The sequence below is a fragment of the Pseudomonas sp. P4795 genome, from assembly GCF_048822895.1.
GTDB lineage: Bacteria > Pseudomonadota > Gammaproteobacteria > Pseudomonadales > Pseudomonadaceae > Aquipseudomonas.
In genome coordinates this window covers 390226-502670 of record NZ_JBMFBT010000002.1, presented here as the reverse complement: position 1 = coordinate 502670, position 112445 = coordinate 390226, and the positions used below count along the sequence as shown (strand labels likewise).

At 59.0% G+C, this 112445-nt stretch carries 105 protein-coding genes, 5 tRNA genes, 1 pseudogene and 1 riboswitch (2 of these 112 only partly in view); of the genes and pseudogenes, 66 read left to right on the top strand and 45 right to left on the bottom strand.

Going from position 1 to position 112445, the window contains the following annotated elements; genetic code table 11:
• Nucleotides 1-422 carry the 3' portion of a GntP family permease gene (locus ACOI8A_RS06840; RefSeq protein ID WP_420646368.1) on the top strand. 931 nt of this gene lie to the left of the window's left edge, so only the last 422 of its 1353 coding nucleotides appear in the window; its start codon lies off the left edge, out of view; its stop codon occupies nt 420-422.
• Nucleotides 423-641: 219 nt separating this feature from the next.
• On the top strand, nt 642-944 hold the full coding sequence (locus ACOI8A_RS06835; RefSeq protein ID WP_420646369.1) for a hypothetical protein: 303 nt from the start codon (nt 642-644) through the stop codon (nt 942-944).
• 71 nt (nt 945-1015) lie between these two features.
• Here ACOI8A_RS06835 and alaC read toward each other — a convergent pair whose 3' ends face one another.
• Complete coding sequence (alaC, locus tag ACOI8A_RS06830; RefSeq protein WP_420646370.1) at nt 1016-2248, bottom strand: alanine transaminase; 1233 nt, start codon at nt 2246-2248, stop codon at nt 1016-1018.
• A gap of 139 nt (nt 2249-2387) precedes the next feature.
• Here alaC and ACOI8A_RS06825 point away from each other — a divergent pair, with 139 nt between their 5' ends.
• From ACOI8A_RS06825 to ACOI8A_RS06815, 3 genes are all read left to right on the top strand, one after another.
• Nucleotides 2388-3050: a LysE family translocator gene (locus ACOI8A_RS06825; RefSeq protein ID WP_420646371.1), complete on the top strand. Its 663-nt coding sequence runs from the start codon at nt 2388-2390 to the stop codon at nt 3048-3050.
• A 67-nt stretch (nt 3051-3117) separates the two neighbouring features.
• A complete protein-coding gene (locus tag ACOI8A_RS06820) occupies nt 3118-3612 on the top strand; it encodes a GyrI-like domain-containing protein (RefSeq protein WP_420646372.1) in 495 nt (164 codons plus the stop codon).
• A 315-nt stretch (nt 3613-3927) separates the two neighbouring features.
• Entirely contained in the window at nt 3928-4416 is a 489-nt protein-coding gene (locus ACOI8A_RS06815) for a GNAT family N-acetyltransferase (RefSeq protein WP_420646373.1), read from the top strand.
• Between the two features lie 111 nt (nt 4417-4527).
• Here the strand turns inward: ACOI8A_RS06815 and ACOI8A_RS06810 are convergent, their stop codons facing one another.
• Both ACOI8A_RS06810 and ACOI8A_RS06805 read right to left on the bottom strand, forming a co-directional pair.
• A complete protein-coding gene (locus tag ACOI8A_RS06810; protein WP_420651199.1) occupies nt 4528-5133 on the bottom strand; it encodes a pyridoxamine 5'-phosphate oxidase family protein in 606 nt (201 codons plus the stop codon).
• Between the two features lie 17 nt (nt 5134-5150).
• Nucleotides 5151-5636 (bottom strand): GNAT family N-acetyltransferase, encoded by a 486-nt coding sequence (locus tag ACOI8A_RS06805; protein ID WP_420646375.1) that lies wholly within the window; start codon nt 5634-5636, stop codon nt 5151-5153.
• Nucleotides 5637-5778: 142 nt separating this feature from the next.
• On the opposite strand from ACOI8A_RS06805, the gene ACOI8A_RS06800 reads away from it, so the two are divergent.
• The 3 genes from ACOI8A_RS06800 to ACOI8A_RS06790 all read left to right on the top strand — a co-directional run bounded on the left by ACOI8A_RS06800 (nt 5779) and on the right by ACOI8A_RS06790 (nt 7855).
• Entirely contained in the window at nt 5779-6204 is a 426-nt protein-coding gene (locus ACOI8A_RS06800) for a YybH family protein (RefSeq protein WP_420646376.1), read from the top strand.
• Between the two features lie 67 nt (nt 6205-6271).
• On the top strand, nt 6272-6616 hold the full coding sequence (locus ACOI8A_RS06795) for a YciI family protein (protein WP_420646377.1): 345 nt from the start codon (nt 6272-6274) through the stop codon (nt 6614-6616).
• A gap of 3 nt (nt 6617-6619) precedes the next feature.
• Nucleotides 6620-7855, top strand: a complete 1236-nt coding sequence (locus ACOI8A_RS06790) for an RNA polymerase sigma factor (RefSeq protein WP_420646378.1) — start codon at nt 6620-6622, stop codon at nt 7853-7855.
• A gap of 141 nt (nt 7856-7996) precedes the next feature.
• Here ACOI8A_RS06790 and ACOI8A_RS06785 read toward each other — a convergent pair whose 3' ends face one another.
• Nucleotides 7997-8851 (bottom strand): LysR family transcriptional regulator, encoded by an 855-nt coding sequence (locus ACOI8A_RS06785; protein ID WP_420646379.1) that lies wholly within the window; start codon nt 8849-8851, stop codon nt 7997-7999.
• 89 nt (nt 8852-8940) lie between these two features.
• Between ACOI8A_RS06785 and ACOI8A_RS06780 the strand changes: the two genes are divergently transcribed.
• Nucleotides 8941-9372: a multidrug/biocide efflux PACE transporter gene (locus ACOI8A_RS06780; protein WP_420646380.1), complete on the top strand. Its 432-nt coding sequence runs from the start codon at nt 8941-8943 to the stop codon at nt 9370-9372.
• 69 nt (nt 9373-9441) lie between these two features.
• Here ACOI8A_RS06780 and ACOI8A_RS06775 read toward each other — a convergent pair whose 3' ends face one another.
• Complete coding sequence (locus ACOI8A_RS06775) at nt 9442-10197, bottom strand: SDR family NAD(P)-dependent oxidoreductase (protein ID WP_420646381.1); 756 nt, start codon at nt 10195-10197, stop codon at nt 9442-9444.
• 120 nt (nt 10198-10317) lie between these two features.
• Here ACOI8A_RS06775 and ACOI8A_RS06770 point away from each other — a divergent pair, with 120 nt between their 5' ends.
• The gene (locus tag ACOI8A_RS06770; protein ID WP_420646382.1) at nt 10318-11214 is read left to right on the top strand and encodes a LysR family transcriptional regulator; all 897 of its coding nucleotides are present in this window, start codon (nt 10318-10320) and stop codon (nt 11212-11214) included.
• On the opposite strand, the gene ACOI8A_RS06765 is transcribed toward ACOI8A_RS06770, so the two are convergent.
• Together ACOI8A_RS06765 and ACOI8A_RS06760 are read right to left on the bottom strand one after the other, a co-directional pair.
• Nucleotides 11198-12811: an inorganic phosphate transporter gene (locus tag ACOI8A_RS06765; RefSeq protein ID WP_420651198.1), complete on the bottom strand. Its 1614-nt coding sequence runs from the start codon at nt 12809-12811 to the stop codon at nt 11198-11200. The two genes, ACOI8A_RS06770 and ACOI8A_RS06765, sit on opposite strands and share 17 nt — an antisense overlap.
• Nucleotides 12812-13077: 266 nt before the next feature.
• Nucleotides 13078-14100 (bottom strand): transporter, encoded by a 1023-nt coding sequence (locus tag ACOI8A_RS06760; protein ID WP_420646383.1) that lies wholly within the window; start codon nt 14098-14100, stop codon nt 13078-13080.
• A 275-nt stretch (nt 14101-14375) separates the two neighbouring features.
• On the opposite strand from ACOI8A_RS06760, the pseudogene ACOI8A_RS06755 reads away from it, so the two are divergent.
• Nucleotides 14376-15068, top strand: a pseudogene (locus ACOI8A_RS06755) (methyl-accepting chemotaxis protein); the annotation flags it as partial.
• A 165-nt stretch (nt 15069-15233) separates the two neighbouring features.
• A complete protein-coding gene (locus tag ACOI8A_RS06750; protein WP_420651220.1) occupies nt 15234-16001 on the top strand; it encodes a methyl-accepting chemotaxis protein in 768 nt (255 codons plus the stop codon).
• Between the two features lie 152 nt (nt 16002-16153).
• On the opposite strand, the gene ACOI8A_RS06745 is transcribed toward ACOI8A_RS06750, so the two are convergent.
• Complete coding sequence (locus tag ACOI8A_RS06745) at nt 16154-16459, bottom strand: PepSY domain-containing protein (RefSeq protein ID WP_420646384.1); 306 nt, start codon at nt 16457-16459, stop codon at nt 16154-16156.
• 186 nt (nt 16460-16645) lie between these two features.
• Here ACOI8A_RS06745 and ACOI8A_RS06740 point away from each other — a divergent pair, with 186 nt between their 5' ends.
• On the top strand, nt 16646-17488 hold the full coding sequence (locus ACOI8A_RS06740; protein ID WP_420646385.1) for a hypothetical protein: 843 nt from the start codon (nt 16646-16648) through the stop codon (nt 17486-17488).
• Between the two features lie 45 nt (nt 17489-17533).
• Here ACOI8A_RS06740 and ACOI8A_RS06735 read toward each other — a convergent pair whose 3' ends face one another.
• Nucleotides 17534-18661 (bottom strand): glycerophosphodiester phosphodiesterase, encoded by a 1128-nt coding sequence (locus ACOI8A_RS06735; RefSeq protein WP_420646386.1) that lies wholly within the window; start codon nt 18659-18661, stop codon nt 17534-17536.
• 218 nt (nt 18662-18879) lie between these two features.
• Between ACOI8A_RS06735 and ACOI8A_RS06730 the strand changes: the two genes are divergently transcribed.
• Nucleotides 18880-19206, top strand: coding sequence for a DUF2025 family protein (locus ACOI8A_RS06730; RefSeq protein ID WP_420646387.1), 327 nt, complete (start codon nt 18880-18882; stop codon nt 19204-19206).
• A 184-nt stretch (nt 19207-19390) separates the two neighbouring features.
• Here the strand turns inward: ACOI8A_RS06730 and ACOI8A_RS06725 are convergent, their stop codons facing one another.
• On the bottom strand, nt 19391-20710 hold the full coding sequence (locus ACOI8A_RS06725; RefSeq protein WP_420646388.1) for a methyl-accepting chemotaxis protein: 1320 nt from the start codon (nt 20708-20710) through the stop codon (nt 19391-19393).
• Nucleotides 20711-20926: 216 nt separating this feature from the next.
• On the bottom strand, nt 20927-21535 hold the full coding sequence (locus tag ACOI8A_RS06720; RefSeq protein WP_420646389.1) for a TetR/AcrR family transcriptional regulator: 609 nt from the start codon (nt 21533-21535) through the stop codon (nt 20927-20929).
• Between the two features lie 216 nt (nt 21536-21751).
• Here ACOI8A_RS06720 and ACOI8A_RS06715 point away from each other — a divergent pair, with 216 nt between their 5' ends.
• On the top strand, nt 21752-22804 hold the full coding sequence (locus tag ACOI8A_RS06715; RefSeq protein WP_420646390.1) for an MBL fold metallo-hydrolase: 1053 nt from the start codon (nt 21752-21754) through the stop codon (nt 22802-22804).
• Nucleotides 22805-22844: 40 nt separating this feature from the next.
• Here ACOI8A_RS06715 and ACOI8A_RS06710 read toward each other — a convergent pair whose 3' ends face one another.
• From ACOI8A_RS06710 to ACOI8A_RS06700, 3 genes are all read right to left on the bottom strand, one after another.
• Nucleotides 22845-23105: an XRE family transcriptional regulator gene (locus tag ACOI8A_RS06710; RefSeq protein ID WP_420646391.1), complete on the bottom strand. Its 261-nt coding sequence runs from the start codon at nt 23103-23105 to the stop codon at nt 22845-22847.
• 11 nt (nt 23106-23116) lie between these two features.
• Nucleotides 23117-23434 carry a helix-turn-helix domain-containing protein gene (locus tag ACOI8A_RS06705; RefSeq protein WP_420646392.1) on the bottom strand — a complete coding sequence of 106 codons (318 nt, stop codon included), beginning with the start codon at nt 23432-23434 and terminating at the stop codon, nt 23117-23119.
• 94 nt (nt 23435-23528) lie between these two features.
• Nucleotides 23529-24296, bottom strand: coding sequence for an AraC family transcriptional regulator (locus ACOI8A_RS06700; RefSeq protein WP_420646393.1), 768 nt, complete (start codon nt 24294-24296; stop codon nt 23529-23531).
• A gap of 112 nt (nt 24297-24408) precedes the next feature.
• Between ACOI8A_RS06700 and ACOI8A_RS06695 the strand changes: the two genes are divergently transcribed.
• The 3 genes from ACOI8A_RS06695 to ACOI8A_RS06685 all read left to right on the top strand — a co-directional run bounded on the left by ACOI8A_RS06695 (nt 24409) and on the right by ACOI8A_RS06685 (nt 27768).
• Nucleotides 24409-25224 (top strand): sulfite exporter TauE/SafE family protein, encoded by an 816-nt coding sequence (locus ACOI8A_RS06695; RefSeq protein ID WP_420646394.1) that lies wholly within the window; start codon nt 24409-24411, stop codon nt 25222-25224.
• 79 nt (nt 25225-25303) lie between these two features.
• On the top strand, nt 25304-26452 hold the full coding sequence (locus tag ACOI8A_RS06690) for a hypothetical protein (protein ID WP_420646395.1): 1149 nt from the start codon (nt 25304-25306) through the stop codon (nt 26450-26452).
• A 119-nt stretch (nt 26453-26571) separates the two neighbouring features.
• Nucleotides 26572-27768, top strand: coding sequence for a hypothetical protein (locus tag ACOI8A_RS06685; RefSeq protein WP_420646396.1), 1197 nt, complete (start codon nt 26572-26574; stop codon nt 27766-27768).
• Between the two features lie 4 nt (nt 27769-27772).
• Here the strand turns inward: ACOI8A_RS06685 and ACOI8A_RS06680 are convergent, their stop codons facing one another.
• The 6 genes from ACOI8A_RS06680 to ACOI8A_RS06655 all read right to left on the bottom strand — a co-directional run bounded on the left by ACOI8A_RS06680 (nt 27773) and on the right by ACOI8A_RS06655 (nt 33123).
• Nucleotides 27773-28762 (bottom strand): hypothetical protein, encoded by a 990-nt coding sequence (locus ACOI8A_RS06680; protein WP_420646397.1) that lies wholly within the window; start codon nt 28760-28762, stop codon nt 27773-27775.
• A gap of 57 nt (nt 28763-28819) precedes the next feature.
• The gene (locus ACOI8A_RS06675) at nt 28820-29158 is read right to left on the bottom strand and encodes a hypothetical protein (RefSeq protein WP_420646398.1); all 339 of its coding nucleotides are present in this window, start codon (nt 29156-29158) and stop codon (nt 28820-28822) included.
• Between the two features lie 124 nt (nt 29159-29282).
• On the bottom strand, nt 29283-29996 hold the full coding sequence (locus ACOI8A_RS06670; protein WP_420646399.1) for an HNH endonuclease: 714 nt from the start codon (nt 29994-29996) through the stop codon (nt 29283-29285).
• Between the two features lie 117 nt (nt 29997-30113).
• Nucleotides 30114-30647: a Bro-N domain-containing protein gene (locus tag ACOI8A_RS06665; protein WP_420646400.1), complete on the bottom strand. Its 534-nt coding sequence runs from the start codon at nt 30645-30647 to the stop codon at nt 30114-30116.
• A gap of 412 nt (nt 30648-31059) precedes the next feature.
• Entirely contained in the window at nt 31060-32310 is a 1251-nt protein-coding gene (locus ACOI8A_RS06660) for a ribonucleotide-diphosphate reductase subunit beta (protein ID WP_420646401.1), read from the bottom strand.
• A 549-nt stretch (nt 32311-32859) separates the two neighbouring features.
• Nucleotides 32860-33123 carry a DUF2790 domain-containing protein gene (locus tag ACOI8A_RS06655; RefSeq protein ID WP_420646402.1) on the bottom strand — a complete coding sequence of 88 codons (264 nt, stop codon included), beginning with the start codon at nt 33121-33123 and terminating at the stop codon, nt 32860-32862.
• Between the two features lie 416 nt (nt 33124-33539).
• Here ACOI8A_RS06655 and acs point away from each other — a divergent pair, with 416 nt between their 5' ends.
• The 7 genes from acs (at nt 33540) to argR (ending at nt 41510) form a co-directional block, all read left to right on the top strand.
• Nucleotides 33540-35495, top strand: coding sequence for an acetate--CoA ligase (gene acs, locus ACOI8A_RS06650; RefSeq protein WP_420646403.1), 1956 nt, complete (start codon nt 33540-33542; stop codon nt 35493-35495).
• A gap of 769 nt (nt 35496-36264) precedes the next feature.
• A complete protein-coding gene (locus ACOI8A_RS06645; protein WP_420646404.1) occupies nt 36265-37038 on the top strand; it encodes an ABC transporter substrate-binding protein in 774 nt (257 codons plus the stop codon).
• A 92-nt stretch (nt 37039-37130) separates the two neighbouring features.
• Complete coding sequence (locus ACOI8A_RS06640; protein ID WP_045057456.1) at nt 37131-37820, top strand: ABC transporter permease; 690 nt, start codon at nt 37131-37133, stop codon at nt 37818-37820.
• Nucleotides 37817-38515 (top strand): ABC transporter permease, encoded by a 699-nt coding sequence (locus ACOI8A_RS06635; RefSeq protein WP_420646405.1) that lies wholly within the window; start codon nt 37817-37819, stop codon nt 38513-38515. Before ACOI8A_RS06640 ends, ACOI8A_RS06635 begins: the two co-directional genes overlap by 4 nt.
• Before the next feature lies 1 nt (nt 38516).
• Nucleotides 38517-39629 carry a succinylglutamate desuccinylase/aspartoacylase family protein gene (locus ACOI8A_RS06630; protein ID WP_420646406.1) on the top strand — a complete coding sequence of 371 codons (1113 nt, stop codon included), beginning with the start codon at nt 38517-38519 and terminating at the stop codon, nt 39627-39629.
• A gap of 23 nt (nt 39630-39652) precedes the next feature.
• Entirely contained in the window at nt 39653-40417 is a 765-nt protein-coding gene (locus ACOI8A_RS06625; RefSeq protein WP_420646407.1) for an ABC transporter ATP-binding protein, read from the top strand.
• Between the two features lie 112 nt (nt 40418-40529).
• Nucleotides 40530-41510, top strand: a complete 981-nt coding sequence (gene argR / locus ACOI8A_RS06620) for a transcriptional regulator ArgR (RefSeq protein ID WP_420646408.1) — start codon at nt 40530-40532, stop codon at nt 41508-41510.
• Here the strand turns inward: argR and ACOI8A_RS06615 are convergent, their stop codons facing one another.
• Complete coding sequence (locus tag ACOI8A_RS06615) at nt 41511-49256, bottom strand: dermonecrotic toxin domain-containing protein (RefSeq protein WP_420657739.1); 7746 nt, start codon at nt 49254-49256, stop codon at nt 41511-41513. It lies immediately after the preceding gene.
• Nucleotides 49257-49562: 306 nt separating this feature from the next.
• Between ACOI8A_RS06615 and ACOI8A_RS06610 the strand changes: the two genes are divergently transcribed.
• The 7 genes from ACOI8A_RS06610 (at nt 49563) to astE (ending at nt 57398) form a co-directional block, all read left to right on the top strand.
• Nucleotides 49563-50783 carry an aspartate aminotransferase family protein gene (locus ACOI8A_RS06610; protein ID WP_420646410.1) on the top strand — a complete coding sequence of 407 codons (1221 nt, stop codon included), beginning with the start codon at nt 49563-49565 and terminating at the stop codon, nt 50781-50783.
• A gap of 166 nt (nt 50784-50949) precedes the next feature.
• On the top strand, nt 50950-51969 hold the full coding sequence (aruF, locus tag ACOI8A_RS06605; protein ID WP_420646411.1) for an arginine/ornithine succinyltransferase subunit alpha: 1020 nt from the start codon (nt 50950-50952) through the stop codon (nt 51967-51969).
• Nucleotides 51970-52021: 52 nt separating this feature from the next.
• Nucleotides 52022-53047: an arginine N-succinyltransferase gene (gene astA / locus ACOI8A_RS06600; RefSeq protein ID WP_420646412.1), complete on the top strand. Its 1026-nt coding sequence runs from the start codon at nt 52022-52024 to the stop codon at nt 53045-53047.
• Nucleotides 53044-54513, top strand: coding sequence for a succinylglutamate-semialdehyde dehydrogenase (gene astD / locus ACOI8A_RS06595; RefSeq protein ID WP_420646681.1), 1470 nt, complete (start codon nt 53044-53046; stop codon nt 54511-54513). Before astA ends, astD begins: the two co-directional genes overlap by 4 nt.
• A gap of 164 nt (nt 54514-54677) precedes the next feature.
• Nucleotides 54678-56024, top strand: coding sequence for an N-succinylarginine dihydrolase (gene astB, locus ACOI8A_RS06590; RefSeq protein ID WP_420646413.1), 1347 nt, complete (start codon nt 54678-54680; stop codon nt 56022-56024).
• 60 nt (nt 56025-56084) lie between these two features.
• Nucleotides 56085-56375, top strand: a complete 291-nt coding sequence (locus ACOI8A_RS06585; RefSeq protein WP_420646414.1) for a topoisomerase II — start codon at nt 56085-56087, stop codon at nt 56373-56375.
• Between the two features lie 12 nt (nt 56376-56387).
• Nucleotides 56388-57398: a succinylglutamate desuccinylase gene (astE, locus tag ACOI8A_RS06580; protein WP_420646415.1), complete on the top strand. Its 1011-nt coding sequence runs from the start codon at nt 56388-56390 to the stop codon at nt 57396-57398.
• 135 nt (nt 57399-57533) lie between these two features.
• On the opposite strand, the gene ACOI8A_RS06575 is transcribed toward astE, so the two are convergent.
• Nucleotides 57534-58043, bottom strand: a complete 510-nt coding sequence (locus ACOI8A_RS06575) for a 6,7-dimethyl-8-ribityllumazine synthase (protein WP_420646416.1) — start codon at nt 58041-58043, stop codon at nt 57534-57536.
• A 103-nt stretch (nt 58044-58146) separates the two neighbouring features.
• A riboswitch (FMN riboswitch) is annotated at nt 58147-58318 on the bottom strand.
• A gap of 198 nt (nt 58319-58516) precedes the next feature.
• On the opposite strand from ACOI8A_RS06575, the gene ltaE reads away from it, so the two are divergent.
• The 8 genes from ltaE to ACOI8A_RS06535 all read left to right on the top strand — a co-directional run bounded on the left by ltaE (nt 58517) and on the right by ACOI8A_RS06535 (nt 64626).
• On the top strand, nt 58517-59521 hold the full coding sequence (gene ltaE, locus ACOI8A_RS06570) for a low-specificity L-threonine aldolase (protein WP_420646417.1): 1005 nt from the start codon (nt 58517-58519) through the stop codon (nt 59519-59521).
• Nucleotides 59522-59667: 146 nt separating this feature from the next.
• A complete protein-coding gene (gene alaS / locus ACOI8A_RS06565) occupies nt 59668-62286 on the top strand; it encodes an alanine--tRNA ligase (RefSeq protein WP_420646418.1) in 2619 nt (872 codons plus the stop codon).
• A 90-nt stretch (nt 62287-62376) separates the two neighbouring features.
• The gene (locus tag ACOI8A_RS06560; protein ID WP_420646419.1) at nt 62377-63618 is read left to right on the top strand and encodes an aspartate kinase; all 1242 of its coding nucleotides are present in this window, start codon (nt 62377-62379) and stop codon (nt 63616-63618) included.
• Between the two features lie 185 nt (nt 63619-63803).
• Nucleotides 63804-63992: a carbon storage regulator CsrA gene (gene csrA / locus ACOI8A_RS06555; protein ID WP_002554426.1), complete on the top strand. Its 189-nt coding sequence runs from the start codon at nt 63804-63806 to the stop codon at nt 63990-63992.
• A 62-nt stretch (nt 63993-64054) separates the two neighbouring features.
• Nucleotides 64055-64145: transfer RNA gene (locus ACOI8A_RS06550), tRNA-Ser, on the top strand.
• Nucleotides 64146-64252: 107 nt separating this feature from the next.
• Nucleotides 64253-64329 (top strand) — tRNA-Arg (locus ACOI8A_RS06545).
• A 72-nt stretch (nt 64330-64401) separates the two neighbouring features.
• A tRNA-Arg gene (locus ACOI8A_RS06540) sits at nt 64402-64478 on the top strand.
• Between the two features lie 71 nt (nt 64479-64549).
• Nucleotides 64550-64626: transfer RNA gene (locus ACOI8A_RS06535), tRNA-Arg, on the top strand.
• A 19-nt stretch (nt 64627-64645) separates the two neighbouring features.
• Here the strand turns inward: ACOI8A_RS06535 and ACOI8A_RS06530 are convergent.
• A complete protein-coding gene (locus ACOI8A_RS06530) occupies nt 64646-65164 on the bottom strand; it encodes a cell envelope protein SmpA (RefSeq protein ID WP_420646421.1) in 519 nt (172 codons plus the stop codon).
• Nucleotides 65165-65485: 321 nt separating this feature from the next.
• Here ACOI8A_RS06530 and mgtE point away from each other — a divergent pair, with 321 nt between their 5' ends.
• On the top strand, nt 65486-66928 hold the full coding sequence (gene mgtE / locus ACOI8A_RS06525; protein ID WP_420646422.1) for a magnesium transporter: 1443 nt from the start codon (nt 65486-65488) through the stop codon (nt 66926-66928).
• Nucleotides 66929-67052: 124 nt separating this feature from the next.
• Here the strand turns inward: mgtE and ACOI8A_RS06520 are convergent, their stop codons facing one another.
• Nucleotides 67053-67379: an Arc family DNA-binding protein gene (locus tag ACOI8A_RS06520; RefSeq protein WP_003178899.1), complete on the bottom strand. Its 327-nt coding sequence runs from the start codon at nt 67377-67379 to the stop codon at nt 67053-67055.
• A 12-nt stretch (nt 67380-67391) separates the two neighbouring features.
• On the bottom strand, nt 67392-67685 hold the full coding sequence (locus ACOI8A_RS06515) for a hypothetical protein (protein ID WP_420646423.1): 294 nt from the start codon (nt 67683-67685) through the stop codon (nt 67392-67394).
• Between the two features lie 82 nt (nt 67686-67767).
• Here ACOI8A_RS06515 and phnN point away from each other — a divergent pair, with 82 nt between their 5' ends.
• Nucleotides 67768-68340 carry a phosphonate metabolism protein/1,5-bisphosphokinase (PRPP-forming) PhnN gene (gene phnN / locus ACOI8A_RS06510; protein WP_420646424.1) on the top strand — a complete coding sequence of 191 codons (573 nt, stop codon included), beginning with the start codon at nt 67768-67770 and terminating at the stop codon, nt 68338-68340.
• On the opposite strand, the gene ACOI8A_RS06505 is transcribed toward phnN, so the two are convergent.
• Both ACOI8A_RS06505 and ACOI8A_RS06500 read right to left on the bottom strand, forming a co-directional pair.
• A complete protein-coding gene (locus tag ACOI8A_RS06505) occupies nt 68315-68494 on the bottom strand; it encodes a PA3371 family protein (protein ID WP_420646425.1) in 180 nt (59 codons plus the stop codon). The two genes, phnN and ACOI8A_RS06505, sit on opposite strands and share 26 nt — an antisense overlap.
• A gap of 21 nt (nt 68495-68515) precedes the next feature.
• A complete protein-coding gene (locus ACOI8A_RS06500; protein WP_420646426.1) occupies nt 68516-68746 on the bottom strand; it encodes a hypothetical protein in 231 nt (76 codons plus the stop codon).
• 283 nt (nt 68747-69029) lie between these two features.
• Between ACOI8A_RS06500 and ACOI8A_RS06495 the strand changes: the two genes are divergently transcribed.
• Nucleotides 69030-69106, top strand: a tRNA-Arg gene (locus tag ACOI8A_RS06495).
• A gap of 72 nt (nt 69107-69178) precedes the next feature.
• Here the strand turns inward: ACOI8A_RS06495 and ACOI8A_RS06490 are convergent.
• A complete protein-coding gene (locus ACOI8A_RS06490; protein WP_420646427.1) occupies nt 69179-70612 on the bottom strand; it encodes a lysozyme inhibitor LprI family protein in 1434 nt (477 codons plus the stop codon).
• A gap of 164 nt (nt 70613-70776) precedes the next feature.
• Here ACOI8A_RS06490 and ACOI8A_RS06485 point away from each other — a divergent pair, with 164 nt between their 5' ends.
• The 4 genes from ACOI8A_RS06485 to ACOI8A_RS06470 all read left to right on the top strand — a co-directional run bounded on the left by ACOI8A_RS06485 (nt 70777) and on the right by ACOI8A_RS06470 (nt 75953).
• Nucleotides 70777-72381 carry a response regulator gene (locus ACOI8A_RS06485; protein WP_420646428.1) on the top strand — a complete coding sequence of 535 codons (1605 nt, stop codon included), beginning with the start codon at nt 70777-70779 and terminating at the stop codon, nt 72379-72381.
• Nucleotides 72378-73070, top strand: a complete 693-nt coding sequence (locus ACOI8A_RS06480) for a sensor histidine kinase (protein WP_420646429.1) — start codon at nt 72378-72380, stop codon at nt 73068-73070. The genes ACOI8A_RS06485 and ACOI8A_RS06480 overlap by 4 nt, the downstream gene beginning before the upstream one ends.
• Before the next feature lie 202 nt (nt 73071-73272).
• On the top strand, nt 73273-74514 hold the full coding sequence (locus tag ACOI8A_RS06475) for a glutamine synthetase family protein (protein ID WP_420646682.1): 1242 nt from the start codon (nt 73273-73275) through the stop codon (nt 74512-74514).
• Nucleotides 74515-74585: 71 nt separating this feature from the next.
• Nucleotides 74586-75953, top strand: a complete 1368-nt coding sequence (locus tag ACOI8A_RS06470) for an MFS transporter (protein ID WP_420646430.1) — start codon at nt 74586-74588, stop codon at nt 75951-75953.
• Between the two features lie 64 nt (nt 75954-76017).
• On the opposite strand, the gene ACOI8A_RS06465 is transcribed toward ACOI8A_RS06470, so the two are convergent.
• From ACOI8A_RS06465 to flgA, 4 genes are all read right to left on the bottom strand, one after another.
• Nucleotides 76018-76752 carry a flagellar brake protein gene (locus ACOI8A_RS06465; protein ID WP_420646431.1) on the bottom strand — a complete coding sequence of 245 codons (735 nt, stop codon included), beginning with the start codon at nt 76750-76752 and terminating at the stop codon, nt 76018-76020.
• 92 nt (nt 76753-76844) lie between these two features.
• Entirely contained in the window at nt 76845-77312 is a 468-nt protein-coding gene (locus tag ACOI8A_RS06460) for a flagella synthesis protein FlgN (RefSeq protein WP_420646432.1), read from the bottom strand.
• Nucleotides 77313-77360: 48 nt separating this feature from the next.
• Nucleotides 77361-77687, bottom strand: coding sequence for a flagellar biosynthesis anti-sigma factor FlgM (gene flgM, locus ACOI8A_RS06455; RefSeq protein ID WP_420646433.1), 327 nt, complete (start codon nt 77685-77687; stop codon nt 77361-77363).
• A 147-nt stretch (nt 77688-77834) separates the two neighbouring features.
• Nucleotides 77835-78596, bottom strand: coding sequence for a flagellar basal body P-ring formation chaperone FlgA (gene flgA, locus ACOI8A_RS06450; RefSeq protein WP_420646434.1), 762 nt, complete (start codon nt 78594-78596; stop codon nt 77835-77837).
• A gap of 82 nt (nt 78597-78678) precedes the next feature.
• On the opposite strand from flgA, the gene ACOI8A_RS06445 reads away from it, so the two are divergent.
• From ACOI8A_RS06445 to flgE, 6 genes are all read left to right on the top strand, one after another.
• Entirely contained in the window at nt 78679-79611 is a 933-nt protein-coding gene (locus ACOI8A_RS06445) for a chemotaxis protein CheV (RefSeq protein ID WP_420646435.1), read from the top strand.
• 46 nt (nt 79612-79657) lie between these two features.
• Nucleotides 79658-80485, top strand: a complete 828-nt coding sequence (cheR, locus tag ACOI8A_RS06440; RefSeq protein ID WP_420646436.1) for a protein-glutamate O-methyltransferase CheR — start codon at nt 79658-79660, stop codon at nt 80483-80485.
• 236 nt (nt 80486-80721) lie between these two features.
• A complete protein-coding gene (gene flgB, locus ACOI8A_RS06435) occupies nt 80722-81129 on the top strand; it encodes a flagellar basal body rod protein FlgB (protein ID WP_420646437.1) in 408 nt (135 codons plus the stop codon).
• A gap of 3 nt (nt 81130-81132) precedes the next feature.
• On the top strand, nt 81133-81576 hold the full coding sequence (gene flgC / locus ACOI8A_RS06430; protein WP_420646438.1) for a flagellar basal body rod protein FlgC: 444 nt from the start codon (nt 81133-81135) through the stop codon (nt 81574-81576).
• Between the two features lie 15 nt (nt 81577-81591).
• Nucleotides 81592-82320: a flagellar hook assembly protein FlgD gene (flgD, locus tag ACOI8A_RS06425; protein ID WP_420646439.1), complete on the top strand. Its 729-nt coding sequence runs from the start codon at nt 81592-81594 to the stop codon at nt 82318-82320.
• 30 nt (nt 82321-82350) lie between these two features.
• On the top strand, nt 82351-83694 hold the full coding sequence (gene flgE / locus ACOI8A_RS06420) for a flagellar hook protein FlgE (protein WP_420646440.1): 1344 nt from the start codon (nt 82351-82353) through the stop codon (nt 83692-83694).
• 640 nt (nt 83695-84334) lie between these two features.
• On the opposite strand, the gene ACOI8A_RS06415 is transcribed toward flgE, so the two are convergent.
• The gene (locus ACOI8A_RS06415; protein ID WP_420646441.1) at nt 84335-87229 is read right to left on the bottom strand and encodes a ribonucleoside-diphosphate reductase subunit alpha; all 2895 of its coding nucleotides are present in this window, start codon (nt 87227-87229) and stop codon (nt 84335-84337) included.
• A gap of 731 nt (nt 87230-87960) precedes the next feature.
• Between ACOI8A_RS06415 and ACOI8A_RS06410 the strand changes: the two genes are divergently transcribed.
• Nucleotides 87961-88683, top strand: a complete 723-nt coding sequence (locus ACOI8A_RS06410) for a response regulator (protein WP_420646442.1) — start codon at nt 87961-87963, stop codon at nt 88681-88683.
• A complete protein-coding gene (locus tag ACOI8A_RS06405) occupies nt 88680-90290 on the top strand; it encodes an ATP-binding protein (protein WP_420646443.1) in 1611 nt (536 codons plus the stop codon). The genes ACOI8A_RS06410 and ACOI8A_RS06405 overlap by 4 nt, the downstream gene beginning before the upstream one ends.
• 140 nt (nt 90291-90430) lie before the next feature.
• Here ACOI8A_RS06405 and ACOI8A_RS06400 read toward each other — a convergent pair whose 3' ends face one another.
• Together ACOI8A_RS06400 and ACOI8A_RS06395 are read right to left on the bottom strand one after the other, a co-directional pair.
• A complete protein-coding gene (locus ACOI8A_RS06400; protein WP_420646444.1) occupies nt 90431-91156 on the bottom strand; it encodes a 4'-phosphopantetheinyl transferase family protein in 726 nt (241 codons plus the stop codon).
• Between the two features lie 151 nt (nt 91157-91307).
• Nucleotides 91308-92099, bottom strand: a complete 792-nt coding sequence (locus tag ACOI8A_RS06395; RefSeq protein WP_420646445.1) for a dienelactone hydrolase family protein — start codon at nt 92097-92099, stop codon at nt 91308-91310.
• Nucleotides 92100-92239: 140 nt separating this feature from the next.
• On the opposite strand from ACOI8A_RS06395, the gene ACOI8A_RS06390 reads away from it, so the two are divergent.
• From ACOI8A_RS06390 to ACOI8A_RS06380, 3 genes are all read left to right on the top strand, one after another.
• Nucleotides 92240-92842 (top strand): hypothetical protein, encoded by a 603-nt coding sequence (locus ACOI8A_RS06390; protein ID WP_420651195.1) that lies wholly within the window; start codon nt 92240-92242, stop codon nt 92840-92842.
• Between the two features lie 151 nt (nt 92843-92993).
• Nucleotides 92994-93671 carry a response regulator gene (locus ACOI8A_RS06385; RefSeq protein ID WP_420646447.1) on the top strand — a complete coding sequence of 226 codons (678 nt, stop codon included), beginning with the start codon at nt 92994-92996 and terminating at the stop codon, nt 93669-93671.
• Nucleotides 93668-95014: an ATP-binding protein gene (locus ACOI8A_RS06380; RefSeq protein WP_420646448.1), complete on the top strand. Its 1347-nt coding sequence runs from the start codon at nt 93668-93670 to the stop codon at nt 95012-95014. Before ACOI8A_RS06385 ends, ACOI8A_RS06380 begins: the two co-directional genes overlap by 4 nt.
• A 224-nt stretch (nt 95015-95238) precedes the next feature.
• On the opposite strand, the gene ACOI8A_RS06375 is transcribed toward ACOI8A_RS06380, so the two are convergent.
• Entirely contained in the window at nt 95239-96237 is a 999-nt protein-coding gene (locus ACOI8A_RS06375; RefSeq protein ID WP_420646449.1) for an AraC family transcriptional regulator, read from the bottom strand.
• 355 nt (nt 96238-96592) lie between these two features.
• On the opposite strand from ACOI8A_RS06375, the gene ACOI8A_RS06370 reads away from it, so the two are divergent.
• Nucleotides 96593-97927 carry a dicarboxylate/amino acid:cation symporter gene (locus ACOI8A_RS06370; protein ID WP_420646450.1) on the top strand — a complete coding sequence of 445 codons (1335 nt, stop codon included), beginning with the start codon at nt 96593-96595 and terminating at the stop codon, nt 97925-97927.
• 144 nt (nt 97928-98071) lie between these two features.
• On the top strand, nt 98072-99253 hold the full coding sequence (locus ACOI8A_RS06365; protein WP_420646451.1) for a CaiB/BaiF CoA transferase family protein: 1182 nt from the start codon (nt 98072-98074) through the stop codon (nt 99251-99253).
• 150 nt (nt 99254-99403) lie between these two features.
• Here ACOI8A_RS06365 and ACOI8A_RS06360 read toward each other — a convergent pair whose 3' ends face one another.
• On the bottom strand, nt 99404-99898 hold the full coding sequence (locus tag ACOI8A_RS06360; protein ID WP_420646452.1) for a SprT family zinc-dependent metalloprotease: 495 nt from the start codon (nt 99896-99898) through the stop codon (nt 99404-99406).
• A gap of 150 nt (nt 99899-100048) precedes the next feature.
• Nucleotides 100049-100651 (bottom strand): Yip1 family protein, encoded by a 603-nt coding sequence (locus ACOI8A_RS06355; protein WP_420646453.1) that lies wholly within the window; start codon nt 100649-100651, stop codon nt 100049-100051.
• A 278-nt stretch (nt 100652-100929) separates the two neighbouring features.
• On the opposite strand from ACOI8A_RS06355, the gene ttcA reads away from it, so the two are divergent.
• Both ttcA and ACOI8A_RS06345 read left to right on the top strand, forming a co-directional pair.
• Nucleotides 100930-101754 (top strand): tRNA 2-thiocytidine(32) synthetase TtcA, encoded by an 825-nt coding sequence (gene ttcA / locus ACOI8A_RS06350; protein WP_420646454.1) that lies wholly within the window; start codon nt 100930-100932, stop codon nt 101752-101754.
• Between the two features lie 68 nt (nt 101755-101822).
• Nucleotides 101823-102497 carry a DNA-3-methyladenine glycosylase I gene (locus tag ACOI8A_RS06345; RefSeq protein ID WP_420646455.1) on the top strand — a complete coding sequence of 225 codons (675 nt, stop codon included), beginning with the start codon at nt 101823-101825 and terminating at the stop codon, nt 102495-102497.
• A gap of 114 nt (nt 102498-102611) precedes the next feature.
• Here the strand turns inward: ACOI8A_RS06345 and ACOI8A_RS06340 are convergent, their stop codons facing one another.
• The 3 genes from ACOI8A_RS06340 to arsC are packed head-to-tail and all read right to left on the bottom strand — an operon-like array spanning nt 102612 to nt 103985.
• The gene (locus tag ACOI8A_RS06340; protein ID WP_420646456.1) at nt 102612-103037 is read right to left on the bottom strand and encodes a DUF2069 domain-containing protein; all 426 of its coding nucleotides are present in this window, start codon (nt 103035-103037) and stop codon (nt 102612-102614) included.
• Nucleotide 103038: 1 nt separating this feature from the next.
• Nucleotides 103039-103635 (bottom strand): NAD(P)H:quinone oxidoreductase, encoded by a 597-nt coding sequence (gene wrbA / locus ACOI8A_RS06335; RefSeq protein WP_420646457.1) that lies wholly within the window; start codon nt 103633-103635, stop codon nt 103039-103041.
• On the bottom strand, nt 103632-103985 hold the full coding sequence (arsC, locus tag ACOI8A_RS06330; RefSeq protein ID WP_420646458.1) for an arsenate reductase (glutaredoxin): 354 nt from the start codon (nt 103983-103985) through the stop codon (nt 103632-103634). The genes wrbA and arsC overlap by 4 nt, the downstream gene beginning before the upstream one ends.
• Before the next feature lie 114 nt (nt 103986-104099).
• Between arsC and ACOI8A_RS06325 the strand changes: the two genes are divergently transcribed.
• Nucleotides 104100-104567, top strand: a complete 468-nt coding sequence (locus tag ACOI8A_RS06325) for a TlpA disulfide reductase family protein (RefSeq protein ID WP_420646459.1) — start codon at nt 104100-104102, stop codon at nt 104565-104567.
• A 174-nt stretch (nt 104568-104741) separates the two neighbouring features.
• Here the strand turns inward: ACOI8A_RS06325 and ACOI8A_RS06320 are convergent, their stop codons facing one another.
• The 4 genes from ACOI8A_RS06320 to ACOI8A_RS06305 form a co-directional block, all read right to left on the bottom strand.
• The gene (locus ACOI8A_RS06320; protein WP_420646460.1) at nt 104742-105146 is read right to left on the bottom strand and encodes an META domain-containing protein; all 405 of its coding nucleotides are present in this window, start codon (nt 105144-105146) and stop codon (nt 104742-104744) included.
• A complete protein-coding gene (locus ACOI8A_RS06315) occupies nt 105146-105580 on the bottom strand; it encodes a hypothetical protein (protein WP_420646461.1) in 435 nt (144 codons plus the stop codon). The genes ACOI8A_RS06320 and ACOI8A_RS06315 overlap by 1 nt, the downstream gene beginning before the upstream one ends.
• 94 nt (nt 105581-105674) lie before the next feature.
• Entirely contained in the window at nt 105675-106664 is a 990-nt protein-coding gene (locus ACOI8A_RS06310) for a 2-hydroxyacid dehydrogenase (protein ID WP_420646462.1), read from the bottom strand.
• Nucleotides 106665-106746: 82 nt separating this feature from the next.
• On the bottom strand, nt 106747-109500 hold the full coding sequence (locus ACOI8A_RS06305; RefSeq protein WP_420646463.1) for a response regulator: 2754 nt from the start codon (nt 109498-109500) through the stop codon (nt 106747-106749).
• Between the two features lie 217 nt (nt 109501-109717).
• Between ACOI8A_RS06305 and ACOI8A_RS06300 the strand changes: the two genes are divergently transcribed.
• The 3 genes from ACOI8A_RS06300 to cysM form a co-directional block, all read left to right on the top strand.
• Nucleotides 109718-110440 (top strand): response regulator transcription factor, encoded by a 723-nt coding sequence (locus tag ACOI8A_RS06300; RefSeq protein WP_420646464.1) that lies wholly within the window; start codon nt 109718-109720, stop codon nt 110438-110440.
• On the top strand, nt 110427-111839 hold the full coding sequence (locus ACOI8A_RS06295; protein ID WP_420646465.1) for a histidine kinase sensor domain-containing protein: 1413 nt from the start codon (nt 110427-110429) through the stop codon (nt 111837-111839). The genes ACOI8A_RS06300 and ACOI8A_RS06295 overlap by 14 nt, the downstream gene beginning before the upstream one ends.
• A gap of 255 nt (nt 111840-112094) precedes the next feature.
• On the top strand, nt 112095-112445 hold the start of the coding sequence (gene cysM, locus ACOI8A_RS06290) for a cysteine synthase CysM (protein ID WP_026000780.1). 552 nt of this gene lie beyond the right edge of the window; only the first 351 of its 903 coding nucleotides appear in the window; it begins with the start codon at nt 112095-112097; the stop codon falls past the right edge of the window.

Here is a 112445-nt window from a genome sequence, read left to right as displayed (position 1 = left end):
CAGCGATCATTCTTATCATCGGTGCCGGCGGCGGCTTCAAGCAGATGCTGGTGACCAGCGGCGTCGGTGACGTGATCGGCCACATGGCGGTCAGCGCACAGATCTCGCCGATCCTGCTGGCGTGGCTGGTGGCGGCGGTAATTCGTATTGCCACCGGTTCGGCGACTGTTGCGACCATTACTGGCGCGGGCATTGTGGTGCCGGTGGTGGGCATGATTCCGGGGGTCAACCGCGAGTTGCTGGTGCTGGCAACCGGTGCAGGTTCGTTGATCCTGTCCCACGTCAACGACGCCGGTTTCTGGCTGGTGAAGCAGTACTTCAACATGACCGTGGCCGAAACCTTCAAGACCTGGACCGCGATGGAAACCATCCTGTCGGTGGTGGCGCTGGGCTTCATCTTGCTGCTGTCGATGTTCGTTTAAGCAAGCGATCCACAAACACAAAAAAACCGCAGCGATGCGGTTTTTTTGTGCCTATCTATTTTTAGCGTTGCAACCACTTTTTGCAGAACCAACTTATTGCAGCTTACCATTCGTCGCGACTGTCATTTCTGACAGGTTACTTTTGAGATTGCCTGAATTATAAATTTCTCGGAAGAAATTACTCTTTCGTTTTTTAAAAATAATATAAAGGTGGATGTAATGAACAGTGCGCGAACCTACAAGCTTGATGGCAATACAATTTCGGCCGGTCATCAAATTCTGATGAAACGTTCGAGTAAGGATGAGCCGAATATTCGGATTCTTGAAGTCGCTAGCGTTGAGGGTAAAGCGGATGCAAGAGTTGTCGGCAGGGATCTAACTGCGACAGAGGCATCATCGCCCGTCCCAGGAGTAGCAATTTTCGAGTTGCAAGCAGCGCCTGATTTTAGCAATTCAGTGAGCTTGCGGATTAACGACGGCAGTGGGCAAGAGGACCGGTTTACAGCCGCGTTGGATATGTAGCGTACAACTCTTAAAGTCCGAGTTCAAAATAGCTTAGCTATTTGAACTCGGCCGATTACTACCTTGGATAGCTAATCAGTTCGTTTCCCGGAATCCAAATGTTTGACTAGTCCATCCGCCCGGAACATTCCGCGAATCCCGCGTACGGCCTGACGGATGCGGTCCTGGTTTTCGATCAGCGCAAAGCGCACATGGTCGTCGCCATATTCACCAAAGCCCACACCCGGCGAGACGCAGACCTTGGCCTCGGCCAGCAGTTTCTTGGCGAATTCCAGCGAACCCAGATGCGCATAAGCCTCGGGAATCTTCGCCCAGACGTACATCGAGGCTTTCGGGTTCTCGACCATCCAGCCCAGCTCATGCAGGCCTTTGACCAGCACATTCCGGCGTTGGCGATACTGCTCGGCGATGTCGAGCACGCATTGCTGATCGCCTTCCAGCGCAGCAATCGCCGCGACTTGTAGCGGGGTGAAGGTGCCGTAGTCGTGGTAGCTCTTGATCCGTGCCAGGGCGTTGACCAGTTCCGGGTTGCCGACCATGAAACCGATGCGCCAGCCGGCCATGTTGTAGCTCTTGGACAAGGTGAAAAACTCCACCGCAATGTCCTTGGCCCCCGGCACCTGCATGATCGACGGGGCTTTCCAGCCGTCGTAGACGATGTCGGCGTAGGCCAGATCGTGCACCACCAAAACGTCGTACTGCTTGGCGAGGGCGATCACCCTTTCGAAGAAATCCAGCTCTACGCACTGCGCGGTCGGGTTCGACGGGAAGCCGAGAATCATCATCTTCGGTTTCGGAATCGAGCCACGAATCGCTCGTTCCAGTTCAGCGAAGAAATCCACACCCGGCACCAGCGGCACCGAACGCACCTGCGCCCCAGCAATCACCGCGCCGTAGATGTGAATCGGATAGCTCGGGTTCGGCACCAATACCGTGTCGCCCTGATCCAGCGTGGCCAGCATCAAATGCGCCAGGCCTTCCTTGGAACCGATGGTCACGATGGCTTCGCTTTCCGGATCGATATCGACCTCGTAGCGCTTTTTGTACCAGTTGGAAATCGCCCGGCGCAGGCGCGGAATGCCTCTGGACGTGGAGTAACCGTGGGTGTCGTCGCGCTGAGCGACTTGCACCAGTTTTTCGACGATGTGCGGCGGCGTGGCCCCGTCGGGGTTGCCCATGCTCAAGTCGATGATGTCTTCGCCACGACGTCGCGCGGCCATCTTCAGCTCGGCGGTAATGTTGAAAACGTAAGGGGGGAGTCGATCTATGCGCGCAAAGCGGCGCGGCGAACCTTGTTCAGCCATGGGTGCCTCGGATAACGTAAGCGCCCGGAACCGTCCGAGCGACGCTGGTCACTGCGGTGACCTGTTGCGCAAGATAAGGGCAGTGATGGCCGACTGTCCAGCCCGTGCCCACACAAATTTGTCCCAAGGAAAACGTTAGATGGAATTCACCAGTGGCTTCTTGTTGAGCCTGTCGCTGTGCCTGGATATCGGTGTGGCGAACATCGCGATGATCACCCTGGCGATGCAGCGTGGTTACTTTCAGGGCTTCGCGTTGGGCCTGGGTACCTGCGTCGGTGACTTGATCTACGCGGTACTGGCGTTGGCGGGCATGACGGTTTTGCTGCAATACGAAACCGTGCGCTGGGTGCTGTGGATCGGTGGTTCCGCGTTGTTGATCTACTTCGCGGCGAAGATGATCTACTCGGCGATTCACCACGAAGCCATGCTGGCCGCGACCGCCAAAGTGGGGCAGAACTCGCATCGCAAGGAATTCTTGCGTGGGATATTTCTCGCCATGTCGTCGCCTAGCGCGATTCTCTGGTTCGCAGCGGTCGGTGGCACCTTGATCGCGCGTTCCGGTGGCGGCGGGCCATTGAGTTCGGCGTTGTTCCTCGGCGGGTTCCTGTGTGCCGGACTGCTGTGGTCGGCCGGGCTGTGCTTCGCCGCGAGCCATGGCGGCAAGCTTTTGGGTGACAAGTTGCTGCGCTACTCGTACATGGCATCTGCAGCGATCTTCTGTTATTTCGCGGTATACGTGATCGTATCTGGCTACAACGAGTTCATTGGAGCGGCTGCCGTCGAGCAGTTGCACGCGCTCTGACCGTGCGAAGTGGCTTCGGCTTTCTATACTCCCAGCCGAACCCCTCTTTTGTTCCAGGAGTCGAGTCATGGATGAGCAAAAACGCGTCGAAGTGGCTGAACCTCGCTTCGAACATGGACACTTCCTGCTGATTGCAGGCTTGGGTGATCGATTTACTCAGGAAACCGCGCACAAAATTCCGGCACTGTGGGAGAAATTCCTGCCGCATCTGGGCAAAATTCCCGGCCAGAAAGGCGAAGTGACCTACGGTGTCTGCTGCAATTTCGACGGCAAGGGCGGCTTCGATTACATCGCCGGGGTGGAAATCACCAAGCTCGATGAGTTGCCGCAGGACGTGTATCGCTGGATCGAAGTGCTGCCGCGCCAGTACGCGGTGTTTGAGCACCAAGGCTCGCTCGAACACCTGCCGCAGACCCTGCAGTACATCTACAAAACCTGGCTACCGAAGTCGCACTACGTTGAACTCAACGCCCCGGAACTGGAGCGTTACAGCGCGGATTTCAATCCGACGCTCAAGACCGGCAAGCTGGAAATCTGTGTGCCGGTTGAAACCAGAGGCTGAACATCAGCCGGCAGCGTGAGTTACCCCCTCGCTGCCGGTTTATCAGTGCTTGTCTCTGACACGACGCGCCCGCAACAGGTCGACGCCCAAAGTGATGAAGCCAAAGACGCTGATACCAGCCACCATCAACAGACCAATCTCAAAGCTGCTCATACGCTGTTTCCCCACGGGTGATCAGAGACAAGCGTCAGCAATAACCTGCCGCGAATCCGAAGAAAAGCGCTTATACACAAGCTTTACGCCGCCAGGGCGGATCGATATGAGCGGCTTATTCCTTTATCCTTTGCCGCTTGTTTTCATTGATTTCGAGCCGCCATGAACACCATCATCCGCAACGTCAGCGCCACTGACCTCGATCGCTGCTACGCCATCGAAACCCTCGCCTACGAAGGCGATGAAGCGGCGACCCGCGAAAAAATCGCCACGCGCATCGCCACCTGGCCGGACGGCTTCATCGTTGCCGAGGTGGACGGGGAGGTCGCCGGTTTTATCAACTCCGGCGCGGCGTTCGACGTGCAGATGTCTGACGAAGCTTTCAAGGAACTGATCGGCCACGACCCGGCCGGGCCCAACGTAGTGATCATGTCGGTGGTGGTGCATCCGGATTATCAGAGGCAGGGCCTGGCCAAGCGTCTGCTGGCTGAATTCATCGAGCGCATGCGCGGCTTGGGCAAGGCGACGATCCATCTGATGTGCAAAGAACAACACATCGCGCTGTATGCCGGATTCGGCTTTGCCTACATCAAACCGTCGGCATCCGACCACGGCGGAATGGCATGGCACGAGATGATCCTGACCCTGTAAACACGGTCCCTGTAGGAGCTGCCGCAGGCTGCGATCTTTTGATCTTGATCTTTAAAAAGCAGGATCAAAAGATCGCAGCCTGCGGCAGCTCCTACAGTGGATAGTGGTGTGTCAGTAGAGGCTGTTTTGTACTCGCGCCGGCGCTTCGCGGTCGTAAGTTTCGGCGTCGAATTGGCCGTCGTTCAGACGTTTATGAAACGCCCCGGCTGTCGGCAATGCCGAACGCGGCAGATGCGTCTCAGGGTTCCACGCATCCGAGCGCACAAACGCTTTCGAACAATGGAAAAACGCCGCGTCCACCGTCACCAGTAACACCGTGCGCGCCGGTTTGCCGTTGACTGCAAAGCTCTCCAGCAACGCCGGATCCGCACTGATGGTCGCGGTGCCGTTGACGCGCAGCGTCTCGCCAATCCCCGGAATGATGAACAGCAGCGACACACGTGGATCGTGCAGCACATTGCGCAGGGTATCGATGCGGTTGTTGCCCGGTCGATCCGGCAGCGCCAGCGTGCGCGAATCGATGATCCGCACAAACCCGGCCGTATCGCCACGGGGCGAACTGTCGAGACCATCGGCGCCCACCGAACTGACGATCACCAGCGGCGAGACGCGGACCATCGCCTGATAGTCCTCGTTGAGAAAACCAATCTGCTTGCGCACCGCCCGCTCGTGGGGAAGTCCGTAAATCGCTTCCAGCGCTTCGATTGAATCGATCATCGTGCATCCCTCGATGATTAGAAAAACAGGCCCATGCGCCGCTCGTAACCGATCCGGCCTTTGTACGCTTCGCCGCTGTCGACGTAGCCGTGCTTGGCGTACAGCGCGATGGCGGCGTCATTGTCAGCGTCCACCGAGAGTTCCAGCCCGAGGATTTCCGGCCAGGCCTGACGCGCGACTTCTGGCAACGCCTGCAAGCAGGCCTTGCCATAACCCTTGCCTTGCTGCCGACGATCGACCTGCAACGCGTGCAGTGTGGCGCTGTGTTCACCGGCCCACGCCGGCAGCACCGGCGGACGTTTGAGCAGCAGAAACGCGACTGGAATCTCATCGGCGAGCAGGGCAAAACCCTTCACGCCGGGCGCAGGTTTAGACAGCAAGGTGTGCAACGCACCGTGGATGTCGCCGGAGAATTTGATCTGCTCGGCGTGGATTTCAATCGCCTCGACCTGCTGTCGCTGGATGGCATTCAGGCTGTCGTAAGGCACGAGTCGGGCTGACACGGGAATTTCCTTTTTCCTACAAAGAAGAGCCTCGGATTCTAGCGACTTTGCCCGCCTGAGAAATTTTTTGTTGCAGCTGTCGATCCATCGATTCGCCAGACGACTAAGGGTGTCTTCACAACAAAAACCAAGGAGAACCCCCATGAGCGCACAAGCACAGATCCAGACCCTGATCGATACCTACCGCCAGGCCGTGATGGCCAAGGATGTGGAAAAAGTCATGGCCCTGTACGCCGACGACATCGTCTCGTTCGACGCTATCAAGGCCCTGCAATTCAAAGGCAAACCGGCCTACCGCGCGCACTGGCTGGCCTGCATGGAAATGTGCCCCGGCCCGCACATTTTCGAATTTCAGGAAATCGCCATCGAGACAGCGGACAACATCGCGTTTGCGCACTGGGTGGCTAATTGTGGTGGCACCAATGAAAAGGGCGAAACCCAGAGTTGCTGGATGCGCGTCACCGCGTGTTACCGGCAGGAGGGTGCGACGTGGAAGATTGTTCACGAGCACTGGTCGGCCCCATTCGATCCGATGAGCGGCGCGACCTTGTTCGACGTCACCCCGTAAACCGGGCCCGGTTCGCCAAAGTGTCGATCTGCGGCCATAGTTGATCCGTTCCAGCCTGGAGAAAGCCATGAAATATCTATGTCTGGTGTACAGCGACGAGCACCTGCTGCATTCGCAGCCCGACAGCCCGGAGGATGCGGAATGCTGGGCCTACGCCGAGTCGATTCAGGACAGCGGGCGGATGATTGCCGCTGAAGCTTTGGAGTCGGTGCAGACCGCGACCACGGTGCGAATGCGCAATGGCAAGTTGTCGATCACCGACGGGCCGTTTGCCGAAACCAAGGAGCAACTGGCCGGGTTTTATCTGATCGATGCGCGGGATCTCAACGAGGCGATTCAGGTCGCGGGGAATATCCCGGCAGCGCGGGTCGGCAGCGTCGAAGTGCGTCCCGTGCGCCAGTTGAACGTCTGACCGATGACCGACGCGGCGATCAAGGCGCGGGTCGAGCAAGTCTATCGTCAGGACTCGCGGCGGATTCTTGCGACCTTGATTCGCTTGCTCGGTGATTTTGATCTGGCTGAAGAGGCCTTGCACGAGGCGTTTTTTATCGCGGTCGAGCGTTGGCAACGCGACGGTGTGCCGGACAATCCGCGCACCTGGCTGGTGTCCACCGGGCGTTTCAAAGCCATCGATGTGTTGCGCCGTCGCGCGCGGTTCAAGGCTTCGCAACCGCTGTTGCTCGCGCAACTTGAGGAACTGGAGCTGACCGACTGGAGCAATGAAGATGTGGAAGACGATCGCCTGCGGCTGATTTTCACCTGCTGCCACCCGGCGCTGGCGGCGGACGCGCAAGTGCCGCTGACCCTGCGTGAAGTCTGCGATCTCACCACCGAGGAAATCGCCCGCGCGTTTCTCTCGGCACCGGCGGCGATAGCCCAGCGCATCGTGCGCGCCAAAGCGAAAATCCGTGACGCAAAAATCCCCTATCAAGTGCCGAGCCTGAGCGAATTGCCCGAGCGGCTCGACAGTGTGTTGCGGGTGATTTATCTGGTGTTCAACGAAGGCTATTCGGCATCGGTCGGAGCGCAGGTGACCCGTGAAGACCTGACGCGTGAGGCGATTCGGCTGGGCCGCTTGTTGATGGAGCTGCTGCCGGAACCGGAGGTGATGGGGCTGCTGGCGTTGATGCTGTTGCACGAGTCGCGGCGACCGGCGCGGTCTTCGGCTGCGGGTGAGTTGGTGTTGCTGGATGATCAGGATCGCGGGTTGTGGGATGCGCAGTTGATCGCCGAAGGTTGCGCGCTGGTAGAGCGAGCGCTGAGCACCCGGCGGTTTGGCCCGTATTGCCTGCAAGCGGCGATTGCCGCAGTGCATGCCGAAGCGGCGACGGCGGGCGAGACGGATTGGGAGCAGATTGTCGGGCTGTATGACGTGTTGTTGCGGGCGGTGCCTTCGCCGGTGATTGAGTTGAATCGCGCGGTGGCGGTGGCCAAGCGTGATGGGCCGTTGGCCGGATTGCTATTGATTGAGGGGATTCTTGAGCTTGGAGAATTGCAGGGTTACCACTTGGCGCATTCAGCGCGGGCCGAGTTTTGCCGGCAGTTGGGGCGGGTGGAAGAGGCGCGGGCGGCGTATCTGCGGGCGTTGGAGTTGACGCGGCAAGAGCCGGAGCGGCGGTTCATCGAGGCGCGGCTGCAAGCGTTGAGCTGATCTGAATGGTGCGCTGACAATACTGGCCTCTTCGCGGGCAAGCCCGCTCCCACAGTATCCGCGTCGTACAGAATATTTTTGAACACTGCAAAACCTGTGGGAGCGGGCTTGCCCGCGAAGGGGCCCGAAAGACCGGTATATTTATTCCAGCATCTTGCTGAGCAACCAACTCCCCGCCGGCCCCGGCGGATACAGCCGCGACCACAGCGCATCGACAAACACCGGTTTCGGCCAGCCGCGCACTTTCAATTCCACCAGCAAGCCATTGCCGAAACGCCCCACCAGCCAGCGGGGCAACGGTGCCCAGCCGAAACCTTTTTCGGCCATTTCCAGCAGCATCAGATAACTCGGCGCCGACCACACCCGGCCTTTGCCGCGACTGTCATACGGATTGACGATAGTCGCCAGACGCAACTCGCGATGCTGCGCCAGCTCAGCCTGATCGATGTGTTCGAGCTTAGCCAACGGATGGTCAAGGCCGACGAATAAGCCGATTTCAGTGTTCTCGGCGACGGTCGAGGTCTCCAGATCCGGCGGGTAGCTGTCGCGCATCTCGGCAAATCCCATGTGCGCGCGGCCACGCTGCACCAGTTCGATCATGTCATCACACTCGGCGATCAGGCATTCCAGCTCCAGATCCGGGTAACGCTGCTCGAAGCCGACCAAGGCTGCTTCGAATCGATCCGACTGATAAGTGTCGGAAATCACCACCGTCAGCTTCGGCTCGACGCCCTGTGCCAATTGCCGCGCAGTCATTTCCAGGCGATTGGTCGCTGCCAGAATCGCCTCGGCGCGTTGCAGCATGACGTGCCCCTCAGGCGTGAGCGTCGGCTTACGGCTGCTGCGATCAAAGAGGATCAGATCCAGATCAATCTCCAGACTTGCCACCGCCGCACTGATGGTCGACTGACTGCGCCCCAATTTTCGCGCCGCCGCCGAAAACGAGCCTTGCGTGGCCGCTTGCACGAACGCCAGCAACACTTCCTGAGATGCCATGAACTATCGCCTTGATCGATGGTTATTGGTTATGAAGTATCGGGACAAGGCTGGATCATGGCAACCATCTTCACTCAAGGAGTCAGGCCATGACTGCCAACAAATCCCTCACTGAACGTATTTTCCAGGCCATCGGTTTCGAACTGCTGGCGATCCTGATCTGTACGCCGTTGCTGGCATGGATCATGGACAAACCGCTGCTCGACATGGGCTTGGTCACGTTGCTGATCGCCGCATTGGCGTTGGCCTGGAACGTGGTGTTTAACGGCTTTTTCGACCGCGCGTTGAAACGCATGAACGTCGAACACAACGCCTGGGTGCGGGTGGTGCATGCGCTGCTGTTCGAAGGCGGGTTGATCGTGATGGGCGTGCCGCTGATTGCCTGGTGGTTGTCGGTGAGTCTGTGGCAGGCGTTCTTGCTGGATATCGGCGTGCTGCTGTTTTTCCTGCCGTACACCTATGTTTACCACTGGGGCTATGACGTGGTGCGTGAGCGGTGGGTGACTGCTCGCACTGCCTGATTGTTAAACACCAATTTGTGGCGAGGGAGCAAGCTCCCTCGCCACAATGATTGTGCATCTGTCTTGCAATCAGAGAAACATCCCGCCCGACGCTTCGACTCGTTGCCCGTTGATCCACTGCGCTCCCGGTGACAGCAACAGCGCCAGCGCTCCGCCAATGTCATCCGGCTGACCGGCACGGCCCAGCGCGGTGTTTTCCGCGACCATCGCATTCACCGCTGCGTTGTCGCGCACGGCGCCGCCACCGAAGTCAGTCTCGATTGCGCCGGGTGCCAAGGTATTCACAGTGATCTGACGTGCACCCAACTCCTTGGCCTGATAGCGGGTCAGCACTTCAATCGCGCCTTTCATTGCTGCATAGGCACTGGCGCCTGGGATGCTGAAACGCGCAAGGCCGCTGGACACGTTGATGATCCGTCCGCCGTCGTTAATCAGCGGCAGCAGTTGCTGAGTCAGGAAGAACGGACCTTTGAAATGCACGTTCATCAACATGTCGAATTGCTCGATGGTGGTCTCGGCAAAACTCACATGCAGACCGACCCCGGCGTTGTTGATCAAGAAATCGAAACGTTCACGATCAAATTGTTGCAGCGCGTGCTCGACCTGCGTGGCGAACTCTGCAAAACCTTCACTTCGGCTCACGTCCAGTTGCAGCATCACGGCTTTGCCGCCGAGTTTTTCCACTTCTGCCACCAGCGCCTGAGCTTCATCAGCGCGGCTGTTGTAAGTGCCGATGATGTCCACGCCTTGGGCGGCGAGGTGCAGTGCTGCGTTCTTGCCCAAGCCACGGCTGGCGCCAGTGATCAATGCGATTTTGCGGTTCATGTGTCGGCCTCGATTGCGGTGAGTGATGATGTGGCCCAGTTTATTTATCCGCTGTGGGGTGATAAACAGACTGAAAACGGAATCACTGGTCGGATTGGCCGAACAATCAACGAGCGCAAAATGAACAAACTGGAACTGCTGCGCACCTTCGCGCGGGTCAGCGAATTGTCGAGTTTCACCCTTGCCGGAGAGAGCCTAGGACTGCCGCGCTCGACTGTCTCCGAGCATGTGCAGGCGCTGGAAACCCTGCTCGGCACGCGCCTGCTGCAACGCACTACGCGCAAAGTGCAGGCAACTCAGGACGGCCTGGTGTTGTACGAGCGCAGCAAGGATCTGCTGTCGCACATGGACGAGATCGAAGGCCTGTTCCGTCAGGATGCCGCTTCGTTGAGCGGACGTATCCGCATCGACATGCCGAACATCCTCGCCCGCCGCGTGGTGATGCCGCAGTTGCCGCAGTTCATGGATCGCCATCCGCAACTGGAACTGGAAATCAGCAGCACCGACCGCCGGGTGGATTTGCTCAGTGAGGGCTTCGATTGCGTGGTGCGGGTCGGCGCGCAACCGGATCAGTCGGTGGTCGCGCGGCATCTGTGCGACTTCAGCATGATCAACTGCGCCAGCCCGGCGTATCTGGCGCGCTATGGCGTGCCGCAGACGCTGGAAGACCTGGCACAGCATCGGCTGGTGCATTACGTCGGCGTGCTCGGTTCGCGCTCGGAAGGTTTTGTCTATGAAGAGCACGGCCAGATTCGCCGCGTGCCGATGGCCGGCAGTGTGACGGTCAACAGCACCGACGCCTACGAGTCGGCAGCGTTGGGTGGTTTTGGTCTGGTGCAGATTCCGCACACCGGAATGAATGGCTATCTGCAGAGCGGTGAGTTGGTAGCCGTGCTACCGCAGTTCAACGCCCCGGCGATGGGCGTTTCACTGCTATATGCACGGCAACGGCATTTGCCGTTGCGCGTGCGGGTGTTCATGGATTGGCTGGGGGAGGTGGTCAGAAGATTTGGGTGAACAACCAGTACAGGCTGCCGGATAGCAGGATCGCCGCAGGCAAGGTCAGCACCCACGCCATCAGCAGATTACGGATGGTCCTCATCTGCAACCCGCCGCCATTGGCGACCATCGTGCCCGCCACACCGGATGACAAAACATGCGTCGTGGATACCGGCAAACCAAACATGTCGGCAGCGCCAATCGTCAGCATCGCCACGGTTTCCGCCGATGCACCTTGCGCGTAAGTCAGATGCGTCTTGCCGATCTTTTCACCGACCGTCACCACAATGCGTTTCCAGCCAACCATGGTGCCCAGTCCCAGCGCGATGGCCACGGCGATCTTCACCCACAGCGGAATGAAGCGTGTGGCGTTGTCGATCTGTTGCTTGAACAGTTGCAGCTTGCCGCTGGTGTCGGCGTCGAAGTTGCCGACCTTGTTCTTGTCCATCAGGCGAATGGTTTCACTGGCCAGGTACATATCGTTGCGCACGTTACCCATGGCTTCGGCCGGGACTTTCGCCAGCGAACCGTAGCCTTTGACTTCTTCGCCGATGTGCCCGGTGAGGGCGGCGAGGGCCGGGATCAATTGCGCGGTGGCTTCCTTGGTGCGCATGTAATCCGAAAGCACCGGGCGCGGATCGGCCGGGGCCGGCAGCGAGGTGTTTTTCACCAGCGCTTGCTGAGTGACTTGCGCCACCGCCGCAAATTGCAGCGATTGTTCTTCGGGCATGGTGCGGTTCAAGGCGTAGGCCATCGGCAGGGTGCCGACCAGAATCAGCATGATCAGGCCCATGCCTTTCTGCCCGTCGTTGGAACCGTGGGCGAAGGACACGCCGGTGCAGGTCAAAATCAACAGACCACGAATCCACCACGGCGGCGGCGTGTTGCCTTCAGGCGCCTTGTACAGCGCACGATTCTTCACGAACGCGCGCAGCGCCAGCAGCAACAGCGCGGCAAAACCGAAACCCACCAGCGGCGACAGCAGCAACGCGTAACCGATCTTGGTCGCCTGTGCCCAGTCGACGCCGCTGGTGCCGTCCCGCCCGTGCATCAAGGCATTCGCCACGCCGACGCCGATGATCGAACCAATCAGCGTGTGCGACGACGAGGCCGGCAGGCCCAGCCACCAGGTGCCGAGGTTCCACAGAATCGCGGCGATCAGTAGTGCGAAAATCATCGCGAAACCGGCCGACGAGCCGACTTGCAGAATCAGCTCCACTGGCAGCAACGCGATGATGCCGAACGCCACCGCGCCGCTCGACAGCAGCACCCCGAGGAAATTGAAGAACCCCGACCAGACCACTGCAACATTCGGTGGCAGCGAGTGGGTGTAGATCACCGTGGCCACAGCGTTGGCGGTGTCGTGGAAACCGTTGACGAACTCAAAACCCAGCGCAATCAACAGCGCCACGCCGAGCAGCAGGAAAGGCGTCCAGGTGGTGACCTGCGTGCCCAGTTCATGCATGTCGTGCATCAGGCTGTAGGCGGTGAACAGCATCCCCATGGCCAGCACTGCGAAAAAAATCACGTAGGTGAACGGGCTGGTTTTCTTGTCGAGCGCTGGCCGGCTGCTGGGGGCGGACGCTTGGCTGGCGGAAAGCGATGGAGTAGCCATGGGCGGACAATCCTGAGCGAAGAAAGGAATGTCGCCCATGATCGTTGCAGAATGTTACAGAGAGGCTGCCGTGGATCAGTGTTAGGTGGATTAGCCCCGTCACTGATCTGGCGGCGCGAAGATCCCCTGTGGCGAGGGGATTTATCCCCGTTCGGCTGCGCAGCAGTCGCAAATCCGGTACGTACGTTCTATCTGATACACCGCGGTGAATGGCTTTGGGGCTGCTGCGCAACCCATCGGGGATAAATCCCCTCGCCACAGGGATCTTAATAATCCCGGCGTTTACGAAAGGCCCAGCGCCCGGCAATCACGGTGAACGTCGCCACCAGCGCAACCAGAATCCAGAACCCATGCTCATCCTGCGATAACGGCACGCCTCCCACGTTCATCCCGAAAAAACCGGCAATGATGTTGATCGGCAGCGCCAGCACCGTGACCACGGTCAGGGTGAACAGCGTGCGGTTGCTCTGTTCGTTGAGGTTGGCGGCGATCTCTTCCTGCAACAGTTTGATCCGCTCGCCGAGCGCGGTCAGGTCGTTGATGATCAGCGCAAATTCCTCGGTGGATTTGCGCAACTCTTTGACGTCTTCTTTCTGCAGCCATGGCGGCGGGCGATTGAGCAGGCGCAGCAACGAGCCGGGTTCCAGCGCCAGCAAGCGTTGCAAACGCACCAGCACCCGCCGGTTGGCACCTAGTTCGGCGCGGTTGGTCGACAGGCGCGAGGACAGCAGTTCGTCTTCGATCTGATCGACGCTGAGGCTGGTCTTGCGCACGATCTGCGTCAGTACTTCGCCCTGATCGCGCAGCAGATGCACCAGCAATTCCAGCGGTGAACGAAAGCATTCGCCGGCCTTGACCGACGAGCGCAACTTGTCCACCGAGTGCAGCGGTTGCAAACGCGCGCTGACGATCAGCTTGCTGCGCACACAGACCCACAGCGTCGATACGTCCGAAGAAACCATGCTGCTCAGGTTGAATACCACATCGTTGACCACCGCCAGCAGAGCCGAATCGACATGCTCGATGCGCGTCGAACGCGAGCCTTCGTGCAGCGCTTCGAAAAACTCCTCAGGCAATTGCAGATGACTTTTCATCCAGCGTTCGCACGCGGCGTGCGCCAGATTCAGATGCAGCCAGAGGAATTCATCGCCATCGGTGTCGTCTTGCAGGCAACGCAGGGCGGTCGCGGAATCCACCTCGCGGCCGCGTTCACCGGGGCGAAATTGAAAGCCGTAAAGCAGGCCGAACAGGTCTGGATCGCGGTGACTCAGGTCGAGGCTGTGGTTCATGAAGGCTCGCTGCGAGGAGGGCGTCTGTCGCGGGATTTGCAGATTCACCTGAGCCGCATCATCGCGCTCGTTGATGACGGTTTGGTGACAGTCAAATGACGCCAAATCAATGGCTTGCCAGTCGTCGGAAATTTTTCAAGAAGCGCTCTGGTGCGCCGATTACAGCTGAGTTAGCTTGCGCGCCTTTGGCCATGAGCCACGGTTCGCCGACATGGATGTCCGGCCACAATTCACGTCTTGTCGGACGTGCCTCATCCCTGTCATGAGTAGCTGCGATGTCGGTACAAAAATCCCTGAAGGGGCAAATTCTTGCCCTGTTGAGCGGCAGCCTGTTGGCGATCCTGTTGATCGCGCTGGCCTGTTTCCACTTCCTGTCCAACGGCGTGCAGAGTTACGGCCAGTTGATCGAAGGGCCCTTGCGCACCTCGCAACTGATCGACGAAGCCAACCTGCAATTCAAGGTGCAGGTGCAGGAATGGAAAAACGTTTTGCTGCGCGGCAAGCAACCGGCGGATCTGGCGAAATACTGGAGCCAGTTCGAAGACCGCCAACGTGATGTGCAAGGGATTCTCGGTGAGCTGGCCAACCAGAAGGGCATCGAGCCTGCGCTGAAAACCCGCATCGAACGACTGCGCGAAGAACACCGTCAACTGGGCACGGCGTATCAGAAGGGCCGCGATGCCTACGTGGCTGCCGGTGCCGATCCGACTGCCGGCGACGTTGCCGTCAAAGGTGTCGACCGCGCCACCAGCGATCAGATGAGCGCACTGGTTTCCGAGCTGCGTAAAGAGGGCGTCGAGCAATCGGCGCAGATCAGCGCCAGCGCCGACCGCACAGTCTGGCTGGGCTTGCTGGTAATGCTCGCGTCCGGCGTTGTGATCGGTGTGTTCAGCCTGTGGCTGGTCAACCGCAACCTGGTCGAGCCGATCCGCAAACTGATCGACTACGTCAGCCAGTTGAGCCAGGGGCGTTTTGGCGAACGTGTGGTCAGCACCCGTCAGGACGAGCTGGGTAATCTGGCCGCTGCGGCCAATACCCTGCGTGATTTCCTCGCTGAAACTTTCAGCCACTTGCAACGCAGCGCTCAGGATCTGGACAGCGCCAGCGGCGAGCTGAACTCCATTGCCACGCTGATGGCTGGCGGCACCAACGAGCAGTTCAACCGCACCGATCAAGTGGCCACGGCGATGAACGAAATGTCCGCCACTGCGCAGGAAGTCGCGCGTCACGCCGCTGATGCAGCACGGGCGGCCGACGATGCCGACCAGTCCGCCCAGCAGGGTGAAAAAGTCATGCAGGGCACCATCCACACCATCACCCAGATGCGCGGCGAAATCGCTAACACCGCCTCGGTGATCCGTCGTCTCGAAGCCGACAGCGGCCGCATTGGCAAGGTCTTGGAAGTGATTCGCGGCATCGCCGAGCAGACCAATCTGCTGGCGCTCAACGCGGCGATTGAAGCAGCGCGTGCTGGCGAGGCCGGACGTGGATTTGCGGTGGTTGCCGATGAAGTACGCAGCCTGGCGCAACGTACGGCGGCGTCGATCATCGAGATCAACCAGATTATCCAGAGCGTGCAGACCGGCGCGGTGGATGCTGCACAAGCCATCGAAAGCGGCCAGTCGAAGAGCGATGAAAGTGTCGAGCAAGTGACGCAGGCCGGCGCGATGCTCGAGCGCATCACTCAAGCGGTAGAAGCGATTCGCGACATGAACCGCCAGATCGCCACCGCCGCCGAAGAGCAGACCTCGGTCGCCGAAGACATCTCGCGCAACCTGACCGAGATCACCTCGATCGCCAGCACCAACCTCGACAACGTGCAACGCACCGAAAGCGCGAGCCAGAACCTGCATGGTCTGTCCGGGCGTTTGAACGAAGTCACCGCGCGCCTGAGTGCCTGACATTCGGCGCGATCAGTCAGTGACATGTGCACTGACTGACACACCGCCATCGCGGGCAAGCCAGCTCCCACAGGTACCGGGGTCGGCCGACAAACGCCAGACACAAAAAAGCCGCACGATTTTGCAATCGTGCGGCTCGATGACCCGGTTTATCAGGTGTCTTGTTTGTCGCTCAGGACTTTGCCGGTGGTCGCATCAAAGTCAACGTCGAACTCTTTGCCATCAGCGGTCTTCAGCTCAACTTCGTACTCGTAACCGTTGAAGTGGTTGTCCAGATCGGTGTCGGTGATAGTTGCACCTGGATGCAGTTTCAAAGCTTCTGCGTTCATCGACTCCAGCGATTTGATCTTGCCTTCCTTGACCAGTTGCGGGATCTGATCGACGCGAACGTCAGCCTGAGCCAGGCCAGCGGTAAGGGTCAGGGCAGCAGCGGTAAACAGGGCAGTCAAAGTTTTCATCGGTTATTCCTTTGGTTGATTCGTTTAAGTGGCCTCAGTGTATCGAGATCGCCTTAATTCAGGCTTAATTGGATCCGCCGGATTCAAACGGCTAATGGATAAAAATTTCTCGCCCTCTGCATTTTTGGCTGAATGAGTTAGTACAGCCATTGTGCTAAGTGGGCTGGCGGAACAGGAAGCAAGGCGATGGCAGGAATGGATAATCTTTGGGGTGATCAGCTCTTTCAGGAACGCGCACGATCTGCGTTTCCACTCTTGGTGCGACAGGCGCTAGCGACTACGCCTGTGACTTATGAGGATTTGGCCCAAGAGTTAGATATGCCTAATCCGCGAAATCTCAATTATGTATTGGGTTGCGTGGGTAGAAGTTTGCAAATTCTGGAGCAGCAGTGGGGCGAGAAGATTCCGCCCTTGCAAAGCCTGGTGATCAACAAGAGCACTCGAATCCCAGGGGAGGGAATCGATTGGTTCATAGATGACCTGAGAAATTACCGTAATCAATCCCGTCAGCAGCGTGAGCAGATAATCAACGGCAAACTTCAGGCTGTATATGCGTACCCGCGCTGGAACGAGGTTTTGAGTGCGCTTGATCTACAACCTATACCGCCGACCAATTCCACCGTGTTGGCTGAGGCGTCCCGCCGCGGTGGAGTGGAGGGTGAAGAACACAAAAGACTCAAAGCGTTCGTGGCTCGGCATCCTGAGTTGCTGAATCTGCGAGGCGTGATCAGTGTCACGGAGATAGAACACCGATTGCCATCCGGCGATTCGGTCGATGTGTTCTTTGCCAAAGGCAAGGAAGTCATTGGCGTTGAAGTCAAACCGTCGACGGCTGACGAGGCGGATATCGTAAGAGGGTTTTATCAGTGCATAAAGTACAAAGCGGTGTTGCAGGCTCGGCAATGCGCCCAACTCAAACCGCAAAACGCTAGAACCTTCCTAGTGTTGGGCGGCGTGCTACCGCAAGCGTTGATTGCGCTGAAAAACACTCTGGGCATATCCGTCGTGGAAAACGTGCAGATCGATTGATATTCGGGTACGCCCCCATCGCTTGGGTCAGGGGGCGCTACACGATCAGAAACCGTTGTTCTTCAACACCTGATCAACACTGGCGGCCGCCGGGCGTTTATAGAACTTCAACAGCTCGCTGGCGCGGTTGGTGAAGATGCCGTCAACGCCTGCGTCCATGACCTTCTGGAAATCCACCGGCTCATCGGCCGTATAAACGTGCACCAGCAAGCCCTGATCGTGGGTGTACTGATTCATCCACGGTTGCACCAGATCCGAATAACTCTGATCGCCGCCATTGGTCAGTTTCGCCGAGGGGCCGGTGCCGATTGCGCCTTGAGCCTTGGCGTAGTCGACCCATTGCTGGAATTCAGCTTTGGATTTCGGTTCCTGCTTGCCGTAGAAGGCGTTCTTGTCCTGCTCGCCGGAGGCCGCGAACGTTACGTTGGATTTCGGTTCGATGCTGCCTTCGCCAACCCACAGCAACAGGATTTTCGGAACTTGCGGCATTTCCTTCTGCAGCATTTCCAGGCTGCTCTTCTCGAAGGTTTGCAGGATCACTTTGCCTTTGCCCTGGCCGACGCCGATGGCGCTCTTGGCCAGTTTCGAACCGGCCGGGCTCAGCCAGCCGCGATCCTGCAGTTTTTCTTTAAGGTCGCGCTCTATCCCGGGAAACTGCTTCGGCTCCTTGGTTTCGATGTACAGGCCGGGCTTGTGCAGCGGATTGGCCTGGGCGATGTCGATGATTTCGTCGAGGGTCAGAATCTTCAGGCCAGCGTAGGCCGGACGCGCGCGATCCGGGTATTTGGCGTTATACCAACTACCGGCATCGAGGGTTTTCAACTCGGCCATGGTGAAGGCATTGGCCGGGCTGTCCTTGCGTTCCGGGAACTTGGTCGCGACGTCAGTGGTGCGTTGCAGGTTGTCGTCGTGCAGGGCGAACAGCACGCCGTCCTTGCTGCGTTGCAAATCCATTTCCAGGTAATCGGCGCCGAGATCGCGAGCGAGTTTGTAGGATGCGGCGGTGGATTCCGGTGCATCGAACGATGCGCCACGGTGCGCGATCACTGCCGGATGCGGAATGCCTTGGGCGGCAGCCAGTGCAACCGGGCTCAGTTGACTGGCAGCGTGCGCCTGACCGAGGCCGAGCAGCAGGCTCAGCAACAGGGCGCTTTTGGTGAAAGTGGCGGGCATTGTCGAGTTCCTTTCGCAGGCATATACAAAGACCTACCTTTTAACAACTCAAACGAAAACGTGCCATCGCCAGACCGACATAAACATACTTAAAGCGAATTTTTTCGCACTTTTGCGCGTTCGTTTGCAGTACGCTTGGCCACGGCAACCGCCCCGGCAGAGGGCGCGCCACCCATCCGCCCTGCGTGTAGACCATCGATCAATTCGTGAGGTTTACCATGCGCATCACATCCGAACTCATCTGCCAGGCTGCCGACGACCTCAAGGGTTTTGTCGGCCTCAACCGCAAGACCGGCCACTACATCGTGCGCTTCAGCGAAGACTCGTTCGGCATGGACGTCGCCGATGACGGCATCATTGCGTGCAGCGAGTTTGTCTGGGCGCCGACGACCGATCAGACCACGACGCTCAAGCGCGAGCGAATTCAATTGCTGCTGGATCAGAATATTGATGACCGCATCAATATCAGCCAGCCGTTGCGGGTGTATATGGCCAAGTTGCAGGTGCCGGAGATTGTGGCGGTGCGCAGTTTGGTGAAGGGCTGATGGGTTTGCGGTGACGGAGCGGGCTTCATCGCGGGCAAGCCACGCTCCCACAGGATTTGTGTCGATCACACATTATGCGGACACCACAAAACCCTGTGGGAGCTGGCTTGCCAGCGATGGCGTCGACTCAGTTTAACGATCCTGCCCCGAGCCTGTACCAGCGCAATCCTCGAGTGAACCTACCTCAGTCAGCCCCACGCTCGTTGGCAAACATGCTCACTGCGTCGACCGCCTCACTCGCCCCATCACGAATCTGCAAAATCACCGTCCCCGCCTGATCCGCCAGCTCAACGCCTTGCGCCGCCCGGTCGCGGGTGCCATCCATGCTCTTGATCGCCTGTCGGGTTTCGTTCTGGATCAGTCCGATCATGCTGGAAATTTCCGCCGTCGAGCCGCTGGTGCGCGCCGCCAGTTGCCGCACTTCATCAGCCACCACGGCAAACCCGCGTCCCTGCTCACCGGCGCGCGCCGCTTCAATCGCAGCATTGAGCGCGAGCAAATTGGTCTGATCGGCAATCGCACGAATGGTGTTAACGATGGCAGTAATCTGCTCGGAGCGTTCGCCGAGTTGCGCGATCAGGGTTGAGGACTGAGCGATATCCTCGGCGATTTCACGCATTTCACTGGCCGCTTGCTGGATCACTTGCGTGCCTTGCTCGGCGACTTTTCGGGTCGCCACCGAGATGTGATAAGCCGCACTGGCACTGCGCGCGTCCTGCTCGTGTTGTTCGACGCGGGCAGTGACGTCCGAGGCGAACTTGACCACTTTGCACAGGCGCCCGCTGGCGTCGTAGACCGGGTTGTAATTGGCTTCGAGCCACACGGTCTGGCCGCGCTTGTCCACGCGCTCGAACTGGCCGTTGAACAACTCGCCCTGATTCAAGCGGCGCCAGAAATCCTGATAGGCGCTGCTGTTCGCCAGTTCCTGCTTGCAGAACAACCGATGGTGTTTGCCCTTGAGTTCGGCAAGCGTGTAACCCATGCGCGTCAGAAAATTCTGATTGGCCGTCAGAATGCTGCCGTCGAGATTGAATTCGATCACGGCCATGGCGCGGTCGATCGCCTCGAGCTTGGCGTTGGCTTCGCTTTCCTGCTGCACCTTGGCGGTGACGTCCATCGCGTACTTGACCACTTTCACCACCCGACCCGACGCATCCTTGATCGGGTTGTAACTGGCTTCGAGCCAGATCGGCCGGCCCTGGCTGTCGACCCGCTCAAACGTACCGGACTGGAACTGACCGTTTTTCAACCGCGACCACAGCTCAGTGTATTGGCTACTGCGCGCGAATTCGGGCGAGCAGAAGCGCCGGTGGGACTGACCAATCACTTGCTCAGCGGTGTAACCGGTGGTCTTGAGAAAGTTGTCGTTGGCGCGTAGCACTGTGGCGTCGAGATCGAATTCGATCACCGCCATCGAGCGATTGATCGCTTCGAGCAGGCCAGATTGCTGGGATACGGTGTTTTGCAGATCGTCGATGACGGCCTGATTGCGATTGAAGAACATGCTGGTGGCACTCGGGAAATTAGGGCGTGAAGGGTTGTCCCTGTTCCGGCGCTGCCAGCCGAACGCGCTATTGGCGTCGGCGATGGCAGTACAGTGCCAGCATTCCAGGCTGACCGCAGAATCTTATACAAAGCGTTAGTGCTTGTACAAGAAATTGCGAGCGTGGAAGTTGTACGAGTTTTGTAACGCGTTATTGATCAGCAGCGCGTGCTGGATTCAGAGCTGGTAGCAGGCCAAAAACATATCCAGTGCCGCTTCGACCACAGTGTTTTGCATCGCACCGTCCAATACCGGTTGGCCCATGGAAATCTGCGGCCAGAAAGCGAAGGACTTCAGCAGCCCATGCACCTGATGCGCGGCGAATTCCGGATCGGCTGCTTTCAAACGACCATCTGCCTGCGCGGCACGGATCCACACGGTCACGCTTTCCTCGCGTTCGCCCATGCGCGCAACCATGTTCTGCGCGCGTTCCGGAGAATGAATCGTGGCAGCGATGGCGACCCGAGCCAGATCCAGAAAGTTTTCGTCGGCCATCATCTGCAGTTTGGCCAATAACAGCTGCCGCAATTGCTCGCGCAGAGGCTGATCACCGCGGTATGGCATGGCCAACTCAGTGCTGATGCGTGCCCACAACTGGTTGAGGATCTCGGCGAACAGCTCTTCTTTGCTGGGGAAGTGGTTGTACACCGTGCGCTTGGACACCCCAGCTGTGGCGGCGATCTTGTCCATGCTGGTGACTTCGAAGCCGTTGGCACGGAATTCGGCAATCGCCGCCTGAATAATGGCTGCGCGTTTGCGGTCGGTGAGGCGCTGTGGAGTTGTCATAAATTCGATTCGGCAGTGGCTGGCAGATAATTACACTCGGCAGTTTACTTGGCGCCGAGTTTGATGCAACCTAGAAACTACACTGATCAGTGTAATACTCACTTAATCGGTACAACCTAAAAACAGATGTCCGGCTAATGCGTGCGTGCTTTGGCCATTTATCGTCCCACCGAGGGAAAACCGTTAATTGCGTGGTTTTTCAGGAGTCAGTCTTTGATGGCCAATTCAGTTTCCTCAGCGGGTAACCCGACACCTGAAGCCTCGCGTCAGGCCGAAGGGACATTCCGCAACCACGCGCCGGTGCAACGCGAAGGCCTGCGCAAGATGCTGCGCATCATGTGGAACATGATTTTCCACAAACCGCGCAACACCCGGCCGGCCAACGCGATTCCGGTGCAGCCGCTGAAGCTTGCCGACTTGATGTCCGCACCGAACCAGAGCGTCTGGCGCCTCGGTCACTCGACCCTGCTGCTCAAGCTGCAAGGAAAGTTTTTCATCACCGACCCGGTGTTCGCCGAGCGCGCATCCCCGGTGCAATGGGCCGGCCCGAAACGCTTTCATCAGCCGCCAATCAGCATCGACGAATTGCCGCCGATCGAAGCGGTGATCCTCTCGCATAATCACTACGACCACCTCGACTACGAAGCGGTGCTCAAACTCGCGGACAAGGTCAGCGTATTTCTGACCCCGTTAGGCGTCGGCGACACCCTGATCAAGTGGGGAATCGACGCCGCCAAAGTCCGTCAGTTCGACTGGTGGCAAGGCACTGAAGTCGCCGGCATCCGTTTCATCGCTACCCCATCGCAACACTTTTCTGGCCGTGGCTTGTTCGACGGCAATCAGACCCTGTGGGCGTCGTGGGTAATGATCGACGGCGATACGCGAATCTTCTTCAGCGGCGACACCGGCTACTTCGACGGCTTCAAACGCATCGGCGAACAGTACGGCCCGTTCGACCTGACCCTGATGGAAACCGGCGCCTACAACGTCGAATGGCCACACGTGCACATGCAACCCGAAGAAACCCTACAAGCGCACATCGACCTCAAGGGCCGCTGGCTATTCCCGATTCACAACGGCACCTTCGACCTGGCAATGCACGCGTGGCATGAACCGTTTGACCGGATTCTCGCGCTGGCGTGGGATCGCAGTATTTCAATCACCACACCGCAGATGGGCGAGGCGTTCAACCTGGCTCAGCCGCAGCGTGGGAGTGCGTGGTGGTTGGGGGTCGAAGGGGAGAGTGAGGTGGTGGTGCAGGGCGCCTGACCAGTCATGGTTCGTTCCCCACAGGAGCGAACCGGCTCACTCAAGCTTGGTTAGTCGATATCTGATTCAAGTACTTCGCGATCGTGGCAGCAGGCACGTCGCGGAAACGTCCGCGAAGTACGTCTTCAAGTTTTTCCAGCGAGATCTCCAGCCTGTTTGCCGCTTCAGTCGCACTCATTTCCGCTGTTTCAATCAGTGTCGCCAGCTTCATCACGTCAGCAGACTTGGCCTGCATATCGCTTGCATCGGCGAACCCCAAATCCTGATAAACGCTGCCCGCGCTTTCTTCAATTTCGATCAAGTTCTGAATCCTCAGTCCGCCATCGCAAAATCCCCACGACCTACCGACTCGGTAGTCGCACCTTGGATACTCGTAGATCGCCCCGGCGCAAACCCCGGAAAAAACACCAACCCCTGCGACTCCAACCGATACGTCAGCGCCAACCGCGTAGCTTCGGGCACATCCTGCTGCGTTTCAAAGCGCTGGATGTCTTCCACAGAAACTCCAGCTTCCCGCGATAGCTGGTCCACGCTCCAGCCCAACATCGCTCGGGCCTGGACGCAGTGAGTCGGGGTGAATTGGAAAAGGGCGATACGTTCGAGAATGAGGTTCATCGCAGAAGAGGCCATGGGTGTGCTCCGGGCTCGAGAGTGCTGATGGAAAATGTACTGTGTTTTTGTACAGTTGTTTTGAGCCTGGATCAAATGCAATTTTCGATTTGCCCTAGTTCGCCGCCTCCAACCAGACGGACGGTGCCTGACCGAGGACGCGCCGGAACATCGTCGAGAACGCCGCCGGGCTGTCATAACCGAAGTCCAGCGCAATACGCGTTACCGCTTCCCCAGCAATTAGACGCGGCAGCGCCACGACTACGCAGGCGCGTTGGCGCCACTGGCTGAAGCTCAATCCAGTGTGCTGGCGGAACAGTCGATTGAAGGTACGCAAGCTTACGTGCAACTGATCGGCCCATTGTTGCGGCGGTTGATGGGCGTTTGGTTGATGCAGAAAGTTCTGACACAGCATCAGCAGCTTTCCTTCAGAGGGCAGGGGAATGTGCAGCGGGAGTGGCGCACTGCGCGCCAGTTCATGCAGCAACAACTCGATCAACACGCCGTCGCGTCCGGTCTCGTCGTAGATCAACGGCACTTCCACCGCTTCCATCAGCAGGTGCCGCATCAGTGGCGACACATGGATCACCTGACAACGCTGACCCAGATCCACCGCGCCCGGCTCGATGTACAAACTGCGCGTGCTGACCCCAAGCATCAGCACCTCATGCGCCACCCCCGGCGGAATCCACACTGCGCGTTGCGGTGGCACCACCCAGTTGCCGTCGTGGGTGCTGACCTGCATCACCCCGGTCGCGCCGTACAGTAATTGCGCGCGCCGATGCGTATGAAGAGGTAACAGGTGACCGTGGGAATAATCCGTACCGAGCGCCACCACCGGGCGCGGCGTGTCATCCAGCGAATTGATCGAAACATTGCGCATCAAGCGGCATCCGGCAGTTGGCGTAAACGCGAACATTATTGGCTGAGTTGCTGAAGCAGGCCAAGCTGCGCTTGTCTATCGTCGACCGCTCCCCAACAGCGGACGCCGCACCATGTTCTATCTGATGCTCACACTTTTCGGCTGCCTGACCGGCGTCAGCGCCGTGCTCTTCGGCTTCGGCGGCGGCTTCGTGGTCGTGCCGCTGCTGTACCGCATGCTCAGCGCCAGCCACGGCGCCGATGACCCCATCGGCCAATCGGCAATGCACATCGCCGTCGCCACCTCGACCTGCGTGATGATCGTCAACGCCCTGATCGCCACCGCCAAACACCGCCGCGCCGGCAACCTCATTCGCGAATACCTGTGGCCCTTGGCCGGCTTCATCGGGGTCGGCGCGGTCGTCGGCGCAATCGCGGCGGTGTGGGTCAGCGGCGAAGTGATTCGCTACGCATTCATCGCCTACCTCGGCGTGACCATCGTCGACTGCCTGCTGCGAGGCGGCTTTCTGACACAGTCCGAAGGCGTAATCCCCCGTCGCTTGAACCCCACGGAAACGTCCGGCGGTGGTGTAGGCATCGGCGCCATTGCGACGTTTCTCGGCGTAGGAGGGAGCGTCATGACTGTGCCGCTTTTGCGCCGTTGTGGATTGAGCATGTCCCAAGCCACATCGATGGCCAATCCGCTGAGCGTGCCGGTGGCATTGGCCGGGACGCTCACGTACATGGCGCTGGCCGGGTTTAGCGAATCGGATTTGGGGACGTGGTTTGTCGGATATGTCGATTTGTTGGCGTTTGCGGCGCTGACGGTTGGATCGCTGGTTGGGATTCGTTTGGCCTCGCCGTGGATTGGGCGGATACCGGATCGGACGCATGCTCGGGTGTACATCGGTTTGCTGGTCGTGGTGATGCTCAGCATGTGCGTTAGTTAAGTCGCAACGTGAGCGATTCCTCGACATAATCCGCGACAACTTTTTGCGGGCGATGGCTCGTTTACTCAAGGATGAAATAATGTTCCGAGGACTGTTACGCCTTTGTAGTGTTTTTCTGTTGGCGGGTTTGTTTGTTTCGACGGCGACCTGGGCCGATAACGGTGCGCGGGTGTACACCGGCACTTTGGGCAAATCGCCGATAGTCCTCGAAATAGATACCCGCACCGGAGATGGCCGTTACTTCTATAAGAAGTACCGCAAGGATCTGGCTCTCGATGGCGGCATGGAGGGGGAAACTCTCGTGCTGGAGGAAGGAGCGCGGATGGAAGACTCTCGCCCGAAACTTCGTTTACAGCCCACACTCAATGGTTGGAGTGGTGAGTGGACAAGTACTGCCGGTAAGACCTTGAAGATCGAGTTGCAGCCGGCGGACATTCCCGACGTGCCTGCGAATTCCTTGCCTTACCTGGCCCAGCTGCATGATCAGGCGCCTTACGAATATTTGCGACTGCAAGGCGTCACACTCAAAAAGGGCAAGACCGACACCTTTATGGGCTACACGCTGCAATGGTGGAATGAGCCGCAAACCAAAACTTCGATGTTTGAAGTGGTATCGGGTTACTCCCCTGAACAGCGTCAGCGCATCAATCAACAACTGATGGGCCGGTTGTGGGGCGAAGTGCTGTCGTCATATGGCTTCGGCGGTTATTACGCGCAATCCAGTCAACCACTGTGGATGTCGTCGGCTGTGATGAGCGTGCGCATTTCAACTGAGTACTACTGTGGCGGCGCGTATCCGGATCAAAACCAGCAAGCAATCAACATTGATACCAAGACCGGCAAGTTCCTGACCCTCGAAGATGTTCTGTGGGTCGGGCAGGGCACGCCAGTGCATCATGAGGAGCGTGACGACTTCATCGACACGTCATCCGGTTCGTCCGAAGACTGGTCGAAATACCGCAACGAAGAATTGGCACCCTGGCTGGTTGCGCAGTTGACCAAGCTCTACCCGCAAGACATGACCATCACGCCAGAAGGCACCGACGACTGCGGCTATGACGGGGAAGAACCTTGGAAATACCCGGGTTGGTACTTCACTAAACAAGGCATCAAGCTCGACCCGTCATTTCCGCACGTCGCAGCGGTGTGCGGTTTTGTGGACTGGAGCGTGCTGCCTTACAAACTCGTCAAACAACATCCGGGCGGAGTTGCGCTGCAACTGCCGTGAGGTTGAACCTCTAAAGTTACTCGATTACGCAGCCAACCCTCGCCATAATCCGCCGCGTATTCTTCAGCGCCGGGACCCCAAGTTCCGGTGCGACCTCCGCCTTATTCAGGGATCGATCCATGCTCAAGGGACTGTTGCGCCTGGCGCCGTGCGCCGCTGTGTTGTTTTCATTGTTTGCAACTGCTCAGGCCGAAGATACCCGGCACGTATTCACCGGTACATTGGGCAAAATGCCGATAGTGCTGGAGGTCGATACAAGTGATCCGGAGCAGGTCACCGGTCGCTACTTCTATGAAAAATTTCATCGCGATCTAGAACTCAACGGCACGTTGAAAAATGACGTCCTTGAACTCAAAGAAGGCAGCAATCGCTTTGATCCAGACAAGCCACTCGCCACTCTCAAGTTGCAGCAGATTGATGGCGGCTGGAGAGGGGAGTGGCAGAATCCGAAGGGCAAAAAACTTCCGGTTCTGGTAACCGATACACCACTTCCCGACCTTCCACCGAACGCGTTGCCCTTCATCGCCACGTTGCCCAAGAGCGAGCCGTATGAGTACTTGCGTCTTCAGGGACTAAAGCTCAAACCTCTGAAGAAACAGGACTTCATGGGTTACACCCTGCAATGGTGGCAGGAGCCCGATTCGAAGATCTCCATGTTCAGCATTGAATCCGGCATGCCCAAAGATGACCTTCAGCGGGTCAACCAACAGTTGCTCGGGCGCTTGTGGGACGAGACGATCAGTTATTACGGTTGTGAGTTGCGCGGGGGCGAAAACACCGAATTCCTGCAAGACGTCACTCCAACTTTTATATCCCCCGGCGTCATCAGTCTGAACATCTCCACAAGCTACTACTGTGGCGGCGCGCACCCGGACTTCGGTGATTCCCCGCTCAACATCGACGTGAAAACTGGCCATCCGTTATCGCTCGAAGACGTACTTTGGGTGGGAGAGGGCGAGCCTATTCTGCACGCCGACCGCTACCGAGGCGGTGATCAGCCGTTGAGCGCGGCAGAAGACGCGGCGCGCTCAAAGTACCAGCGTGAAGTATTTGTCCCGTGGCTGATCAAACAACTCACCGCGCTGTACCCCGATGAAATGAAGCAGCCTGTAGAGGGTGGGGACGACAATTGCGACTTCACCAATGAAGACAACTGGGGGGCTTTCAACTGGCGCTTCACCGAAAAAGGTTTGTACCTGGGAGCGTACTTTGCGCGCATTGAACGCGCCTGCGATTCCCCGGATTGGTCAGTCCTGCCGTACTCCCTGATCAAACAACACCCCGGCGCCGTCAAACTGCAACTGCCCCAGGACTAGACCATCAAGCCAGCCCCGGCGCTTCACGAATGATGAAGTGATCCAGGTTCTCGATATTGGCATTGAAGACCTCGAAAGGCTTTTCGGGGTTCTTCTTGCCCGGCACCTGTTTCAACTCCGGCGTCACGCCATAGAAGAAACAGAACAACTCTTTATCGCTGTCGACCGCGTGCTTGATCTCCTCCAGAAACGCCTTGCGCTTGCGGTAGTTGTCGATCAGCTTCTTGTTCAGATAAACACTCACCGGATACGGCTTCTTCTTGCTGTCTTCCGGCTTCTTGAACCAGACCTTGTCCTCGAAATCGATACGGAAACTGGCCCCCTCGTGGAAGTCCTCGATCTTCTTGATCCGGCCCCAGTAGATCAGCCCCTTGTTGTCCGTCAAATACTCAATTTTCTTGAAGAACGAACTGTACGGCGCCGTACGCTCGCCAACCTTCAACGGCATGCGCTTGAGTAACTCCTTGTCGGCGAAGTTCGACACAAAACACTCCACCGGATGCGCAAACACACTGGTCTTGTCCGGCGCCGTGTCACGACTGGCTGACTCCTTCGAATCAACCGCCGCCACCCGCTGCGGATCATCGCGCACCACATCCGCCGCCACCGCCGGAGCCGCAGGCTTGCGCACATACTCACGCCGCGTCAGCAACAACTCCGACGGAAAATGCTCCTCCCGCCCGTCATCCGCCTCGCCATCCGCCGCCTCAACCCCCGACGCCGAAGCCTTCAAACTCACATAAGCACACCCTGCCACATGCTGTGTAGTGGGCAGATTCTTGAAGTGCGGCGTGCGCACGTAATTCACATTCTTGGCATTGAACGTGCCCAACTGGTTGGAAGCATCAAACGCCGAACGACAGGCGTCGTTGGGACACTGGAACTGCTCTTTCGCCGAATCGAACGCCACCGTCTCATCGAAATTCAAATCACGAACATCATAAATCGACAAATTGTCGTCGAGGCTGAGGCAATAGGCGAGATCGAATTTCATGGCAGGGCTCGGGTCCTTGAGTGGGGAGGGAGTATTAATAGCGGGACGTGGCGCGGGTTACCAGTAATGGATCTCGCCACCCAGCATCAACAGAACAGCCATAAAGCCGAGATTGCCAAACAGAAAGGGCAGAATGGTAATGACGATTTGGATAACAACTGCGATTTTAAAGCCGACGGAAAGACCATAGCGCTTCCAGTAAATAACATGCAGCACCATCGTCAAAGCGTTTGCCACCCAGATGGCACCGATGGCCATGATTTCGTTCTTTTGAGCGATGCGTAAGGCCATAAGCAGCAGGCCGAAGAAGGCGATTAGGAATGAGGCGACCAGGATTCTAGAATGACCTGGCGTAGCCGAGTGGCGAACGGGTTTTTGCATAAGATTTTCGTCCATGTGTGTTCGAGACCACTCTTGAGTCGCATTGAGCGGTTCGCGATTTCCTGTAGCAGTTCAATCTTTGGAAAAGCCATATCTAAGGCGAAAGGATATTCCCTCGTCATAGTTCGAAGTAATCCGATCACTCAGGTTCCAGACGTTCGACTTTCTTATAAAGCTCAGCGGTGAATTCTTCTTTGTCGCTGGAATGGTGGCAACGACGATGGCAGTTGGGGCACAGGGCTACCGTGTTGCAGATGCGATCGGTTCCGCCATCGATTAGGTGCTTAACGTGATGGACTTCAAGAAAGGGGCGGCCGTTTGCGCTAATGAATGGTGCGGTTTGGCCGCAGCCTTCACAGATGCCATGGGAATACTTGAGTACCCATTTTTTCACGCTCTGGGCGCGAGCAAGTCTCACGACAGTGGAGCTTGTTTCTTTCGGGTTTAGAACGCCCACTGGAGTTTCATTATGTTGGGGTGCAGTAACCTCGACTAACTGAAACGGTGCCAATGGAATGCCACGTTTTTCGTCTTTTCGTATCGCCTGTATTCCCCTCTTTGCAAGGATCTCCTTGATCCGCTTGCTAACGCCGGAGCCGAGGTTCTTTGCCGAAACATAGCCAGTAATTCGCGACCGCCCTAACTCTTCCATCACCGCTGAGATGTTCTGCATGCGGTACTCGACGGAGGAGGCGCTGCGGTTGCTTAGCGGGCCTTCACGCAAAAGACGGTTTTCGTCTGCTTTTTTGAATGGCTGATTTTGCTGCTCAAGAGCGAACATCTTCAGATAAGCGTCTACCGAAGCTTCTAGCTCCTCATCACTCCAGCCAGCCTTTCCTTTCGAGGTATCCATACAGTCGCCGAGGGTTGAAAACCCTCGGACGATACTGAGTGGCCATCACGGCTGTCTAGGAAAAATTCCTACATAAATTAGAGACGGATCTCGCGAGCGATCCTACAAGCGCACCACCTAACCCATCGAATGCTTCGACGACTGAAACACCTGCGCAGCCTTCCGCCACCAAGGCTTAGCAACCGTTGCTCGCCGTTGTGTCTGATCCTGCAACAGATAAGGCATATCCCGCAGCCGAATCCAGCTCTCATCCTGCCAGTGCAGCAGGCTCACCGACATCTCCGGCCAACTCAACAGACTCAACTTCGGCCGATCCAAATTTTCCGAGGGCTCCGCATCGCGTAAGGCCGGCACCACTTGGTGGGTCAACCACTCACGCAGCAACCGATTCTCAGGAACGTAGTGATACACCAGCAACGCGTACACACCAGACTCACTGAGCATCAATTGGCTTTCAGATTGTCGGTAATACTCAATCCGCAAAAACCGATGCTGATCCTTGTCCAGTTTGCTGACCATGCGATCACTCAGGTGGACACCCATCAAGCGGCCGATATCGCGGGCGCAAAACCACGGCTGGCTTTCCGAAAGGAGGGCATGAAGGGCGAGGTTGTGACGGGTGAAGACTGTCACAGGCAGGGCATCAGACATGACTGACCCCAAGTTTTGAAATGTACGAATTTGGCTGTGTTCAGGCATATCCATTACCTCTACGTTTAGATTTTGGGGGGCCTGACCCAACGTAGAGTGGACATAAGAAATCCCAACGAGCAGTGCAATCACAAGAGCGACAGTCGAATCACCGAGGGCAATTCCGCGTCGTGTAATTTGCAAAGCTTTCTACGTTGGGCGTTTCTTAGGCACCTGCGAAAGAGCTTAGAGGGGCTCGTTGCAGGCTTCAATGCGAAGCGGCTGCGTGTGCTGTAGGAGATGTAGCTCTGTGACGTAGGCGCGAAAAAGTACTACCAACCGCCCATAAAAAAGCCCCGATCAGATCGGGGCTTTTTGCTTTCTCGACTTGGCGCCTGAGGCAGCAATCGTCAAATCGTGCCGAGCGAGACCATTAATCCCAGCTAAGCGCACCACCAGTTTGGTATTCGATCACGCGAGTCTCAAAGAAATTCTTCTCTTTCTTCAAGTCCATAATCTCGCTCATCCAAGGGAACGGGTTCGTAGTCCCTGGATACTCTTCCTTCAACCCAATCTGCGACAAACGACGGTTAGCGATGAACTTCAGGTAGTCCTCCATCATCGCCGCATTCATACCCAACACCCCACGAGGCATGGTGTCGCGGGCGTATTCGATCTCCAGCTGAGTACCTTGCAGAATCATCTGCGAGGCTTCTTCCTTCATTTCGGCGTCCCACAAGTGTGGGTTTTCGATTTTGATCTGGTTGATCACGTCGATGCCGAAGTTCAGGTGCATGGATTCGTCGCGCAGGATGTATTGGAACTGCTCGGCGACGCCGGTCATTTTGTTGCGGCGGCCCATGGAGAGGATTTGGGTGAAGCCGCAGTAGAAGAAGATGCCTTCCAGTACGCAGTAGTACGCGATCAGGTTGCGCAGCAGTTCTTTGTCGGTTTCGACGGTGCCGGTTTCGAACTTCGGATCAGAGATCGAGCGGGTGTATTTCAGGCCCCAGGTGGCTTTTTTCGCGACCGATGGGATCTCGTGGTACATGTTGAAGATTTCGCCTTCATCCATGGCCAGCGATTCGATGCAGTACTGGTAGGCGTGGGTGTGGATCGCCTCTTCGAAGGCCTGGCGCAGGATGTACTGGCGGCATTCCGGGTTGGTGATCAGGCGGTACACGGCCAGTACCAGGTTGTTGGCAACCAGGGAGTCGGCGGTGGAGAAGAAGCCGAGGTTGCGCATGACGATGCGGCGCTCGTCGTCGGTCAGGCCTTCCGGGTCTTTCCAGAGGGCGATGTCGGCGGTCATGTTGACTTCTTGCGGCATCCAGTGGTTTGCGCAACCGTCCAGATACTTCTGCCAGGCCCAGTCGTACTTGAATGGCACGAGTTGGTTGAGGTCGGCGCGGCAGTTGATCATGCGCTTTTCGTCAACGGCGACGCGGGCGGAGGCGCCTTCGAGTTCAGCCAGACCTTCGGCGATGTCGAGGTTGTCCAGGGCAGCCTTGGCACGGGCAATCGCGGCCGAGTCGGAGGCGGTCACGGCACGCGCTTCGAGGGCGGCGACGCCACCTGCGGTGTCGAGGCGGTCCATGTTGGCTTCAGTCGCGTGGCCGGCGTTGGCGCCTTTTACAACCACTTCGCCAGTGTCTTCTTTGTCGAATTCGTCCCAGCTCAGCATGACGTGTCGTCTCCTGCGTGAGGGCCAGATGCCCGTGTGAAAACTGAAAGGTTGGTTTTTCACACGGCCGTACTGGCCGCATTGGATCTAAAGGAATCGTTTTTTGCAGCAGCTATACGCAGGCATCAAACAGAATTTTGTACGGGGTTCCGAGAGCCTCTGATGGGCGCAGGCAACGCTGAACGCTGCTGCGGGGCTTCAGACTGGCTATTCATCCCTCTAAGGGGATATTGCAGGCCCGCTATAGGGCGGCATTATAGGGAAAAAATTCGGGCCGTGGTGGGGCGAATCCGCGCATGCAGCGCTTGGGAGAGGAGGTTTTTCGGTCGGAGCGAGGGTTTATGGGGCTTTGCCGGGGAAAGATTTTTTTTCGTAAAAATTTCGCGAATGTGGATTTGTTCAAAAATCGAACAAAAAATCGCGTTTTTCACTACATCTAGTGTTTTGCAAGCCTTTTGAGTGACTTCAGACACAACTGAGCCCGACCGAAGTCGGGCTGGAATCGCTGCTCAACCGTACGTTGAATGATCCGATTCGGTGCAGTCTCGATCAGCCATTGGAACAGCCGTTGCCCATGATGCTGTAACGCAGGATGTGGCGCTGGCCTTTGGAGTCGTCGTATTCCATTTTCATCGGAACAACTTCGCAGACATTCGGGATTTCGCTCATGGAGATAACTTTGGCGACGTCCAGGTGGGTCGAGTAAGTGTATTCCTCGATGGCCGGTTTTTGCTGTGCGACATCAGTCGGGACCTCGTCTGCCATGGCGGTTGCGCACAGACTGCTGAGGGCCAGAACCAATAAAGCTTTCATTTCAGATTTACCTTTTTGAGGTCGAAAGGGGTCACGCAACCTTTATGGGGTTGCGTGTGGAACTTCATCGTTTGCGTTTATTACTTGAGAGCTGGATTAACGGCCTTCGTGGGGGTTGTAACGTTGTTAATCACGGTGCCTTGTTGGCGAGGTGGATTTTAGAGAGGCAGGGGAGAGGTAAACAGAGCGGGTTTTGATAAACACCTTTGGCAGATTTGGTAACAATCCCCCGAAAGCAGCATCAACCCCTTGTAGGAGCTGCCGAAGGCTGCGATCTTTTGACGTTGGTCTTTAAAAGCAAGATCAAAAGATCGCAGCCTTCGGCAGCTCCTACAACCATCGTCGAATGGTTCTATGGCCCCGGCCCGGCTACAACAGGGTCATACAAAAACAACTATTACACCGAGGTAGGAAAGATGAGTGCGGCTTCCCTGTATCCCGTTCGTCCTGAGGTTCTGGCCAATACGCTGACCGACGAGGCGACCTACAAGGCCATGTACCAGCAGTCGGTCGTCAACCCTGACGGCTTCTGGCGCGAGCAAGCCAAGCGTCTTGACTGGATCAAACCTTTCACCACGGTGAAGCAGACTTCGTTCGACGATCACCATGTCGACATCAAGTGGTTCGCCGACGGCACCCTGAACGTTTCCTACAACTGCCTCGACCGTCATCTGGCCGAGCGTGGCGATCAAGTCGCGATCATCTGGGAAGGCGACGACCCGGCCGAGAGCCGCAATATCACCTACCGCGAACTGCACGAACAAGTGTGCAAACTGGCCAACGCCTTGCGCGGTCAGGACGTACATCGCGGTGATGTGGTGACCATTTATATGCCGATGATTCCCGAAGCCGTGGTCGCCATGCTGGCCTGCACCCGGATCGGCGCGATTCACTCGGTGGTGTTCGGCGGTTTCTCGCCGGAAGCCCTGGCCGGTCGCATCATCGACTGCAAATCGAAAGTGGTGATTACCGCTGACGAAGGCATTCGCGCGGGCAAGAAGATCCCGCTCAAGGCCAACGTCGACGACGCGCTGACCAACCCGGAAACCAGCAGCATTCAGAAAGTCATCGTGTGCAAACGCACCGGTGGCGACATTAAGTGGAACCAGCATCGCGATATCTGGTACGAAGACCTGATGAAAGTCGCGGGCACCGTGTGCGCGCCGAAAGAGATGGGCGCTGAAGAAGCGCTGTTCATCCTTTATACCTCCGGCTCGACCGGCAAGCCGAAGGGCGTGCAGCACACCACCGGCGGTTATTTGCTGTACGCGGCGATGACCCACGAACGCGTGTTCGATTACCGTCCGGGCGAAGTCTACTGGTGCACCGCCGACGTCGGCTGGGTCACCGGCCACAGCTACATCGTCTACGGCCCGCTGGCCAATGGCGCGACTACGCTGCTGTTCGAAGGCGTGCCGAATTACCCGGACATCACTCGGGTGGCGAAGATCATCGACAAGCACAAGGTCAATATCCTCTACACCGCACCGACCGCGATCCGCGCGATGATGGCTGCCGGCCAAGCCGCTGTTGAAGGCGCCGATGGCAGCAGCCTGCGTCTGCTCGGGTCGGTCGGCGAGCCGATCAACCCGGAAGCTTGGGACTGGTATTACAAGAACGTCGGCAAATCGCGTTGCCCGATCGTTGATACCTGGTGGCAGACCGAGACCGGCGGCAACATGATGAGTCCGTTGCCAGGCGCGCATGCGTTGAAGCCGGGTTCGGCGGCACGTCCGTTCTTCGGCGTGGTACCGGCGCTGGTCGACAACCTCGGCAACATTATCGAGGGCGAGGCCGAGGGCAATCTGGTGATTCTCGATTCGTGGCCGGGCCAGGCGCGCACGCTGTATGGCGATCACGACCGTTTCGTCGACACCTACTTCAAGACCTTCCGTGGCATGTATTTCACCGGTGACGGCGCCCGTCGTGACGCTGATGGTTACTACTGGATCACCGGGCGGGTGGACGACGTGCTCAACGTGTCCGGTCACCGCATGGGTACGGCCGAGATCGAAAGCGCGATGGTGGCGCACCCGAAAGTCGCTGAAGCGGCGGTGGTTGGTGTGCCGCATGACATCAAAGGGCAGGGCATTTATGTGTATGTCACGCTGATTGGTGGCGAAGAGCCGAGCGAGCAACTGCGTCTGGAATTGAAAAACTGGGTGCGTAAAGAGATCGGGCCGATTGCATCGCCGGACGTGATCCAGTGGGCGCCGGGGCTGCCGAAGACTCGTTCAGGCAAGATCATGCGCCGGATTCTGCGCAAGATTGCTACGGCTGAATACGATGGGTTGGGGGATATTTCGACCCTGGCCGATCCGGGTGTGGTGCAGCATTTGATTGATACGCACAAGACCATGAATGTTGCGTAAGCGCAGGGTCTGAACTGCTGAAAGCCCTGTCCGGTGTATGCCGGGCGGGGCTTTTTTGTATCTGGGTTTTTGTGTGGGCTGGTCCGGCCCCATCGCTGGCAAGCCAGCTCCCACAGGATCTATGTGTTCTCGAATATCTCCGGCATTCCCCAAATTTTGTGAGTTGTCGAATTATCCGGCACACCACAAAACCCTGTGGGAGCTAGCCTGCTAGCGATAGCAATCTGTCAGGCACCGCAGCCGCCGACTGTCAGAACCGATAACCCCCCAGCCAATAATTATCGGTTTCCCCTGTAAGCCATTTCCCGCTGTTACCCGGCATCCTTCAAGTAACCGAATGTGTAACCGCCCGCCCCGCGACGGGGCAATGGGAAACGTATCGCCCCATTCCAGCGCCGCAAAACACCCGCTGAAAAATAAGACATAACCCCGCGCTTGCCGGATTAGAAGGGTTTGCGAATAATAGGCCCGCAATTTGCAGCATAGATCGGTTTAATGTCTTTTGCTCCTGCATGAAATTGCAGGGCTGTCAATGAGCTCAAGCGGGTTTCTTGGTGCATCTGTAATTAGTTGTCGCATTGAAGAAATATCGGCTTCGGGCCTGTCGTTAGAATGCCGATCACTCGCTCATCGTGGCTCGTGTTGAAATCGCTTCAGATTTCAATGGGAAATTTCCCACGGATGCAGCCACCGATTTTCAGTACCACCCATTGCATATTGGGCTGTCGCTCACTCTGCCGTTTTTGCCCTTTACCGATGGAGTTCCAAGATGAAGAAACTTGTGCTGCTTGGCGCCCTGGCACTGTCCGTGCTGTCCCTGCCGACATTCGCCGATGAAAAACCTGTAAAGATCGGTATTGAAGCGGCTTACCCTCCGTTCGCGTCCAAAGCACCGGACGGCAGCATCGTCGGTTTCGACTACGACATCGGCAATGCCATCTGCGAAGAGATGAAAGTGAAGTGCGTGTGGGTCGAGCAAGAGTTCGACGGCCTGATCCCGGCGCTCAAAGTGCGCAAAATCGACGCGATCCTGTCGTCGATGTCGATCACTGAAGACCGCAAGAAGTCCGTGGACTTTACCAACAAGTACTACAACACCCCGGCCCGCCTGGTCATGAAGCAAGGCACTCAGGTCAGCGAAGGTCTGGCTGAACTGAAAGGCAAGAACATCGGCGTGCAACGTGGTTCGATCCACGAGCGTTTCGCCCGCGAAGTCCTGGCCCCACTGGGTGCCGAGATCAAGCCGTACGGTTCGCAGAACGAAATCTACCTCGACGTGGCCGCTGGTCGTCTCGACGGCACCGTGGCTGACGCTACGCTGTTGAATGACGGCTTCCTGAAAACCGATTCCGGCAAAGGCTTCGCCTTCGTTGGTCCGGCGTTCACCGACGTCAAATACTTCGGCGACGGCGTAGGCATCGCGGTACGCAAGGGCGACGCCCTGAAAGAAAAGATCAACACGGCCATCGCGGCTCTGCGCGAAAACGGCAAGTACAAAGCAATCCAGGACAAGTACTTCGACTTCGATATTTACGGCAAGTAAACACGTCGCAGCGACAAGTCAGAAATGGCGCAAGCAACAGGATCTCTGCGGTTTGCGCCATTTTTTCATCCCAACTTTCGAGGACCTGAATCATGTTGAAAGGCTACGGGGCTGTCATCCTCGATGGCGCATGGCTGACGCTTCAGCTCGCCTTGTCGTCCATGGCTCTGGCCATCGTTCTCGGGCTGATCGGTGTCGCATTGCGCCTGTCGCCGGTGCGCTGGCTGGCGTGGCTGGGCGATCTGTATTCCACGGTGATCCGCGGGATTCCCGATCTGGTGCTGATCCTGCTGATCTTCTACGGCGGTCAGGATTTGCTCAACCGTGTGGCGCCGATGCTCGGTTATGACGACTACATCGACCTGAATCCGCTGGCGGCCGGTATCGGCACCCTCGGTTTCATCTTCGGTGCGTACCTGTCCGAGACCTTCCGTGGCGCGTTCATGGCGATTCCCAAAGGTCAGGCCGAAGCCGGCATGGCGTACGGCATGAGCAGTTTTCAGGTGTTTTTCCGGGTGCTGGTGCCGCAGATGATTCGTCTGGCGATTCCGGGCTTCACCAACAACTGGCTGGTACTGACCAAGGCCACCGCGCTGATTTCGGTAGTCGGTCTGCAAGACATGATGTTCAAGGCCAAGCAGGCGGCAGATGCCACTCGCGAGCCTTTCACCTTCTTCCTCGCAGTGGCGGCCATGTACCTGGTGATCACCAGTGTTTCGTTGCTGATTCTGCGTCAACTTGAGAAGCGCTACTCGGTAGGCGTAAGGGCGGCTGATCTATGATCTTCGACTACAACGTCATTTGGGAGGCTCTGCCGCTGTACTTCGGCGGTTTGTTGACCACCCTCAAATTGCTCGCGCTGTCGCTGTTCTTCGGTCTGCTGGCGGCGCTGCCGCTGGGGCTGATGCGCGTGTCGAAAAACGCCGCCGTGAACATGTCGGCGTGGCTGTTCACTTATGTGATTCGTGGCACGCCGATGCTGGTGCAGCTGTTTTTGATCTACTACGGTCTGGCCCAGTTCGAAGCGGTGCGTGAAAGCTTCCTCTGGCCGTGGCTGTCCAGCGCCACGTTCTGTGCGTGCCTGGCGTTCGCGATCAACACCAGCGCCTACACCGCGGAAATCATCGCCGGTAGCCTCAAAGCCACGCCGAACGGCGAGATCGAAGCCGCCAAGGCCATGGGCATGTCGCGCTACAAGATGTATAAGCGCATTCTGCTGCCGTCCGCCCTGCGCCGGGCGCTGCCGCAGTACAGCAACGAAGTGATCATGATGCTGCAGACCACCAGTCTGGCGTCCATCGTGACCCTGATCGACATCACCGGCGCGGCGCGTACGGTCAACGCGCAGTTCTATCTGCCGTTCGAGGCGTACATCACCGCTGGCGTGTTCTATCTGTGCCTGACGTTCATTCTGGTGCGCCTGTTCAAGTTGGCCGAGCGTCGCTGGTTGAGCTACCTGGCCCCGAGGAAGCACTGATATGGAACGCATCGACCACGTTTTGCCGTGGAGTCATCTGGGCAGCGAGCGCAAGATTTCGGTATTCCGCTTCGGCAAGGGCGAGCGCAAGGCCTATATTCAGGCCAGCCTGCACGCTGACGAATTACCCGGCATGCGTACCGCCTGGGAGCTGAAAAAGCGCCTCGGCGAACTCGAAGCCAAAGGCTTGCTCAACGGTGTCATCGAGTTGGTCCCGGTGGCCAACCCGATCGGCCTGAACCAGTTGCTGCAAGGCAATCACCAAGGGCGTTTCGAGGCCGGCAGCAGCAAGAATTTCAACCGTGACTTCGTCGAGCTCAGCGCGCCTGTCGCCGCTGCGCTGGAAGGACGTCTGGGGGATGATCCGCACGCCAACATCCGCCTGATCCGCCAAGCGATGAGCGATCACCTCGCTGCATTGCCGGACGCGAGCAGCCAGTTGCAAGGCATGCAGCGCATCTTGCTCAGCCACGCGGCGACCGCTGATGTGGTGCTCGATCTGCATTGCGACTGCGAAGCCGCGCTGCACATGTACGCGTTGCCGCAGCACTGGCCGCAGTGGCGCTCGCTGGCTGCGCATCTGGATGTGAAAGTGGGTTTGCTCGCTGAAGACTCTGGTGGCAGTTCGTTCGATGAAGCTTGTTCGCTGCCGTGGTTGCGTTTGTCGCGGCTGTTCCCGGACGCGCAGATTCCCTTGGCGTGCCTGGCGACGACGATCGAATTGGGTGGTCAGGCTGACACTCGCCGTGACCAGGCCGAAGCGTGGGCCGAGGGCATTTTGGCGTTCCTCGCCGAGCAGGGCCTGATCACCGGTGAGTGGCCGCAAGCGGCGCACGAACCTTGCGAAGGCATGCCGTTCGAAGGCACCGAGATGTTGTTCCCGCCGCATCCGGGCGTGGTGAGTTTTCTGCGTCAACCGGGCGAGTGGGTTGAGGCCGGTGACGAGATTTTTGAAGTGATCGATCCGCTGTCGGATCGGGTCAGCACGGTGTGTGCTGGTACCTCTGGAGTGCTGTTTGCCATTGAACGGCTGCGCTACGCCCAATCCGGTTTCTGGCTGGCCAAAGTAGCGGGGCGCGATGCGCTGCGCGACGGCCCTTTGCTCAACGACTGACTGCTTTTGTGAGAACCGACCGCATGTACAAACTTGAAGTCCAAGACCTGCATAAACGCTATGGCAGTCACGAAGTGCTCAAGGGCGTTTCCCTGAAAGCGGCCGCCGGCGATGTGATCAGCATCATCGGCTCCAGTGGCTCCGGCAAAAGTACTTTCCTGCGCTGCATCAACCTGCTCGAGCAGCCGCACGCTGGTAGGATTCTGCTCAACAACGAAGAGCTGAAACTGGTGGCGAACAAGGACGGCGCGCTGAAAGCCGCTGATCCGAAACAGCTGCAACGCATGCGTTCGCGCTTGTCGATGGTGTTCCAGCATTTCAACCTGTGGTCGCACATGACCGCGATTGAAAACATCATGGAGGCACCGGTTCACGTGCTCGGCATGTCCAAGTCTGAAGCCCGCGACAAGGCCGAGCACTACCTGAACAAGGTTGGCGTGGCGCATCGTAAAGACGCTTATCCTGGGCACATGTCCGGTGGCGAGCAGCAGCGTGTGGCGATTGCCCGTGCGCTGGCGATGGAACCGGAAGTGATGCTGTTCGACGAACCGACCTCGGCCCTCGACCCGGAACTGGTCGGCGACGTGCTGAAAGTCATGCAGGCGCTGGCGCAAGAAGGCCGCACCATGGTGGTGGTCACCCACGAAATGGGCTTCGCCCGTGAAGTGTCGAACCAGTTGGTGTTCCTGCACAAAGGCGTCGTCGAAGAAAGCGGCGACCCGCGCGAAGTGCTGGTCAATCCGCAATCGGAACGTCTGCAACAATTCCTCTCGGGCAGCCTCAAGTAATCGCTCCCGTTATGCACCAAATTAGGTCATGCTGCGCCTCGCGCCAGATGGTCTAATTTGGTTGCAGCCGCTTTCGGTTTTTCCCTCTGTTTAGGTTTCGGATTGCCCGCCCATGACTGCCCATCGAATTGGTTTCCTGATTTGGCCCAGCACTAAAGCTCTGACTTTGGCGCTGGCGGAGGAGGCCTTGCGCGTTGCTCAGCGGGTGCACCCGGACGTGGTTTACGAACTGTCGTTCCTGCAAGCCGAAGCACCGCCCGAAGGTGCCTGGCAATTGCCCGGCGAACCTTGGGCCGGCAAGCTGGAAAACTTCCAGAAGCTGTTTCTGCTCGCCGATGAGCCGCCGACGTCTCTGGCGCCGCCACTCAGCAGCGCACTCAAGCAACTGGTGCGTGCCGGTTGTGTGATCGGTGGTCTGTCGGCGGGTGTTTATCCGTTGGCGCAACTCGGTTTGCTCGACGGTTACCGCGCTGCCGTGCACTGGCGCTGGCAGGACGATTTCGCCGAACGCTTTCCGAAAGTCATCGCCACCAGCCATTTGTTCGACTGGGATCGCGATCGCCTGACTGCGTGCGGCGGCATGTCGGTACTCGATTTGCTGCTGGCAGTGCTGGCCCGTGACCACGGCGCCGAACTGGCCGGCGCCGTTTCGGAAGAGCTGGTGGTCGAGCGCATCCGCGAGGGCGGCGAGCGTCAGCGCATTCCGTTGCAGAACCGTCTCGGCTCCAGCCATCCGAAGCTCACCCAAGCAGTGTTGCTGATGGAAGCCAACATCGAAGAGCCGCTGACCACCGACGAAATCGCCCAGCATGTGTGCGTATCCCGTCGGCAGTTGGAGCGGATCTTCAAGCAATACCTCAACCGCGTGCCGAGCCAGTACTACCTGGAACTGCGCCTGAACAAGGCCCGGCAGATGTTGATGCAGACCAGCAAGTCGATCATTCAGATCGGCCTGTCGTGTGGTTTCTCCTCGGGGCCGCATTTCTCCAGCGCCTATCGCAACTTCTTCGGTGCCACGCCGCGTGAAGATCGCAACCAGCGGCGCAGCAGCAGCCCGTTCGAACTGTCGTCGGTCCCGCCCGAGCGCGGTTGATCAGTCCTCGATTTGCAGATCCGGCCGCATCTCCGGTGGTCGCTGGGTTGCGGCGATTTCGGCAACGTTCAGATCGTTTCCCGTCTCGTGGTAATACGCACGGATTCGCGCCAGGCCTGCTTCGGAAAGCGGGTTGTTGCGCAAGTCGTAGCTGTCACTGACGGACGCGGGCACGTCCATGAGTTCCTCCGGTACTTCGGTGATCGCGTTGTCGGCCAGGTCAACCTCGTTCCAGTGTTGATTTCGCAGCATGCCTTTGGGGATCTCGGTGATGCCGGTGCCGCTCAAATCGAGGTCGGTCAGGCGTTGCAGGTTACTCAGGTCGGGGATGAGTCGCAAAGGGTTGTCGCTCAGGTTAAGTGCTTCAAGTTTGTCCATGCCGGCCAGTGCAGCCACGGACGTTGGTGTCAGGGTGATCTGGCACTCGGGCAGGCTTAACGCCGTCAAACGTTTTATCGTGAAAATCGCCTCGGGCAGATCGCCCAGATTGAAATCGCGAATAGTCAGGCTGTCGAGGTCGGTGAAGGCTTCGAGAAAACGCCCGATGCGCGTCGAGTCGCCGTTTCCAATCAAGAACAGATCGGGTACGTAGGGAAAGTTGCTGCTGAGCGTAGGCAATTCCCCGATGAAGTTGACCGTGGAGGTGAAGCCGTAGCCGTCGAGCATCGAGTCTTCCAGCGGAATGCGGCGCCAGCAGGTCAGCAGCGCTGCGCTGAATTGCTCGCGCAACTGCTCTTGCTGCAAACGTGCGTCTTCGCCGAGCACCTCTGCCGGAATGTCGCTGGCCCAGCGGGCGAGTGTTGCGGTCAGATGACTCAGCAGACCTTCCTGACGCGCCACCTCGTTGCGGCCATCGGCCAAGGTGCCGGCCAGCCGATAGATCAACGTGCTCGCCTGTTCATTGTCCAGCGTCGGATACAGCGTTTGCACCCGTGCCCGGTCCGCTTCCTCGGCCAGCACGCCGAGGTCTGTGCCGGTCTTGCGGTAGTAGTTCTTGACCCGCTCGCGGGTGGCGGCGCTCAGCGGATTATTGCCGAAGTCGTAACCGTTGCCGGCCTCCGCCGACAAGTTGAACAGCTCCTCGGGAATTTCGGTGATGCGGTTATTGCTGAGGACGACGATGTCCAGTTGTGGATGGTTGATCAGCCCGACTGGAACCTCGGCAATCGCGGTGCCGCCCAGATCGATGAAATCCAGCGCGGTGAGCGGGCGCAGATCGGGTGCCATGCCCAGCGGGTTGTTGTACAGATCAAGTTTGTTCAGCCGCGTCAGCAAGGAGAGCGTCGCGCTGCCCTCGGCGTCGAGCACCATGGCGCAGTTGCTCAAGACCAGTACCCGAAGATCCGTCATGCGCCTGAATGACAGCGGCATTTGTTGCAGGCCCAGATCGCGCAGTTCGAGTGTCTTCAGGCCGCTGAAGCAGTTGAAGAAACCGTCACCGGCGCGCAGTTGGGCGTTGCCGGTGATCGACAGCGTGGTGACGTGGCTGAAGTCTGTGCTCAACGTGGGAAGTTCGCCGATGAATGCCAGATCAAGGCTCAGCGAGTTTGACCTGAACTCGGGGCGGTCAGCTATTCTCGCGCACCACAGTACCTCGAGGTTTTCGCGAAACTGCTGGCGTGCAGCGAGCTCGACGATTTTTTCTTCGGCGCTGAGCAGGATGCTGCCGGAGGGGTGTTGTGCGGGGATATCACTGACCCACTGCGCGAGGTCTGCAGTCAGTTGCCGCCACTCTGCTTCCCACTCGGTAATTCGCAACCGGCCTGTGTCAAGGGTGCCCGGCAACAGGTACAGAACCCGGTTGGCGTCTGCTGCATCGAGTGCAGGAAACAGCGCGCGAACCCGGCTGATATCTGCCAATGGCATGGCGATCCCGAAATTGTTGCGAGTGCGTGGGTAGTCGCTCTTGATCCGTTCGCGGGTTTGCGCAGTCAGCGGGTTGTCAGTCAGGCTGAATTGTTTAAGGGACGTGGCAGGCAACTCGAACAGGCTGTCGGGCAGTTCGCTGATGCTGTTGTGATCGAAGCTGGCAAACGTCAGGTTCGGCAGGTCGATCAGGCCATCAGGCAAGCGGGGAAGGCTACTGTCGATCATGCGCACATGGGTCAGTGCCGCCAACGTCTGCAAGTCCGGTGCGGCGCCCAGCGGGTTATGACTGAGGTTGAGGAACTTGAGCCGCGTCAGCGCAGACAGCCGGGTCTGGGTCAGCGCGGTCAGCTTTACCTCACAATATTCCAGCACCAGGCGTTCCAGTGCCGGCATGCGCTCGCACGCCGCTGGCAGCTCGCCGAGATTGAACTCATGCAGTTCCAGATGACGCACCCCGCTAAAAGCTGCAAGGAAGGCGTCGATGCCGGTCAGCGTCAGGTTGCCATCCAGGGTCACGCCGGCGAGATGGCTGAAGTCTGCCGACAGCACGGGCAACTCGCCCAGGAAGGACACCTCCGTGATCAGTACGTCGCCTCTGTGCGTGGGTTTTTCCGGATACCTGAAGCGCCATAGCTGTTCAATGCGCTCGGCGAACGTTTGCCGGTTCGCCTGCATCAGCATCTGCTGGCGTGGACTCAGCGCCACGCCTGTGGTCGGGTGAACCGCCGGGCCTGCCGTGACCCATTGCGCAAGATCGGTAGTCAGTTGCTGCAACTCCGCCTGCCAGTGTCGGAGTTGCCGGCGGCCATGCTCCAGCGTGCCGGGCAAACTGTAGAACACATCGCTGGCATCCTGGGCGTCGAGGCTTGGAAACAACTGTTGGGTGGCTTCGATATCGGCCGGATCGGCAAGCACTGCGAAGTCTTGACCGGTCTCACGGTTGTAAGTCTTGATGCGTTCGCGGGTGGCGGCGCTCAGTGGATTGCTCGACAGGTCGTAGCCATCGCCGGCCAGCGCCGACAGTTGGTAAAAGCCCTCGGGTAGCTCGGTGATCAGGTTGTCGCTGAGGATCGCAGTCGCCAGTTTCGGGTGATCGATCAGGCCGGGCGGCGTTTCAGTGATGCCTGTGCGCGAAAGATCAATATAGGTCAGCTCGCTCAGCGTCAGCAGGTCAGGCACCAGACCCAGCGGGTTACCGGGCAGTTCCAGTGATTCGAGTTTTGCCATTGCGGCCAGCGCCGCCAGCGATTCGGCGGTGAAAATAACGCCGCAGTTGTCCAGCACCAGTGATTCGAGCATCGGCAGGCCGGCGAATGTCTGGGCGAGTTGATCGAGTTCGAAATTACGCAGGAACAGGCGTTTGATCCGTCCAAAGCTTTTGAGAAAGGGCGCGGTGCCGCGGATGCCTTTGTTGCCGGTGAGGGTCAGCGCGCTGATGTGGCTGAAATCCGCGCTCAGCACCGGCAGCTCCCCGATGAACGACATCTCGGCGGTGAGGATGTCCGCTCGCGGTTGCGGATGGACAGTTGAGCGATGGCGCCAAAGCCACTGCAGATTGCCGGCGAAGGTCTCGCGCGCGGCTTGTTCGGTAAAGCGCTCGTCGGCTTCGAGGAGTATTCCGCTCACGGGGTCGCGGTCGGGAATGTCCTTGCACCAGCGCGCCAGGTCGGCAGTCATTGTGGCGATTTCGCTTTCCCACGCCGTGAGCTGCAAGCGGCCCTGGATCAGTGAACCGGGCAAACGGTAGATCAGCCCGCTGGCCTGGCCGTCATCAATGTTGGGGAACAGCGCTCGGGTGCGCAGAATATCGGCTTGCTCGGCGCGTACTCCCAGATTGCCGCCAGTGCGGGTGAAATAAGTCTTTACCTGTTCGCGCGTGGCAGCGGACAGCGGATTGCCGGAGAAGTCGTAGCCCGCGCCAGTAGTGGGGGAGAGGTCAAACAGCCCATCGGGCAAGGTGCGGATCTGGTTATCGGCCAGCCAGGCGCTGCGGATTTGCGGGTGATCGGTGAGCCCGGCAGGGACTTCGCCAATCCCGGTGCGGGACAGATTGAGGTAGGTCAGCGAAGGCAGGAAATTGAGATTGAAGCTGGTGCCCAGCGGATTGTCCTTCAGATCGAGTTCGACCAGCTCGTTGAGCGAAGTCAGCAGGCTCTGGTTTTCCGGTGTGAGCACCACCGCGCATTTGCGCAACCGCAACTGGCGCAGGGTGGACATTGTCCCAAGCGAACGCGGTAATGCATGCAGGTCGAAGTTTTGCAGATCCAGACGCGCCAGGCGCGGGAGCCTCTGAATGAACGGTTCGATGCCGCCGGAAATTCCGCTGCCGCTCAGTTCCAGGCTGATGACATGGCTGAAGTCTGCCGTCAGCACGGGCAGGTCGCCCATGACCGGCTCGATGAAGCGCATGCGGTAGCCGAAGCGTTCCGCGCTTTCCCGGCGCCAGCAACTGAGCAGCGCGCGGGCGAACAGGTCGCGATCGCGCCCGGCCGCCACCCGACGTGCGGGGGACAGTGCCAGGCCGGTGGCGGGGTCGACCCGTACCTCTCTGATTCGCCATTGATCGAGGTCGGTTTCCAGTTGCGCGTATTCAAGACGCAGGCGCGCCAATGCGGCGATTGGATTGCCGGGCAGGCTTTGCAGGTGTTGCACCATGGCTTGTACGCCGTCCGGCGCGATGCCGGGGAATACGCCCCGAACGCGGGTCTCCAGCGGTTGTGGCAACTGCGGCCCGGCGGTGTGGCGCGCATAACCTTCGGCACCCAGCAGGCGCAGGGTGTCGATGACCGGCGCTGGCGCAGGTGCGATGTTCAGTGTCAGTCGCAGGTTGTCGCGGGGCAGGGGATTGTCGCGAATCAGTTGCTGGAGTTTTTGCCCTTCGCCGATCTGCAGGTTCAAGGCTTGGCGCTGTGCATCGGGCAAGGCTTGCAACACGCTGGTGTAGAAATCGCTCGGAGCGTGCAGTTGCCGTCCCGCTTGATCGAACGCTTGCCAAAGGTGATCGGCTTGGCGCACCAGCACTTTTTCGATTGGCGTGCCTCGCACGCCAGTGGTGTCGAGCAGGGTGCCGCTGAACGTTTGATCTCTGACCACCAGGCACACGTCTGTCGACCAGCCGGGCAACAGCGGCAGGCTGTGCAGCGCCAGGGTATCGGAATCCGCGTTGTGCAGCGAATCCAGTTCCAGACCTTCATAGGCGCGGGTGATGCGCAATTCGTGCTCGGCCATCTGCGACAGCTGCTGTTGACGCTCGGGCCATTGTCCTTCGCCGATTTGCAACAGCTCCGCGCCGGTGGCGGTCTGCAGCAACTCTTCGGTGATACGCGCGGGGAGTTGCGGTACATGCTCTGCGAGTTTTGTCTGCAGGGGTGAATTGTGCTGCTGCAGTGTCTGATAGCGCTGCTCGAACAGGGCCGGGCGGCGCTGTGTGGCGAGCTGCGCAAGTCTGGCTCGAAGCTGACGCGTGCGCGCATCGATGACCAGCATCGTGCCGAACTCCTCCTCGAGCATGCTGTTGATTTCATCTTCGCTGAGGGACTGCAGCAGGGTGTTCAGCAGGTCGCCACGGGTGAGCCGGTCCTCGCGCAGTTCGGTCAGGGGCAGTTGTGCATTGCTGGAAGATTGCCACAGGGTTTCTCCCTGGGCGCTGCTCAGGCGCAACCTTTTAGTGTTCGGCCACAGACCCTGTTCGTTGAGCAATTGCAGCTGGATCAGCGGATCGGCTCGCAGGTAAATCGCCGGATCGTCACTGCCGATCTGCTGGATGAAGTTGTGCAGGTCCTGATCGATCCCGAAGCGCTGGATGCTGTCGGCCAGCAGCGGCGGCACGCGCTCCTGATTGACGTGCATTTTGCGCAGCCCGTCTTCGGTAAAGCCGCTGACCCGCAGAATGCGCTCGCGCCGCGTCGGGGTGAACGCGTCCATGCGGTGGCCGATGCGCCCCAGTGCGGTGGCGGCGTCCCATTCCAGCGGCTGCTCGAGTTCGGTATGAAATGCCCCCTCACCGTTATGCCGCACGAGGGGCTGATAGGCCTCTGTGCGCGTCGGGTGTTCGATGCGCAGTTTGCCGGGCAACTCATGTTCGTTGACGGCGTAATGCGTCTGGTCGATGGGCATCAGACGTTTGCCCTGATGCGCGTGCAGACCCAGCGCGTCAGGTCTGGAGTCCGCCGCTGGCACACTTGGGCGGGCGTAGGATTTCAGATCGGGTTTCCAGTACAGCGTCTTGCCGTTGCGTAACTGCACCGGCCTGAATCGATCGATAAACGCCACCACTTCTGCAGGCAAAACCCTTGGCAGCTCGGCCATGGCGATCCCCGCGCCGATCCCGAAAGCGCCGAGCTGGATCAGCGATTCCACTGCGGCGAAGAAGTGTTCGGTGGCTTGAGTGGTCTGGTCTTCAGCCCAATCGATCACGGCCTCGAAGACTTCGTCCAGAAGCTGATAAGCGATGTACGCCATCATCATTTCGCCGAGAAACGGCACGAAAGGCAGGACGACGAACGAGGCAATTTCAATCACCTCGGCAGCGACTTCGACAAATGAGTCCCAGCGCGCCCAGCGGGCATTGCGGTCGACCATGGCGGTGGGAATCGCGATCACCGCGGCATCGTTGAGGATCTTGTTCAACTTGCGTTGGTAGAGGTGCTCCCACAATTCGCCGCCGATGGGCGTCACGGTGAATTGCAGGTTGGGTTTCTCGACGGGCGCCTCGCGCCACGGCGGCAATTGGCTGCCGGCCTGTGGCGGGTGATATTTCACCTGGCTCAGACGCTGGTTGAGCTGGGTAAAGAAATGTCCGCGCTGCTCATGGGCGACGAAACGGTTGAAAAAACGTTGGTAATCCTTTGAGCGCAATTGCCGGATCAGCTCTTGCTCCATTGCGGCGGTGGAATTGTATTCCTTGATCGGGTGTTCGGGGTCTTCCGGGACGTACGCCACGACATTCACGGCTGCGCGAGCCTGTTCCGGATCCGCGGCGAAAATCACGACCCCGGTCAGCGCAACCGCTGCCACGGTGTGATCGTTGGCCAGGACGCTCAAGTCATGACACCGCAGTGGCCGCCCGCTCATTTGCACGTTGGATTTGCCATCGAGGAAGTCTTCGATGGAGCGCCGACTGGCATCGCTGATATCGCCGGTTATCCGCGCCATGCTCAGCGCTGTGCGCAGGGCGGCTTTCTGCGCAGTATCGACCTTGTGGCGCAGCACCGCTGCCGCCACCGGGGTGGACAGTGCGAGGCTCTGTTCCAAATAGGTTTTATAGCGCGCGCCGATATCCAGGTCTCGACACAGGGCGGCAAAAGTCGCAATGCCGGGTGTGGTATTGAGCGGCGTCAATGTCGTGAATTGCCCGGTAGCCGACGGTCGAGTGATGAACGAGGAGCCGCTGGCATAGGCATCGGCTGCGGTTTCTCCGGCCTCGAAGTTATGCAGGGCTGCATCCAGCAACGACACTGTCCAGGTGCGGGTGCCGGTGGTAATGCCTGCCACGGTCACCGGGATGTACAGCTGCAGAAAGGTTTGCTTGACGTCCAGCTCCAGTCCGAAGCGCGTTTTCAACGCCTCGGTCAGCAGTGGTTCGGCAAAGGCACTGGCGTTCCGCACGCGATCGAGCATTTGATCGACGGCGTTTTGCGCGGTCATCTGGCTGGCGATGGCGCTTCTTAGCTCGGCTTGCTGCGTTAGCGGGGCTGACTTGAGTTGATCGCTGAGGGTTGGGCGGTGGTTCTTCAGCGCGGCGCGCCGTGTGGGTGAGGCTTTGCCCAGCCATTCGGGAATGGCGTTGACCAGCGGCTCGTAGTGCGACGCGGGGTTGAGCGCATTCGCACCGGGGGTGGAGGTGATGGCGGGCGATTGCGCGGTCGGTGAAGGCATCGTTTGCGTCCTTGAACGTCGATAAAGACCTCAAGCAGACCAAAATGCAGCTCTCGCCAGGTGGTACATATGTATGACCGACAAACGCTTTGCAGTTGATAGCCTCATAGAGCTGCTGCATTTGTCGGCGGCAGTTTAAACTGCGCCTTTGCGACGCTATATGTCGCATTGCCGTAAACCCGGGAAAATCCGGGGTTTGCGCTATAAGAAGTTGTCGCCTGGCGGCAAGGCCAAGCTGAAAACTGTCCTTACAATCCTCACCAAGCTCGCCAGTTCCAGGCGAGCGTTCCTCTTCAGGAGACTCCGATGTCCGTTGAGCACGCTGCGGTACAACGCGCCGATTTCGACCAGGTTATGGTTCCCAACTACGCGCCTGCCGCTTTCATTCCTGTGCGTGGTGCCGGTTCCCGCGTCTGGGACCAGTCCGGCCGCGAGCTGATCGACTTCGCCGGCGGCATTGCGGTCAACGTATTGGGCCACGCACATCCTGCGCTGGTAGGTGCATTGACCGAGCAAGCGAACAAGCTGTGGCACGTGTCCAACGTGTTCACCAACGAACCGGCTCTGCGCCTGGCGCACAAGCTGATCGACGCCACGTTCGCCGAGCGCGTGTTCTTCTGCAACTCCGGCGCCGAAGCCAACGAGGCCGCGTTCAAGCTGGCCCGTCGCGTTGCGTTCGACCGGTTCGGCACCGAGAAGTACGAAATCATCGCCGCACTCAACAGCTTCCACGGCCGGACCCTGTTCACCGTCAACGTCGGTGGCCAGTCGAAGTATTCCGACGGTTTCGGCCCGAAAATCACTGGTATCACCCATGTGCCGTTCAACGATCTGGAAGCGCTGAAAGCGGCGATTTCCGACAAGACCTGCGCCGTGGTACTGGAGCCGATTCAGGGTGAGGGCGGCGTACTGCCGGCCGAACTGGCTTACCTGCAAGGCGCCCGTGACCTGTGCGACGCGAACAACGCGCTGCTGGTGTTCGACGAAGTGCAAACCGGCATGGGCCGCAGCGGCAAGCTGTTCGCCTACCAGCATTACGGCGTGACCCCGGACATCCTGACCAGCGCCAAGAGCCTGGGCGGCGGTTTCCCGATCGCGGCAATGCTCACCACCGAAGCGCTGGCCAAGCACCTGGTCGTCGGCACCCACGGCACCACTTACGGCGGCAATCCGCTGGCATGCGCGGTCGCCGAAGCGGTGATCGACGTGATCAACACCCCTGAGGTGTTGAACGGCGTTAACAGCAAGCACGATAAATTCAAGACTCGTCTTGAGCAGATCGGCGAGAAATACGGCCTGTTCACTCAGGTGCGTGGTCTCGGTCTGTTGATCGGTTGCGTGCTCAGCGATGCCTGGAAAGGCAAGGCCAAAGACATCTTCAACGCCGCTGAAAAAGAAGGCCTGATGATTCTGCAAGCCGGCCCGGACGTGATCCGTTTCGCCCCGAGCCTGGTAGTTGAAGACGCCGATATCGATGCCGGTCTCGACCGCTTCGAACGTGCCGCAGCAAAACTGACGCAAGCCTGATAGACCCTTCGGCGCCTGACACTTCAGGCGCCGATCAAAATTTTTGTTTCGTGCCGAATCGATGTGGAATGAGCCCCCTCACCACAAAAGCTTGTTCCCCTGCTTCCTGAGGGACGGCCCGGGATTTTCATCTTCTGTGAATTTATAAGAGAAAAGGAGTGACACCATGCTGGTGATGCGCCCTGCGCAAATGGCTGATCTGGGCGAGGTACAGCGTCTGGCTGCGGACAGCCCGATTGGTGTCACTTCCTTGCCGGATGACGTGGAACGGTTGAGCGACAAGATCGCCGCGAGCGAAGCGTCGTTTTCCGCCGAAGTCAGCTTCAACGGTGAAGAGAGCTATTTCTTCGTACTTGAAGACAGCAGCACCGGGAAACTGGTCGGCTGCTCGGCCATCGTTGCCTCGGCCGGTTACTCCGAGCCGTTCTACAGCTTTCGCAACGAGACCTTCGTGCACGCCTCCCGCGAGCTGAAGATCCACAACAAGATCCACGTGCTTTCGCAGTGCCACGACTTGACCGGCAACAGCTTGCTGACCAGTTTCTACGTGCAGCGCGAGCTGGTTGGATCGCCGTGGTCGGAACTCAATTCCCGTGGTCGCTTGCTGTTCGTCGCCAGCCATCCGGAGCGGTTCGCTGATTCGGTAGTCACCGAGATCGTCGGTTACAGCGATGAAAACGGCGACTCGCCGTTCTGGGATGCCATTGGTCGCAACTTCTTCGACCTCAACTACGCCGCTGCCGAACGCCTGTGTGGCCTGAAAAGCCGCACGTTCCTCGCCGAGCTGATGCCGCATTACCCGATCTACGTGCCGCTGCTGCCGGATTCCGCTCAAGAAGCGATGGGCCAGGTGCACCCGCGTGCGCAGATCACCTTCGACATCCTGATGCGCGAAGGCTTCGAGACCGATCACTACATCGACATTTTCGACGGCGGCCCGACTCTGCATGCGCGCGTTTCGGGGATCCGTTCGATCGCCCAGAGCCGCGTGGTGCCGGTGAAGATCGGCGAGCCGGTCAAAGGTGCCGGGCGCCAGTATCTGGTGGCCAACGCCCAGTTGCAGGATTACCGCGCCGTGTTGCTGGAGCTGGATTACGCGCCGGGCAAACCGGTGACTCTGGATCTGGAAGCGGCCGAAGCCCTGGGCGTTGGCGAAGGTGCCAGCGTGCGCCTGGTGGCGGTTTAACGCCTTAGCGAGTTTCACGGGTGGCCACAGGCGGCCCGTTTGAGGAGATAGCATGATTGTTCGTCCCGTACGCAGCAGCGATTTATCCGCTCTGATCGACCTGGCCCGCAGCACCGGCACCGGCCTGACCACTTTGCCGGCCAACGAAGAGCGTCTGGCCCATCGGGTCGGCTGGGCCGAGAAGACCTTTCGCGGCGAAGCCGGCCGTGGCGACGCGGATTACCTGTTCGTGCTCGAAGATGACGACGGCCGCGTGGTGGGGATTTCCGCCATTGCCGGCGCTGTCGGTCTGCGCGAGCCTTGGTACAACTTCCGTGTCGGCCTGACCGTCAGCGCCTCGCAAGAGCTGAACATCTACCGCGAGATTCCGACGCTATTCCTCGCCAACGACCTGACCGGCAATTCGGAACTGTGCTCGCTGTTCCTGCACGCCGATTACCGCACCGGCCTCAACGGCCGCATGCTGGCCAAGGCGCGGATGTTGTTCATCGCAGAATTCCCGCAACTGTTCGGCAACAAGATCATCGCCGAAATGCGCGGTGTGTCGGATGACGCCGGGCGTTCGCCGTTCTGGGAAAGCCTCGGTCGACACTTCTTCAAAATGGAATTCAGCCAGGCCGATTACCTGACCGGCGTGGGCAACAAGGCGTTCATCGCCGAACTGATGCCGAAATTCCCGCTGTACACCTGCTTCCTGTCGCCGGACGCGCGCAACGTCATCGGCCAGGTGCACCCGGACACCGAGCCGGCGCTGGCGATGCTCAAGAGCGAAGGTTTCAGCTATCAGGGCTACGTCGATATTTTCGACGCCGGCCCGTCCGTCGAATGCGAAACCGCGAAGATTCGCGCAGTACGTGACAGCGAAGCGCTGGTACTGGCGATTGGTACGCCGGGCGATGACGCCACGCCGTTCATCATCCACAACCGCAAACGCGAAGACTGCCGCATCACCGCCGCGCCGGCACGTCTGGCCGCCGGCACCCTGGTGGTCGATCCGCAGACCGCCAAACGTCTTCAACTCAACGCGGGCGATCAAGTGCGCGCCGTGGCGTTGTCCGCTGCTCGGGAGTCGAAATAATGAATTCGCTATACATCGCAGGTGAATGGCTGGCCGGTCAGGGCGAAGCGTTCCAGTCGCTGAACCCGGTGAGCCAGCAAGTCTTGTGGGCGGGCGAGGGCGCTACCGCCGCTCAGGTTGAATCCGCCGTGCAAGCTGCGCGTCAAGCCTTTCCGGGCTGGGCACGCCGCACGCTGGAGGAACGCATCAGCGTTCTTGAAGCCTTCGCCGCTGCGCTGAAAAACCACAGCGAAGAACTGGCCCGCACCATCGGTGAGGAAACCGGCAAACCGCTGTGGGAAGCCGCGACCGAAGTCACCAGCATGATCAACAAGATCGCGATTTCGGTGCAAAGCTACCGCGAACGTACCGGCGAAAAGAGCGGCCCGCTGGGCGACGCCACTGCCGTGCTGCGCCACAAACCACACGGAGTGGTTGCGGTGTTCGGCCCTTATAACTTCCCTGGCCATTTGCCGAACGGGCACATCGTGCCGGCGCTGCTGGCCGGTAACAGCGTGCTGTTCAAGCCAAGCGAACTGACGCCGAAAGTCGCCGAGCTGACGGTCAAATGCTGGATCGAAGCCGGTCTGCCGGCTGGCGTCCTGAACCTGCTGCAAGGTGCTCGCGAAACAGGTATCGCACTGGCGGCGAACCCTGGGATCGACGGTCTGTTCTTCACCGGTTCCAGCCGCACCGGCAATCATCTGCATCAGCAATTCGCCGGGCGTCCGGACAAGATCCTGGCGCTGGAAATGGGCGGCAACAACCCACTGGTGGTCGATCAGGTGGCTGATCTCGACGCGGCGGTTTACACGATTATTCAGTCGGCATTCATTTCTGCCGGTCAGCGCTGCACTTGCGCCCGGCGTCTGCTGGTACCGCAAGGCGCATGGGGCGACAGCCTGCTCAAGCGTCTGGTTGAAGTCAGCGCGACCATCGAAGTCGGCGCGTTCGATCAGCAACCGGCACCGTTCATGGGCTCGGTGATTTCTTTGAGCGCGGCCAAAGCGCTGATGGATGCTCAGGCGCATCTGCTGGCCAACGGCGCAGTGTCGCTGCTGGCAATGACTCAGCCGCAAGCGCAAGCCGCGCTGCTGACGCCGGGTATTGTTGATGTGACCGCAGTGGCCGAGCGCCCGGACGAAGAGTTGTTCGGCCCGTTGCTGCAAGTGATTCGTTACGCCGATTTCGCTGCGGCGATCAGCGAGGCCAACGATACCGCTTACGGTCTGGCCGCAGGTTTGCTCTCGGATTCGGAAGATCGCTATCAGCAGTTCTGGCTGGAAAGCCGCGCCGGGATCGTCAACTGGAACAAACAACTGACCGGTGCTGCGAGCAGCGCACCGTTCGGCGGTGTCGGCGCTTCGGGCAACCATCGCGCCAGCGCCTACTACGCGGCGGATTACTGCGCGTACCCGGTGGCGTCGCTGGAAACCCCGAGCCTGGTGATGCCTGCCACATTGACGCCTGGCGTGAAGATGGGGTGATGCCCAATCGCTAGCAGGCTAGCTCCCACAGGAATTGCGTCGTGCACAGAATCTGTGAACACCACTAACCCTGTGGGAGCTGGCTTGCCAGCGATAGCCTCACCTCGGTCTTACCTAATTGTTACTCGATGCCTATAACAACAGATTCTCGTGGAGCCTCGCTGATGAAATCCTATGAAGTCAATTTTGACGGTCTAGTGGGGCCGACCCATAATTACGGCGGTCTGTCCTACGGTAACGTTGCGTCCCAGAGCAACAGCCAGCAGTCTTCCAACCCGAAAGAAGCCGCGCTGCAAGGCCTGGCGAAAATGAAAGCGCTGATGGAAATGGGCTTTCAGCAGGGCGTTTTGGCGCCACAGGAACGTCCGGACGTGGCCGCTTTGCGCCGTCTGGGTTTCGGCGGCACTGACGCGCAAGTGATCGAGCGCGCTGCGAAGGAAGCCATGCCGTTGCTGGTCGCCAGTTGCTCGGCGTCAAGCATGTGGGTGGCCAACGCCGCCACCGTCAGCCCGAGCGCCGACACCGCTGACGGTCGCGTGCATTTCACTGCCGCCAACCTCAACTGCAAATATCACCGCAGCATCGAACACCCGACTACCAGCCGCGTGCTGGGCGCGATGTTCGCCAATCAGCAGCACTTCGCCCATCACGCCGCATTGCCGGCAGTGGCGCAGTTTGGTGATGAAGGCGCGGCCAACCACACGCGTTTCTGCCGTGAATACGGTGAGGCCGGCGTCGAGTTTTTCGTCTTTGGTCGCAGTGCGTTCGACATCCGTTACCCGGCGCCGCAGAAATACCCGGCGCGGCAGACCCTCGAAGCGTCGCAAGCTGTCGCTCGTTTGCACGGTCTGAGCGACGACGGCGTGGTCTTCGCCCAGCAGAATCCGGCAGTGATCGATCAGGGCGTGTTCCACAACGACGTGATCGCGGTGGGTAACGGCGAGGTGCTGTTCTATCACGAGGACGCGTTCCTCGACACCGAACAGATGCTTGCCGAGCTACAAGGAAAGCTCGCCAAAGTCGGTGGGAAATTTCAGTCAGTGTGTGTTCCGCGTTCCGCGGTAACCGTGGATGACGCGGTGCGTTCCTACTTGTTCAATAGCCAGCTTCTGTCGCGTCCTGACGGCTCGATGCTGTTGATTGTTCCGGAAGAATGCCGTGGCAACGAACGCGTGTGGAACTACCTGCAAGGTTTGACCAGCTCCGGCGGGCTGATCCGCGAAGTGAAAGTTTTCGATCTCAAGCAAAGCATGCAGAACGGCGGTGGCCCTGCTTGCCTGAGGTTGCGCGTGGCGCTCAACGAAACCGAACTGGCGGCGGTCAATCCAGGCGTTATCATGACGGCGCCGTTGTACGGTTCCTTGACCGAATGGGTCGAGAAGCACTATCGCGACAGCCTGCGCGAAAGCGACCTGGCCGATCCGCAATTGCTGCTTGAATGCCGGACGGCACTGGATGAACTGACGCAAATCCTTAAACTGGGCTCGGTTTATCCATTCCAGATCAATTGATGGCCGGCGCGCCGCCTCGAAATGGCGCGCGGCTGCATCTCCCGAAGAGAGCGTAAAGACATGAGCGATACCCTGCAGCTGATCCTTGAAGACACCGACGGCACGCAACTGGAAACGTCCTGCACCCGCGTCGCGGTACTGTGGCAAGGCAAAGAGCTGTGGATCCAGCAGGACGGCCGTGGCCAGTTGCTGATCGGCGTGGACGTCGAAGAAGGCGACGCCGAATACGCCAACCTGCTGCTGCGCCCATTGGCGACTAATCTGGTAAGTCTGCAACTGGAAATGGAACCGGCCGACGTCGGCGACGACGAAGACCACGTGCACGGCCCGGATTGCAACCACGACCATTAAGGAAAACGCTCTATGCTCGCCCTCGGCAAACTGCTTGAACTGACCCTCGCCGGCCGCGAACCGGCGGAGAAGACTCAACTGACTGTCGAAGGCGTACGGATGCGCTGGTTGAGCGAAGGTGCGCTGGAAGTGCGGCCACCCGAAGCACGCGACAATGGCCTGGACCTGCTGCTGTCGGCCGGCATCCACGGCAACGAAACTGCACCGATCGAGCTGCTGGATCGGTTGCTGCATGACATCGCTCGCGGCGACTTGAAGCCGCGCGCACGTATTCTGTTTCTGTTCGGCAATCCGGAAGCGATTCGCAAAGGCGAGCGCTTCATCGAGCAGGACGTCAATCGGCTGTTCAACGGCCGTCACGAACAAAGCAGCGGCTCCGAAGCCTTGCGCGCTTGTGAGCTGGAACGTCTGGCCGCGAGCTTCTTCAGCCTGCCTGATCGTCAGCGTCTGCATTACGACCTGCACACGGCGATCCGTGGTTCGAAGATCGAGCAGTTCGCTTTGTATCCGTGGAAAGACGGGCGTCAGCATTCACGTCGCGAACTGGCACGCCTGCGTGCGGCGGGCATGGAGGCGGTGCTGTTGCAGAACAAACCGTCAATCGTGTTCAGTTCTTACACCTACGACAAGCTCGATGCCGAGGCTTTCACCCTGGAGCTGGGCAAGGCGCGGCCGTTCGGGCACAACGACGGCGTCAACGTGTCTCTGCTGGAAACCCGCCTGCAACAGATCATCGAAGGCAATGAGCCAGAGCTGGCCGAAGAAGGGCTGGACGGTTTGCAGCTGTTCAGCGTGGCGCGCGAGATCATCAAGCACAGCGACAGCTTCCGCCTGAACCTGCCGGCGGACGTCGAGAACTTTTCTGAACTGGAAGTGGGTTACGTTCTGGCCGAAGACATCGCCCAGACCCGCTGGGTCATCGAAGAACCGGGTGCGCGGATCATCTTCCCCAATCCCAAGGTCAAGAACGGCTTGCGCGCAGGCATCCTGATCGTGCCGAGCACCGACGAAAACCTCGCCTGACACAAAACCCATCTATGGGATGATGCAAAACCCTGTAGGAGCTGCCGAAGGCTGCGATCTTTTGATCTTGCTCTTGAAAATCAAAAGATCGCAGCCTCGTTTCACTCGACAGCTCCTACAGGAGCCGGTCTGTGTTTAGACCGCTACCGCACGCGGCTCAGTGCGGCGCAATGCACGCACTTTCAACAGCGTATCCGCACAAGTCTTCGCCGCTTCCTGACCCTTGTGCACGAAATGCTCGAAGAAGAACTTCTGGTGTTCTTCGCCGGCATGGAAGTGGTGCGGGGTCAGGGACACCGAGAACACCGGCACTTCGGTTTCCAACTGCACCTGCATCAGGCCGCTGACGACCGACTGGGCGACGAACTCGTGACGGTAGATCCCGCCGTCCACCACCAGCGCTGCCGCAACGATACCGGCATAACGACCGGTTTTCGCCAGCAGCTTGGCGTGCAGCGGCATTTCAAAGGCGCCGCCGACTTCGAAGAAGTCGATGTCCGATTCCTGATAACCCTGAGCGAGCATTTCGGTGAGGAAACCTTTACGGCTCTGATCGACGATTTCCTTGTGCCAGCAGGCCTGGATGAACGCTACGCGCTCGCCGTGAGAGTGTTTGCTTTTGCTGTCGATTGCGGTGGGTTGCATGTTCTGACTCCTGTTTTGTATGAAAAACAGGGCGATATGAATCGAAAGGGATTCAAGGGTGCGCGCACTCGCACGAATGCGGCAGGCGGCCCTTTGGCGTTAATCCCGTTCTCTCTTCATCCGGACTATGACCGTCGGCCCCGGGATCACACCGGGTCTGCTGACCTTGCCGTCGAGCACAGCCATTGCCGTGTCCGTCGCCAAGCGCTCGCGGGCTATGCGCATTGCGCGCAATTACCGCCGGTGGGGAATTGCACCCCGCCCTGAGAACGTTTGTGCCGCCCTTTGTCGGGCGGCGCAGCGTTTTTAACACAGATTCGCGGGCCGTGCATTGCGCCTTTGTGATGATTGCTATCGAGATTTTTGTTGATGAGAAACGACTATTCCTTGCGTAAGACTTGATTAATCCGCGCCATGCCCGCAGTAATCCCCCTTCGAAAAGGGATTTCCCCTGCTGAATTGAGGCCAGGTTCATGAGCGTTATCGATCTTCGCAGCGACACCGTCACCCAGCCGACCGCCGCCATGCTTGACGCGATGACCGCTGCGGACACCGGCGACGACGTGTACGGCGAAGATCCGACGGTCAATCGTCTGGAGGCCGAACTGGCAAAACGGCTGGGTTTCGCCGCCGCGCTGTTTGTCCCGACCGGCACCATGAGCAACCTGCTGGGCCTGATGGCGCATTGCGAGCGCGGCGACGAATACATCGTCGGTCAGCAGGCGCATACCTACAAATACGAGGGTGGTGGGGCGGCGGTGCTTGGCTCGATTCAGCCGCAGCCACTGGAAGTGCAGGCTGACGGTTCGCTGGATCTGGATCAGGTCGCGGCGGCGATCAAGCCTGATGACTTCCATTTCGCCCGCACGCGGCTGTTGGCGCTGGAAAACACCATGCAGGGCAAAGTGCTGCCGTTGGAATATCTGGTCCGGGCGCGCAAATTCACTCGGGACAACGGCCTCCAGCTGCATCTGGACGGTGCGCGGCTGTACAACGCAGCGGTCAAGCTGGGCGTTGATGCGCGGGACATCACCCAGCATTTCGATTCGGTCTCGGTGTGCCTGTCCAAAGGACTCGGCGCGCCGGTCGGCTCGGTGCTGTGTGGCTCGGTGGAGCTGATCGGCAAGGCCCGGCGCCTGCGCAAAATGGTCGGCGGCGGCATGCGTCAGGCCGGGTTGCTGGCAGCGGCGGGGCTGTATGCGCTGGATCACAACGTTGAACGTCTGGCCGATGATCATGCCAATGCACAGTTTCTCGCGGATGGACTGCGCGAGGCCGGTTATGCCGTTGAACCGGTGCAGACCAACATGGTTTACCTGCAGATCGGCGACCAGGCCGAAGCGATCAAGCGGTTTGCCGCCGAGCGTGGGATCAAATTGAGTGCTGCCGGTCGTCTGCGGATGGTCACGCACATGGACGTCAGTCGCGCGCAAATCGAGCAAGTGATCGCGACATTCGTCGAGTTTTCGCGCAACTGACAGCGTTAGCCGTCCAATTGACCGTTTCTATCGTATAAACACGCTGTACCCCGCGCGCAGGGCCGATATAATGCGGCCCTTTGCCGTCGCTTCGTCTGTTGACGTTTCGCACAGGCCTTTGGCCGCAGCCTCCGTGGAAGAACCTAATGAAAAGCGCAGAAATCCGTGAAGCCTTCCTTCGCTTCTTCGAAGAACAAGGTCACACCCGTGTAGCCTCCAGCTCTTTGATTCCGGGCAACGATCCAACCCTGCTGTTCACTAACGCGGGGATGAACCAGTTCAAGGACTGCTTCCTGGGCCAGGAAAAACGTGCGTACACCCGTGCGACCAGCAGCCAGAAATGCGTGCGCGCCGGTGGCAAGAACAGTGACCTGGAAAACGTCGGTTATACCGCTCGTCACCACACGTTCTTCGAAATGCTCGGTAACTTCAGCTTCGGTGACTATTTCAAGCACGACGCGATCACCTACGCCTGGACCTTCCTGACCGGCGTTCTGCAACTGCCGAAGGAAAAACTCTGGGTCACCGTGTACGCCTCGGACGACGAAGCGTATGACATCTGGACCCAGAAAATCGGCGTGCCGGCCGAGCGCATGATCCGCATCGGCGACAACAAAGGCGCGCCATACGCGTCCGACAATTTCTGGACCATGGGCGATACCGGCCCGTGCGGCCCATGCACCGAGATTTTCTACGATCACGGCGACCACATCTGGGGCGGCCCACCGGGCTCGCCGGAAGAAGATGGCGACCGTTACATCGAGATCTGGAACAACGTGTTCATGCAGTTCAACCGCACCGTCGATGGCGTGTTGCATCCGTTGCCAGCGCCGTCGGTGGATACCGGCATGGGCCTGGAGCGGATCAGTGCGGTGATGCAGCACGTCAATTCCAACTACGACATCGACCTGTTCAAGAACCTGCTGAAAGCTTCGGCCGACGCCATCGGCTGCGAGAATGGCGATCAGTCGTCGCTCAAGGTTGTGTCCGACCACATTCGTTCGTGCGGTTTCCTGATCGCCGACGGCGTGCTGCCGTCCAACGAGGGTCGCGGCTACGTGCTGCGCCGGATCATCCGCCGCGCCTGCCGTCACGGTAACAAGCTCGGCGCTACCGGCAGCTTCTTCTACAAGATCGTCGCGGCGCTGGTCGCCGAGATGGGCGAAGCCTTCCCGGAACTGAAAAAGCAGCAGAGCAATATCGAGCGCGTACTCAAGGCCGAAGAAGAGCAGTTCTCCAAGACCCTGGAGCACGGCCTGAAGATTCTCGAGCAGGATCTGCTGGAACTCAAAGGCACCGTGGTGCCGGGCGACGTGGTGTTCAAACTCTACGACACCTACGGTTTCCCGATGGACCTGACCGCCGACATCGCCCGCGAGCGCAGCCTGACCGTCGACGAAGCCGGTTTTGAGCGTGAGATGGAAGCCCAGCGCGTCCGTGCACGTTCCGCCAGTTCGTTTGGTCTGGACTACAACACGCTGGTCAAAGTCGACGTGGCCACCGAGTTCACCGGCTACAAGGCCACCAGCGGTTCGGCGAAAATTGTCGCCATCTATAAAGAAGGCCAGTCGGTCGACGTACTCAGTGAAGGCGAGGAGGGCGTGATCGTTCTCAACCAGACGCCTTTCTATGCTGAATCCGGCGGCCAGATCGGCGACTGCGGTTTCCTTCAGGCCGGCAACGCACGCTTCGACGTACGCGACACCACCAAGACTGGCGGCGCATTCCTGCACCACGGCGTGTTGGCGTCGGGCAGCCTGACCATTGGCGCGCCGGTTGAAACCCATGTCGATGCCGAAGTGCGTCACGCCACTGCGCTGAACCACTCGGCCACGCACTTGCTGCACGCCGCATTGCGTCAGGTGCTGGGTGAACACGTTCAGCAGAAAGGTTCGTTGGTCGACAGTCAGCGCCTGCGTTTCGACTTCAGCCACTTCGAGTCGATCAAGCCTGAGCAGATCAAAGCTTTGGAAGACATCGTCAACGCCGAGATTCGTAAGAACTCTGCGGTTGAAACCGAAGAAACCGACATCGAAACCGCCAAGCAGAAAGGCGCGATGGCGCTGTTCGGCGAGAAGTACGGCGACAACGTGCGCGTGCTGAGCATGGGCGGCGATTTCTCCGTCGAGCTGTGCGGCGGCATCCACGCCAACCGTACCGGCGACATCGGCCTGCTGAAAATCATCAGCGAAGGCGGTGTGGCTTCGGGCGTGCGTCGTATCGAAGCGGTGACCGGCGCTGCGGCGCTGGCCTACCTGAACGCAGCAGAAGAACAACTCAAGGAAGCGGCCACTCTCGTCAAGGGCAGCCGCGACAACCTGATCGACAAGCTGTCGGCTGTGCTCGAGCGCAACCGTCTGCTGGAGAAGCAACTCGAGCAGTTGCAAGCCAAGGCTGCCAGCGCTGCGGGCGACGATCTGTCGGCCTCGGCACTGGATGTCAAAGGCGTGAAAGTGCTGGCCGTGCGTCTCGACGGTCAGGACGCCAAGGCGCTGCTGGCGCTGGTCGATCAACTGAAAAACAAACTCGGCCGCGCAGTGATCCTGCTCGGCAGTGTCCATGAGGAAAAGGTCGTTCTGGTTGCAGGCGTGACCAAAGACCTGACTGGCCAACTCAAAGCCGGTGATTTGATGAAACAGGCTGCTGCGGCAGTGGGCGGCAAGGGCGGCGGTCGTCCGGACATGGCGCAGGGCGGTGGTATTGACGCCGGCGCACTGGATGGCGCACTGGCGCTGACCGTTCCATTCGTCGAGCAGGGTTTATAAGACGGCCCGTCGGCCCCGCTGTCTAGTGGCGGGACCGACGGCTGTTCGAGTGATTATTGGGCGCCCTTCATGGGCAGAGGCGGCTTTGAAATGGCTTTGATCGTACAGAAATTTGGAGGCACCTCGGTCGGTACTGTCGAGAGAATCGAGCAGGTCGCCGACAAGGTTAAGAAATTCCGCGATGCCGGCGATGACCTGGTGGTTGTGCTGTCTGCAATGAGCGGCGAGACCAACCGTCTGATCGATCTGGCCAAGCAAATCAGTGGCGACGAGCAACCGGTTCCGCGTGAACTGGACGTGATCGTTTCCACTGGCGAGCAGGTGACCATCGCACTGTTGGCTATGGCGCTGATCAAGCGCGGTGTGCCGGCGGTGTCGTACACCGGCAATCAGGTGCGGATCCTGACGGACAGCGCGCACAATAAAGCGCGTATCTTGCAGATTGATGACCAGAAGATTCGTGGTGACCTGAAGGCTGGCCGCGTTGTGGTTGTTGCTGGTTTCCAGGGCGTCGACGAGCACGGCAACATCACTACGCTGGGGCGTGGCGGTTCGGACACCACCGGTGTGGCGCTCGCCGCTGCGCTGAAGGCTGACGAATGCCAGATCTACACCGACGTTGATGGTGTGTACACCACCGACCCGCGAGTGGTGTCCGTCGCTCAGCGTCTGGACAAGATCACCTTCGAAGAGATGCTGGAAATGGCCAGCCTCGGTTCCAAGGTGCTGCAGATCCGCGCGGTGGAATTCGCCGGCAAGTACAACGTCCCGCTGCGCGTACTGCACAGCTTCAAGGAGGGTCCGGGTACCCTCATTACTATTGATGAAGAGGAAACCATGGAACAGCCGATCATTTCCGGCATCGCTTTCAATCGCGATGAAGCCAAGCTGACCATCCGTGGTGTGCCAGACACCCCGGGCGTAGCTTTCAAGATTCTTGGCCCGATCAGTGGCGCGAACATCGAAGTCGACATGATCGTGCAGAACGTTGCGCACGATAACACCACCGACTTCACGTTCACCGTGCACCGTAATGACTTCCAGGCCGCACAGACCGTGCTGGAAAACACCGCTCGCGAGATCGGTGCCCGTGAAGTGGTGGGCGACATCAAGATCGCCAAGGTCTCGATCGTTGGCGTCGGCATGCGTTCCCACGCAGGCGTGGCCAGCCGCATGTTCGAATCCCTGGCAAAAGAAAGCATCAATATCCAGATGATCTCGACTTCGGAAATCAAGGTTTCCGTGGTGATCGAAGAGAAATACCTGGAACTGGCTGTGCGCGCCCTGCACACGGCTTTCGAACTCGACGCTCCGGCCCGTCAGGGCGAGTGATGCGTTGTCTGAAGGGCGCGGTCTGACCGCGCCCTTTATTTTTTGAATGGCGCGCCGCTGGATCTGTTCTTTTGCGCGCGCTGGTCAATACTCAGGCATGTAGGGCTGCGATCGCTCCGGTTGTAGGTCGGGTGCCTTTTTTTCCAGACTGTTGTCCCTGAACTGAATTGCGTGAGGATAAAGGTATGCTGATTCTGACCCGTCGGTGCGCGGAAAGCCTGATCATTGGTGATGGCGAAATCACCGTGACGGTGCTCGGCGTTAAAGGAAATCAAGTGCGTATCGGCGTCAACGCCCCGAAAGAGGTTGCCGTGCACCGTGAAGAAATTTACCTGCGTATAAAGAAAGAGAAGGACGAAGAACCAAGCCATTAATTTTTATCGTTTTTTATGTTTGCAAACGGGGAAAAGGTTGGTTAAGATACGCCCCGTGTTGCGGAGAGCTGGCCGAGTGGCCGAAGGCGCTCCCCTGCTAAGGGAGTACACCTCAAAAGGGTGTCGGGGGTTCGAATCCCCCGTTCTCCGCCATTATTTGCTTAGTACGTCGTAATCTGGCTTTTTCGGTAAGTTGTTGAAATTACTAGAAAAAGTGGTTGGAATAGAGATTGGACGGGCTATAATGCGGCGCAACAAATGCACTCGTAGCTCAGCTGGATAGAGTACTCGGCTACGAACCGAGCGGTCACAGGTTCGAATCCTGTCGAGTGCACCATTTAAGAGTCAATTGCAGCGATGCAAATGACTTGGCTTCAACCAGATGTGATCTGGTCTATCAAACACAAATGCACTCGTAGCTCAGCTGGATAGAGTACTCGGCTACGAACCGAGCGGTCACAGGTTCGAATCCTGTCGAGTGCACCATTTAAGAGTTAATTGCAGTAATGCGATCAACTTGGTTTCAACCAGTTGTGATCTGGTCTAAAAACACAAATGCACTCGTAGCTCAGCTGGATAGAGTACTCGGCTACGAACCGAGCGGTCACAGGTTCGAATCCTGTCGAGTGCACCATATACCGAAAAGCCCGCGTTTAACGCGGGCTTTTTGCTGTCCGGGATTTGGCTTTTCCGGACACGCAGCCTTTCTCATCAAAATCAATTTGTGCACTTCGGCCTTTCTTGAGGTCGTAGCGATAGGTCGTGGTCGAATTGCGAATGCCGACCTTGTCCGGTTTGCCGAGTGCGCTCTCTACATCCTGCTGATTCATGCCGACGACCACGCGCTGATTGATGATTGCTTCACGCCGTTGTCTGGCGTCGATCAGATCTCCACATTTGTCATGGTTTCGTCCGATGACGCCCAACTGGCGGGTTCTGCTATTCATACCGGATGTTTCTTCGTGGCGCGCCTCGGGTAGCAGTGTCACGGTCGAGCCGGGCGAGTAGGGCCGAACTTCCTGTAGCGACAGCTGCTCGTCATTCGCGCAACTAAGCGTGGTGAACGTGATGCTGCCGTCAGGCGCTTCGCAGCGATGCAGAGTGGCCGCATTCGCGGCGGGAGGCAGGCAGAGCAGGGTGGTCAGTACAAAACGAGCTGTTTTCAATGGCATTCGACGTCCTCCATGACGTTACCCGGTCAAGGTTAGTCGCTGCGCCGTCTGCCGCGAGTGTGCTTTCTTTTCAGGATGAGTCGTCGCACTTGCATGGATCAGCGCGGCGCTCAGGTTTGTCTCGCAAGCGCTTGTTTCAAGCTGGATTTTTTAACGTTTAAAACCGTCAGGCGGTGTATCATTGCGCCCGTCAGCCCCGCCGGGGCTTATGGAAAACCTCCATGGACTTACCCAGTAGTTGTTCAGTATCCCGTTTTTCCAATCATGAATTGACTGATTGATCCTTCCGGCGTGCCCCGCTGCTGGGAGTGGAGTTCGCCTATGTCTCAAATCGAAGTAAAGAAAACACAGGAAAGCCTGCAGGATCGCCTGGCTCAAGTCGTTGAGCTGCTGCAGCGCCAGCGGGTCGTCGAAGACCTGACGCATCGCCAGGAAGGCGCAAATCATGACCGGGTCGAAAACCTGGTCCACCGGCAGAACCTCGTCGAGTTGCAACGCAAACTCGATGATCTGCACTCCGCCGACGTCGCCTATATTCTTGAAGCCTTGCCGCTGGACGACCGTCTGACGCTCTGGCAACTGGTCAAGGCCGACCGCGACGGCGACATTCTTCTCGAAGTATCCGACTCCGTCCGTGAAACGCTGATCGCCGACATGGACGATCACGAGCTCCTGGCTGCCGCCAAGGACATGGACGCCGACGAACTTGCTGACCTGGCTTCCGAGCTGCCGCGAGACGTCGTCCATGAGCTGATGGAGACCCTGGATAACCAACAACGTGAGCGCGTGCGGTCGGCCCTGTCCTACGACGAGGAGCAGGTCGGTGCGCTGATGGACTTCGAGATGGTGACCATTCGTGAAGACGTCAGTCTCGAAGTGGTTCTGCGCTATCTGCGCCGTCTCAAAGAGCTGCCGGGGCATACCGACAAACTGTTTGTGGTCGATTACGACGGCGTGCTCAAAGGCGTGCTGCCGATCAAGCGTCTGCTGGTCAACGACCCGGACAAGCAGGTGGCGGAAGTCATGGCCAGCGATCCGGTGAGTTTCCACCCGGATGAGGACGCCTACGACGCCGCTCAGGCGTTCGAGCGTTACGACTTGATCTCGGCCCCGGTGGTCGACAAGAACGGCAAGCTGATCGGCCGTCTGACCATCGATGAAATGGTCGACCTGATCCGTGAAGAGAGCGAAAGCGAAGTTCTCAACATGGCTGGTCTGCGCGAAGAGGAAGACATCTTCGCCTCCGTGTGGAAATCCCTGCGCAACCGTTGGGCGTGGCTGGCGGTCAACCTGATCACTGCATTCATCGCATCGCGAGTGATTGGCCTGTTCGAAGGCTCGATCGAGAAGCTGGTAGCCCTCGCGGCGCTGATGCCGATCGTGGCGGGCATTGGCGGTAACTCGGGTAACCAGACGATCACCATGATCGTACGCGCGATGGCGCTCGATCAGGTCAGTACCGGCAACACCTCGCGTCTGATGCGCAAGGAGCTGGCAGTTGGCTTGATCAACGGTCTGGTGTGGGGCGGGGTGATCGGTGTAGTCGCCTATCTGCTGTATGGCAGCTGGTCGCTGGGTGTGGTGATGACAGCGGCGATGACGCTCAACCTGCTGCTGGCGGCGCTGATGGGGGTGTTGATCCCGATGACGCTGGCGAAGATGGGGCGCGACCCGGCAATGGGCGCGAGTGTGATGATCACGGCCATGACCGACAGTGGTGGCTTCTTCATCTTCCTCGGGCTGGCGACAATCTTCCTGCTCTGATCTTGCTGCATCGAAACAGCCCGCCGAAATGGCGGGCTTTTTTACACCTGCGCAAAAGCGCTGAAGTCAGATTGCGGGCAAAAAAAAGCCAGCAATCATGCTGGCTTGAGATATTCGATATGAATCAGGAAGCGTCGGCAGCCATTTCAGCGTCGTGAGCGATCAGCGACACCAAGGCGTTCTGCTGGCGGTGGGACAGTTGGCGGAAGCGTTGCAGCAGTTCGCGTTCGTGCAGTGACAGCTCCGGGCTGTCCAGACGCATGCTCAGCTCTTCGCCCAGTGCGCCTTCCTGAATAAGACTCTGCTCAAGGCGCGCGATGATCTCGGAGTTCATGCTGCGATGATGATTGCGAGCCACTTCGGCAATGCGTTCACGCATTCCGTCTGGCAGACGTACGACAAACTTGTCAGCCGTACGGCTGGAATAAATTGCCTGTTTCAATGGGCGCATATATTTAACCGGTTAGTTCAGGGGAGCGGTTTCGGGAATGGCCGCAGGATGTGTGGTAGGACAAGCATCCGCGCCAAATGGTTCAACCTGAATTGCTAAGAGGCGGGCATCATGCCTCAAAATTGCCAGATCATTGGCGCCAATTCTGTGACAAATATTGATCCGGGTAAAGGCGTAATGCCAGCACCAATTATCAGAAATGCGGACTGGTTTGAAAAGATTGCTCTGGCCCGCATGGTTGACCGCATCCTGAAACACGCCGAGTGGTGCCCAAAGGCCTCGGAACGTGCATGCTGTGCGGTTCAAACCCCTCGTTCCCTACCTTGTACAGGATAGTGGCAATTTGCCGATTTACTAGGGGTAACACCCGCTGGAGGGCGTTTTCAGGATGGATGGCAGGGTTATTTACCTGATGGGACCCTCGGGCTCCGGCAAAGACAGCCTGATCGAGGCTGCGCGTGATGGGTTGTTCAAGTTGAATTGCGAGGTAGTACGCAGAGTCATCACTCGTTCGGCGGAGTCGGTGGGCGAAGACGCTATCGGCGTGTCGTCTGCGGAGTTCGCGAAACGCCGGGAGGCAGGAGAGTTTGCGTTGGCATGGCGCGCCAATGGGCTGCATTACGGCATTCCCGCTGAGATGAACCGGTGGCTGCAATCCGGTCAGCATGTGCTGGTGAACGGCTCTCGCGGTTACCTGCCGCAGGCGCGGGAGCGCTATCCGACGCTGCTGCCAGTGCTATTGACGGTCAAGGATGAGGTGCTGCGTCAGCGCCTGGTCAAACGCGGAAGAGAAGGGCTGGCGGAGATTGATGCACGTCTGGGCCGCAATGCGCTGTTCGTTGCGCCTGAAACACTTGGAGAAACACCCATTCATCTGTTGGATAACTCGGGCGATCTGGCGGAGACCGTCGCCCGGTTGCTGGAGTGGATCAGACTTAACGCAGAACAGGATCGAATTTGATTCTGCGGCCAATAACCAAAGCCAGGATGAACCCCACTGCAAACACGGCGCAACTGATCAGAGGCGGGGAAATCTTCGCCTCATCGAACAGCGAAAAATGCAAAACGCCGCTCAAGAGCGCGAGGATTAACAATCCCGTGGCTGATTTGGACATGCTTAACTCCAGAAAAATGATTCAAAACACCAGACGTTCGGTCGACTGCGCAAGCGGTGTGTGTAGCGTCTCGCTGACATCCTGCGGCGCAAAACCACGCTGATCGCTCAACACCGCCAGTTGCGGCGCCCGCTGCACTTGCAGGTAATGGGGCATGCGCTGCGCCACCTGCTCATTGCTCTCGGGGGCAAAATGAAATCCCACCAGAACCGCCAGGGCGGTTGCGTTTGCAAGCAAGAGGGCGCTGTTCATCAGGCGAGTCTCCGAACGTTCTTTATAAGAACAGACAAAGCAGCCAGCGTGCCAACAGTCTAACCGCTGTTAAGTCCTTTAAAAACAAGGTTTTATAGGTATTTTGGAACCGTCGTGCATTGCAATTTGCACTGCCGGGTTTGTGCTGGGATGCAAAATGCACGGTAAAACTTCCGTCAGCGTTGCAACGCGCCTGCCTACACTGAAAAAGCACTATGGACGACATGACAAATAAAGGCCTGGCCGTTACCATGCACGCCGTCTGTCGTATCGGCTGACTTGTGTCTCAGTAGCTCAATTGGATAGAGCATCCCCCTCCTAAGGGGAAGGTTGGCAGTTCGAACCTGCCCTGGGACACCATATATTCGAAAGCCCCTCGCAGAGCGATCTGGTGGGGCTTTTTTGTTGCACTCAATCGCGCAGAGTCAGCAGCTAAAACAACTCAGCCCCGCGCGCGCTTACCTCCGAACTAACTTGCGTCACATGCCTACGCCCGTTGATCGAGTAACTCTGTTCCGGATCTGCAGAACCTGGCTTGCGCAGCATCAGCAGTGCATTCAGCCCGTCTTTTTCGCCGTAACGTCCATACCAGTTGATCAACCTTGCGATGTAGCAATCGTTGCCGATGATCACCGTCATGTCCGTGACGGGCTCTACTGCGTAGTAACTTGCACCGTAACTGGAATAGTTGTCGTCGCCTTCTCCCGACGCGGGAATGGGGCATAGCGGCGCTGTACTTTCGCTCGGTTGCTGAGGTTTGCCAGCGTTCGATTTGATCAACGCTCGGCTGAGCGTCTTCCGCAAGCCTGGATCAAGCTTGTATGTGGTGTTGTCTGCCTCGCGATATTGACTGCGAGGCACCGTCAGTCGGTAGTCATACCGAACCGTAATCGTCGGTATCTGACGGTTGATCTTCAAAGGATTGATCAAGTACAGCTCATCAACACCGTAAGAGCCGTCGCGGAAGGCCAGATACGTTCTCCCGTGAGATTTGATCCAGCTGGCCCACTGGTCGGCGCCGCGATCACTTATGGAGAACAGTGAGCTGCCTGCGCCTGCTTCAGGATCGTAGGGCGTCAATCGGCGAGTAAACCGCCCTCCATCACGACGCAGGGTGTCATAAAACGTAAACAGCCCAGTACCGCCGGTATAGGTTGCAATGAGCAAGTCGCGCTGTCCGTCGCCATCCAGATCCATCAATGTATAAGTGGCCCGGCCTTGCGCCGCATCCGCGTCGAGACCTGAGGCGGTCAGCGCCCTCCATTCATCCTGGGTGACGCCCTTGGGAGTTTTTTTCGGAAACAGCGTGTGATCCTCGCTCGGGTCATCATTCGGGTCGCCATCGAATGAGGTTTGACCCTTGCTGATCGTGAGAGAGCCCACTGCCCGCTCCAAGGCAAACTCCGGATACACCTTGCTCATATCGCGAATGCGTTGTTGCAGATCCTCCGTGACCTGTTTGTCGATATCGTCAGGTTGATACGCGACCGCATCGGTCCACTGCGCGTGCAATGCCTGCAAGCGATCCGTATAGCGCTGATTCAAGCAACTGACATCCTCGCCGCACGCATCGCGCGTCTTCAGCCACTGCCGCTGGGCGCTCTTCACCTCAGGCTGTCTCTGCGTAGCAGCCTTAATTAGTCGCCCATAAACCGCCCCCATCTGCACATCCAGCTCATACAACGGCTTGTTCGCACAAATAGCGATTTCCACCACACTCGCCGCTTTCGCACAGTCCATTCCGGCGGCCGTGGCGAGCTGGGTAAACAGCAGCGCGCAAGCCGACACGATGTAGCGTCCTTTGATGTTCACGATCAAAACCTTGAAGTAGGGAGGGAACACCCGCGCAGAGTAATCGTCGCGCAACGAATCTTGAAGCCCCGCTTCAAGGGAATGCCACTTGTGGCCGATAACCCCAACGGTAACTTCAGATTTGCACGAAATCGCTTGATAGCATTTCGCCGCCAGCTATGATCTGCGCGCCTGAAAAATGCCCCCGGTTCATCCTCTCAATTGCCTGGAAATCGTTGATGTCGTCGTATCACCAAAAGAGTTTTCTGATCGTCGATGATTTTTCGGATTTCCGCAGTTCCGTGCGCTCGATGCTGCGCGAGCTGGGGGTCAAGGACGTGGACACCGCCGACACCGGCGAGCAGGCGCTGAAAATGTGCTCGCAGAAGTCCTACGATTTCATCCTGCAGGATTTCCACCTCGGCGACGGCAAGAAGAACGGCCAGCAGGTGCTCGAAGACTTGATGATGGAAAAGCTGATCAGCCACGAAGCGGTATTCGTGATGGTCACCGCCGAGACCAGTCAGGCGATGGTGCTCAGTGCCTTGGAGCACGAGCCGGACGCGTACCTGACCAAGCCGTTCAACCGCTCCGGGCTGGCTCAGCGTCTGGAGCGTCTGGAGCAGCGCAAGACCCTGCTCAAACCGATTCTGCAAGCGCTTGATCGCGGCAAGCCGGTCGAGGTGCTCAACGCCTGCATCGCCCTGTGCAAGCAGGACATCCGCTATTCGCCGCTGTGCCTGCGCTATCGCGCCGATGCCCTGCGTGATCTCAATCAGAACGAAGCACTTGAGCGTCTGTACGACAGCATCATTGCTGATCGGCCGCTGCCGTGGGCGTTCGCCGGGTTGGGCAAATTGTTATTCAAGCGCGGTCAGGTCGCACAGGCCAAAGGCGTGTACGAAAAAGCCCTGAAAGTCTTCCCGATGATGCCATCGTTGTACGACGGCATGGCCGATGTGCTGATCGCCGAAGGCGACAGCAAGGGCGCGCAAAAAGTTTTGGAAGAAGCCATTCGCCTGTCGCCGCTGGCGGTGCGGCGTCAGGCGTTGCTTGGCAAACTGGCGATGGCCAACGAAGACTTCGACACCGCTTCGAAGGCTTATCGTCAGGCCGTGGCGCAAGGTGCGCAGTCGCGTTTCAAGGATGCGGAAAGCAATCTCGGACTCGCCCATGCGCTGATCAGCAAGGGCAGCGAAAAGGGCCTCGATACGCGCACGCGGCTGGAGATCAACACTACGCTCAGCGCTGTGGCCAAGGAAAACCCCAGCGATCCGGGTTTGCAGATCCGCGCGCGCCTGATGAAGGCCACCAGTCTGTTGCTGAACGACGCCGAGACCGCCGAGAAGCTCACCGAGCAGGCGATGCTGCGCCTCGACGGCATGGAGCAGTTCATGAGTCCGGAGGCAGCGCTGCTGGTGGCCAAGCAATTGCAGATGCTCGGTCAGGCCGAGGCGGGCACCTCGATGCTCAAGAGCTGCGCGGAAATCTACGGTGACGATCCGGCGGTGATGAAAGACATCGCCAAGCTCACCGATGACCCGGCCATTCTCAGTTCGAGCAACGCCGCCGCCGATCTAAACCGGCAGGGTGTACGCGTGTACAAGACCGGCAACCTGGTGGAGGCCCGCGAGGTATTCCGCAAGGCGCTGAAGATGCAGCCGAAGAACATCAGTATCGCGCTGAACATGGCGCAGTCGCTGTTGCACGGTACCGATACCAGCGTGCCGTCGGCGGAGCTGGAAGAATGTCGGGCCTGCCTGAAACTGGTGGGCATGATGCCCGACACCGACGCGCGTTTTTCGCGCTATCAGAAGCTGAAAAGCAAGGCGTTTGGCGAATGAACCACGACGAGCAGGCACTGGATTTTTCCACGGTGATCGCATCCACCGTGCACGACATGAAGAACTCGCTGGCGATGCTCATGCAGACCCACAGCCAGTGGCTGTCGCGTTTGCCCGAAGCACAGCGGCACAGCCCGGAGCAGGGTGTGATGGACTTCGAGTTCGCGCACCTGAACGGCATGCTGGTGCAGTTGCTCGGGCTGTATAAGCTCGGCGTCAATCAGATGCCGTTGCAGCCGGCGTATCACGAGCTGGATGATTTCATCGAAGCGCAACTGGCGGCGCATCAAGAGGTGTTCGCCAGTCGCGGGATCCTCGCAACTTATGAAGTCGATCCGCTGAGTCCGTTGGGTTTCTTTGATCGCGAGCTGATTGCCTCGGTCCTCGGCAACTGCATCAATAACGCGATTCGCTATGCCCGCGAATCGCTGCTGATCACCGTCAGCGACGAAGCCGGGCAACTGGTGCTGAGCATCAATGACGACGGCGAGGGTTACCCGGCCGAGATGCTCGAACGTCAGGCCGATTATGTGCAGGGCATCAACCACAGCAGCGGCAGCACCGGGCTGGGTTTGTACTTCGCCGGTCGGATTGCCGCGTTGCATCAGCGCAATGGCGTTAGCGGGCATACCGAATTGCGCAATGGCGGACCGTTGGGCGGCGGTGTGTTCAGCATCTATCTGCCCTGACGCAGAGCTTTTTGTTTGACGCTGCTTGATATTCCGAACAGCCGGAGCCTATTTTGTTCGGGTCGCCGTTCGCGGCTCGCACAATAACAAGGATTGCGTCATGACAACCGATGGCCAGCGCTCACTCGCACAGCGATTGACGGGCATTGATGAGATTGAATGTGTCACGCCGGATTTGAACGGCGTACCACGCGGCAAGGTAATGACCGCCGAGGGTTTCCTCGAAGGGCGGCGTCTGCAACTGGCGCGCGGGGTGCTGCTGCAATGCATCATGGGCGGCTATCCGGCGGCGCGCTTTTACGGCAGCGACGACGGAGATCTCGCACTGGTCGCCGATCCTGCGCAGATTCACCGTTTGCCGTGGAGCGACGAACCGCGCGCCTTGGCGATTTGCGACGCGGATGAGCTGACCGGCGAAGGCTCAAACCTGTCGACCCGTGGCCAGCTGAAAAAGGTGATTGCCCGCTACGCAGCGCGAGGCCTGGCGCCGGTGGTGGCGACCGAGCTGGAATTTTTCGTGTTCGCGCCGAACACCGATCCGACCCAACCGTTCCAGCCGCCAGTCGGCCTCGACGGTAGGCGCGAGGACGGCCATTCGGCGTTCAGCATCAGCTCGAACAACGGGCTGCGGCCGTTCTTCAGCGAAGTCTATAAATGCATGGCCGCGCTGGATCTGCCGCGCGACACCTTCATGCATGAGATGGGTGTCAGCCAGTTCGAGATCAACCTGCTGCACGGTGATCCGCTGCTGCTGGCCGACCAGACTTTCCTGTTCAAACACCTGCTCAAAGAGGTCGCGCTCAAGCACGGCCTGACCGTGGTGTGCATGGCCAAACCGCTGGCGCACACGCCGGGCAGTTCGATGCACATTCACCAGAGCGTCGTTGACATCAACAGTGGCAAAAATGTGTTCAGCGACGCCGATGGCCAGCCGACCGCAATGTTCCGCCATTTCATCGGCGGCCAGCAGGCGGGCATGGCGGACTTCACCGCGCTGTTTGCGCCGAACGTCAATTCCTACCAGCGCCTGTGCCATCCGTTCGCTTCGCCGAACAACGCCTGCTGGTCGCACGACAATCGCGCTGCCGGGCTGCGTATTCCCGCCAGTTCGCCGGTCGCCCGTCGGGTGGAAAACCGTTTGCCGGGCGCCGACGCCAACCCGTATCTGGCGATTGCTGCGAGCCTGGCTGCCGGTCTGTACGGCATCGAGCATGAGCTGGAACCCACCGCCGCGATCCAGGGCGAATTCGAAGTGCCGGATAATCTTTCGCTGCCATGTACCTTGCACGCCGCGCTGGAGCGTCTGAAACGCAGTCAACTTGCCAAGGAACTGTTCGGCAAGGAGTTCATCGAAGGCTACATCGCATCGAAAACCATGGAGTTGACCAGTTTCTTTGACGAAATAACTCCCTGGGAACGCCGTGTTCTAGCAGCCCAGGCCTGACGTAATGTCGCCATCGGGCTATCTTTTTTCGATAGCCCGATAATCACTGCAAGGAGCCGCTCGGAACGCCGATGCGCCAAATCTGGAAATCCTTTCGAGCATTGTATTTCGCCTCGCTGATGATGTTGATCGGCTCGGGTCTTTTAAGCACTTACCTGGCTTTGCGCCTGGCTGCGGATAATGTCGACGGTCTGTGGGTTGGTGCGCTGATGGCGGCCAACTATTTCGGTCTGGTGCTGGGCGGCAAGATCGGCCACCGCCTGATCGCCCGCGTCGGGCACATCCGGGCTTACTCTGCATGCGCGGGGATCGTCGGTGCGGCGGTGCTCGGCCATGGACTGGTGGACTGGCTGCCGGCGTGGCTGGTGCTGCGGACCATCGTCGGTCTGGGCATGATGTGCCAATACATGGTCATCGAAAGCTGGCTCAACGAACAGGCTGACGCCAATCAGCGCGGTCTGGTGTTCAGCGGCTACATGATTGCCTCGTATCTGGGGCTGGTGCTCGGGCAGTTGATTCTGGTCATGCACCCGGGCCTCGGTCTGGAACTGCTGATGGTGGTTGCCCTGTGCTTCGCGCTGTGTCTGGTGCCGGTCACTTTGACCCGACGTATTCACCCGGCACCGCTACACCCGGCGCCGATGGAGCCGCGCTTCTTTATCAAGCGCGTTCCGCAGTCATTGAGTACGGTGCTCGGTGCCGGTCTGATCATCGGTTCGTTTTATGGTCTGGCGCCGTTGTATGCTTCGCAGCAAGGGCTGTCGACCGAACAGGTCGGTCTGTTCATGGGTAGCTGTATTTTTGCCGGTCTGCTGGTGCAGTGGCCGCTGGGCTGGTTGTCCGACCGTTATGACCGCGCGTTGCTGATTCGTTGTTTTGCGATGTTTCTGGCAGTGGCCGCGTTGCCGTTGGCGATCATGCCAAGCGTGCCGCTGGAAGTGCTGTTTATCGTCGGCTTCCTGTGTTCGCTGGTGCAGTTCTGTCTGTATCCGCTGGCTGTGGCGTTTTCCAACGACCACGTCGAGGGCGATCGGCGCGTTTCGCTGACGGCGATGCTGCTGGTGACCTATGGCGTCGGTGCGAGTATTGGGCCGTTGGCGGCAGGCGTGCTGATGAAGCTGTTCGGGCCGCAAAGCCTGTACGCGTTCTTCACCTTCTTTGCGCTGGTACTGGTGTGGCGCATCCGGCCGAAAGCCGTGACCAACATGCATCAGGTCGAGGATGCGCCGCTGCACCACGTTGCAATGCCGGACAGCATGTCCAGTTCGCCGCTGGTGGCAGCGCTCGATCCGCGGGTGGATGAGCACGTGGTGCAGGAGCAGATGCAGAATCCGGTTGATCCCGAGCCGGAACCTGAGCCCGAAACCGAGCAGGATGCGCACACCGTCCCACCTGAGGATGATCCCCAAGGGCCAAGCTTCACCCAGGCCCGACCTTAAATCTCAGGCACAAAAAAACGGGCAGTCACCGCAAAGGACTGCCCGTTTTTCATTGCGTATTCGATCACATATCGTCTTTGTCGAAACGCCGTGCTTCACGTTGCAACTGATAGACGAAGCGCTCGACATTGCGCGCGGCCGGACCACTGATGTTGTGGAAACGCAGGCCGGCGAAGGTAATGTTGAGTTTTTCTTCGAAGTGCAGATAACGCAACTCGACCGAGACCGGTTGGTTGCCGAACAGCGGCGCGGCAGCGAGGCGGTCATAGACCTGGCCCAGTTGCAGGCGATCGGTGATGTCGCCTTCGAAGCGCAGTTTGCAACCGGTAGCGGAGATGTCCAGCAACTTGCCGTCGATCGGTGCCTTGAGCTTTTCGCCACCGAGCACGACGCTGACCAGGTCGGCCAGTTTCAGGGCAGCGCGAAAGGCATTGCGGCGCTGGTGGTAAACCACTTCTTCGGGCAAGTCGCCGACGTAAAAGCGGTCGCCATCAGAATCCTTGATGCTCAGCGTGCCGGTGCATTCCCAGGCAATGCGTACACCGTCATGGAAGCCCTCGACCTTGAACGGTTCGCCAGCTTCGAGAAAGCGCTCGCCGTCGCGCGGGATCATTTCATCGAACTTGATGGTGGCGGATTCCCGATCAACTTCGATCAGGTAGCTCTGGAAGCGCTGACTGCGCTCGTGAAAGGTGATGATCAGTGGATCATGGCTTTCTTGCAGCTGGCGCAGGTTGCTGGAGATTTCCAGGGGCGTGGTGAGCACCTTTGGGGGCTGCGGAGCGTCATCATTGGACACGTTAGATCAATCTCCAGACAAAATTTGACTACGGCTAGCCAGCATTTTGCCAGCATGTAACGCGTGTTGATAGGGCGCAAGCATAGAACAGCTTATGCCTGACTGAGTGCGCGCGGCTTCTGCAGCTTGGAGAAGGTGCCGGTGGCATCGTAAAGCGCCGGAGGCTCGCCGCCGGTGAGGATTTTCAGCTGATTGGCCGTGGCGGCCTGCTGGATCACGATCGACTGGCCGTTTTGCACATTGGCCGCCTGGCATTGGGCAATCAGATCGGTGAGGACATCGCTCTCAGCCATCAACTGCGCGCCGATGCTCGACTGGCTGGCAAGTTGCTCCAGGCCTTCGCGGGTGGCGGGCAGGTTGAGGCTGACGAGGATTTCGCTACGCTTGCGGCCATGCTGTTCAAGCAGAATGATCAGCGCCTGTTTGCGCGCCAGAATTTCTTCCAGCACCGGCATGTCGCGACCGTGCAAGGCGAGGGACTCGGATTGCAATAACTCCAGCAATTGTTGAGCTGGAGCAAAGTCGTCGGTGATCAGTTGCAGTAAATTAGTGTCGTGCATGGCTGGCCTTGGGTTTTAAGCGTCCAAAAGCCTGGCGCCGGCGAAAGCCTAGCGCTGGGCTTCGAAGTTGAGCAGTTTGCTGGCTACACGGTTGCTGTCGACTTTATAGCTGCCATCGGCAATCGCTGCTTTCAACTCGGCCACACGGGCATTGTCGACGGCAGGCTGATCGCGCAGCTTGTCAGTGACCTTCTGCAACTGTTGAGCCTCATTGCTGAGGTGTACCGATTCCCCGGCTTTAGCGGTACTGGCCTGTTCGGCCGGGGTATTCAGCGGCGCGGAGGTGCCGGTTTCGGCGGTTTCCCTGGCGTTGCTGGTACGTGTACTGCCGGTAAGTGGCGAGGAGCTGTTCAAACGGCTGAAATCGATGACCATGATAAAAACCTCTGGGAATTTGGACGCTTGCCATGTTTTCGGCCATCCCCTGGAAAACTTTAGACTCATTTACCCATGAGTTTGCATGCAGGTCCGATGCGCCACAGTTTAGGGAACAGCTCGGCCCAGCGCCAGTTTTCCATCTCGCTACATCGCGACTTCCACTTGGCCAGGCGCGACCACCTGCGCCTTGATGACCCGTTGCGAATTGAGGTTTTTCACGCGGATCTGTTCTTTCAGGCCACCGTTGGCCAGGGCTTCACCCGGCATGCGCACGGCCATCGTGCCGCTGCGCGCGGTGATTACCACTTGATCGCCCTTGCGCACCACTTCGGCTTGCTCCAGATGCACCAGCGTAATCACCTGATCAGCTACCGTTGGTCGGGTTAATTTCTGCCCGATCGCTTCATCCACCGACGTCAAAAAACCTTGGTTGATCAGGCTGATATCGCGCTCACGCAAGGTTACGTCCTGAGGCTCGATAATGCCTGCGCGTTTGAGCGGGCGCGTGGTCGTCACAATCTCGCGAAACAGGCGGACTTGAGCGGGTACGAACACCGTCCAGGGCGATGCGCCCTCGCAGCGAACCTTGACCGTAACCCGTCCCAGAGGGCGTGCCGGACTCTCCAGAGTGGCTGTCAATTCCTTGTCGCACATAGGCATGCGCATACGAGGATCGAGCTGGTTGACCTCGATCTCGTAGCGGCCTTCGGTTTGACTGCTGGCCAGATAGTCTTCTACGGTGAATTCAAGAAAGCCCTGAGTCACGCCGATAAGCATGTCAGGCATGGTAACCGTATCAGCAACGGCAGGGCTGCCAGCGTAAAAGCAGCAAATGGCGGACATCGCGCAAAGCCCTCTGCGGAGGGGAGATGTCAGGTGTCGGAATAATGTCGTTTGAGCGTTCATACGAGTTAAAAAGCAAGCGCCGTGCCGTTTAGCAATGAATGTGCGTCGCAACAACACTTGGCGTTGGTGTAGGAGTCTGGGCATGGCTGGTGTAATGGATTCGGTGAACCAGCGCACGCAACTGGTAGGGCAGAATCGCCTGGAGCTGTTGTTGTTCCGTCTCGACGGCCAACAGCTATACGGGATCAACGTGTTCAAAGTGCGCGAGGTGCTGCAATGCCCCAAGCTGACACTGATGCCCAAGTCCAGTCCTGTCGTGTGCGGGGTGGCGAATATCCGGGGGGCAACCATTCCGATCCTTGATCTGGCAATGGCGACCGGCTCGGGTGCTTTGAAAGACAAGAACAACCCGTTCGTGATCATCACGGAGTACAACACCAAGACCCAGGGTTTCCTGGTGCGCTCGGTGGAACGCATCGTGAACATGAACTGGGAAGAGATTCATCCACCACCGAAGGGGACGGGGCGCGATCACTACCTGACCGCTGTGACTCGAGTGGACAATCAGTTAGTCGAAATCATCGACGTCGAAAAAGTGCTGGCGGAAGTCGCACCGACGCCGGAAGCGATTTCGGTCGGCGTGGTCGATGTCGAGACGCAGACCAAAGCGTTGTCGTTGCGGGTGCTGACGGTCGATGACTCGTCGGTGGCGCGCAAGCAGGTGACGCGTTGTCTGCAGACGATTGGTGTCGAAGTGGTGGCGTTGAACGACGGTCGGCAAGCGCTGGATTACCTGCGCAAACTGGTCGACGAAGGCAAGAAGCCGGAAGAAGAGTTCCTGATGATGATCTCCGACATCGAGATGCCGGAGATGGACGGGTACACCCTGACGGCCGAGATCCGCGGCGACTCGCGCATGCAAAAGCTCCATATCATCCTGCATACTTCGTTGTCGGGAGTGTTCAATCAGGCGATGGTCAAGAAAGTCGGTGCCGATGACTTTCTGGCCAAATTCCGCCCTGATGACCTGGCATCCCGGGTAGTCGACCGGATCAAAGCAGCAGATATCAGCTAGGAGCCTTTTGCTCCTGGCGGTCAACACGATTTAAGAGGCGGCATCTTTGTCTACGGGTAATTTGGATTTCGAACAGTTCCGGGTCTTCCTGGAAAAAGCCTGTGGCATTTTGCTCGGTGAAAACAAGCAGTATCTGGTCTCGAGCCGTCTCAACAAACTGATGGAAGTGCAAGGCATCAAGTCCCTGGGTGAGCTGGTACAGCGCATCCAGACCCAGCCGCGCAGCGGTTTGCGCGAGCAGGTGGTCGATGCCATGACGACCAACGAAACCTTGTGGTTTCGTGACACCTATCCGTTTGAAGTCTTGAAGAACAAGGTACTGCCGGAAGCGATCAAGGCTGCTCCCAACCAGCGTCTGCGGATCTGGTCGGCGGCTTGCTCGTCGGGTCAGGAACCGTACTCGCTGTCGATGTCGATCGACGAGTTCGAGCGCAGCAACCACGGTCAGCTGAAAATGGGCGTGCAGATTGTTGCCACCGATCTGTCCGGCAGCATGCTCAACAACTGCAAGACCGGCGAGTACGACAGCCTGGCCATCGGCCGCGGTTTGTCGCCTGATCGCCTGCAACGCTACTTCGACCCGAAAGGGCCAGGTCGCTGGGCAATCAAGGCGCCGATCAAAAGTCGTGTGGAGTTCCGCTCGTTCAACCTGCTCGACAGCTACGCCAGCCTGGGCAAGTTCGACATCGTGTTCTGCCGCAACGTGCTGATCTACTTCTCCGCCGAGGTGAAGAAAGACATCCTGTTGCGCATCCACAGCACGCTGAAGCCGGGCGGATATCTGTTCCTTGGCGCTTCCGAAGCGCTGAACGGTTTGCCGGATCATTACCAGATGGTTCAGTGCAGCCCGGGGATCATCTACCAGGCGAAATGATCAACACCGGCAACACCAGAACGGGAGTCCTCAGGGGCTCCCGTTTTTTTATGCCCGGCGTTTATGCGGTGACGGCAAGCGGCAGAAAAGCGGCATCTGGCGGAAACCGGTTGCCGCTTTTCTGGCATTGCCGCTTTGCCACTGCCCGCAAAGCCCCGGAATCCGGGCTTTTGCAAACTGGCACGCGGCTTGCTAAAGCTCAGTTACGAAAAATCCGGTTACCTGAAGGTCCCGACATGAGCATCAGCTTCGATAAAGCGCTCGGCATTCACGAAAAGGCATTGGGCTTCCGCGCCCAGCGCGCTGAAGTGTTGGCCAATAACATCGCCAACGCCGATACCCCGAACTACAAGGCTCGGGATCTGGAATTCTCCAAAGTGCTCGAAGCACAGACGCAGAAAAACCAGAACGGCACCATCGCCCTGAACAAGACCAACAGCCGTCACATCGAAGCTGAAGGCCTGGGCAATGGCGACGAATCGCTGATGTATCGCACGCCGATGCAACCGTCGATCGACCAGAACACCGTGGACGCTCAACTTGAGCAGTCGAATTACGCGGAAAACGCCGTTGGCTTCCAGGCCAGCTTCACCCTGCTCAACAGCAAATTCAAAGGGCTGGTATCAGCCCTGCGCGGAGAGTAATCCATGTCCCTGTCCAGCGTTTTCAACATTGCCGGCAGCGGCATGAGCGCGCAGACCACGCGTCTGAACACCGTGGCTTCGAACATCGCCAACGCCGAAACCGTCTCGTCGAGCATCGACCAGACCTATCGCGCCCGTCACCCGGTGTTCGCCACCATGTTCCAGGGTGGCCAGAGCGGCGGCAGCGACTCGTTGTTCCAGAACCAGGACGCTGCCGGTCAGGGCGTGCAGGTGATGGGCGTGGTCGAAGACCAGAGCAACCTCGAAGCGCGCTACGAGCCGAATCACCCGGCTGCCGACGCCAAGGGTTACGTCTTTTACCCGAACGTCAACGTGGTGGAAGAAATGGCTGACATGATTTCCGCGAGCCGGTCCTTCCAGACCAACGCCGAAATGATGAATACCGCCAAAACCATGATGCAGAAAGTACTGACCCTCGGTCAGTAACAAGGGGCGACTGCCATGAGTGTTTCCGACACCACCAGCAAGCTGAGCATGAACGACATACTGGCCAACTCCACGAAGAAGACCAGTAGCACCACCACCGACGGCATTGCTTCGGCGACCAACAGCGCTACGGGCGGCAAAGCTCTGGGCAAAGATGCGTTCCTGCAATTGCTGGTGACCCAGCTGAAAAACCAGAACCCGCTGGACCCGCAGGACAACAGTGCATTCGTTGCCCAGTTGGCTCAGTTCAGCAGCCTTGAAGGCATCACCACGCTGAACTCCACCGTGAGTGGTCTGGCCGGCAACTACAACTCTTCACAAGCGTTGCAGGCCTCGTCTCTGGTTGGCCGCAATGTGATCGTGCAAACCAACACGGCACAGCTTGACGACCCGACCAAAGGCCTGACCGGTTCGGTCACAGTGCCATCGTCCATCGCGGGCGGCACCGTGACCATCACCGACAAGGACGGCAAAGCAGTTCGCACCATCGACTTGGGCAGCCGCGCCGCTGGCGCCGCCAGTTTTACTTGGGATGGCAAGGATTCCGGCGGTACCGTAGTGCCCGTCGGTACTTACACCTTCAAGGCCAACGCACCGATCAACGGCACCGCGACGGACCTGGCGACTTACCTGCCAGCGACGGTCAACAGCGTGACGATCAGCCAGACCGGTGGCGAGCTGATGCTCAACCTGGCCGGCAAGGGCTCCGTCGCCCTGTCCAAAGTACAAACCATTGGTATATAGAGCCGACTAACCGGCACAAAGGAGTGGAATATGTCTTTCAATATCGGCCTTAGCGGTCTCTATGCAGCCAACAAACAACTGGACGTGACCGGCAACAACATCGCCAACGTCGCGACCGCCGGTTTCAAGTCCTCCCGCGCAGAATTTGAAGACGTCTATTCGGCGACCAAGCTGGGCAGCGGCAGCAAGGTCATCGGTAACGGTGTGCGCCTGGCTAACGTTTCGCAGCAGTTCACCCAGGGTGACATCAGCAACACCGGTAACGTGCTCGACATGGGCATCAACGGTTCGGGCTTCTTCACCATGAGCAACAACGGATCGGTGTCCTACACCCGTGCCGGTACGTTCAAGGTCGACAATGCCGGTTACATCACCAACACCGACTACACCTCGCGTCTGCAGGGTTACGGTGTGGATGCCAACGGCAAGATCATCAACGGCGTGTTGACCGACCTGAAGATCGACACCTCGAACCTGGCACCGAAGGCCAGTTCGTCCGTGACTTCGAGCATCAACCTGAACTCGTCGGCACCGGTGATTAATGACACGGTAGCGGCTGGCAAGTTCGACCCGAGCAAGACCGAGACCTACACCAAGTCTTTCAGTACCCCGATCTATGACACTCAGGGCAACTCCCACGTCATGGATCAGTACATGGTCAAGACTGGCGAAAACACCTGGAAGGTTTACACCCTGGTCGATGGGCGTAATCCGGATGCTACCGGCAGTAATCCAACCAACGCGGCTACCCCGCCGATTGCTTCGACTTTGACGTTCGACAGCTCCGGCAAACTGACTCAGGTGAGTACACCTAGCACGTTGCCGCCTCCAGCGCCGAATCCGATCATCAGTAGCGATTTGAGGCTTACGGGTTGGGTACCGGGAACAGTCACCAATGGCACCTTCACGCCAAACGGCGCGGCTGCCAACGCGGCAGGTGTGACCATCTCCTTGGCCAAGACCACCCAGTACAACGCTGATACTGCGCGTTCGATCCCGACTCAGGATGGTTATGCTACTGGCCAGATCACTAACCTGACCATCGACGGTACCGGTACGCTGTTTGCCAACTTCAGCAACAACCAGAGCAAGGCGATTGGCCAGGTTGCACTCGCCAGCTTCACCAACGAGCAGGGTTTGCAGGCTGTCGGTGGTACTAGCTGGAAAGAGACTTTCGCTTCGGGTATTCCGGGTTATGACGCGCCGGAAACCGGTACTTTGGGTTCGATCGCTTCCAACTCGCTGGAAGAGTCGAACGTTAACCTGACTAATGAGTTGGTTGATCTGATCAAGGGTCAATCGAACTATCAGGCGAACGCCAAGACCATTTCGACTCAGAGCACGATTATGCAGACCATTATTCAGATGGCTTGATTCTGGGTTTTTGGTTGTGAAGGAAGCCCCTCTTTTGAGGGGCTTTTTTTTGGGTTGGGTTTGGGTGGATCCTATGCTTTGGGTGTTGCGACTTGTGGTTCCGCCCTTACGGCGGGTCACTTTGGCAAAAGCCCCAAAGTAACCAAAGGTCTTTTCCCTGACGTTCGGCCCGCTCGCTGGGGCTCGGGGTTCCTTCGCTCCGGGATTGTTCCGGGTGCATCGCCTCCGGTTTGCTGCGCTGCACCTCCTCTCGATGTGTTCGACTTCGTCGAACGTCGCTTCGCTCCCACCCCGGATCAATCCCTCCACTCAGCCTGTCGACGGGCGCTTGAGATCAAGAGCTGCAGCCGAGCTAACGCTCATCCTGTTGAGTGGTGGTGGAGCAAAATCTGAAGCGGGGTTGCGTACTTTTCAAAAACTATATTCACCTCGGTATCCCACGTCGGCGTATTTTTCTTCGGCACCTCGGTCAGTCCCCTCTCCCTCGGGCGGTCCGACGTTTCGGGAGGGTTAGGGTGAGGGGGCTTTTGATTTTGATCCTGGCGGTAAAAAGCCGAGCCAAAAGAAAACCCCCGCCAAACCAGAGGTCTGTCGGGGGTTTCTTTATTCAGGCATCTCGCGACACCTGAACTCACTCAGCTTATTGGCAAGCTTCGCAATCCGGCTCGTCAATCGCGCAAGCCTTTGGCACTGGAGCCGGGCCGGCAGGAGCTGCCAGGACCGAATCGTCACCGTGGTTGCCGCCGCTGGAAACAGCGTTCAGCTTGCCGGTGTTGATGGTCGATTTCTCGGTGCTGGTCGCGGCCAGGGCACGGAGGTAGTAAGTGGTTTTCAGACCACGGTACCAGGCCATGCGGTAGGTCACGTCGAGTTTCTTGCCCGATGCGCCAGCGATGTACAGGTTCAGTGATTGAGCCTGATCGATCCACTTCTGACGACGGCTGGCCGCGTCAACGATCCACTTGGTGTCCACTTCGAAGGCAGTCGCGTAGAGCTCTTTGAGTTCTTGCGGGATGCGCTCGATCTGCTGCACCGAACCGTCGTAGTACTTCAGGTCGTTGATCATGACCGAGTCCCACAGACCGCGAGCCTTGAGGTCGCGGACCAGGTACGGGTTGATCACGGTGAATTCGCCCGACAGGTTCGATTTCACATACAGGTTCTGGTAGGTCGGTTCGATCGACTGCGATACGCCAGTGATGTTGGCGATGGTCGCGGTCGGTGCGATGGCCATGATGTTGGAGTTACGAATGCCTTTCTGTACACGGGCGCGAACCGGTGCCCAGTCGAGGGATTCGTTCAGGTCAACGTCGATGTACTTCTGGCCACGCTGCTCGATCAGGATCTGTTGCGAATCCAGCGGCAGTACGCCTTTGGACCACAGCGAACCCTGGAACGTCTCGTAAGCACCGCGCTCGTCGGCCAGGTCGCAAGAGGCCTGGATCGCGTAGTAGCTGACGGCTTCCATCGACTTGTCGGCGAATTCGACGGCAGCGTCGGAACCGTAAGGGATGTGCTGCAGGTACAGCGCGTCCTGGAAGCCCATGATGCCCAGACCGACCGGACGGTGACGGAAGTTGGAGTTCTTGGCCTGCGGAACCGAGTAGTAGTTGATGTCGATAACGTTATCGAGCATGCGCACGGCTACATCGATGCTGCGCTTGAGCTTGGCGGTGTCGAGCTTGCCGTTGACGATGTGGTTCGGCAGGTTGATCGAGCCCAGGTTGCAGACGGCGATCTCGTCCTTGTTGGTGTTCAAAGTGATCTCGGTGCACAGGTTCGAACTGTGAACCACGCCCACGTGCTGCTGCGGGCTACGCAGGTTGCACGGGTCTTTGAAGGTCAACCAAGGGTGGCCGGTTTCGAACAGCATCGACAGCATCTTGCGCCACAGGTCTTTGGCCTGGATGGTCTTGAACAGCTTGATCTTGCCCGGGTACTCGGACAGCGCTTCATAGTACTCGTAACGCTCCTCGAAGGCCTTGCCGGTCAGGTCGTGCAGATCCGGTACTTCGGACGGCGAGAACAGGGTCCATTTGCCGTCATCGAAGACGCGCTTCATGAACAGGTCAGGGATCCAGTTGGCAGTGTTCATGTCGTGGGTACGACGACGATCATCACCGGTGTTCTTGCGGAGTTCGATGAACTCCTCGATGTCCATGTGCCAGGTTTCCAGGTAAGCGCAGACTGCGCCTTTGCGCTTGCCACCCTGGTTAACGGCAACGGCGGTGTCGTTCACAACCTTGAGGAACGGAACCACGCCTTGCGACTTGCCGTTGGTGCCTTTGATGTACGAACCCAGTGCGCGCACCGGCGTCCAGTCGTTGCCCAGACCACCGGCGAATTTCGACAACATGGCGTTGTCGTGGATCGCGTGGTAGATGCCCGACAGGTCGTCCGGAACGGTGGTCAGGTAGCAGCTCGACAGCTGTGGACGCAGGGTGCCGGCGTTGAACAGGGTCGGGGTCGAAGCCATGTAGTCGAACGAGGACAGCAGGTTGTAGAATTCGATCGCACGGTCTTCTTTGTTCTTTTCTTCGATGGCCAGGCCCATGGCCACGCGCATGAAGAAGATCTGCGGCAGTTCGAAACGCACGCCATCCTTGTGGATGAAGTAACGGTCGTACAGGGTTTGCAGGCCCAGGTAGGTGAATTGCTGATCGCGCTCGTGGTTGATCGCCTTGCCCAGTTTTTCCAGGTCGAAGGTGGCCAGCACAGGGTTCAGCAGTTCGAACTCGATACCTTTGGCCACGTAGGCCGGCAGGGCCTTGGCGTACAGGTCAGCCATTTCGTGATGGGTGGCGCTTTCGGCGACTTCGAGGAAGTTCAGGCCTTCGGCACGCAGGGTGTCCATCAGGAGGCGCGCGGTTACGAACGAGTAATTCGGCTCGCGCTCAACCAGGGTACGGGCAGTCATCACCAAAGCGGTGTTGACGTCGGTCAGGGCCACGCCGTCGTACAGGTTTTTCAGGGTTTCGCGCTGGATCAGGTCGCCATCGACTTCAGCCAGACCTTCGCAGGCCTCGGTGACGATGGTGTTCAGGCGACCCATGTCGAGCGGGGCGAAGCTGCCGTCGGCGCGGGTGATGCGGATCGACGGGTGAGCGTTGACGGCTTCTTCGGCCGGAGCGTGGGCAGCGCGTTCTTTCGAACGGCCGTCACGGTAGATCACGTAGTCGCGCGCAACTTTCTGCTCACCGGCACGCATCAGGGCCAGTTCGACCTGGTCCTGGATTTCTTCGATGTGGATGGTGCCGCCCGAAGGCATGCGACGCTTGAAGGTGGCGGTGACTTGTTCGGTCAGGCGGGCAACGGTGTCATGGATTCGCGACGAAGCGGCAGCGGTGCCGCCCTCAACTGCGAGGAACGCTTTGGTGATAGCGACGGTGATCTTGTCATCGGTGTAAGGAACGACAGTGCCATTACGCTTGATCACGCGCAGTTGACCAGGCGCGGTGGCTGCCAGATCCGAATTCGAATCAGCGGCCTGCGGCAAGGTGCCCTGCGGGTTCTCGCGAGTTGTGTCGGTTTGCATGGGGGATCGTCTCCACATTCTCTATGTTTGTTTGGGCACCATCATGGTGCTCACCGTTCTGTCCCGAAGCACTGCAACCGACGAGCGTCGGCTTAATAACTTCGGAACAGTAGGAAAAAGGCTACAACGCCGCGTCCGTGCCGAAGTTTTGGTGGCGAGCCTGCGCTCGCACCGGATTCCTTTCAGAGTGGCAGTCAACACTGCAACACCCGTACCGTTTTGACCGCTCTGGTCTGAAAAAACGGTGCCATCCGCCAGCGCGGTTTGGGCTATGAAAAACTTGCTTGGTTCAACCCTGAATCGGCAATAAAGCACTTGAGTTCAAGGTCTGAAATGTGGTTGGGCGTTTTAGGCAAAAACCCCATATGTAGGGTCTCTGTTTTCGCCGTGCTACAAGATAATGCGTTTTAAGGGGTCTTGCAACGTACTGCTTGTGGATAAGGCTGTGGGTAAATTGTGTGCGAAATGTCTAATTCACTTGTAGGCCGCGGACCTGCTGAGCTAGACCGTTTGTCACTGTTTTTTCGCTGGGAAAAACGCTTCAGCGGTTTTTTAAGGGCGCGAACCCTATCACAGAATTTCGCCTCGTCCGAACGCATTTACCGACTTGTGTTCTGGCTGTACGCCGTTTATACAATCGGCCCGGATGCACGCATTCTTATCCTCCCCAAACATGACAAAAAGACCGGGGGGGCTCTTCCTTTATCGCAGCATTGGCAGCAGAGGTATCCGTGGAGCAAGAAGCCTGGCAGGTATTGATAGTCGAGGACGACCAGCGTCTGGCCGACCTGACCCGCGAATACCTGCAAGCCAATGGGCTGCGCGTCGAGATCGAAGGCAACGGCGCACTGGCGGCGGAGCGGATTATCCGGGAGCAGCCGGATCTGGTGATCCTCGACTTGATGCTGCCCGGTGAAGATGGCCTGAGCATCTGCCGTAAAGTGCGCGACCGCTACGACGGGCCGATCCTGATGCTCACCGCGCGCACCGACGACGCCGATCAGATCCTCGGCCTCGATCTGGGCGCCGACGATTACGTGTGCAAACCCGTGCGCCCGCGTCTATTGCTGGCGCGGATTCAGGCGCTGCTGCGACGCAGTGACTCACCTGAGCCTGCTGCGGGAAAATCCCGCCGCCTGCAATTCGGCCCACTGGTGGTGGACAACGCCCTGCGCGAAGCCTGGCTGAGTGACAACGGCATCGAACTGACCAGCGCGGAGTTCGACCTGCTCTGGCTGCTGGTGTCGAACGCCGGGCGCATTCTGTCGCGCGAAGAAATCTTCACCGCACTGCGCGGCATCGGCTACGACGGTCAGGATCGCTCGATTGACGTACGCATCTCGCGCATTCGGCCGAAGATCGGCGACGATCCCGATCACCCGCGCCTGATCAAGACCATCCGCAGCAAGGGTTATCTGTTCGTCCCCGAAGCCTGCACAGACTTGCCGCTGTGAACTCGATCTTCCTGCGCATCTATGGCGGCATGTGCGCGGCGCTGATTCTGGTGGCGGTGCTTGGCGTGCTGGCGCTGCACCTGCTCAATCAGGTGCGCAGCGAGCAATACCGCGAGCGCCTGGCCCACGGCACGTTCTCGCTGATGGCTGACAACCTGCAACCGATGAACCAGACCGAGCGCCATCGGGCCTTATTGGTCTGGGAGCGCTTGCTGGGTATTCCGCTGGCATTGAAGACCTTTCCGCAGACCGACCTCGACCTGACCCAGCGCACCCGCGTGCAACGCGGCCAGGCATTGGTCGAACAGACCGGTCCGCACGCGGCCAAGGTCTATCGACTGGTCAGCGACAAGGAGCAGATGGTGCTGGTCGGCGAAGTGCAGCAGATCAGCGAGCAACTGGCCCGCGCGACTATTTATCTGTTGGCGGATGAATTGGTACGCGTCCCGGTGGCTGACCAGCCGAAACGCCTGGCGCAGTTAAAGGAAGAAAAGGGGTTCGGTTTCGACCTGCGCCTGGTCACGGTCAACGATGCCGACATGGACGAAGACCAGAGTCGCCGCGTGTCCGAAGGCGATACGGTGATGGCGCTGGGCAAGGGTGGCGATTCGATCCGGGTCTTCGCCGGCATGGTCGGCACGCCGTGGGTGCTGGAAATCGGGCCGCTGTATCAGATGAATCCGTACCCGCCGGAGTGGCTGGTGTTGATCGCCGCGCTCGGTCTGACGCTGATTGGCCTGATCGTCTATTTACTGGTGCGCCAGCTCGAACGGCGTTTGCGTGGTCTCGAAGCCGCCGCCACGCGCATCGCCAAGGGCAGTCTGGAAACCCGCGTACCAGCGCGCGGGGCCGACTCGGTGGGCAAACTGGCAGCGGCGTTCAATGGCATGGCCGAGCACTTGCAGCAGTTGCTGGCGATCCAGCGTGAACTGGTGCGCGCGGTGTCCCATGAGTTGCGCACGCCGGTGGCGCGCCTGCGTTTCGGGCTGGAGATGATCGGCTCGGCCACCACGCCGCAAGCGCTGGAGAAGTACCGCGAGGGCATGGATCACGACATCGAGGATCTGGATAAGCTGGTCGACGAAATGCTCACCTATGCGCGGCTGGAGCAAGGTTCTCCAGCGCTGACCTTTCAGCGCATCGACCTCGATGCACTGGTGAATCAGGTGATCGCCGAACTGGCGCCGTTACGCGCCGAAGTCACCGTGCAGCGTGGCATGTGCCTGTCGGCGGCCGATTGCGATGACGCGTGGGTCGAGGCTGAGCCGCGTTATCTGCATCGCGCCTTGCAGAATCTGGTGGGCAACGCCATGCGCCACGCGCGCTCGAAGGTCACGGTGAGTTATCAGGTCGGGCAATTGCGCTGCCGGGTCGATGTTGAAGACGACGGCCCCGGCGTGCCGGAAGCGGCGTGGGAGAAAATCTTCACACCATTTTTGCGTCTGGACGATAGTCGCACTCGCGCATCCGGCGGGCATGGCTTGGGCTTGTCGATTGTGCGGCGGATCATTCACTGGCATGACGGCCGGGCGTTGATCGGCAAGAGCAAAAGCCTCGGCGGAGCTTGCTTCAGCCTGAGTTGGCCGCGCAATCAGGAACGCCGTTGAGGTTGGGTTGGCTTCACTGACCCCATCGCTGGCAAGCCAGCTCCCACAGGTTTCTGGGGTGTACTTACAGTCTGTATTCACCACCGACACTGTGGGAGCTGGCTTGCCAGCGATGAGGCCCGAACAGGCACTAGAGCACTTCAGGCAGCAATACTGACCAGGCTCAACAACTGCCCATCATGAATCCCGAACTGCGCATCCAGCTCCGTCCCATGGCGCCACTCACTGGACAGATCCGTCAGCAGTCGCAGGCGTACCGCACCATCAAGCGTCCATTCCAGCACTTCGGCATGCTCGAAATAAAAGCGTTTCTGCACAATCGGGTACAACGCCTTGAACAGACTTTCCTTCACCGAAAACGTCAGCGTCACCCACAACGCCAATTGATCGCGCGGGCCCGCCGCCATGCGCTGCATTTCCGCCGGGGTCAGAATTTCCCCTGCCAGTCGCTCAGCCCGCTCCAGGTTAAGCAGGTTTTCCAGATCCATGCCCAAACCGCGCCATTGCTGTTTGTTGGCGACAATCGCTGCAGCACGCCCGGTGCTGTGAGTGATCGAGCCGCAGATATGCGCCGGCCACACCGGCGCGCGATCTTCACCGATGGCTGGAATCACGCTGGATCCTTCCAATTGCTGCAACGCTGCGCGCGCGCAAAAACGACCGGCGAGAAACTCGGCCTGACGCTTGGCTACCGAGCGCTGGATGCTCGGCGGTGGCTCGATTGCGCTGCGATGGAAATCATCAGCGAGCAGTTGTGATGGGTCGAAATGCGTGCTCAACAGCACCGTGTCCGGCAACACGTTTGGCAACGGCCAATGCGCGTCGAGCGGGGTGCAGCAGGCGGGGAGGAGGGGGCTGGAATTCATGACGGGCATTTTGCCGGGTTGCCTTGAAACTGTCTCCCCCTGTAGGAGCTGCCGAAGGCTGCGATCTTTTGATCTTGTCCTTTTAAAAGAAAAGTCAAAAGATCGCAGCCTCGTTGCACGAGACAGCTCCTACAGGAAATGCGGTGTCTGCTTAACCGAAGATCTTCTTGAAGAATGCCTGCATGTCCGCCCAGGATTTTTCATCGGCGGCTTTGTTGTAGCCGATATCCGGGCCACCGTGCTCGCCGTGGCTCAGGCGATCGGCTTCGGGGTTGCTGAAGCCGTGCTTGGCGCCATCAAGGCTGACGAATTTATAGTCGGCGCCAGCCTTGTCCATTTCACTCTTGAACGCAGTCACGTTATCCGGGGTAACCATGCTGTCCAGCGCACCGTGCTCAACGAGGATCTTCGCCTTGACGCTGCCCGGTGTTGCCGGCGTCTTGGTCGCCAGCGCGCCGTGGAAACTCACCACACCCGCCAGCGGTACACCTTGACGCGCCGCGTTCAACACCACAGCTCCGCCGAAGCAATAACCGATGGCGCCAAGTTTGCCGGTGTCGGTCTGCGGTTGCTTCTTCAACAAATCCAGTCCGGCGTCAAAGCGCTTGCTCGCTGCGGCGGCGTCAGCGGTGGCTGCCTGCATGAAGGCCATCGCGTCTTTCGGGTGCTCGGTGTTCTTGCCTTCGCCGTACATGTCGATCGCCAGCGCGCTGTAGCCGAGGCCGGCCAGATCACGGGCGCGACGCTTGGCGTAATCGTTCAGCCCCCACCATTCATGCACCACGACAATGCCGGGGCGTGCGCCTTTGATCGCGTCGTCGTAGGCGTAATAGCCGATCAGTTGGGTGCCGTCGGCGCTTTGGTAGGGAATCTCCTGAGTCTTGATTGCAGCCTGGCTGAGGCTGCTGACAGCCAGCAAGGTGAGGGCGAGTAACAGGCGCATGGTCGGGTCTCCTGACAATAAAGGGTCAAGACAGCCTAGTTCATTTGGTTCAGGTGAGGTTCAGAGAGCGTTCAGGAGAGGTACAGGGGCACCTCAGTAACCTTGCGCCATACCCGAAGAGCACAACTGAGGAACACTCAATGACTCGTTTGAACAAACTGCTGCTGGCTTTCACTGTGATGGGCGCAAGCCTCGCTGCCCACGCCGACACCACCAACTTCGCCGGTCTGACCTTGGGCCAGACCAGTGACAAGGTGAAAAAATTCCACGCACTGAACGACAACCTCGACCACCCGAACGCCGACGGCGTGATCGGCAAGGACACCACTTACGGTATTCGTCTCGGCCAACAAAACAGCCAGGGTCGCTACTACGCTACCTATGACAACGTGTCCGGCTCGCACAATGGCATTAAACTGCGTCAGGAAAACCTGCTGGGCAGCTACGATCTGTTCTACCCGGTGGGCGGCAGCACCAAGCTGTTCGGTGGCGCGACTGCCGGTTTGACCAAGCTGACCCAGGAATCGCCAGGCTTCAGCCGTGACAGCGACATCGGTTACGCCGTCGGCGGCCAGTTCGGTGTGTTGCAGCAAGTCTCGCAGAACACTTCGGTGGAACTCGGTTACCGTTACCTGCGCAGCAACGCCAGCACCGAGATGAGCGAGCGCGGCGGCAGCAAACAAGGCTCGCTGGATTTGACCAGCAGCGCCCAGACGTACCTGTCGGCCAACTACGCTTTCTAAAGCACGGTTAGCCTTGGACCCCTGTGGGAGCTAGCCTGCTAGCGATGGCGGTCTGTCAGCAACATTGATGTTGGCTGACACGACGCCATCGCTAGCAGGCTAGCTCCCACAGGTGGTTGTCTGGAGAATTGGATTTATCCGGGAGAGATTCATGAAACTGTTGGTCGTCGAAGATGAAGCGCTGTTGCGTCATCACCTGCAAACCCGCCTCACGGAGAGCGGCCACGTGGTCGAGTCTGTGGCCAATGCCGAGGAGGCGTTGTACCAGACCGGTCAGTTCAATTTTGATCTGGCGGTGATCGACCTCGGCCTGCCGGGCATGAGCGGGCTCGAGCTGATCCGCCAGTTGCGTTCGGGCGGCAAGACCTTCCCGATCCTGATCCTCACCGCGCGCGGCAACTGGCAGGACAAGGTCGAAGGCCTGGCCGCCGGCGCCGACGATTATCTGGTCAAACCGTTCCAGTTCGAAGAACTCGAAGCGCGCCTCAATGCCTTGCTGCGCCGATCCAGCGGTTTCACTCAATCGACCATCGTCGCCGGCCCGCTGTTGCTGGATATCAATCGCAAGCAAGCGACGCTGGACGAACAACCGCTGGCGCTGACTGCCTACGAATACCGCATCCTCGAATACCTCATGCGCCACCATCAACAAGTGGTGCCCAAGGATCGTTTGATGGAGCAGTTGTACCCGGATGACGACGAGCGCGATCCGAATGTGATCGAAGTGCTGGTCGGCCGTCTGCGGCGCAAACTCGAAGGCCCGGCCGGGTTCAAACCGATCGACACCGTGCGCGGCCTCGGCTATCTGTTCAATGAGCGCTGCACTTGATCCGTTCGCTTCGCGTCCGGCTGATGCTCGCCGCCACCACGTTGGCGGTGTTGTTCATGCTCGCTCTGCTACCGGCAATGCAGGGGGCGTTCAGTCTCGCGTTGCAGGATTCGATCGAACAGCGACTGGCGTCGGACGTCACCACGCTGATCTCTGCCGCGCGCATTGAAGGCAATCATCTGGTGATGCCGGCGCAGTTGCCGGACGAACGCTACAACCTCACCGACAGTCGTTTGCTCGGCTACATCTACGACCGTGAGGCGCATCTGGTGTGGCGCTCCAAAGCCACCCAGGAAGAGAAGATCAACTACACGCCGCGCTACGACGGACGCGGCAACGAATTCGCGCGGATCCGCGAGGCCAATGGTCAGGAATTCTTCGTCTACGACGTCGAGGTCAAACTGCTTGGCGGCAAGAGCGCGGCATTCAGCATCGTCGCCCTGCAACCGGTGCGCGAGTACGAAGTGACGCTCGACGGCCTGCGCGAGAATCTCTACCTCGGTTTCGGCGCGGCGTTGCTGGTGCTGCTAGCGTTGCTGTGGATCGGCCTGACCTGGGGACTCAAAGCCTTGCGCCGACTCAGTCAGGAACTCGACGAAATCGAAAGCGGCACCCGCGAAAGCCTCAGCGAACAACACCCGCGCGAACTGCTGCGCCTGACCGGCTCGCTCAACCGCCTGCTGCACAGCGAACGCCAACAGCGCAGCCGTTATCGCGATTCTCTCGACGACCTCGCCCACAGCCTGAAAACCCCATTGGCCGTGCTTCAAGGCGTCAGCGAAGACATGGCCCAGCGCTCCGAGGCTCGCGATCAGGCCTGGGTCCTGCAAACCCAGATCGAACGCATGAGCCAGCAGATCGGCTACCAGCTACAACGCGCCAGCCTGCGCAAAAGCGGTCTGGTGCGCCATCAAGTACGCCTGCGGCCAGTGCTGCAAAGCCTGTGCGACACGCTGGACAAGGTCTACCGCGACAAACACGTGCGCGTGGCCTTCGATCTGCCGGAGCATTGCTACGTGCCAATCGAGCAGGGCGCCTTGCTGGAAATGATGGGCAACCTGCTGGAAAACGCCTATCGCCTGTGTTTGAGCGAAGTGCGCATCAGCGTGCGCGAGAGCCTGGCCGGGGTGGAATTGTGCGTCGAGGACGACGGGCCGGGGGTTCCGCAGCATCAACGTGCGCGGATTCTTGAGCGTGGGGAGCGACTGGATCGTCAGCATCCGGGGCAGGGGATCGGGTTGGCGGTGGTCAAGGACATCATTGAAAGTTACGGCGCGAAATTGGCACTGGGGGATTCGCCGATGGGCGGGGCGGCGTTCAGGATTCATTTTCCTGTGGTGTGACCCTAAAGAGCGACCCCTCACCCTAACCCTCCCGAAACGTCGGACCGCCCAGAGGTAGAGGGGACTGATCGGGGGAAAGTCCAGAGCTCCGCCGACGTGAACGTTTTGTAATGAATCCACAGTCGACAAAATCTTTCAGGTCGCCTGTTTTCTCAAGGCACTTCGGTCAATCCCCTCTACCTCTGGGAGAGGGCTAGGGTGAGGGCCGTTCTTGATCCCAGGGCTCAAAACTCCTGCGCCCGATAAGCCCCCGGCGTCACCCCCGTCCATTTCTTGAACGCCCGATGAAACGCCGACGGCTCGGAAAAACCGAGTTGTTCGGCGATCTGTTGCAATGACAGATCCGCGCGCCCCAGATGATAAATCGCGATGTCCCGCCGCAGCTGATCCTTCAACTCCTGAAAACTAGTGCCTTCCTCACGCAAGTGCCGGCGCAAGGTCTGCGGGCTGATGTGCAGATGCGCCGCCACCGCTTCCAGATCCGGCCAGCGCTCGCTGTCCTGGCTGAGCAAGCGGCGTAGACGGCTACTTAGGCTGTTGCCGTCATCCGGGCGTGACAGCAAATCAGCAGGGGAGCGTTCGAGGAAGTGTTTTAGCGTGCGCTCGTCCTGCAACAGCGGCATGTGCAGGTAGCGGCTGTGAAACAGCAGGCTGCTTTGCCCTGCGGAAAATTCCAGCGGGCAGGAAAACAGCAAATCGTATTCAGCCGCGTGCGCAGGTTTCGGGTAGCTGAAACTCGCGCTCTCCAGACGAATCCGCTGGCCGATCATCCAGCTGCCGAGGCGGTGCCAGATCACCAGCAGGCTCTCGCTGAGAAAGTGATCCGGATCCCACAGTTGCGCATCATCGAGGCTCAGGCGCACCCATTCGTCTTCGCGGCTCAGGGTCAGACGCGGCGCGTCCGGGAACAGGCTGTAAAACAATAAGCCGCGTTGCAGAGCTTTTTCCAGATTGCGGCAATGGATCGCGGCGTGGCACATCATGGCGAAGCTGCCGGGTTTGCTCGGCGCGCGGCCAAAGCCCAGGTATTCGTCGTCCAGCGCCAGCCACAGGCTCTGGATCAGGCGGGTGAATTGCTCTGGAGCAATGCGCGCGCGCGGCTCGTCAAGCAGCTCGGGACTGATGCCGAGTTGCTGCAACAGGTTCGTGTAATCGAACCCCGAACGCCGTGCGCCACCGAGGGCGGCGCGGGCGAAATGACTGGCGATAGTGCGTTCGCGCATGAGCGAAAAATCCTTCCTCTGGCCACGGATGGTAGTCGGTGCGTCCGAGCGGCAACAAGGCGGATTTCCGCCAAATTGTAGGACGAAGCCTGAGTAGGTGGCGGAAACCCGCCAACGTCGGGTAACCAACCGGTGACACACAAATCCCCGTGACCCCTGATATCAAAAGGCTTGCAGGCATTTGCCGCAAGGTGGCACGCGGTTTGCGATAGACAACCTCAGAGGTCTGCGCCAGAGCCGGTAGGAACGGCGCAGCTCGCCACAACAAATCCCTCCAGTGCAGGAGGGTTCGCAATTGAGGTGTCGCGGAACAACAGTCGGATGTTGCCACGCGGGACACTTGAGGAACTTTGCAATGACGACTCGTCAGCCACTCTACAAATCCCTGTATTTCCAGGTGATCGTTGCCATCGCCATCGGCATCCTGCTCGGTCACTTCTACCCGCAGACCGGTGTGGCGCTCAAGCCGCTGGGTGACGGGTTCATCAAGCTGATCAAAATGGTCATCGCGCCGATCATCTTCTGTACCGTTGTCAGCGGCATCGCCGGCATGCAGAACATGAAGTCGGTGGGCAAGACCGGCGGCTACGCGCTGCTGTACTTCGAAGTCGTTTCCACCATCGCTCTGTTGATCGGCCTGATCGTGGTCAACGTCGTGCAACCGGGCGCCGGTATGCACATCGACGTAACTACCCTCGACGCCTCGAAAATCGCCACCTATGTGACGGCCAGTAAAGACCAGAGCATCGTCGGCTTCCTGCTCAATGTGATCCCGAACACCATCGTTGGCGCGTTCGCCACCGGCGATATCCTGCAAGTCCTGATGTTCTCGGTGATCTTCGGCTACGCCCTGCATCGCCTGGGTTCGTACGGCCGTCCGCTGCTGGACATGATTGATCGCTTCGCCCATGTGATGTTCAACATCATCAACATGATCATGAAACTGGCGCCGCTCGGTGCGTTCGGTGCCATGGCGTTCACCATCGGCGCCTACGGTGTCGGCTCGCTGGTGCAGTTGGGTCAGTTGATGATCTGCTTCTACATCACCTGCGTGCTCTTCGTGGTTGTGGTGCTGGGTGGGATCTGCCGCGCTCACGGTTTCAGCGTGTTCAAACTGGTGCGCTACATCCGTGAAGAACTGCTGATCGTACTCGGCACCTCGTCGTCGGAATCGGCACTGCCACGCATGCTGATCAAGATGGAGCGTCTGGGCGCGAAGAAATCTGTAGTAGGTCTGGTGATCCCGACCGGTTACTCGTTCAACCTCGACGGTACTTCGATCTACCTGACCATGGCTGCCGTGTTCATCGCTCAGGCGACTGACACCCACATGGACATCACCCACCAGATCACCCTGCTGCTGGTATTGCTGCTGTCCTCCAAAGGCGCTGCCGGTGTGACCGGTTCGGGCTTCATCGTGCTGGCTGCCACCCTGTCGGCGGTAGGTCACTTGCCGGTGGCCGGTCTGGCGCTGATCCTCGGTATCGACCGCTTCATGTCCGAAGCCCGCGCGCTGACCAACCTGGTGGGTAACGCCGTTGCCACCCTGGTTGTGGCCAAGTGGGTTAAAGAACTGGATACTGACGTGCTGCAAGCCGAGCTGGCCTCGGGCGGTCGCGGTATCTCTGACGAGCGCGAAGAAGACGACCTCGGTGTGGCCGAAGGCCCAACCCCGAGCAACGTGAAGTAAGCATGCCTCGAATGAAAAACCCGCTTCGGCGGGTTTTTTATGGCCTGCGATTTGAGCACAACGGTCACTGTCGCTGATGCATCCGGTAATTGCTGCATCGCCCGTGGCTGCCTAGGCTGCAAGCATCGCTCACGGAGATCGCCCATGCCTGCACCTCTGGCCTCACTGAAGATTCTGGATTTCTCGACCCTGCTGCCGGGGCCGTTTGCCTCGCTGTTACTGGCGGACATGGGCGCCGAGGTGCTGCGCATCGAATCGCCGACTCGCCTAGATCTGCTGCGGGTGCTGCCGCCGCACGATCAGGGCGTCTCCGCCAGTCATGCCTATCTGAATCGCAACAAGCGCAGTCTGGCGCTGGACTTGAAACAGCCCGATGCGCTGGAAGTGATCAAGCGGTTGCTGACTGATTACGACATCGTCCTCGAACAATTTCGCCCTGGTGTGATGGAGCGGCTCGGGCTGGGTTATGAAGCGCTGAAGGCAATCAACCCCAAGCTGATTTACGTGTCGATCACCGGTTACGGCCAGACCGGCCCATACAAGGATCGCGCCGGGCACGACATCAACTATCTCGCACTCGCCGGTCTTGCCAGCTACACCGGCCGCGCCGATAACGGGCCGTTGCCGCTGGGCATGCAAGTCGCGGACATCGCCGGTGGTTCATTGCACGGAGTGATCGGCTTGCTCGCAGCGGTCATTTCCCGCCAACAAACCGGGCAGGGCACGCATCTGGATGTGAGCATGACCGATTGCGCATTCAGCCTGAATGCCATGGCCGGCGCCGGGTATCTGGCCTGTGGCGAGGAACCAGGTCGGGAAGATCAGATGCTCAATGGCGGCAGCTTCTACGACTACTACCGCTCGCGCGATGGGCGCTGGATGTCGGTCGGCAGTCTGGAGCCGGCGTTCATGCAGCAACTGTGTGGCGTGCTCGGTCGGCCGGAATTGGCGGCGCAGGGGCTGTCACCCAAGCCCGAGCAGCAGCGGGCGTTGAAGGAAGCGCTGAGGGTCGAGTTCGAGAAGCATGATTTCGCCGAGTTGTGCGAGATGTTCGCTGGGGTGGATGGGTGTGTCGAGCCGGTGTTGAGCCTGGGCGAGGCTGTGCGGCATCCGCAGTTGCAGGCGCGGGAAGTGGTGACGCGGGTGCCGCGCGGGGATGGCTCGTCGCAGGCGCAGATCGCTTGTCCGCTGAAGTTTTCCGAGGTGTTGCCTGAGCCACGGCATGTGGGTGCGGCGTTGGGGCAGCATACGGATCAGGTGTTGGGGGAGTTGGGGTTCAGCGCCGAGCGGATCGCAGAATTGCGGCGGGGCAAAGTGATTCTCTAGCGCCAGCACTGGCCTCATCGCTGGCAAGCCAGCTCCCACAGTGTTTGAGGTGTTCACATGATCTGTGTACGACACAGAAACCTGTGGGAGCTGCGGTGCGACGACTCGACTTGCCAGCGATGAGGCCAGTGAGAGCCAAGCAAATCTCAACTACTCAACCCGCATCTCTCCACTGAATACCAACGTCCCACGACAGCTGCGACACAGATACCGCCGACCCTGTCTGACCAGGCTATGGCGCTGCGCCGAGAACGGAAAATCACTCTGCGCACACGGGCACTTGTAGATATAGCGCGTAACGCTGCGGCGCTTGATTGCGTAGGTGTGGCAGCGATCCGGCGGCAGTTCGTAAACCCCGCGCATGATCAGTTGCCACTCCTCGCCATGCGGCTGAATACGTTCGCCGAACAGTTGATGGGCAATAAGATGCGCAACTTCGTGGGCCACAGTCTGCTTGAGAAAGTGCTCGGTATTTTCCCGGTACAGCTGCGGATTGAAGCGCAGCAGGTTCTCGTGCAGGTGCGCGACCCCGGCTTTTTGCCCGCGCAGCTTGAGGCTCACCACGGGGCGTTTGAAAGGACGTTTGAAAAAGGATTCAGCGAGTTGGTAGCAGTCTTCGACGCGGGTATTGAGTTGCTCGGGCATGCTTGATGGATCTCCAGAGACGACGAGTATGCCGCAACCTTTTGCACTTGCGAATCGCCAAACTGCCGAATGGTCATCCTGCAAAACCAGAAGGCCGCCTTGCGGCGGCCTGTATTGGCAGAACATGTTTTTATCAGGAGGAAACGCTGTCTAGCTGGTATAGACCGGGCCAACGCCCAGCCCCCAGACGATCACGGTGAACGCCATGATGGCCACCAGCACCACCAGACCCACCGCCAGCACTGAGCTGGAGAACAGAAAACCTTCGTCCGACGGAATGTTCATGAACGTCGGTAGCCCCACATACAGCAGATACACCGTGTAGCAGATCGCCGCCGTACCCACGATCATCCCCAGCCACATGTGCGGATACAACGCCGCCAGTCCGCCGACAAACAACGGCGTCGCGGTGTAAGTAGCGAACGCCACGCACCGCGCCAGACTCGGGTTGGCGTCATAGGTGCGGGCCATCCAGTGCACAAAGGCACCCATGACCGCCACGCCGCCGAGCATTGCCAGGTATGACATCACCGTCATCCAGATTGCGCTATCGACGGTGAGCATCACCGGCGCGCGATTGCCGATCACCCAGCCGACCTGGGTCGTGCCGATAAACGCCGACACCGCAGGGATCGCCGCCAGAATCAGCGTATGCGTGAGGTACATGTGGCTGATGCTTTCTTCCTGGTCGCCACGGATTTCCTTCCATTCCTGATCGGGGTGGGTAAAAAGTCCCACTACGTGATTGATCATGCCAGTCACTCCTCTCGTTATTGCCATCGCCCCCCAGCGGAGCGCCTACGGGCCAATGCGGCCGAGCAAATTCAGGTCTTCGGATATGTGCGACCTTATGTCGCAGTATAGAAAGGTCTTAACCACACAGGTGATGCGGGCTTAGAGCAAATTGCGCTGTAAAAAGGTGGGGTAATCGCGTCGAGGTCTGTGCAATCGGTGGCGACAACCTGTGGTCACAAGGCCCGGGTTTTTGCGTAAAATGCCGGCCTTTGGTCACACCTCACGGATTTCGCGTCATGGGCACTCTTACGGTCAATCAGAACAAACTGCAAAAGCGCCTGCGCCGCCTGGCCGGCGAAGCGGTTGCCGACTTCAACATGATCGAAGACGGCGACAAGGTGATGGTCTGCCTGTCGGGCGGCAAAGACAGCTACACCATGCTCGACGTGTTGATGCATTTGCAGAAAGTCGCGCCGATCAAGTTCGAGATCGTCGCGGTGAACATGGATCAGAAGCAGCCGGGTTTCCCCGAGCATGTGCTGCCGGCCTACCTGAAAGAGCTGGGTGTCGAATATCACATCGTTGAGAAAGACACTTATTCGGTGGTCAAAGAGCTGATTCCGGAAGGCAAAACCACTTGCTCGCTGTGCTCGCGCCTGCGTCGCGGCACGCTGTACACCTTTGCCGACGAAATCGGCGCAACCAAAATGGCCCTCGGGCATCATCGCGACGACATCGTCGAGACGTTCTTCCTCAATATGTTCTTCAACGGCAGCCTCAAGGCCATGCCGCCGAAACTGCGTGCCGACGACGGGCGCAACGTGGTGATCCGGCCGCTGGCCTACTGCAACGAGAAAGACATTCAGGCCTACTCGGACTTCAAGCAATTCCCGATCATCCCGTGCAACCTCTGCGGTTCGCAGGAGAATTTGCAGCGTCAGGTGGTCAAGGACATGCTGCTCGACTGGGAACGCAAGACCCCGGGCCGCACCGAAAGTATCTTCCGCAGTTTGCAGAACGTGATCCCGTCGCAACTGGCGGATCGCAACCTGTTCGACTTCACCAGCCTGAAAATCGACGAATCGGCGGCCTCGCGCTTCGTCAATGTTGTGAACCTCTGACGGGTTTATCAGCTCTGAAAACACGGCGCTCGCGGGCGCCGTTTTTATTTCATTGAATAGGAGAGGGCATGCGCGACTACAAGTGGCTGCACGAATTCTGTCTGAACCGCTTCGGTTCGGCGGCTGAACTGGAAGCCCATCTGCCCGTTCCCAAGACCCCGGCGCAACTGCGCAAGATCAGCGATGACCGTTACCTGTCGACCATGGCCCTGCGGGTATTTCGTGCCGGGCTCAAGCACAGTCTGGTGGACGCCAAATGGCCGGCTTTCGAAGAAGTGTTCTTCAAATTCGACCCGGAAAAAGTCGTGCTGATGAGCGCCGAGCACCTTGAACGCCTGATGCAGGACGCGCGAATCATTCGCCACCTGGGCAAGCTCAAGAGTGTGCCGCGCAACGCGCAGTTCATTCTCGACGTCGAGAAAGACAAGGGCAGTTTCGGCGCTTTGATCGCTGATTGGGCGGTGACCGATATCGTCGGTCTGTGGACGTACCTGAAGAAGCACGGCCATCAATTGGGCGGTCTGTCGGCGCCACGCTTTTTACGCATGGTGGGCAAGGACACGTTCGTGCCGAGCTATGACGTGGTCGCGGCGCTGAATGCGCAGAAGCTGGTGGACAAAGTGCCGACCAGTCAGCGTGATCTGGCGCTGGTGCAGAATGCGTTCAATCAGTGGCATGAAGAAAGCGGTGGGCGGCCGATGAGCCAGATTTCGATGATGCTCGCTTACACCGTGAATCATTGAAACCGAGTCGCGCCAATCGCTGGCAAGTCGAGTCGTCGCACCGCAGCTCCCACAGGAGATTTGTGATCGACATAGATCCAATGTGGGAGCTGGCTTGCCAGCGATGGCGGCCTGTCAGGCAGCAGAGATCTGTCCTTCACCCGCCAGCTTACGATCCAACTGATAGCGCCAGCGCACATACAGCAGCGCCGAGCAGAACACCGCCAGACTCACCACCATCTCCAGCACACCAAACAGCTGCCGGTTGGGGTCGTACGCGGCCAATGCGCCTTTGATGAAATATAGATTCACCACAAAACACATCCACGAATGCCCGCGTGCGCTGCCCATGATCATGCCCGGTGCGAGCACGAGCCACGGGATCAGCTCGACCAGCAGAATCACCCAAGGTCGCGCGCCGTGCAGGTCGGCAAAGATCAGGTAGTAGGCGGCGAGCAATCCAGCCAGGCCGAAAAAGCACAGCAGACTGATCACGCGCATTGCCCGCACGCGCGGTTCGAGCCATTCAACGGCGGGCAGGACTTTCGGCTTCTTCGCCACTTCAGCTCTCCAGTTTCTGCGCGGTTTTCGCCAGACGCAGACCGAGTGCGCGACACAGCGCCACTTCGTGCTGATCAAGGCCTTTCTTGCCATCCGCCCCGGCGTGATGACTGGCGCCGTACGGCGTGCCGCCGCCCTGGGTTTCCAGCAGAGCCGACTCGCTGTAGGGCAGGCCGGTAATCAACATGCCGTGGTGCAGCAGCGGCAGCATCATCGACAACAGCGTGGATTCCTGACCGCCGTGCAGGCTGGCGGTGGAGGTGAACACCCCGGCCGGTTTACCTACCAGCGCGCCGGTCAGCCACAGGTTGCTGGTGCCGTCGAGGAAATACTTGAGCGGCGCGGCCATGTTGCCGAAACGCGTTGGGCTGCCGAGGGCCAGGCCGGCGCAGTTCTTCAGATCATCCAGCGTCGCGTAGAGTGCGCCTTCGTCAGGAATGTCCGGTGATACGGCTTCGCACTCGGTGGAAATCGCCGGCACGGTGCGCAGGCGCGCTTCGAGCCCGGCCTGCTCGACGCCACGGGCAATCTGGCGCGCCATCTCGTTGGTCGAGCCGCTGCGGCTGTAATACAGAACCAGAATGTACGGCGCGCTCACGGCAACAACTCCAGAATCTGCTCCGGTGGGCGGCCGATCACGGCTTTGTCGCCGACTTCGAGAATCGGCCGTTCCATCAGTTTCGGATGGGCCGCAATCGCTTCGATCAATTGTTTCTCGCTGAGATTGGCGTCGGCCAGATTGAGGATTTTGTATTCGTCTTCGCCGGTGCGCAGCAGTTGTCGCGCGCTGATGCCGAGCTTGTCGAGCAACGCCTTGATCTGCGTGGCGTCCAGCGGGGTTTCGAGGTAACGCACCACGGTCGGCGTCAGGCCACGGGCCTCAAGCAGTTCGAGCGCACCACGGGATTTCGAGCAGCGCGGATTGTGATAAAGCGTCAGATCGGTCATGGGCGGGTCGCTTCTTGCGTAGAGTGGCGGCTATTCTAACTGTGCAGCGCGCAATCCAGAACCTCGGGAGGCGATGGGTCGCAGGCGCATTCAATTTTTCACAAGGAACACGACATGACACGGCGACTGGCAGCGGCATTGACGATTATCGGGGCGTTGATGCTGGGGGGCTGCGGCAATGATTACGGGATTGACCAGAACGGGCAGAAGGTCGCGTCCGAGCGTCTCGACAAGCAGTGGGTAGTGCTCAACTATTGGGCCGAATGGTGTGGCCCGTGCCGTACGGAAATCCCGGAACTCAACCATTTGGCTGATGAGCTGAAGAGCAAGAATGTCGGGGTGTTCGGGGTCAATTTCGACAATGTGCAGGGTCAGGAACTGAAGGACGCCAGCGAGAAGCTGGGCATCAAGTTCACCGTGCTGGCGCAGGATCCGGCGGAGCTGTTTGAACTGCCGCGCAGTGAGGCGCTGCCGGTGACGTACATCATCGACAACAAAGGCAAGGTGCGTGAGCAGTTGATGGGTGAGCAAACGGCGGCGGGGGTGATGGCCAAGCTTGAGGCGTTGCAGGCGACCAAATAAACTCGGCTAACCGGGATTATGTGGCGAGGGGATTTATCCCCGTTGGGCCGCGAAGCGGCCCCCTGCGGAGTGTCTGGCGAACTGCAATCTCAGGTTTCAGGGCTGCTACGCAGCCCAACGGGGATAAATCCCCTCGCCACAGTAGCCCCCCTCATTCAGAGGGCTCTTAAGACATCAACCCTCTTCCAGCCACCAACGCAGTGGTTTGCCTTGTGCCGGCCAAAAGCGCATCTGTTCAATCGGCGAAATATCCCAACGCTCGACATGCTCCAGCGCCTGCAGGAAGCGTTGTTCCTGCTCCATCAGCGCCGGTGCGCAAATTTTGCGGGTCTTGCCGATCTTGCCGAAGCTCAGCTTGTCGCCATCCAGCGTGTACGGTGCAAACCAATGGTTGCAGCCGCCATTGCCATAGGCGCGGCCATCATCGCCGAGGGTCACGGTCAGGTGGCTGTAATCCATCAGCGGTCGCTCGCCGATCCATTCCAGAATGTAGCTGCGGTTCTGTTGCAGTTGCACCGGTTCAGCGGCACAGCCCATCAGTCCGGCGCCGACCACAGCGGTCAGGGCAAGGCGTTTCATCACGCAGGCTCCTGGCATTTCGGGCACAGATGCTTGTCGGCGACGGCGTTCCAGCCCAGCTCGGCAATCCGCGCAGTGGCGGCGATTTTTTCTGCCGGTTTGCCGAGTTTGGCGTCTACCGCGAACTCGAAGCTCAGCTCTTTGGCGCAGCTGTCGCAGTTGACCTGCCAGGTGTGAATCGCCAGTTCGCCGAAAACCGGGCCAGTGGTCATCGCCGTCCATTGGCCGGGCGGGTTGATCAGGTGGCGGACGGTTTCGACGTTCAGGCGCATGGACAAATCCTTGCTGCCTTTCAGGGTGACGATCAACACATCACCGATGCGAATCGAGCCACCGTTGCCGGTGACCTGATAGCGGCCCGGGACAAGGGCGCGGCATTCGGTGAGGGTGTGTTGCGGGTTCATCAGGGTGTAGCGGAAATCGTGTTCGACCATGGGTCCTCCAAATATGCGCGACATGCTAGCACGGGCGAGATTGCACAATGGAGCGCGCTGGCGACCTTCGATCCGGTTCAAACCGCTGGCTGATTCAACCCTCGACCTGATTCTGCGGCGTTCCCGCCGCCCAGGTTGCGATGTTGTGCAGAGTAGTAGCGGCGATTGCGCCCAACGCCTCGCGGGTCAGGAACGCCTGATGCGCAGTGACGATCACGTTGGGGAAAGTCAGCAGTCGCGCCAGCACGTCGTCCTGTAGCGGCAGGTCGGAGCGATCTTCGAAGAACAGCTGTGCTTCTTCTTCATACACATCCAGCCCCAGATAACCCAGTTGCCCGTCCTTCAACGCATCGATCAGCGCTGGCGTGTCGACCAGACCGCCGCGCCCGGTGTTGATCAGCATCGCCCCCGGCTGCATGTGCGCCAGCGAATCCTGGTTGATCAGATGTTTGCTCTGCTCATTGAGCGGGCAGTGCAGGCTGATGATCTGCGACTGCGCGAGCAGGTCCGGCAGGCTCAGATAACGCGCGCCCAGCGCTTCAACCTGAGGATTGGGATACGGATCGAACGCCAGCAACTGGCAGCCGAAACCGTGCATGATTTTCGCGAACGTGGCGCCGATCTGCCCGGTACCGACAATGCCGACCGTTTTACCGTGCAGGTCGAAACCGGTCAGACCGTGCAGGCTGAAATCACCTTCGCGCGTGCGGTTGTACGCGCGGTGCAAGCGCCGGTTAAGCGCGAGGATCAGCGCCACCGCATGCTCGGCCACCGCATGCGGCGAATACGCCGGCACCCGCACCACCGCAAGACCCAGGCGTTTGGCCGCTGGCAAGTCAACATGGTTGTAACCGGCCGAGCGCAGAGCGATCAGGCGCGTGCCGCCAGCGGCCAACCGTTCGAGCACTGACGCACTCAGGTCGTCATTGATGAAAGCGCAGACCACTTCATGCTGTTCGGCCAGCGCGGCGGTGTCGAGGCTGAGCCGGGCCGGCTGAAAGTGCAGCTCGATGTCAGCCGGACACTCGGCACCGAGGAAACTGTCGCGGTCGTAGGTCTGGCTGCTGAAAACGATCGTGCGCATGCTCATCTCCTGAAACGTCGTTGCGGGGCACAGCGCCCGCGACCACTTTAGCTGGCTCGACGCTCTGCGGCATTGCCGTGGATCAGGCGCTGATCTTCGCTTGCGTGGCCAGGCGATTGATCGCCCGTTCCAGCTCGTCGAGCGCGGTTGCGGCTTTCGGGTCGGACTGTTTGAGCAAGGTTTCGCTGCGCTGGCACGCCGAACGCAGTTGCGGCACGCCGCAGTAACGCGTGGCGCCATGCAGACGATGCACGCGTTCGATCAATGCGTTCTGGTCGTGGCTGTCACGGGCCACGCGGATTGCTTCGCGGTCAGCCTCAAGCGAGGCGAGCAGCATCGCGAGCATGTCTGCCGCCAGATCGGCTTTGCCGGCAGCGAGGCGCAGGCCTTCTTCGTGATCGAGCACTGGCAGCTCATGGTTGGCCGTCGCACTTTCGCTGGCGCGATCCGGCGCCTGATTGCGCAAGGCCAGACCGGTCCACTTCAGCACCACTTGCGCCAGTTGCCGCTCGCTGATCGGTTTGGTCAGGTAATCGTCCATGCCGCTTTGCAGCAGCGCGCGTTTTTCGTTGGCCATGGCGTGGGCGGTGAGGGCGACAATCGGCAGCGGCGTGCAGTGCCGTTCGCTTTCCCACTGGCGGATGGTCTCGGTACTTTGCCGACCGTCCATACCGGGCATCTGCACATCCATCAGCACCAGATCGAACGTCTCGCTCTGCACCGCCTTGACCGCGGCATAGCCGCTTTCCACGGCCAGCACTTTGGCGCCCATGTCTTCCAGCAGCGTCTGCACCAGCAACAGGTTGGCCGGGTTGTCGTCGACGCATAGGACTTTCGGCGCACGGCTGGACAACGGTTCGCCGGGTTCGCTGCGGGTCTGGCGCGGGTTGACCATGTCCGACAGCGCGCGGCGCAATTTGCGTGTGCAGGCCGGTTTCGACTGCAACTGACTGTGAGGGTTGGGCACCGACAGGTGGAACAGCGTCAGCTCAGTAGTCGGACACAGCACCAGCACGCGGCAGCCGAGGTGTTCAAGGTCCCAGATGTGCTGGTTGAGGCGCTCCGGCGGCATGTCGTTACTGGTGATGCCGAGCACCGCCAGGTCGATCGCCTGATCGGTCTGATGCGCGCCGGTGACGCCATTGGTCAAGCTTTCCAGAGTATTGAACGGCGTGACGTCGAGGCCGCAGTCTTCCAGTTGGTGCTGCAACGCCTGGCGTGCCAGTTCGTGATTCTCCACCACGGCCACGCGACGTCCGAGCAGTGGCGCGGAGGGCAGGTCTTCGGCATCATCGCGGGTCTTCGGCAGGCTCAGGCTGATCCAGAATTCCGAGCCTTCGCCCGGCGTGCTGTCGACGCCGATTTCGCCGCCCATCTGCTCGATCAGACGCTTGGAAATCACCAGCCCGAGCCCGGTACCGCCGGGTTGCCGTGACAGTGAATTGTCCGCTTGGCTAAACGCTTGAAACAGCGCGCGCACGTCCTGGTTCGACAGGCCGATCCCGGTGTCCTGAATGCTGATGCGCAGCTGCACGCTTTCTTCGTGTTCTTCTTCAAGCATGGCGCGGGCGACGATCGTGCCTTCGCGGGTGAACTTGATCGCGTTGCTCACCAGATTGGTGAGAATCTGCTTGAGCCGCAGCGGATCGCCGACCAGCGACAGCGGCGTGTCGCGGTACACCAGACTGACCAGTTCCAGCTGCTTGGCGTGGGCGGCCGGGGCGAGGATGTTCAGGGTGTCCTGCAACAGGTCGCGCAAGTTGAACGGGATGTGGTCGAGCACCAGTTTGCCGGCCTCGATTTTCGAGAAGTCGAGAATCTCGTTGATGATCCCCAGCAGGCTGTCGGCGGATTTTTCGATGGTGCCCAGATAGTCGAGCTGGCGCGGGGTCAGTTCGCTTTTCTGCAACAAGTGCGTGAAACCGAGAATGCCGTTCAGCGGCGTGCGGATCTCGTGGCTCATGTTGGCGAGGAATTCGGATTTGATCCGGCTGGCTTCCAATGCTTCCTTGCGCGCCAGATCGAGTTCGATGTTCTGAATCTCGATGGTTTCCAGATTCTGGCGCACGTCCTCGGTGGCCTGATCGACGCTGTGCTGCAATTCTTCGCGAGCGTTCTGCAGGGTGCCGGCCATGCGGTTGATGCCGGACGCCAGTTCATCCAGTTCCTGACTGCCGAGTGGCGGCAGACGGGTTTCCAGATGACCGTCCTTGAGCTGCGCCACGGCCTGTTTGATCTGGCTCAGCGGTCCGTTGATCGTGCGGCCCATGCGCAACGCCAGCAGTGCAGCACCGGCCAGCCCCGCCGCGATCAGCAGCAGACTGGCGAACAGGCTGCGATAGCCGCGCAGCAACATGCCGTTGTGCGACAGCTCCAGCTCGACCCAGCCGAGCAGGCGGTCGGATTCTTCCGGGATCAGCTCGCCGGCCAGGTTGCGATGTTTGCCGAACACCGGCAGCAGATAACGCGTGGCGTCATTGCCGCTACGCCGCAGCAGATGCGCGCTATCACCGCTGGGTGGCTGGTTGAGCATGGTCGGACCGGCATGTGCCAGCGGCGAACGGTCGGGGGCGAGGAAGGTCACCGCGCGCACGTCCGGTTGTTCCAGCGACTGGGTGGCGATGCGCTCGAGCAATTCGCTGTTGCCGTGGCCCATGGCGGGCGCAACCAGCGGTGCGAGTTGCTCGGCGATCATTTCGCCGCGCTGCATCAGTTGGCTTTGCAGGTCGGACTGCTGCATCCAGGTGAAATAGCCGCCGAGCACCAGCGCCATCAGGCTGGTCGGCAGCAGGGTCAGTAAGAGCACCCGACCTTTTATTCCCAGTTTCTTGAGCACGCCTGTCTCCTGCATCCAGCTGATCTGTTGGCTCTCACGTGCGTCCGGCACGCGGCATGGGCGCAGTGTAGCGATTTGCTTGCGGGCAATCTTCGGAAAAATCATGTCGTCATCGGTCGGCGCCGGCGCACTCGTTGGTCCGATAGGTCAACCTTGGGTTGCTCGCTGTCGGACAATCTTGAATAATCGCCCAACTGAGAATTATTTGCAGATAGTCATGACTCCTGTTTCTGTTGGCCAGCCGCGCATTCTTTCCATCGAAGACGATCCCGTGTTCGGGGCGTACGTCCACGAGCATCTGGGCCGTAGCGGTTTTCAGGTGACCTGGTGCCAGAACGGCAACGAAGGCCTGAGCATCGCCCGTCGCCAGCCGTTCGATGTGGTGTTGATGGACATTCTGCTGCCGGGGCTGGACGGCCTCAATCTGCTGACGCAGTTGCGCCAGAGCCATTCGACGCCGGTGCTGCTGATGTCGGCGCTGGGTGCCGAGGCCGATCGCATCAGCGGTTTTCGCCTGGGGGCTGACGACTATTTGCCCAAACCGTTCAGCATGGCCGAGCTGCATGTGCGCATCGAAGCGATTCTGCGCCGGGTCGCGCTCGACCGGCGTCCGGCTGCCGTGGCCATTCCCGAAACCGTCGGCGGCCTGCATTTCGACGACGCACAATGCGAGGTGTTTTTCCGTGAACAGCCTGCCGGCCTGACTCGCAGCGAATACCGTCTGCTGGAAACGCTCAATCGCAACGATGAAGAAGTGCTGAGCAAGGCCTTCCTTTATCAGCACGTTCTGCAACGCGGCTATGCGGCCCACGACCGCAGCCTCGACATGCACATCAGCCAGATCCGCCGCAAACTCAAGGCGGTCGGCTACACCGAACGCGAAGTACGCACGGTGTGGGGCAAGGGCTACGTATTGAGCGCCGTTGATGAAAGTGTCTGACCTGCCGGGGCGGCACTCGCTGTTCTGGAAACTTGCCTGTTTACTGGTGGCGTTCTGTCTGCTGATGATCTGGCTGAGCTGGTCGTGGGGCCGGCACATGGAGAAGCGCAATCAGTTTCTCTCGGACGAAGCGCGCGGCACGCTGGCGCGTTATGCCGCCGACGCCGAGCGGGCCTGGAAAGAAGGTGATCGCGAGGGCGTTGATAGCTGGTTGCGCAGCATGCACTGGCGTGAGGCTGTCTGGATCGGCGTGATCGATGGGCAATTGCAGTCGTTGAGCAATCGGCCGCTGACAGACGCTGAAATCCAGCGCCTGACGTTCCTTCGCGGTCCCGACTGGCCGATTCACAAGAAAGGCCAGCCGTGGCTGCGCGTGCCGTTTCCGGGCGATCCAACCGCCGGCAGTCTGATCATCGAGCTGCCCGAACGCTTCCTGCCCGGTCGCTACAAGTTGTTCTGGCGCGTGATCACCAACGGCGTGATTCCCGGCCTCTTCACTTTATTGCTGTGCGTCGGCCTGTATCGCTTGCTGGTGGTGCCGCTGAACCATCTGCGCGAACAGGCCAACGCCTGGCGCGCCGATCAATTGAATGTGCGGCTGTCGAGCGGCATCACCCAGCGTCCGGACGAACTCGGTGAACTGGCGCGCGCCTTCGACTCGATGTCCGAGCGCCTGCAAACCACCGTCAGCCTGCAGCAGCAATTGCTGCGCGATTTGTCCCATGAGTTGCGTACGCCATTGAGCCGTTTGCGCGTGGCCAGCGAGAGCGAGCAGGGCCTGCTGCCGCTGCGCGAACGCATCGGCCGCGAAGTCGATGTCATGCAACGGCTGGTCGAAGACACCCTGCAACTGGCCTGGCTCGACACCGAACGCGCACCACTGCCGGACGAAGCGATTCAGATTCAGGCGCTGTGGGAAATGCTCACGGAAAATGCCTGTTACGAAAGCGCTTGCCCGCCGGGGCAGTTGGTCTGTGAACTGGATTCAACCTGCTGGGTGCGCGGCAATCTGAATACCCTGGCCCAGGCGCTGGAAAACATCTTGCGGAACGCGATCCGGCATTCACCCGAGGGCGGCGTAGTACGGCTGGATGGCAGGCGCGATGGGGATTACTGGCATTTGTGGCTGGAGGATCAGGGCGGCGGGGTGGCTGAGGAGGATTTGCAGCGGATCTTCGATCCGTTCATTCGCCTCGACGGCTCGCGTCCGGGGGATGGCGGGTTCGGGTTGGGATTGAGCATCGCGAGGAATGCGGTGCAGCGGCAGGGTGGGCGTTTGTGGGCGGAGAATGCCGGTGGCGGGTTGCGGCTGAATCTGCGACTGGTTGCTGATGACAACGCCGTGAGTCCCGACGCCATCGCTGGCAGGCCAGCTCCCACAGGTTTGTGTGTTGTGTAGGAGCTGTCGAGTGAAACGAGGCTGCGATCTTTTGATCTTGATCTTGAAAGGCCAGGATCAAGAGATCGCAGCGTGCCGCAGCTCCTACATGGAAACCGCCTGGCGTATCGCCAATGCAGTTTCAAAAGTCGCGCCACCGGCGCGACTTTTAATGCTTATTCCTATAAACCATAAGCACCGCACTTTGCGTGATATGGGCCGCGCGGGTTTGCCGGTATGATAGGCGCCCCCGCACGTCTGGATTGCGAATACGCCATGACCTTGCAGTACCCCACCATCGCCGATTGCGTCGGCAACACTCCGCTGGTTCGTTTGCAACGCTTGCCCGGTGCCACCAGCAATACCCTTTTGCTCAAGCTGGAGGGGAACAACCCGGCGGGTTCGGTCAAGGATCGTCCGGCGCTGTCGATGATTACCCGTGCCGAATTGCGCGGGCAGATCCACGCTGGCGATACGCTGATCGAAGCGACCTCGGGCAATACCGGAATCGCGCTGGCCATGGCGGCTGCGATCAAGGGTTACAAGATGATCCTGATCATGCCGGACAATTCCAGCGCCGAACGCAAGGCGGCGATGACCGCATATGGCGCCGAGCTGATTCTGGTC

What these genes read in the sequence shown, in the direction of transcription:
- ACOI8A_RS06715 (WP_420646390.1), top strand. Translation starts at nt 21,752, where the DNA reads ATGGCCAATTCAGTTTCCTCAGCGGGTAACCCGACACCTGAAGCCTCG.
- ACOI8A_RS06625 (WP_420646407.1), top strand. Translation starts at nt 39,653, where the DNA reads ATGTACAAACTTGAAGTCCAAGACCTGCATAAACGCTATGGCAGTCAC.
- ACOI8A_RS06680 (WP_420646397.1), bottom strand. Translation starts at nt 28,762, where the DNA reads ATGAAATTCGATCTCGCCTATTGCCTCAGCCTCGACGACAATTTGTCG.
- ACOI8A_RS06530 (WP_420646421.1), bottom strand. Translation starts at nt 65,164, where the DNA reads ATGCCATTGAAAACAGCTCGTTTTGTACTGACCACCCTGCTCTGCCTG.
- ACOI8A_RS06785 (WP_420646379.1), bottom strand. Translation starts at nt 8,851, where the DNA reads ATGGCATCTCAGGAAGTGTTGCTGGCGTTCGTGCAAGCGGCCACGCAA.
- ACOI8A_RS06485 (WP_420646428.1), top strand. Translation starts at nt 70,777, where the DNA reads ATGTCGTCGTATCACCAAAAGAGTTTTCTGATCGTCGATGATTTTTCG.
- ACOI8A_RS06660 (WP_420646401.1), bottom strand. Translation starts at nt 32,310, where the DNA reads ATGCTGAGCTGGGACGAATTCGACAAAGAAGACACTGGCGAAGTGGTT.
- ACOI8A_RS06370 (WP_420646450.1), top strand. Translation starts at nt 96,593, where the DNA reads ATGACGACTCGTCAGCCACTCTACAAATCCCTGTATTTCCAGGTGATC.
- mgtE (WP_420646422.1), top strand. Translation starts at nt 65,486, where the DNA reads ATGTCTCAAATCGAAGTAAAGAAAACACAGGAAAGCCTGCAGGATCGC.
- ACOI8A_RS06610 (WP_420646410.1), top strand. Translation starts at nt 49,563, where the DNA reads ATGTCCGTTGAGCACGCTGCGGTACAACGCGCCGATTTCGACCAGGTT.
- ACOI8A_RS06310 (WP_420646462.1), bottom strand. Translation starts at nt 106,664, where the DNA reads ATGCGCACGATCGTTTTCAGCAGCCAGACCTACGACCGCGACAGTTTC.
- ACOI8A_RS06320 (WP_420646460.1), bottom strand. Translation starts at nt 105,146, where the DNA reads ATGAAACGCCTTGCCCTGACCGCTGTGGTCGGCGCCGGACTGATGGGC.
- ACOI8A_RS06700 (WP_420646393.1), bottom strand. Translation starts at nt 24,296, where the DNA reads ATGCGCAATGTTTCGATCAATTCGCTGGATGACACGCCGCGCCCGGTG.
- ACOI8A_RS06480 (WP_420646429.1), top strand. Translation starts at nt 72,378, where the DNA reads ATGAACCACGACGAGCAGGCACTGGATTTTTCCACGGTGATCGCATCC.
- ACOI8A_RS06730 (WP_420646387.1), top strand. Translation starts at nt 18,880, where the DNA reads ATGCGCATCACATCCGAACTCATCTGCCAGGCTGCCGACGACCTCAAG.
- ACOI8A_RS06470 (WP_420646430.1), top strand. Translation starts at nt 74,586, where the DNA reads ATGCGCCAAATCTGGAAATCCTTTCGAGCATTGTATTTCGCCTCGCTG.
- ACOI8A_RS06365 (WP_420646451.1), top strand. Translation starts at nt 98,072, where the DNA reads ATGCCTGCACCTCTGGCCTCACTGAAGATTCTGGATTTCTCGACCCTG.
- ACOI8A_RS06575 (WP_420646416.1), bottom strand. Translation starts at nt 58,043, where the DNA reads ATGCAACCCACCGCAATCGACAGCAAAAGCAAACACTCTCACGGCGAG.
- astE (WP_420646415.1), top strand. Translation starts at nt 56,388, where the DNA reads ATGCTCGCCCTCGGCAAACTGCTTGAACTGACCCTCGCCGGCCGCGAA.
- aruF (WP_420646411.1), top strand. Translation starts at nt 50,950, where the DNA reads ATGCTGGTGATGCGCCCTGCGCAAATGGCTGATCTGGGCGAGGTACAG.
- phnN (WP_420646424.1), top strand. Translation starts at nt 67,768, where the DNA reads ATGGATGGCAGGGTTATTTACCTGATGGGACCCTCGGGCTCCGGCAAA.
- ACOI8A_RS06360 (WP_420646452.1), bottom strand. Translation starts at nt 99,898, where the DNA reads ATGCCCGAGCAACTCAATACCCGCGTCGAAGACTGCTACCAACTCGCT.
- ACOI8A_RS06505 (WP_420646425.1), bottom strand. Translation starts at nt 68,494, where the DNA reads ATGTCCAAATCAGCCACGGGATTGTTAATCCTCGCGCTCTTGAGCGGC.
- ACOI8A_RS06375 (WP_420646449.1), bottom strand. Translation starts at nt 96,237, where the DNA reads ATGCGCGAACGCACTATCGCCAGTCATTTCGCCCGCGCCGCCCTCGGT.
- ttcA (WP_420646454.1), top strand. Translation starts at nt 100,930, where the DNA reads ATGGGCACTCTTACGGTCAATCAGAACAAACTGCAAAAGCGCCTGCGC.
- flgD (WP_420646439.1), top strand. Translation starts at nt 81,592, where the DNA reads ATGAGTGTTTCCGACACCACCAGCAAGCTGAGCATGAACGACATACTG.
- ACOI8A_RS06760 (WP_420646383.1), bottom strand. Translation starts at nt 14,100, where the DNA reads ATGAACCACAGCCTCGACCTGAGTCACCGCGATCCAGACCTGTTCGGC.
- ACOI8A_RS06705 (WP_420646392.1), bottom strand. Translation starts at nt 23,434, where the DNA reads ATGGCCTCTTCTGCGATGAACCTCATTCTCGAACGTATCGCCCTTTTC.
- flgM (WP_420646433.1), bottom strand. Translation starts at nt 77,687, where the DNA reads ATGGTCATCGATTTCAGCCGTTTGAACAGCTCCTCGCCACTTACCGGC.
- ACOI8A_RS06775 (WP_420646381.1), bottom strand. Translation starts at nt 10,197, where the DNA reads ATGAACCGCAAAATCGCATTGATCACTGGCGCCAGCCGTGGCTTGGGC.
- ACOI8A_RS06690 (WP_420646395.1), top strand. Translation starts at nt 25,304, where the DNA reads ATGTTCCGAGGACTGTTACGCCTTTGTAGTGTTTTTCTGTTGGCGGGT.
- ACOI8A_RS06825 (WP_420646371.1), top strand. Translation starts at nt 2,388, where the DNA reads ATGGAATTCACCAGTGGCTTCTTGTTGAGCCTGTCGCTGTGCCTGGAT.
- flgC (WP_420646438.1), top strand. Translation starts at nt 81,133, where the DNA reads ATGTCCCTGTCCAGCGTTTTCAACATTGCCGGCAGCGGCATGAGCGCG.
- ACOI8A_RS06790 (WP_420646378.1), top strand. Translation starts at nt 6,620, where the DNA reads ATGACCGACGCGGCGATCAAGGCGCGGGTCGAGCAAGTCTATCGTCAG.
- ACOI8A_RS06315 (WP_420646461.1), bottom strand. Translation starts at nt 105,580, where the DNA reads ATGGTCGAACACGATTTCCGCTACACCCTGATGAACCCGCAACACACC.
- acs (WP_420646403.1), top strand. Translation starts at nt 33,540, where the DNA reads ATGAGTGCGGCTTCCCTGTATCCCGTTCGTCCTGAGGTTCTGGCCAAT.
- ACOI8A_RS06720 (WP_420646389.1), bottom strand. Translation starts at nt 21,535, where the DNA reads ATGACAACTCCACAGCGCCTCACCGACCGCAAACGCGCAGCCATTATT.
- alaS (WP_420646418.1), top strand. Translation starts at nt 59,668, where the DNA reads ATGAAAAGCGCAGAAATCCGTGAAGCCTTCCTTCGCTTCTTCGAAGAA.
- ACOI8A_RS06745 (WP_420646384.1), bottom strand. Translation starts at nt 16,459, where the DNA reads ATGAAAACTTTGACTGCCCTGTTTACCGCTGCTGCCCTGACCCTTACC.
- ACOI8A_RS06740 (WP_420646385.1), top strand. Translation starts at nt 16,646, where the DNA reads ATGGCAGGAATGGATAATCTTTGGGGTGATCAGCTCTTTCAGGAACGC.
- ACOI8A_RS06810 (WP_420651199.1), bottom strand. Translation starts at nt 5,133, where the DNA reads ATGATCGATTCAATCGAAGCGCTGGAAGCGATTTACGGACTTCCCCAC.
- ltaE (WP_420646417.1), top strand. Translation starts at nt 58,517, where the DNA reads ATGAGCGTTATCGATCTTCGCAGCGACACCGTCACCCAGCCGACCGCC.
- ACOI8A_RS06670 (WP_420646399.1), bottom strand. Translation starts at nt 29,996, where the DNA reads ATGGATACCTCGAAAGGAAAGGCTGGCTGGAGTGATGAGGAGCTAGAA.
- flgB (WP_420646437.1), top strand. Translation starts at nt 80,722, where the DNA reads ATGAGCATCAGCTTCGATAAAGCGCTCGGCATTCACGAAAAGGCATTG.
- ACOI8A_RS06400 (WP_420646444.1), bottom strand. Translation starts at nt 91,156, where the DNA reads ATGAATTCCAGCCCCCTCCTCCCCGCCTGCTGCACCCCGCTCGACGCG.
- arsC (WP_420646458.1), bottom strand. Translation starts at nt 103,985, where the DNA reads ATGACCGATCTGACGCTTTATCACAATCCGCGCTGCTCGAAATCCCGT.
- ACOI8A_RS06585 (WP_420646414.1), top strand. Translation starts at nt 56,085, where the DNA reads ATGAGCGATACCCTGCAGCTGATCCTTGAAGACACCGACGGCACGCAA.
- ACOI8A_RS06800 (WP_420646376.1), top strand. Translation starts at nt 5,779, where the DNA reads ATGAGCGCACAAGCACAGATCCAGACCCTGATCGATACCTACCGCCAG.
- astA (WP_420646412.1), top strand. Translation starts at nt 52,022, where the DNA reads ATGATTGTTCGTCCCGTACGCAGCAGCGATTTATCCGCTCTGATCGAC.
- ACOI8A_RS06795 (WP_420646377.1), top strand. Translation starts at nt 6,272, where the DNA reads ATGAAATATCTATGTCTGGTGTACAGCGACGAGCACCTGCTGCATTCG.
- ACOI8A_RS06675 (WP_420646398.1), bottom strand. Translation starts at nt 29,158, where the DNA reads ATGGACGAAAATCTTATGCAAAAACCCGTTCGCCACTCGGCTACGCCA.
- ACOI8A_RS06445 (WP_420646435.1), top strand. Translation starts at nt 78,679, where the DNA reads ATGGCTGGTGTAATGGATTCGGTGAACCAGCGCACGCAACTGGTAGGG.
- ACOI8A_RS06645 (WP_420646404.1), top strand. Translation starts at nt 36,265, where the DNA reads ATGAAGAAACTTGTGCTGCTTGGCGCCCTGGCACTGTCCGTGCTGTCC.
- ACOI8A_RS06475 (WP_420646682.1), top strand. Translation starts at nt 73,273, where the DNA reads ATGACCGCCGAGGGTTTCCTCGAAGGGCGGCGTCTGCAACTGGCGCGC.
- ACOI8A_RS06780 (WP_420646380.1), top strand. Translation starts at nt 8,941, where the DNA reads ATGACTGCCAACAAATCCCTCACTGAACGTATTTTCCAGGCCATCGGT.
- ACOI8A_RS06640 (WP_045057456.1), top strand. Translation starts at nt 37,131, where the DNA reads ATGTTGAAAGGCTACGGGGCTGTCATCCTCGATGGCGCATGGCTGACG.
- ACOI8A_RS06500 (WP_420646426.1), bottom strand. Translation starts at nt 68,746, where the DNA reads ATGAACAGCGCCCTCTTGCTTGCAAACGCAACCGCCCTGGCGGTTCTG.
- ACOI8A_RS06695 (WP_420646394.1), top strand. Translation starts at nt 24,409, where the DNA reads ATGTTCTATCTGATGCTCACACTTTTCGGCTGCCTGACCGGCGTCAGC.
- flgE (WP_420646440.1), top strand. Translation starts at nt 82,351, where the DNA reads ATGTCTTTCAATATCGGCCTTAGCGGTCTCTATGCAGCCAACAAACAA.
- ACOI8A_RS06725 (WP_420646388.1), bottom strand. Translation starts at nt 20,710, where the DNA reads ATGTTCTTCAATCGCAATCAGGCCGTCATCGACGATCTGCAAAACACC.
- ACOI8A_RS06300 (WP_420646464.1), top strand. Translation starts at nt 109,718, where the DNA reads ATGACTCCTGTTTCTGTTGGCCAGCCGCGCATTCTTTCCATCGAAGAC.
- ACOI8A_RS06395 (WP_420646445.1), bottom strand. Translation starts at nt 92,099, where the DNA reads ATGCGCCTGTTACTCGCCCTCACCTTGCTGGCTGTCAGCAGCCTCAGC.
- ACOI8A_RS06385 (WP_420646447.1), top strand. Translation starts at nt 92,994, where the DNA reads ATGAAACTGTTGGTCGTCGAAGATGAAGCGCTGTTGCGTCATCACCTG.
- ACOI8A_RS06560 (WP_420646419.1), top strand. Translation starts at nt 62,377, where the DNA reads ATGGCTTTGATCGTACAGAAATTTGGAGGCACCTCGGTCGGTACTGTC.
- ACOI8A_RS06635 (WP_420646405.1), top strand. Translation starts at nt 37,817, where the DNA reads ATGATCTTCGACTACAACGTCATTTGGGAGGCTCTGCCGCTGTACTTC.
- ACOI8A_RS06630 (WP_420646406.1), top strand. Translation starts at nt 38,517, where the DNA reads ATGGAACGCATCGACCACGTTTTGCCGTGGAGTCATCTGGGCAGCGAG.
- ACOI8A_RS06820 (WP_420646372.1), top strand. Translation starts at nt 3,118, where the DNA reads ATGGATGAGCAAAAACGCGTCGAAGTGGCTGAACCTCGCTTCGAACAT.
- flgA (WP_420646434.1), bottom strand. Translation starts at nt 78,596, where the DNA reads ATGAACGCTCAAACGACATTATTCCGACACCTGACATCTCCCCTCCGC.
- ACOI8A_RS06345 (WP_420646455.1), top strand. Translation starts at nt 101,823, where the DNA reads ATGCGCGACTACAAGTGGCTGCACGAATTCTGTCTGAACCGCTTCGGT.
- ACOI8A_RS06615 (WP_420657739.1), bottom strand. Translation starts at nt 49,256, where the DNA reads ATGCCTTCACCGACCGCGCAATCGCCCGCCATCACCTCCACCCCCGGT.
- ACOI8A_RS06460 (WP_420646432.1), bottom strand. Translation starts at nt 77,312, where the DNA reads ATGCACGACACTAATTTACTGCAACTGATCACCGACGACTTTGCTCCA.
- ACOI8A_RS06390 (WP_420651195.1), top strand. Translation starts at nt 92,240, where the DNA reads ATGACTCGTTTGAACAAACTGCTGCTGGCTTTCACTGTGATGGGCGCA.
- ACOI8A_RS06815 (WP_420646373.1), top strand. Translation starts at nt 3,928, where the DNA reads ATGAACACCATCATCCGCAACGTCAGCGCCACTGACCTCGATCGCTGC.
- ACOI8A_RS06655 (WP_420646402.1), bottom strand. Translation starts at nt 33,123, where the DNA reads ATGAAAGCTTTATTGGTTCTGGCCCTCAGCAGTCTGTGCGCAACCGCC.
- ACOI8A_RS06685 (WP_420646396.1), top strand. Translation starts at nt 26,572, where the DNA reads ATGCTCAAGGGACTGTTGCGCCTGGCGCCGTGCGCCGCTGTGTTGTTT.
- ACOI8A_RS06735 (WP_420646386.1), bottom strand. Translation starts at nt 18,661, where the DNA reads ATGCCCGCCACTTTCACCAAAAGCGCCCTGTTGCTGAGCCTGCTGCTC.
- alaC (WP_420646370.1), bottom strand. Translation starts at nt 2,248, where the DNA reads ATGGCTGAACAAGGTTCGCCGCGCCGCTTTGCGCGCATAGATCGACTC.
- ACOI8A_RS06520 (WP_003178899.1), bottom strand. Translation starts at nt 67,379, where the DNA reads ATGCGCCCATTGAAACAGGCAATTTATTCCAGCCGTACGGCTGACAAG.
- ACOI8A_RS06770 (WP_420646382.1), top strand. Translation starts at nt 10,318, where the DNA reads ATGAACAAACTGGAACTGCTGCGCACCTTCGCGCGGGTCAGCGAATTG.
- ACOI8A_RS06835 (WP_420646369.1), top strand. Translation starts at nt 642, where the DNA reads ATGAACAGTGCGCGAACCTACAAGCTTGATGGCAATACAATTTCGGCC.
- ACOI8A_RS06750 (WP_420651220.1), top strand. Translation starts at nt 15,234, where the DNA reads ATGGCTGGCGGCACCAACGAGCAGTTCAACCGCACCGATCAAGTGGCC.
- csrA (WP_002554426.1), top strand. Translation starts at nt 63,804, where the DNA reads ATGCTGATTCTGACCCGTCGGTGCGCGGAAAGCCTGATCATTGGTGAT.
- ACOI8A_RS06355 (WP_420646453.1), bottom strand. Translation starts at nt 100,651, where the DNA reads ATGATCAATCACGTAGTGGGACTTTTTACCCACCCCGATCAGGAATGG.
- ACOI8A_RS06665 (WP_420646400.1), bottom strand. Translation starts at nt 30,647, where the DNA reads ATGTCTGATGCCCTGCCTGTGACAGTCTTCACCCGTCACAACCTCGCC.
- ACOI8A_RS06765 (WP_420651198.1), bottom strand. Translation starts at nt 12,811, where the DNA reads ATGGCTACTCCATCGCTTTCCGCCAGCCAAGCGTCCGCCCCCAGCAGC.
- ACOI8A_RS06325 (WP_420646459.1), top strand. Translation starts at nt 104,100, where the DNA reads ATGACACGGCGACTGGCAGCGGCATTGACGATTATCGGGGCGTTGATG.
- argR (WP_420646408.1), top strand. Translation starts at nt 40,530, where the DNA reads ATGACTGCCCATCGAATTGGTTTCCTGATTTGGCCCAGCACTAAAGCT.
- ACOI8A_RS06295 (WP_420646465.1), top strand. Translation starts at nt 110,427, where the DNA reads ATGAAAGTGTCTGACCTGCCGGGGCGGCACTCGCTGTTCTGGAAACTT.
- ACOI8A_RS06415 (WP_420646441.1), bottom strand. Translation starts at nt 87,229, where the DNA reads ATGCAAACCGACACAACTCGCGAGAACCCGCAGGGCACCTTGCCGCAG.
- astB (WP_420646413.1), top strand. Translation starts at nt 54,678, where the DNA reads ATGAAATCCTATGAAGTCAATTTTGACGGTCTAGTGGGGCCGACCCAT.